Annotated in this window: 108 protein-coding genes and 1 tRNA gene (1 of these 109 cut by a window edge); 55 read left to right on the forward strand and 54 right to left on the reverse strand. The window is 60.5% G+C overall.

All coding sequences use genetic code 11. From position 1 onward, the window contains the following. The first annotated feature begins 273 nt into the window (after positions 1–273). Positions 274–822 carry a gamma carbonic anhydrase family protein gene (locus tag ABD806_RS14825; RefSeq protein ID WP_344959403.1) on the forward strand — a complete coding sequence of 183 codons (549 nt, stop codon included), beginning with the start codon at positions 274–276 and terminating at the stop codon, positions 820–822. 65 nt (positions 823–887) lie between these two features. Here ABD806_RS14825 and ABD806_RS14830 read toward each other — a convergent pair whose 3' ends face one another. Together ABD806_RS14830 and aroE are read right to left on the reverse strand one after the other, a co-directional pair. Beyond that, positions 888–1148 (reverse strand): DUF1488 family protein, encoded by a 261-nt coding sequence (locus tag ABD806_RS14830; protein ID WP_344959405.1) that lies wholly within the window; start codon positions 1146–1148, stop codon positions 888–890. Further along, a complete protein-coding gene (aroE, locus tag ABD806_RS14835; protein WP_344959407.1) occupies positions 1145–1972 on the reverse strand; it encodes a shikimate dehydrogenase in 828 nt (275 codons plus the stop codon). Before aroE ends, ABD806_RS14830 begins: the two co-directional genes overlap by 4 nt. 163 nt (positions 1973–2135) lie before the next feature. Here aroE and hdfR point away from each other — a divergent pair, with 163 nt between their 5' ends. Further along, entirely contained in the window at positions 2136–3008 is an 873-nt protein-coding gene (gene hdfR, locus ABD806_RS14840; RefSeq protein ID WP_344959409.1) for an HTH-type transcriptional regulator HdfR, read from the forward strand. Here hdfR and hemF read toward each other — a convergent pair. Genes hemF through ABD806_RS14870 form a run of 6 tightly spaced genes read right to left on the reverse strand, consistent with a single transcriptional unit; the run spans position 2985 to position 7766 of the window. Continuing rightward, on the reverse strand, positions 2985–3893 hold the full coding sequence (gene hemF, locus ABD806_RS14845; protein ID WP_344959411.1) for an oxygen-dependent coproporphyrinogen oxidase: 909 nt from the start codon (positions 3891–3893) through the stop codon (positions 2985–2987). The genes hdfR and hemF overlap by 24 nt on opposite strands. A gap of 20 nt (positions 3894–3913) precedes the next feature. Next, entirely contained in the window at positions 3914–4477 is a 564-nt protein-coding gene (tsaC, locus tag ABD806_RS14850) for an L-threonylcarbamoyladenylate synthase type 1 TsaC (protein ID WP_344959412.1), read from the reverse strand. 35 nt (positions 4478–4512) lie between these two features. After that, a complete protein-coding gene (locus ABD806_RS14855; protein WP_344959414.1) occupies positions 4513–5061 on the reverse strand; it encodes a DNA topoisomerase family protein in 549 nt (182 codons plus the stop codon). 47 nt (positions 5062–5108) lie between these two features. Further along, on the reverse strand, positions 5109–5582 hold the full coding sequence (locus ABD806_RS14860; RefSeq protein WP_344959416.1) for a DUF494 family protein: 474 nt from the start codon (positions 5580–5582) through the stop codon (positions 5109–5111). Between the two features lie 2 nt (positions 5583–5584). Further along, complete coding sequence (gene dprA, locus ABD806_RS14865; RefSeq protein WP_344959418.1) at positions 5585–6685, reverse strand: DNA-processing protein DprA; 1101 nt, start codon at positions 6683–6685, stop codon at positions 5585–5587. Further along, positions 6666–7766: a LysM peptidoglycan-binding domain-containing protein gene (locus ABD806_RS14870; RefSeq protein ID WP_344959420.1), complete on the reverse strand. Its 1101-nt coding sequence runs from the start codon at positions 7764–7766 to the stop codon at positions 6666–6668. Before ABD806_RS14870 ends, dprA begins: the two co-directional genes overlap by 20 nt. Before the next feature lie 95 nt (positions 7767–7861). Here ABD806_RS14870 and def point away from each other — a divergent pair, with 95 nt between their 5' ends. The 4 genes from def to trkA are packed head-to-tail and all read left to right on the forward strand — an operon-like array spanning position 7862 to position 12028. Beyond that, a complete protein-coding gene (gene def / locus ABD806_RS14875; RefSeq protein ID WP_344959422.1) occupies positions 7862–8377 on the forward strand; it encodes a peptide deformylase in 516 nt (171 codons plus the stop codon). 13 nt (positions 8378–8390) lie between these two features. After that, on the forward strand, positions 8391–9338 hold the full coding sequence (gene fmt, locus ABD806_RS14880; protein WP_344959424.1) for a methionyl-tRNA formyltransferase: 948 nt from the start codon (positions 8391–8393) through the stop codon (positions 9336–9338). A gap of 21 nt (positions 9339–9359) precedes the next feature. After that, a complete protein-coding gene (gene rsmB, locus ABD806_RS14885) occupies positions 9360–10655 on the forward strand; it encodes a 16S rRNA (cytosine(967)-C(5))-methyltransferase RsmB (RefSeq protein WP_344959426.1) in 1296 nt (431 codons plus the stop codon). After that, on the forward strand, positions 10652–12028 hold the full coding sequence (trkA, locus tag ABD806_RS14890) for a Trk system potassium transporter TrkA (protein WP_344959428.1): 1377 nt from the start codon (positions 10652–10654) through the stop codon (positions 12026–12028). The genes rsmB and trkA overlap by 4 nt, the downstream gene beginning before the upstream one ends. 9 nt (positions 12029–12037) lie before the next feature. On the opposite strand, the gene rmuC is transcribed toward trkA, so the two are convergent. From rmuC to ABD806_RS14915, 5 genes are all read right to left on the reverse strand, one after another. Next, entirely contained in the window at positions 12038–13384 is a 1347-nt protein-coding gene (gene rmuC, locus ABD806_RS14895) for a DNA recombination protein RmuC (RefSeq protein ID WP_344959430.1), read from the reverse strand. Further along, entirely contained in the window at positions 13384–13620 is a 237-nt protein-coding gene (locus tag ABD806_RS14900; protein ID WP_344959432.1) for a hypothetical protein, read from the reverse strand. The genes rmuC and ABD806_RS14900 overlap by 1 nt, the downstream gene beginning before the upstream one ends. Positions 13621–13672: 52 nt before the next feature. Beyond that, the gene (locus ABD806_RS14905) at positions 13673–14512 is read right to left on the reverse strand and encodes a PfkB family carbohydrate kinase (protein WP_344959435.1); all 840 of its coding nucleotides are present in this window, start codon (positions 14510–14512) and stop codon (positions 13673–13675) included. A 17-nt stretch (positions 14513–14529) separates the two neighbouring features. Beyond that, on the reverse strand, positions 14530–15099 hold the full coding sequence (gene efpL, locus ABD806_RS14910) for an elongation factor P-like protein EfpL (protein WP_344959437.1): 570 nt from the start codon (positions 15097–15099) through the stop codon (positions 14530–14532). Positions 15100–15190: 91 nt separating this feature from the next. Continuing rightward, entirely contained in the window at positions 15191–15595 is a 405-nt protein-coding gene (locus ABD806_RS14915) for a DUF4399 domain-containing protein (protein ID WP_344959439.1), read from the reverse strand. Positions 15596–15742: 147 nt separating this feature from the next. On the opposite strand from ABD806_RS14915, the gene ybcJ reads away from it, so the two are divergent. Next, the gene (ybcJ, locus tag ABD806_RS14920; protein WP_344959441.1) at positions 15743–15958 is read left to right on the forward strand and encodes a ribosome-associated protein YbcJ; all 216 of its coding nucleotides are present in this window, start codon (positions 15743–15745) and stop codon (positions 15956–15958) included. Between the two features lie 274 nt (positions 15959–16232). Here the strand turns inward: ybcJ and ABD806_RS14925 are convergent, their stop codons facing one another. The 18 genes from ABD806_RS14925 to ABD806_RS15010 all read right to left on the reverse strand — a co-directional run bounded on the left by ABD806_RS14925 (position 16233) and on the right by ABD806_RS15010 (position 30936). Beyond that, the gene (locus ABD806_RS14925) at positions 16233–17366 is read right to left on the reverse strand and encodes an aminotransferase class V-fold PLP-dependent enzyme (RefSeq protein WP_344959443.1); all 1134 of its coding nucleotides are present in this window, start codon (positions 17364–17366) and stop codon (positions 16233–16235) included. Between the two features lie 109 nt (positions 17367–17475). Further along, positions 17476–18243 carry a phosphonate metabolism protein PhnP gene (phnP, locus tag ABD806_RS14930; protein WP_344959445.1) on the reverse strand — a complete coding sequence of 256 codons (768 nt, stop codon included), beginning with the start codon at positions 18241–18243 and terminating at the stop codon, positions 17476–17478. Position 18244: 1 nt separating this feature from the next. Next, positions 18245–18802, reverse strand: a complete 558-nt coding sequence (gene phnN / locus ABD806_RS14935) for a ribose 1,5-bisphosphokinase (RefSeq protein WP_344959447.1) — start codon at positions 18800–18802, stop codon at positions 18245–18247. Positions 18803–18819: 17 nt separating this feature from the next. Further along, a complete protein-coding gene (phnM, locus tag ABD806_RS14940) occupies positions 18820–19956 on the reverse strand; it encodes an alpha-D-ribose 1-methylphosphonate 5-triphosphate diphosphatase (RefSeq protein WP_344959449.1) in 1137 nt (378 codons plus the stop codon). 15 nt (positions 19957–19971) lie between these two features. Then, positions 19972–20685: a phosphonate C-P lyase system protein PhnL gene (phnL, locus tag ABD806_RS14945; RefSeq protein ID WP_344959451.1), complete on the reverse strand. Its 714-nt coding sequence runs from the start codon at positions 20683–20685 to the stop codon at positions 19972–19974. Positions 20686–20842: 157 nt separating this feature from the next. Beyond that, positions 20843–21700 (reverse strand): phosphonate C-P lyase system protein PhnK, encoded by an 858-nt coding sequence (phnK, locus tag ABD806_RS14950; protein WP_344959453.1) that lies wholly within the window; start codon positions 21698–21700, stop codon positions 20843–20845. Then, positions 21697–22569, reverse strand: coding sequence for an alpha-D-ribose 1-methylphosphonate 5-phosphate C-P-lyase PhnJ (locus ABD806_RS14955; protein ID WP_344959455.1), 873 nt, complete (start codon positions 22567–22569; stop codon positions 21697–21699). Before ABD806_RS14955 ends, phnK begins: the two co-directional genes overlap by 4 nt. After that, a complete protein-coding gene (locus ABD806_RS14960) occupies positions 22566–23666 on the reverse strand; it encodes a carbon-phosphorus lyase complex subunit (RefSeq protein WP_344959457.1) in 1101 nt (366 codons plus the stop codon). The genes ABD806_RS14955 and ABD806_RS14960 overlap by 4 nt, the downstream gene beginning before the upstream one ends. 2 nt (positions 23667–23668) lie before the next feature. After that, positions 23669–24265, reverse strand: a complete 597-nt coding sequence (phnH, locus tag ABD806_RS14965) for a phosphonate C-P lyase system protein PhnH (RefSeq protein WP_344959459.1) — start codon at positions 24263–24265, stop codon at positions 23669–23671. Further along, the gene (phnG, locus tag ABD806_RS14970; protein WP_344959461.1) at positions 24262–24708 is read right to left on the reverse strand and encodes a phosphonate C-P lyase system protein PhnG; all 447 of its coding nucleotides are present in this window, start codon (positions 24706–24708) and stop codon (positions 24262–24264) included. Before phnG ends, phnH begins: the two co-directional genes overlap by 4 nt. Continuing rightward, the gene (gene phnF / locus ABD806_RS14975) at positions 24709–25404 is read right to left on the reverse strand and encodes a phosphonate metabolism transcriptional regulator PhnF (protein WP_344959463.1); all 696 of its coding nucleotides are present in this window, start codon (positions 25402–25404) and stop codon (positions 24709–24711) included. 143 nt (positions 25405–25547) lie between these two features. Continuing rightward, on the reverse strand, positions 25548–26333 hold the full coding sequence (phnE, locus tag ABD806_RS14980; RefSeq protein WP_344959465.1) for a phosphonate ABC transporter, permease protein PhnE: 786 nt from the start codon (positions 26331–26333) through the stop codon (positions 25548–25550). A gap of 54 nt (positions 26334–26387) precedes the next feature. Further along, positions 26388–27377 carry a phosphonate ABC transporter substrate-binding protein gene (gene phnD / locus ABD806_RS14985; protein WP_344959467.1) on the reverse strand — a complete coding sequence of 330 codons (990 nt, stop codon included), beginning with the start codon at positions 27375–27377 and terminating at the stop codon, positions 26388–26390. Beyond that, a complete protein-coding gene (gene phnC, locus ABD806_RS14990) occupies positions 27374–28231 on the reverse strand; it encodes a phosphonate ABC transporter ATP-binding protein (protein WP_344959469.1) in 858 nt (285 codons plus the stop codon). The genes phnD and phnC overlap by 4 nt, the downstream gene beginning before the upstream one ends. Positions 28232–28514: 283 nt before the next feature. Further along, entirely contained in the window at positions 28515–29798 is a 1284-nt protein-coding gene (locus tag ABD806_RS14995; RefSeq protein ID WP_344959471.1) for an FAD-dependent oxidoreductase, read from the reverse strand. Between the two features lie 132 nt (positions 29799–29930). Next, a complete protein-coding gene (locus ABD806_RS15000) occupies positions 29931–30113 on the reverse strand; it encodes a hypothetical protein (RefSeq protein WP_344959473.1) in 183 nt (60 codons plus the stop codon). Further along, positions 30104–30180 (reverse strand) — tRNA-Pro (locus ABD806_RS15005). The genes ABD806_RS15000 and ABD806_RS15005 overlap by 10 nt, the downstream gene beginning before the upstream one ends. Before the next feature lie 60 nt (positions 30181–30240). After that, positions 30241–30936 carry an MOSC domain-containing protein gene (locus ABD806_RS15010; protein ID WP_344959475.1) on the reverse strand — a complete coding sequence of 232 codons (696 nt, stop codon included), beginning with the start codon at positions 30934–30936 and terminating at the stop codon, positions 30241–30243. A 231-nt stretch (positions 30937–31167) separates the two neighbouring features. On the opposite strand from ABD806_RS15010, the gene ABD806_RS15015 reads away from it, so the two are divergent. From ABD806_RS15015 to ABD806_RS15035, 5 genes are all read left to right on the forward strand, one after another. After that, positions 31168–32160 carry a 2-hydroxyacid dehydrogenase gene (locus tag ABD806_RS15015; protein WP_344959477.1) on the forward strand — a complete coding sequence of 331 codons (993 nt, stop codon included), beginning with the start codon at positions 31168–31170 and terminating at the stop codon, positions 32158–32160. A gap of 11 nt (positions 32161–32171) precedes the next feature. Beyond that, the gene (locus ABD806_RS15020; protein ID WP_344959479.1) at positions 32172–32582 is read left to right on the forward strand and encodes an META domain-containing protein; all 411 of its coding nucleotides are present in this window, start codon (positions 32172–32174) and stop codon (positions 32580–32582) included. Next, entirely contained in the window at positions 32582–33016 is a 435-nt protein-coding gene (gene trxC, locus ABD806_RS15025; RefSeq protein WP_425583148.1) for a thioredoxin TrxC, read from the forward strand. The genes ABD806_RS15020 and trxC overlap by 1 nt, the downstream gene beginning before the upstream one ends. 152 nt (positions 33017–33168) lie before the next feature. Further along, entirely contained in the window at positions 33169–34155 is a 987-nt protein-coding gene (locus ABD806_RS15030; RefSeq protein WP_344959483.1) for a glutathione S-transferase family protein, read from the forward strand. Between the two features lie 98 nt (positions 34156–34253). Beyond that, complete coding sequence (locus ABD806_RS15035; protein WP_344959485.1) at positions 34254–34676, forward strand: CoA-binding protein; 423 nt, start codon at positions 34254–34256, stop codon at positions 34674–34676. A 54-nt stretch (positions 34677–34730) separates the two neighbouring features. Here the strand turns inward: ABD806_RS15035 and ABD806_RS15040 are convergent, their stop codons facing one another. Beyond that, positions 34731–36731, reverse strand: a complete 2001-nt coding sequence (locus ABD806_RS15040) for a Na+/H+ antiporter NhaC family protein (RefSeq protein WP_344959487.1) — start codon at positions 36729–36731, stop codon at positions 34731–34733. Between the two features lie 424 nt (positions 36732–37155). Next, a complete protein-coding gene (locus ABD806_RS15045; protein WP_344959489.1) occupies positions 37156–38529 on the reverse strand; it encodes a glutamine synthetase family protein in 1374 nt (457 codons plus the stop codon). Positions 38530–38801: 272 nt separating this feature from the next. Between ABD806_RS15045 and ABD806_RS15050 the strand changes: the two genes are divergently transcribed. Genes ABD806_RS15050 through ABD806_RS15060 form a run of 3 tightly spaced genes read left to right on the forward strand, consistent with a single transcriptional unit; the run spans position 38802 to position 42472 of the window. Beyond that, positions 38802–39563, forward strand: coding sequence for a gamma-glutamyl-gamma-aminobutyrate hydrolase family protein (locus ABD806_RS15050; protein ID WP_344959491.1), 762 nt, complete (start codon positions 38802–38804; stop codon positions 39561–39563). Positions 39564–39594: 31 nt separating this feature from the next. Then, on the forward strand, positions 39595–40959 hold the full coding sequence (locus ABD806_RS15055) for an aspartate aminotransferase family protein (RefSeq protein WP_344959493.1): 1365 nt from the start codon (positions 39595–39597) through the stop codon (positions 40957–40959). 10 nt (positions 40960–40969) lie between these two features. After that, complete coding sequence (locus tag ABD806_RS15060; protein ID WP_344959495.1) at positions 40970–42472, forward strand: aldehyde dehydrogenase; 1503 nt, start codon at positions 40970–40972, stop codon at positions 42470–42472. 318 nt (positions 42473–42790) lie between these two features. Here the strand turns inward: ABD806_RS15060 and ABD806_RS15065 are convergent, their stop codons facing one another. After that, entirely contained in the window at positions 42791–43363 is a 573-nt protein-coding gene (locus ABD806_RS15065) for a cupin domain-containing protein (protein WP_344959497.1), read from the reverse strand. Positions 43364–43536: 173 nt separating this feature from the next. Here ABD806_RS15065 and ABD806_RS15070 point away from each other — a divergent pair, with 173 nt between their 5' ends. Then, the gene (locus ABD806_RS15070; RefSeq protein WP_344959499.1) at positions 43537–43887 is read left to right on the forward strand and encodes a DUF1294 domain-containing protein; all 351 of its coding nucleotides are present in this window, start codon (positions 43537–43539) and stop codon (positions 43885–43887) included. Between the two features lie 151 nt (positions 43888–44038). Beyond that, entirely contained in the window at positions 44039–44614 is a 576-nt protein-coding gene (locus ABD806_RS15075) for an LOG family protein (protein WP_344959501.1), read from the forward strand. Between the two features lies 1 nt (position 44615). Here the strand turns inward: ABD806_RS15075 and ABD806_RS15080 are convergent, their stop codons facing one another. Beyond that, positions 44616–44864 (reverse strand): DUF2960 domain-containing protein, encoded by a 249-nt coding sequence (locus tag ABD806_RS15080; protein WP_344959503.1) that lies wholly within the window; start codon positions 44862–44864, stop codon positions 44616–44618. Between the two features lie 111 nt (positions 44865–44975). Between ABD806_RS15080 and ABD806_RS15085 the strand changes: the two genes are divergently transcribed. The 6 genes from ABD806_RS15085 to ABD806_RS15110 all read left to right on the forward strand — a co-directional run bounded on the left by ABD806_RS15085 (position 44976) and on the right by ABD806_RS15110 (position 54795). Further along, the gene (locus ABD806_RS15085) at positions 44976–46916 is read left to right on the forward strand and encodes a sensor histidine kinase (protein WP_344959505.1); all 1941 of its coding nucleotides are present in this window, start codon (positions 44976–44978) and stop codon (positions 46914–46916) included. Then, positions 46913–48274, forward strand: a complete 1362-nt coding sequence (locus ABD806_RS15090) for a sigma-54-dependent transcriptional regulator (RefSeq protein WP_344959507.1) — start codon at positions 46913–46915, stop codon at positions 48272–48274. Before ABD806_RS15085 ends, ABD806_RS15090 begins: the two co-directional genes overlap by 4 nt. A 411-nt stretch (positions 48275–48685) precedes the next feature. Continuing rightward, entirely contained in the window at positions 48686–50896 is a 2211-nt protein-coding gene (locus ABD806_RS15095) for a TRAP transporter permease (protein WP_344959509.1), read from the forward strand. A 114-nt stretch (positions 50897–51010) separates the two neighbouring features. Further along, positions 51011–52009 carry a TAXI family TRAP transporter solute-binding subunit gene (locus ABD806_RS15100; RefSeq protein ID WP_344959511.1) on the forward strand — a complete coding sequence of 333 codons (999 nt, stop codon included), beginning with the start codon at positions 51011–51013 and terminating at the stop codon, positions 52007–52009. A gap of 283 nt (positions 52010–52292) precedes the next feature. After that, the gene (locus tag ABD806_RS15105) at positions 52293–53336 is read left to right on the forward strand and encodes a YbaY family lipoprotein (protein ID WP_344959513.1); all 1044 of its coding nucleotides are present in this window, start codon (positions 52293–52295) and stop codon (positions 53334–53336) included. A 103-nt stretch (positions 53337–53439) separates the two neighbouring features. Further along, on the forward strand, positions 53440–54795 hold the full coding sequence (locus ABD806_RS15110; RefSeq protein WP_344959515.1) for a hypothetical protein: 1356 nt from the start codon (positions 53440–53442) through the stop codon (positions 54793–54795). Here ABD806_RS15110 and ABD806_RS15115 read toward each other — a convergent pair. Further along, a complete protein-coding gene (locus ABD806_RS15115) occupies positions 54792–55718 on the reverse strand; it encodes a LysR family transcriptional regulator (protein WP_344959517.1) in 927 nt (308 codons plus the stop codon). The genes ABD806_RS15110 and ABD806_RS15115 overlap by 4 nt on opposite strands. A gap of 97 nt (positions 55719–55815) precedes the next feature. Here ABD806_RS15115 and ABD806_RS15120 point away from each other — a divergent pair, with 97 nt between their 5' ends. The 13 genes from ABD806_RS15120 (at position 55816) to ABD806_RS15180 (ending at position 70466) form a co-directional block, all read left to right on the forward strand. Next, entirely contained in the window at positions 55816–56679 is an 864-nt protein-coding gene (locus ABD806_RS15120; protein WP_344959725.1) for a pirin family protein, read from the forward strand. A gap of 67 nt (positions 56680–56746) precedes the next feature. Then, complete coding sequence (locus tag ABD806_RS15125) at positions 56747–57424, forward strand: isochorismatase family protein (protein ID WP_344959519.1); 678 nt, start codon at positions 56747–56749, stop codon at positions 57422–57424. A gap of 63 nt (positions 57425–57487) precedes the next feature. Next, positions 57488–58114: an isochorismate family cysteine hydrolase YcaC gene (gene ycaC, locus ABD806_RS15130; protein WP_344959521.1), complete on the forward strand. Its 627-nt coding sequence runs from the start codon at positions 57488–57490 to the stop codon at positions 58112–58114. 78 nt (positions 58115–58192) lie between these two features. Further along, positions 58193–59125 carry a pirin family protein gene (locus ABD806_RS15135; RefSeq protein WP_344959523.1) on the forward strand — a complete coding sequence of 311 codons (933 nt, stop codon included), beginning with the start codon at positions 58193–58195 and terminating at the stop codon, positions 59123–59125. 631 nt (positions 59126–59756) lie between these two features. Next, positions 59757–61283, forward strand: coding sequence for a class I adenylate-forming enzyme family protein (locus ABD806_RS15140; protein WP_344959525.1), 1527 nt, complete (start codon positions 59757–59759; stop codon positions 61281–61283). Positions 61284–61313: 30 nt separating this feature from the next. After that, positions 61314–62852, forward strand: a complete 1539-nt coding sequence (locus tag ABD806_RS15145) for an acyl CoA:acetate/3-ketoacid CoA transferase (protein WP_344959527.1) — start codon at positions 61314–61316, stop codon at positions 62850–62852. A gap of 19 nt (positions 62853–62871) precedes the next feature. Next, entirely contained in the window at positions 62872–63609 is a 738-nt protein-coding gene (gene fabG, locus ABD806_RS15150) for a 3-oxoacyl-ACP reductase FabG (protein WP_344959529.1), read from the forward strand. A 68-nt stretch (positions 63610–63677) separates the two neighbouring features. After that, a complete protein-coding gene (locus tag ABD806_RS15155) occupies positions 63678–64835 on the forward strand; it encodes a glycerate kinase family protein (protein ID WP_344959531.1) in 1158 nt (385 codons plus the stop codon). Positions 64836–64859: 24 nt separating this feature from the next. Continuing rightward, positions 64860–66017, forward strand: a complete 1158-nt coding sequence (locus ABD806_RS15160; protein ID WP_344959533.1) for a CdaR family transcriptional regulator — start codon at positions 64860–64862, stop codon at positions 66015–66017. A gap of 388 nt (positions 66018–66405) precedes the next feature. Then, positions 66406–67371, forward strand: a complete 966-nt coding sequence (locus ABD806_RS15165) for a sialic acid TRAP transporter substrate-binding protein SiaP (protein WP_344959535.1) — start codon at positions 66406–66408, stop codon at positions 67369–67371. Positions 67372–67493: 122 nt separating this feature from the next. Continuing rightward, complete coding sequence (locus ABD806_RS15170; protein ID WP_344959537.1) at positions 67494–67964, forward strand: TRAP transporter small permease; 471 nt, start codon at positions 67494–67496, stop codon at positions 67962–67964. Positions 67965–67967: 3 nt separating this feature from the next. Then, the gene (locus ABD806_RS15175) at positions 67968–69245 is read left to right on the forward strand and encodes a TRAP transporter large permease (RefSeq protein WP_344959540.1); all 1278 of its coding nucleotides are present in this window, start codon (positions 67968–67970) and stop codon (positions 69243–69245) included. A gap of 36 nt (positions 69246–69281) precedes the next feature. Next, positions 69282–70466, forward strand: coding sequence for a thiolase family protein (locus tag ABD806_RS15180; protein WP_344959542.1), 1185 nt, complete (start codon positions 69282–69284; stop codon positions 70464–70466). Between the two features lie 165 nt (positions 70467–70631). Here the strand turns inward: ABD806_RS15180 and ABD806_RS15185 are convergent, their stop codons facing one another. Further along, positions 70632–71552 carry a LysR family transcriptional regulator gene (locus ABD806_RS15185; protein WP_344959544.1) on the reverse strand — a complete coding sequence of 307 codons (921 nt, stop codon included), beginning with the start codon at positions 71550–71552 and terminating at the stop codon, positions 70632–70634. A 98-nt stretch (positions 71553–71650) separates the two neighbouring features. Here ABD806_RS15185 and ABD806_RS15190 point away from each other — a divergent pair, with 98 nt between their 5' ends. From ABD806_RS15190 to ABD806_RS15215, 6 genes are all read left to right on the forward strand, one after another. Then, positions 71651–72172: a DMT family transporter gene (locus ABD806_RS15190; RefSeq protein ID WP_344959546.1), complete on the forward strand. Its 522-nt coding sequence runs from the start codon at positions 71651–71653 to the stop codon at positions 72170–72172. A gap of 20 nt (positions 72173–72192) precedes the next feature. Continuing rightward, a complete protein-coding gene (locus ABD806_RS15195) occupies positions 72193–72813 on the forward strand; it encodes an FMN-dependent NADH-azoreductase (RefSeq protein ID WP_344959548.1) in 621 nt (206 codons plus the stop codon). A 99-nt stretch (positions 72814–72912) separates the two neighbouring features. Continuing rightward, entirely contained in the window at positions 72913–73509 is a 597-nt protein-coding gene (locus ABD806_RS15200) for an O-methyltransferase (RefSeq protein ID WP_344959550.1), read from the forward strand. 427 nt (positions 73510–73936) lie between these two features. Then, positions 73937–74965, forward strand: a complete 1029-nt coding sequence (locus tag ABD806_RS15205) for a TRAP transporter substrate-binding protein (RefSeq protein ID WP_344959552.1) — start codon at positions 73937–73939, stop codon at positions 74963–74965. 48 nt (positions 74966–75013) lie between these two features. Beyond that, the gene (locus ABD806_RS15210; RefSeq protein WP_344959554.1) at positions 75014–75637 is read left to right on the forward strand and encodes a TRAP transporter small permease; all 624 of its coding nucleotides are present in this window, start codon (positions 75014–75016) and stop codon (positions 75635–75637) included. A gap of 39 nt (positions 75638–75676) precedes the next feature. Next, complete coding sequence (locus ABD806_RS15215) at positions 75677–76963, forward strand: TRAP transporter large permease (protein ID WP_344959556.1); 1287 nt, start codon at positions 75677–75679, stop codon at positions 76961–76963. Between the two features lie 159 nt (positions 76964–77122). Here the strand turns inward: ABD806_RS15215 and ABD806_RS15220 are convergent, their stop codons facing one another. The 3 genes from ABD806_RS15220 to ABD806_RS15230 are packed head-to-tail and all read right to left on the reverse strand — an operon-like array spanning position 77123 to position 80813. Beyond that, complete coding sequence (locus tag ABD806_RS15220; RefSeq protein WP_344959558.1) at positions 77123–78229, reverse strand: mandelate racemase/muconate lactonizing enzyme family protein; 1107 nt, start codon at positions 78227–78229, stop codon at positions 77123–77125. Positions 78230–78243: 14 nt separating this feature from the next. Further along, positions 78244–79641 carry a YfcC family protein gene (locus ABD806_RS15225; protein WP_344959560.1) on the reverse strand — a complete coding sequence of 466 codons (1398 nt, stop codon included), beginning with the start codon at positions 79639–79641 and terminating at the stop codon, positions 78244–78246. Next, positions 79638–80813 (reverse strand): M20 metallopeptidase family protein, encoded by a 1176-nt coding sequence (locus ABD806_RS15230; protein WP_344959562.1) that lies wholly within the window; start codon positions 80811–80813, stop codon positions 79638–79640. Before ABD806_RS15230 ends, ABD806_RS15225 begins: the two co-directional genes overlap by 4 nt. Positions 80814–81051: 238 nt before the next feature. On the opposite strand from ABD806_RS15230, the gene ABD806_RS15235 reads away from it, so the two are divergent. Beyond that, positions 81052–81936 carry a LysR family transcriptional regulator gene (locus ABD806_RS15235; RefSeq protein WP_344959564.1) on the forward strand — a complete coding sequence of 295 codons (885 nt, stop codon included), beginning with the start codon at positions 81052–81054 and terminating at the stop codon, positions 81934–81936. Between the two features lie 155 nt (positions 81937–82091). Here ABD806_RS15235 and ABD806_RS15240 read toward each other — a convergent pair whose 3' ends face one another. Next, positions 82092–83396, reverse strand: a complete 1305-nt coding sequence (locus ABD806_RS15240) for an inosine/guanosine kinase (protein ID WP_344959566.1) — start codon at positions 83394–83396, stop codon at positions 82092–82094. A gap of 296 nt (positions 83397–83692) precedes the next feature. Here ABD806_RS15240 and ABD806_RS15245 point away from each other — a divergent pair, with 296 nt between their 5' ends. From ABD806_RS15245 to ABD806_RS15265, 5 genes are all read left to right on the forward strand, one after another. Further along, complete coding sequence (locus ABD806_RS15245; protein WP_344959568.1) at positions 83693–84112, forward strand: arsenate reductase/protein-tyrosine-phosphatase family protein; 420 nt, start codon at positions 83693–83695, stop codon at positions 84110–84112. 124 nt (positions 84113–84236) lie between these two features. Then, positions 84237–84737, forward strand: coding sequence for a phosphatase domain-containing putative toxin (locus ABD806_RS15250; protein ID WP_344959570.1), 501 nt, complete (start codon positions 84237–84239; stop codon positions 84735–84737). A 229-nt stretch (positions 84738–84966) separates the two neighbouring features. Further along, positions 84967–86124 carry an efflux RND transporter periplasmic adaptor subunit gene (locus ABD806_RS15255; RefSeq protein ID WP_344959572.1) on the forward strand — a complete coding sequence of 386 codons (1158 nt, stop codon included), beginning with the start codon at positions 84967–84969 and terminating at the stop codon, positions 86122–86124. Continuing rightward, the gene (locus tag ABD806_RS15260) at positions 86121–88064 is read left to right on the forward strand and encodes a MacB family efflux pump subunit (protein WP_344959573.1); all 1944 of its coding nucleotides are present in this window, start codon (positions 86121–86123) and stop codon (positions 88062–88064) included. The genes ABD806_RS15255 and ABD806_RS15260 overlap by 4 nt, the downstream gene beginning before the upstream one ends. A gap of 3 nt (positions 88065–88067) precedes the next feature. Then, on the forward strand, positions 88068–89444 hold the full coding sequence (locus ABD806_RS15265) for an efflux transporter outer membrane subunit (RefSeq protein ID WP_344959575.1): 1377 nt from the start codon (positions 88068–88070) through the stop codon (positions 89442–89444). Here the strand turns inward: ABD806_RS15265 and ABD806_RS15270 are convergent. Further along, entirely contained in the window at positions 89441–90874 is a 1434-nt protein-coding gene (locus ABD806_RS15270) for an aminotransferase-like domain-containing protein (RefSeq protein WP_344959577.1), read from the reverse strand. The genes ABD806_RS15265 and ABD806_RS15270 overlap by 4 nt on opposite strands. A gap of 114 nt (positions 90875–90988) precedes the next feature. Here ABD806_RS15270 and ABD806_RS15275 point away from each other — a divergent pair, with 114 nt between their 5' ends. Beyond that, positions 90989–91867, forward strand: a complete 879-nt coding sequence (locus ABD806_RS15275) for a DMT family transporter (RefSeq protein WP_344959580.1) — start codon at positions 90989–90991, stop codon at positions 91865–91867. Here the strand turns inward: ABD806_RS15275 and ABD806_RS15280 are convergent. The 9 genes from ABD806_RS15280 to ABD806_RS15320 all read right to left on the reverse strand — a co-directional run bounded on the left by ABD806_RS15280 (position 91858) and on the right by ABD806_RS15320 (position 103722). Next, entirely contained in the window at positions 91858–93207 is a 1350-nt protein-coding gene (locus ABD806_RS15280) for an MmgE/PrpD family protein (protein ID WP_344959582.1), read from the reverse strand. The two genes, ABD806_RS15275 and ABD806_RS15280, sit on opposite strands and share 10 nt — an antisense overlap. Positions 93208–93255: 48 nt before the next feature. Continuing rightward, positions 93256–94089, reverse strand: coding sequence for a nitrilase-related carbon-nitrogen hydrolase (locus ABD806_RS15285; protein WP_344959584.1), 834 nt, complete (start codon positions 94087–94089; stop codon positions 93256–93258). A 53-nt stretch (positions 94090–94142) separates the two neighbouring features. Beyond that, a complete protein-coding gene (locus ABD806_RS15290) occupies positions 94143–95030 on the reverse strand; it encodes a glycine betaine ABC transporter substrate-binding protein (protein ID WP_344959585.1) in 888 nt (295 codons plus the stop codon). Positions 95031–95069: 39 nt separating this feature from the next. Further along, positions 95070–95810 carry an ABC transporter permease gene (locus ABD806_RS15295; protein ID WP_344959587.1) on the reverse strand — a complete coding sequence of 247 codons (741 nt, stop codon included), beginning with the start codon at positions 95808–95810 and terminating at the stop codon, positions 95070–95072. Next, on the reverse strand, positions 95807–97000 hold the full coding sequence (locus tag ABD806_RS15300) for an ABC transporter ATP-binding protein (protein WP_344959589.1): 1194 nt from the start codon (positions 96998–97000) through the stop codon (positions 95807–95809). The genes ABD806_RS15295 and ABD806_RS15300 overlap by 4 nt, the downstream gene beginning before the upstream one ends. 41 nt (positions 97001–97041) lie before the next feature. Continuing rightward, positions 97042–97695: an ABC transporter permease gene (locus ABD806_RS15305; RefSeq protein ID WP_425583149.1), complete on the reverse strand. Its 654-nt coding sequence runs from the start codon at positions 97693–97695 to the stop codon at positions 97042–97044. A 228-nt stretch (positions 97696–97923) separates the two neighbouring features. Beyond that, positions 97924–100977 carry a D-2-hydroxyglutarate dehydrogenase YdiJ gene (gene ydiJ, locus ABD806_RS15310; protein WP_344959591.1) on the reverse strand — a complete coding sequence of 1018 codons (3054 nt, stop codon included), beginning with the start codon at positions 100975–100977 and terminating at the stop codon, positions 97924–97926. A gap of 8 nt (positions 100978–100985) precedes the next feature. Beyond that, positions 100986–102626, reverse strand: a complete 1641-nt coding sequence (locus ABD806_RS15315) for an amidohydrolase family protein (protein ID WP_344959593.1) — start codon at positions 102624–102626, stop codon at positions 100986–100988. Between the two features lie 94 nt (positions 102627–102720). Continuing rightward, entirely contained in the window at positions 102721–103722 is a 1002-nt protein-coding gene (locus tag ABD806_RS15320; protein WP_344959595.1) for a GlxA family transcriptional regulator, read from the reverse strand. Between the two features lie 145 nt (positions 103723–103867). On the opposite strand from ABD806_RS15320, the gene ABD806_RS15325 reads away from it, so the two are divergent. The 5 genes from ABD806_RS15325 to ABD806_RS15345 all read left to right on the forward strand — a co-directional run bounded on the left by ABD806_RS15325 (position 103868) and on the right by ABD806_RS15345 (position 109962). Beyond that, positions 103868–104758: an alpha/beta hydrolase gene (locus ABD806_RS15325; protein WP_344959597.1), complete on the forward strand. Its 891-nt coding sequence runs from the start codon at positions 103868–103870 to the stop codon at positions 104756–104758. Positions 104759–104850: 92 nt separating this feature from the next. Then, on the forward strand, positions 104851–105747 hold the full coding sequence (locus tag ABD806_RS15330) for an amidohydrolase family protein (protein WP_344959599.1): 897 nt from the start codon (positions 104851–104853) through the stop codon (positions 105745–105747). A 67-nt stretch (positions 105748–105814) separates the two neighbouring features. Further along, positions 105815–106315 carry a M48 metallopeptidase family protein gene (locus ABD806_RS15335; protein ID WP_344959601.1) on the forward strand — a complete coding sequence of 167 codons (501 nt, stop codon included), beginning with the start codon at positions 105815–105817 and terminating at the stop codon, positions 106313–106315. A gap of 259 nt (positions 106316–106574) precedes the next feature. Next, positions 106575–108041, forward strand: a complete 1467-nt coding sequence (locus ABD806_RS15340; protein ID WP_344959603.1) for a NarK family nitrate/nitrite MFS transporter — start codon at positions 106575–106577, stop codon at positions 108039–108041. Between the two features lie 193 nt (positions 108042–108234). After that, positions 108235–109962: a bifunctional protein-serine/threonine kinase/phosphatase gene (locus ABD806_RS15345; protein ID WP_344959606.1), complete on the forward strand. Its 1728-nt coding sequence runs from the start codon at positions 108235–108237 to the stop codon at positions 109960–109962. Between the two features lie 66 nt (positions 109963–110028). On the opposite strand, the gene ABD806_RS15350 is transcribed toward ABD806_RS15345, so the two are convergent. The 3 genes from ABD806_RS15350 to ABD806_RS15360 form a co-directional block, all read right to left on the reverse strand. Continuing rightward, on the reverse strand, positions 110029–111333 hold the full coding sequence (locus tag ABD806_RS15350; protein ID WP_344959608.1) for an NCS2 family permease: 1305 nt from the start codon (positions 111331–111333) through the stop codon (positions 110029–110031). Positions 111334–111354: 21 nt separating this feature from the next. After that, a complete protein-coding gene (locus tag ABD806_RS15355) occupies positions 111355–112467 on the reverse strand; it encodes an adenosine deaminase family protein (protein WP_344959610.1) in 1113 nt (370 codons plus the stop codon). An 81-nt stretch (positions 112468–112548) separates the two neighbouring features. Beyond that, positions 112549–113475: a LysR family transcriptional regulator gene (locus ABD806_RS15360; protein WP_344959612.1), complete on the reverse strand. Its 927-nt coding sequence runs from the start codon at positions 113473–113475 to the stop codon at positions 112549–112551. Positions 113476–113944: 469 nt separating this feature from the next. On the opposite strand from ABD806_RS15360, the gene ABD806_RS15365 reads away from it, so the two are divergent. Further along, positions 113945–114277, forward strand: partial view of a Dph6-related ATP pyrophosphatase gene (locus ABD806_RS15365; RefSeq protein ID WP_344959614.1) — the beginning only. It continues 339 nt past the right edge of the window; only the first 333 of its 672 coding nucleotides appear in the window; its start codon is at positions 113945–113947; its stop codon lies beyond the right edge, outside the window.

Consider the following 114277-nt stretch of genomic DNA (forward strand, 5'->3'; position numbering starts at 1 on the left):
CCGTTGTGTTCGTCAAGCAGTGAATGATGTTCTTTTTCTGCTTGTGACCGTGAGCGGCTTGCCCCGTGTCAGTGGATGCGCATTATAGGGAGCCGCGATTTTTGCGCAAGGGCTTTTTTGTGAAAAACAGAACTTTGGACTGCGTTTGCTTATACTCCAAGCAAAAGCACAGCTTAGCCACAGGTTTATGCACATGGCGGGCTCGTTTTTATCATTCAAGCCTTTAAAATAGGCTTCTTGGATTCACCAGCCACACATCTTGGGAGCATAAAAATGAACAACAATTTAGGAAGTTATCGGGGAATTAAACCAAAACTCGGGAAAAGGGTCTTTATTGAACCTTCCGCCGTGCTCTATGGCGACATTGAACTGGGCGACGATGCCAGCATCTGGCCACTGGTGGCTGCCCGGGGTGACGTCAACTATATCCGTATCGGCGCACGTACCAACATCCAGGATGGCAGCATCCTGCATCTCACCCGTAAAAGCGCCGCCCTCCCCGACGGGGTGCCTTTGTTGATCGGTGAGGATGTCACCATAGGCCATAAGGTGATGCTGCATGCCTGCACCATCGGTAACCGGGTGCTGGTCGGTATGGGCTGTATCATTCTCGACGGTGCCGTGGTGGAAGACGATGTCATGATCGGTGCCGGCAGCCTGGTGCCGCCCGGGAAGCGACTGGTATCCGGCTATCTGTATGTAGGCTCACCGGCCAAACAAACTCGAGCGCTGACCGACAAGGAAAAGGCTTTCCTGCTCACCTCGGCGAACAATTATGTGGAGTTAAAAGAGGATTATCTGGCACAGCAAGGCGAGGCGTGATGCTCAATTGAGTGGTTTTCCCGGGTTACTGACAGGGTCCCCCGGGAAGGATTAAACAACATGGCTCAAAGGTAAACTCCGCCATCGGGGGCAAACTCTTCTTCTTCTATCTTAAGCGCCACCAGCTCTTCAATATCAAAGCGAACCGACTCGAATGCCAGCAAGATACCGGCTTCATCATTCAGGGGCAGACCGGTCATATGCTCCAGCCGGTGTTTGCTCACATAGCAAGATACCAGTCTTCCCTGCCAATGGGCGGTAAAGGTGATCCTCTGCTCGGCTGCTTGCCAGCATTGATCATCGACAATCACAATATCCTGGTTCATGTAGACGGCAACTCCATTTTGGCGCGCAAGGCCGACAACACGGGCGTCACCCGCGGCAGAACCCCGCGCCACAGATAAAAGCTCTCGGCGGCCTGGCCAACCAGCATGCCCAAGCCATCGAAGCGGCTCTGGACACCCAAACTTCTGGCCCAGGCCAGAAATACCGTTTCTTCTTTACCATACATCATATCGTAGACCTGGGTGTCGGAACGGCAAGCCGAAGCCGGAATGGCGGGCATTTCTCCCTGCAGGCTGGCAGAGGTGCTGTTGATAATGACATCGAAACTTCCGGTTATCTCACCGAAATCACAACCCTGAATCTGTCCCAGATGGGCAAACTGCTCACCCAGCTGCTCAGCCTTCGTCCTGGTACGGTTGGCCACGAGGATTTCTGCAGGCTGCTCGGCCAACAGGGGGCTTAGGGCTCCTCTCGCGGCCCCTCCCGCCCCCAGCAGCAAAATTCGTTTACCGGCAAGCTCGACTCCCAGGCGTTTAAGATCGCTCACTAGACCGGCACCATCGGTATTGTCACCCAACACGCGTCCATCCGGCAGCAGTTGCAAGGTATTGACCGCTCCAGCCAGGCGAGCACGTTCGGTCAGCTCATCCGCCATCTCAAACGCTTCCGTCTTGAAAGGCACTGTGACGTTACAACCTTTGCCACCCTGGCGCCAAAAACAGGTCAGGCTACCCCTGAAGTCGTCCAGGGGAGCGAGGATCCGCTCATAACTTAAGGCTTGCTCGGTTTGCTCGGCAAACAGGCCATGTATAAAAGGCGATTGGCTGTGGCTGATGGGATGCCCGAAGACTGCATATCTGTCCATGAAAACTCTCGTGGTTAAAGCTGAAACTCGTAGCCTGTTTGGCAGGAGCGACGACAATACGGGGGATATCAACGACCATATTGCCATTTTTTAACTTTTTTAGTTGCATTCAACGCTAAAATGAATAAATTTTGCGCTAACAAACAAAAATTTATGGTTGACCTTGGATACCGAACTCTTAAAAACCTTTCTCGAAGTATCACGTACCCGTCACTTTGGTAAGGCTGCCGAACATTTATATCTGACACCCTCTGCGGTCAGCTTTCGTATCCGCCAGCTGGAAAGCCAGCTGGGGGTCACCCTGTTCACCCGCTTGCGTAACAATATCCAGCTAACCTCATCGGGTGAAGCCCTGATCCCTCATGCCGAATCCATGCTGCTTGCCTGGGCCCGGGCACAACATGAAGTGGCGTTGAGTGAGCGTCAGACCCAGCAACTAGCGGTGGCCGGCACCGCCAACCTGTGGGACGCCTACCTGCAGGAGGGGCTGCATCGTCTTTATTGCGAACTACCGGCACTCTCTTTACGAGCAGATATCCGCACCCCAGAGCAAATGACCCGGGCCCTGCTGGGCCGGACCCTGGACCTGGCCTTTTTAACCGATCCGGCCCGCATCGAAGGCGTGACCCATGTCGCCCTCCATACCATGGCGCTACAGCTGGTTTCAACTTCCCCCGGACTGGATGCGGCCAGCGCCATGGCCCAAGACTATGTGCGTATAGACTGGGGCACCGCCTTCAACACCCAGCACGCCAAGCTGTTCAATACCAACACGCCCCCGCTGTTACATACGGGGGCGTTACGCATCGCCCTGGATTACCTCTTGTACCATGGCGGCAGCGCCTTTCTGCCGACATCCATGCTCCATCACTATCGGGAACAGCTCCATATAGTGGCGGATGCCCCGCCCATCACCCGTGAGGTCTATGCCGCCTACCTGCCCGGCGGCGAGCGCCAGGCGTTGATCGATACTGTCATCGAACTGTTCGGCACCTCTCCCCAAGGAGCGGGACTAACCCCAGTCCCTGGGGATTAAAAAGGCCTGCAACCGGGCTTCTGCCGACCCCGGCTCCGGCTGCCAGTTATACTGCCAGCGGGCCAGGGGCGGCATCGACATCAAGATGGACTCGGTACGGCCGCCGGTCTGCAAACCAAACAGGGTGCCCCTGTCGTAGACCAGATTGAACTCCACGTAACGGCCCCGGCGATAGAGCTGAAACTGCCTCTCTCGCTCACCATAGGGGCTGTCCTTGCGCTTGGCGATGATCGGCAGATAGGCATCCAAATAGCCCCTTCCCACGGCCTGCATAAAAGAAAAACACTGCTCAAAAGGCCACTGATTCAGATCATCGAAGAACAGGCCGCCCACACCCCGGGTTTCATCTCTGTGTTGCAGATAAAAATAACGATCGCACCAGGACTTGTATTCGGGATAGACCTGCTCACCGAAGGGCTCGCACAACTCTTTCGCCACCCCATGCCAATGCCGGCAATCCTCTTCGAAGGGGTAGAACGGGGTCAGGTCAAAGCCGCCACCAAACCACCAGACCGGGGCTTCACCCTCTTTTTCTGCAATAAAAAAGCGGACATTGGCATGGCTGGTCGGCACATAAGGGTTACGAGGATGAATCACCAGGGAAACACCCATGGCCTCAAATGAACGTCCGGCCAGCTCCGGTCTGTGAGCCGTCGCCGAGGCCGGCATGGTAGCCCCATACACATGGGAAAAATTCACCCCTCCCTGCTCGATGACGGCCCCGTTTTGCAAAACCCGGCTGCGACCACCGCCGCCCTCTTCCCGGGTCCAGCTGTCTTCGATGAATTGCCCTTGACCATCGGCCGCAGCCAAGGCGTCACAAATCTGATCCTGCAAGGCCAGCAAGAATTGTTTAACTGCGTGTGAATCCGGTTGATGACTCATTATTATTCCTTAATCTTTTGCTAGGCCGGACGGACGATGGCGCCGGTCCGCGCGTCCCTGATCTGTGAGGGGTTGGCTCGTCCGCCGGTGTCACCCTCCAGGATATAATCCAGAAGTTGGCCAAGCTGGGCCTGAACCTCGGCCGAGGTCCGCCCCGGTGCCTGCCCGGTTAAATTGGCGCTGGTTGATACCAGGGGCCGGCCAAATGCCAGGCACAGATCCCGCACTTGCGGATGGGCAGAGACCCGCACCGCCAGGGAGTCAAATTGTCCCCTAAGCCAAGCGGGTACTTCTGATTTAGCGGGCATGACCCAGGTATTGGGTCCGGGCCAGCTCGCCAGTATGTCGGCCAGTCGGCCTTCGGGTAAGGCATCAAGATCCAGATACGACAACAATTGGCTGAAATCGGCGGCGATCAGGATCAGCCCCTTTTCCACCGGTCTTTGTTTAATGGTCAGCAGCCTGTTGACCGCCTCCTGGTTATCGGGATCACAGCCCAGTCCAAATACCGCTTCCGTGGCATAGGCGATCACCCCGCCCTGTTCCAGGTGGGATACCGCAGTCAGGATGGCTTGGTTAGTCATGATTCGCTCTCTGGCTCCAACGAAGGTATGTGGGATCAACGATGATAACCGCAGCCTTTCCTGGGACAAAGTATCTGTCCCTTGCGTTCCACCAATATGCCATAGCCGCACTCGGGACAGGGCTCGGCCAGGGGCCGATCATTCACCACGAAGCGACAGCCCGGGTAACGGTTGCAGGCATAGAAGCGTTTGCCGTAGCGAGAAGTGCGCGCGACCAGCTGGCCCTCTCGGCAAGCGGGGCAGGCGGGCTCCACGGCATTCGGCTCATTGAGATCGGCCACATAGCGACAAGCGGGAAACCGGGTGCAACCGATAAAGAGGCCAAAACGGCCTTTTTTCATGGCCAGGGCATGGCCGCAGGAAGGACATTCACTGCCCTCGAGCACTTTCTCCACATCCTGATCGTGCTCGATCACTTTCAATGGACGCAGGTAATCACAGGCGGGGTAAGATGCACAACCCAGGAAGGCGCCATGTTTACCATGGCGCAACTGCAGCTTGCCGCCGCATTGAGGGCAAGGTTCAGAGGCCCACTCCTGGGCCGACCCATGGGTGCTGAACAGGCTGTGATCTATTTTGGACATACCGCGACTCCGAATTCAGAAGCCGAATTCTAGCAGCGCTGCGGCTGTCAGTGAATCAATCCCTCCGGCTGCTCGAAGATCAACTCTTCCAGCTGATGGTAAGCCGACTCGCTGCCAGGTACATTGAACAGCACCATAAGGATGACCCACTTGAGGTCGTCCAGCTCGATCACCGACGAGTCCAACTCCATCACCCGATCGATCACTATCTCACGGGTTTCAGCATTGAGCACCTTGATTTGCTCCAGAAACAGCAGGAAACCGCGGCCTTCGGCATCCAGTTTATACAGCTCTTCCTGGGTGTAGATACGGAATGAATCGGGGGCGGATCTGGTCCAGACAGGCATCTCATCGACTTCCTGCAACGCCGCCAGACGCTCCAGCCACGCCAGTGCCTTCAGAATTTCTTCTTTATGAAAGCCCGCCTGAGTCAATTCATCGGCGAGTTCTTCCTGATCTACCATGGCGTCTACATCCGTATGGATATAGGTTTCGAACAAGTACATAAGTACATCGAACATGATCAGCTCCTCCTCGCTCTGACATAACCCCCGGGTACAGCCTCCACCCAGCCAGCCAATTCCAGCTCGACCAACCGGGTAACGACCTCTTGCACCGGCTGTTGACAACGGGACGCGATCAAGTCCACAGCCGTTGCCTCTATTCCTACGTTATCCAACAAGTCCGGATAAGGCAATGTTTCGACCGTTGCAGACGGATGAATTTTTATCGCCGCCAACGAAAACTCCGTCAGCTCATCGACAATATCCGCCACGCAACAGACCAGCTTGGCACCTTGCTGGATCAGCCGGTTACAACCTGCCGCCTGGGGATTTTGCCAGGCACCGGGAATGGCGAATACCTCCCGGCCCTGCTCCAAGGCAAACTGGGCAGTGATCAGTGAGCCGCTGCGCTCGGTAGCTTCGATCACCAACACCCCCAGGCTCAGCCCGCTGATAATGCGATTACGTCGGGGAAAATGATGGGCAAGCGGCCGCACCCAGGGTTCAAACTCGGAAATCAGGGTACCACCCCGGGCGCAAATTTCTGCCGCCAGAGCCTGGTGGCGTTTGGGATAACATTGTTCCAGCCCAGAGCCCAATACCGCCAGGGTGGTACCGCCGGCGTCCAGGGCGGCCCTATGACTCAGTCCATCAACTCCCAGCGCCAACCCCGAAGTGATGGCTGCGCCGGCCTGCACCAACTGCGGTACCAGGTTTTTGGTATTTTCACGGCCCACATAGGAAGGCTGCCGTGAGCCCACCACCGCGACCTGATGACAGGACAAGGCATTCAACTCTCCCTCGACAAACAGCATCAGGGGGGCATCATGCAGGTTTTTTAACAGGGGGGGATAAGCGGCATCGGCCTGGGTTAGGATGTAACGCCCATCGGCGGCATCCTGCCAGGCCAGCAACCGCGCCAGTAGAGCCTGGCGGGGGGTTAATAACAAGGTAAGCAGTTCCTCGGACAAGCCGGTCTCGCGCAGCGCGGCCGGATCACGATACCAGGTTTCCCCCAGTCGCCGCAGCAGCTTTCTGGCGGTTACCGGCCCCATACCGGGCGCAGCATGCAACGCCAGCCAGGGCAGTAACGGATGCTGTTCAAGACCCGGGCCCGGCATCCTTCACCTTGCCGATGGGATAACCGATGCGGATCATATCCTCACTATCCAACACCAGTGCGGCACTCAGCTTGTCATATACCTTGAACACCATCAGCCGGGCTATGGGCTTGGCCGGCAGGCGCTCAGGCTGTCCTACCAGCCGCTGGTACAGGCTGGCCGAGTCGCTGTATAGCGGCTCGCCCTGGTGGTATCCGCTATTGTCATACACCCCGGGGCCGGGTTTCATCACGCTGTACAGATCTCCCGACTGGATACCATCGCGCTGGCCCTTATTGATAAACACAACGCTGTTCTTGCCAGCGATACTGTCCTCCCGGCCCATAGTCACCACATGGGATTGGGCAAGACTGGGTCCAGGGTGGGGATAATAAAACACCGCTATCGCTTCTTGGGATGGTAGCGGCAGCACCCTATCCCCCTGACGCATGTCTTGCTTCAGGCTGCTGATATCGGCAATCGCCGTTTGATTATCCAGCTGGGCAGCCACCGTCAGTGTGCCCACCAATGTGGCTTTCTGGGCGAGGGGCTCGCCGCTGTAATTATCCAGTACCACATCGGCCGGACGATACACCGCATACAACTCACCGTCCTTGAGGGTACCACGCACATGGACCTGCCGGCCCGGCACCATCATGCTGCGGCCATCTTCATCCCCCAGGACATAGGGCATGTCGTTCAGGGCCGAAGGCGCCACCATGTGCTGGCTGTCGGTAAAGCTGGCAATGGAGGCATAGGAGATGGTCGGGATGGCTGACTCTATCCGCACTCTAGGCGACAGCCGCACCCTGTTGCCCGTCGGCGGCTCACGCACCAGCCTGGGCTGGCCATCGACCCAGATCAGGGTCAACAGGTCACCGGGATAGATAAGGTGAGGGTTGGACACCTGGGGGTTAGCCTGCCACAGCCTGGGCCAGAGCCAGGGTGAACGCAGGAAGTGGGCCGAGATATCCCACAGGGTATCCCCCTTCTTGACCCGGTAGCTGCTGGGATAGCCGTCTTTAAGGGCCAGGGTTTCAGCCTGCAGGCTGAAACCACAGCCGACAAGCAAACCAACAAGCAATATAGGTCTTAGTTTCATGGCCATCCTTGTCCTTACGCTAAGTCTTGCTGTTTTTTATGGTATGAAATGTCTAAAATACTGTCTGTATTCGCCTTTAAAAAAGCATAGTGACCATGGCAAAAGTATTAGAAGTGTTACGATTTCCCGATGAGCGCCTGCGTACCGTGGCTGCCCCGATTGGCGAAATCACCCCCGCTTTACAGCACATTGTAGATGATATGTTTGAAACCATGTACGCGGAAGAAGGGATTGGCCTGGCCGCCACCCAGGTGGATGTTCACCAGCGCCTGATAGTGATAGACGTATCGGAAAACCGTGATGACCCCCTGGTACTGATCAACCCTGAAATCCTGGAGCAGGGCGGCAGCACCGGCATCGAAGAAGGTTGCCTGTCTATACCCGGTTGCCGTGCCCTGGTACCCAGATCCGAATGGGTAAAGATTCGCGCCCAGGACCGCCACGGTAAGTCCTTCGAGCTGATCGCTGACGATCTGCTGGCCATCTGCATTCAACACGAGATGGATCACCTGATGGGCAAGTTGTTTGTCGATTACCTCTCGCCGCTGAAACGGCAGCGGATCCGCCAGAAGATGGAAAAACTCGCCAAGCAAGACCAACGTTACGCCTGATTAAGGACGCCCATTGAGCAAGCTCAACATTATCTTCGCCGGGACCCCGGATTTTGCCGCCCGCCACCTGCAAGCCCTGCTGACCTCGGAACACAATGTTATCGCCGTTTATACCCAGCCCGATCGCCCGGCCGGACGCGGTAAGAAGCTGACGCCCAGCCCGGTGAAGATATTGGCCGAACAGGCCGGGATCCCCGTCCATCAGCCCGCCAGCCTGCGCCAGGCCGAGGCCCTGCAACAACTGGCGGCACTTAACGCCGACATCATGGTGGTGGTGGCCTATGGCCTGATCCTGCCCAAGGCGGTGCTGGACACTCCCCGCCTGGGCTGTATCAATGTGCATGGCTCCCTGCTGCCCCGCTGGCGCGGTGCCGCCCCCATACAAAGATCCATCTGGGCCGGAGACACTGTCACCGGGGTGACCATAATGCAGATGGACGAGGGGCTGGACACCGGCGACATGCTGCATACCCTGAGCCTGCCGATCACCCCCGCCGACACCTCCGCCAGCCTCTATGAGAAACTGGCCGAGCTGGGTCCGGTTGGCCTGCTCGACACCCTGCAGGCGCTGGTCGGCGGCACCGCCCGGGCCCGGCCCCAGGATGACAGCCAGGCCAACTATGCGGACAAGCTGTCCAAGGAAGAAGCCCTGCTCGACTGGCAACAGCCGGCGACCATGCTGGAACGTTGCATTCGTGCCTTCAATCCCTGGCCGATCAGCTATTTCCGGCTGGGGGAGCACAACATCAAGGTCTGGCAGGCAGAGGTGCTCGATGAACCGGCCGGGCAGCCGCCCGGTACCGTTATCGCCGCTTCCAGGGCCGGCATAGATGTGGCCACCGGCAACGGCGTCCTGCGCCTGCTCAGCCTGCAACCCCCGGGCAAACGGGCCATGTCCTGCCAGGATCTGCTCAACGCCCGCCGCGACTGGTTTGAACCCGGCACCCGACTCGCTGAATAATAAGTCCAATACGGAATTTCTATGAAAACGCGTGCCACTGCCGCCAAAATTGTCCATCAGGTGATCAACCAGGGGCAATCCCTGTCCAGCCTGCTGCCACTCTATCTGCCACAGATGGCTCCCAAAGACAGGGGCCTGCTGCAGGAACTGTGCTTCGGCACCCTGCGCTGGTACAGCCGACTCGATGCCATCGCCAAGCAGCTGATGGAAAAACCCCTGAAGGGCAAATATCAGCCGATCCATGCGCTGATACTGGTGGGCATCTACCAATTGCTCTATACCCGGGTGCCGGGCCATGCGGCGCTGGCCGAAACCGTCGGTGCCTGCAAGCTGCTCAAGGGCGAGGCTTTCAAGGGCATGGTCAATGGCGTGCTGCGCAATGTACAGCGTCGGCAGGCCGAGCTGGAGGCCAAGGTCGATCAACTGCCGCAGCTGCGCCTGGCCCACCCCAACTGGCTGGTCAAGCGGCTGCAACAGGCCTACCCCGAGCAATGGCAGGCCGTGCTGGAAGCCAATAACTGCCATCCTCCCATGTGGATAAGGGTCAATGCCCGCCACGGCGACCGCGAACATTACCTGGCTCGGCTGCAGGACGCCGGCATCCCCGCCCATCCGGACAACCTGGCCGACTCGGCCCTGCGCCTGGAAAAGCCGCTGGACGTCGCCCTGCTGCCCGGCTTCGAGCAGGGCCACTGCTCGGTCCAGGATGCCGCGGCACAGATGGCGGCCCAGTTGCTTGACGCCGCGCCGAATGAGCTGATCCTGGATGCCTGCGCCGCCCCCGGCGGCAAGACCGCCCATATCCTCGAACGCCAGCCCGCCCTAGCCCGACTGGTGGCCGTGGATCTGGATGCAGACCGGCTGGAACGGGTCAGCCAGAACCTGAGCCGCATCGGCCTGGACGCCACCGTGCTGCAAGGCGATGCGGCTCGGCCGCAGGACTGGTGGCAGGACGGCCTGTTCGATCGCATCCTGCTGGACGCCCCCTGCTCGGCCACCGGTGTCATCCGCCGCCATCCCGACATCAAATGGCTGAGGCGACCCGAGGATATCGCCCGGCTCGCCGCCCTGCAGCGGCAGATCCTGGACGCGCTCTGGGCCCGGCTGAAACCTGGTGGCATCCTGCTGTACGCCACCTGCTCGATACTGCCCGATGAAAATACGACCCAGATCCGCGCCTTCCTGGAACGCACCCCAGATGCCGAGCTGATGCCCCTGCACCGGGCCGATACCGTCGAGACGCCCGGCTGGCAGCTGTTGCCGGGGAGCGAGCAGAGAGACGGTTTCTACTACGCCAAACTGAGTAAAAAACCATGAAGATCATTATCCTGGGCGCAGGCCAGGTCGGCGGTACCCTGGCGGAAAACCTGGTGGGTGAAAAAAACGACATCACCATAGTCGACACGGATCCGGAGCGCCTGCGGGAACTCCAGGATAAATATGATCTGCGGGTGGTCACCGGCCACGGCTCCTTCCCCCGGGTGCTGCGGGAAGCCGGGGCCCAGGATGCGGACATGCTGGTGGCGGTGACCAACAGCGATGAAACCAACATGATCGCCTGCCAGGTTGCCTACTCTTTGTTCAACACCCCCAACAAGGTGGCCCGCATCCGCTCCCACGAGTTCCTGGTCGAGCGCGAGCGGTTGTTCCTCAACGAGGCGATGCCGGTGGATCACCTGATCGCCCCCGAACAACTGGTCACCGAGTACATCTACCGGCTGATCCAATATCCGGGGGCCTTGCAGGTGGTGGACTTCGCCGAAGGCAAGGTCGGCCTGGTGGCCATCAAAGCCTATTACGGCGGCCCCCTGGTGGGCAACGCCCTGTCCACCCTGCGCGACCATATGCCCAACATCGACACCCGGGTCGCAGCCATCTTCCGCCAGGACAGACCCATCCGTCCCCAGGGCACCACCATTATCGAGGCCGACGACGAGGTGTTCTTCGTCGCCGCCAGCGGCCATATCCGGGCGGTGATGTCGGAACTGCAACGGCTGGAAAGCGACTACAAACGCATCATGATAGTGGGCGGCGGCAATATCGGCGCCGGCCTGGCGCGCCGGCTGGAAAAACGCTATTCGGTCAAGTTGATCGAACGCAATCCCAGGCGGGCCGAGCTGCTGTCGGAAATGCTGGAACACACCATCGTCTTCTGTGGCGACGCCTCGGATCAGGAACTGCTGCTGGAAGAGCATATCGATCAGGTGGATGTGTTTATCGCGCTCACCAACGAAGACGAGGCCAATATCATGTCCGCCATGCTGGCCAAGAAGATGGGCGCGCGCAAGGTGATGGTGCTGATCCAGCGCGGTGCCTATGTGGATCTGGTGCAGGGCGGCAGCATAGACGTGGCCATATCCCCGCAGCAGACCACCATCTCCGCCCTGCTGACCCATGTGCGCCGGGCCGACATCGTAAACGTCTACTCCCTGCGCAGGGGGGCGGCGGAAGCCATCGAGGCCATCGCCCACGGCGACAGCGCCACTTCCAAGGTGGTCGGCCGCCAGGTAGGCGAGCTGAAGCTGCCGCCGGGCACCACCATAGGCGCCATAGTGCGTGGCGAAGAAGTGCTGATCGCCCATGATAAGACGGTGATCGAACAAAACGACCATGTGGTAATGTTTCTGGTCGATAAGAAGTTTATCCCGGAAGTGGAGCGGCTGTTCCAGCCCAGCCCCTTCTTCCTCTGATCCGGTTGCTCAGGCCCACCTGTCCAACCGGGCCGGCTCCCCTTCCTCGGCCGCCGCTTCCCGTAAATGCTCGGGCAGCGGCTTGCTGACTTCCACCCCCAGCTCGCGAAAGGCCTCCGCCTGGCGGATCAGGTTGCCGCGACCGCTGACCAGTTTTTTCATCGCCTTCTGGTAGCTGTCCTCGGCCCGTTGCAACGCGCTGCCGACCGTTTCCATGTCTTCCGTGAACAGGCGCAGCTTTTCGTAGATCTTACCTGCAGATTCGGCAATCTTACGGGCATTCTGATTCTGCCGTTCGACCCGCCACAGGTTGTCTATGGTGCGCAGGGCCACCAGCAGGTTGGTGGGGCTGACCAGCAGGATATTATGGTCGAGGGCGTATTTCACCAGGCCGGGGTCCGCCTCCACCGCTACCAGGAAGGCCGGCTCGACGGCGACAAACATCAGCACATAATCCAGGGTGCGCACCCCTTGCAGATGCTGGTAATCCTTGCGACCCAGCTCGCGGATATGGCCGCGCACCGAGGCCAAGTGCTCGCGCAGCGCCTGCTCCCGCTCGGCCTGCCGCTCGCCGTTGAAATAACGCTCGTAGGCGGTCAGCGACACCTTGGCGTCGATGATGATGTCCTTGTCATGGGGCAGATGAACCACCACATCCGGCTGATAGCGCTTGCCGTCGGCGTTGTTCAGGCTGAGCTGGGTGCTGTATTCATGACCTTCACGCAGGCCCGACTCGCTCAACACCCGGGCAAGCACCACCTCGCCCCAGTTGCCCTGCTGCTTACTGTCCCCCTTCAGAGCCCGGGTCAGTGCCTGGGTGTCGGCGCTCATCTGCTGATGCAGCCCGGCCAGCCGTTCAATCTCAAATTTGAGGCTGTGCCGCTGCCGGCTCTCGTCCGCATAGCTGTCCTGCATATGACGGCGAAAGCCCTCCAGTTGCTCGCGCAGGGGGGAAAGCACCGTATCCAGGCTGGTCTGGTTCAGTTCACGAAAGTTATGGGTTTTCTGCTCGAAGATGCGTTGGGCCAGGTTTTCGAATTGCTGACCCAGGCGGGCTTCGGTAGCCTCAAACTGGGCCTGCTTCTCCGCCGCCTGCAGCCGCTCCTGGCGCAGCAAGGTTTCGTATTCCTTGAGCCGGACATTGAGCTTGATCATCAGCTGCTGTTGCTGATCGAGGCGGTCGTTCAGGCGTTGCTGTTCCTGGCCGCTTTCTGCCAGCTGTGTCCTCAGCTGCTGGCGCTCCTGGGCCAGCAACTGCAGCCGGGTCGTCATCGGCAGCCTGCCGATACCCCAGCCCAGCCCCCCACAGGCGACGGCCAGCAGCCAGGGCCAATAGCCGAACCACAGCTCAGCCATCAGCGTCCCCACCGTTCAAGGTACATAGACACCCGGGGATTGTATTTCAGCCAGATACCGACATAGAACAGATAAAGCAGGGCGATCAACCACTTGTGCCGATTCACCCCATTATCAAAATCCGCCAGTGGCATTCCCGCCAGCAGGCCGTAGACGATGACCAACAAGGGAAACATCAGAAACACCGACCAACGCCACATGGCGGCCAGAAGAGTAATAAAAAAACTGTTTTCCATCGCCGGATCCTGAGCGGATAAAAGCCAAGCTTAACAGTGCCGCCGGGGGATTTCAGCCACAGCTGGCCAGATAGGCACGCAAATGTTCGGAAGGTATGGAGGTAGGGGAAGACAGGGTACAGGCCGCCCACTGACCGGCCTGCTCCAGTGCCGCCTGCATATCACCACCCGACACTAGGCCATGGATCAGGCCACCGGCAAAGGCATCGCCGGCGCCGGTGGCATCCACCACTTCAACCGCCGGGGCCGCTACCCGCAGGTGACGGTCGGCACTGAAGGCCTCGGCCCCCCCCTCCCCATGGGTCACCACCAACCATTCCAGCCGTTCCCCGGCCAAGGAGAGGGCATGGGACCAGAGTTCTCCCTGTACCTTCAGATCGGCCGCCGAGGCGATCAACACATGGCAGGGGCGGGGCCCGCACCCGCCCTTGGGGTACTGGCTGACCACCCGGCTATGGGCGCACATCCGGGCCATATAGGCTGCGGCATCAAAGCCCTCCACATTGACATAGAGGCAATCGACCGCCCTGTCCGGCAGCCGCTTGGGCAACCCCGGACTGCGCGCCTGGCGCAGTATGGTGCGCTCCCCCTGGCTGTCGACCAGGATCAGCAGTTCGCCGGTATCCCCGTCGAAACGCTCGACATGGCTGATATCCAGCCCGAGCGAATCGGCCTGCGCGCACAGCCAGTCGCCGATGTCATCCCGCCCTACCCGGGAGGCGATATTGACCTTGTGCCCGGCCCACAACAGGCCGACCCCGGTGTTGGCGGCCCCGCCACCCAGACGCCGCCCCTGATCGCGATACAGCAGACGGCCGCCCGGCACCAGGGGCTCGTTCAACAGCAGCACATGATCGCAGTTCAGGTTGGCCAGCAGGAGTATCTCCGCCACGGTTCGGCTCCTTCAGCTTAGTCGGCGCGGCCCATATAACGGCGCTCGACCGTGTGGATGCGGACCTTATCGCCGATCTTCAGGTATTCGGGCACCTGAATGGTCAACCCGGTGGCGAAGACCGCCGGCTTGGTGCGGGCGGAGGCGGAGGCGCCTTTCATCTCCGGGCTGGTATCGATAATCGTCATTTCCACGGTTTGTGGCGGCTCCAGGCCGATCACTTGGCCATCCACCAGCATCACCTGGATATCCCGGGTGTTTTCATCCAGAAACAGCAGCTCTTCGGCGATCTCGCTGCTGCGGATCGGGTACTGGGTATAGTCTTCCGTATCCATGAAGATATGGTCGTCGCCGTCGACATAGGACAGCACCACGGTGCGTTTCTGCAGGTCGATGGTGGTGAGCAGCTCATCGCCCTTGAAGCGTTCTTCCACCTTGAGGCCGGTTTTCAGATCGGTGAAACGCATCTTATAGAGGGTGCTGGCGCCACGAGCACTCGGGCTTTGCACTTCGATATCCCGAACAATCAACAACTTACCCGCCAGCTCGACCACCATCCCCTTTTTAATTTCATTAGCCCTTGGCATTGTTTTCTCTCCAAAAAGTCGACGCCGCATCTTAGCCAAGGCCTGAAAGCGGCGCCAGCCCCCATTTCTGCTTTTTCAGCCGCGCTGAAAACTACTTGACCGTCACCCGGATCTGCTCCGACACCACGGGTGGCTGGAGGGGCACGTGCAGGTGATCACCCAGTACCAGCTGCAGGGTATAGTCGCCCGGCGGCAGGGTCAGCTGGGCTTCGGTCTGGCCGCCGCCGAAATGCAGCAGCCGCTCGCTGGCCGGCATGGGCGTCGACATGTCCGGCAGCTCCCCGGCATTGATCAACAGGTGATGGTGACCGGTATTTGCCTTTTCCACCCCGGCCGGGGCCACACCCATGCCGGCAAGACCGAACCGCACGGTAAACTCCTGGGCCACCTGTTCGCCGTCGGCCGGGCTGATGATATAGGCCTTGGCCCCTTCCGGGGAGGATGTGGCCAGGGCCAGGGGGCTCAGCAACAACAAACCCGCTATCCAGTTTTTCATGATCTGTTCCTCCGTTGCGTGTTGCCTAAGCTAAGAAGCAAACTCGCCGTCTGTAAAGTCTCCGGGCGGCTGCCATCGCCATTCCTGCATGCCACCGGATTGATGATAAGATGGGGCATCACAGTTTTCCGAACAGATGAGATCCTTATGACAGAACAGTTCAGCCTGGAAGGCCACGACCATATCCCCTTGCATAACCTGCTGAAGGTGCTCGGCTGGTGCGACAGCGGCGCCGTGGCTAAACAGGTGATCGACGACGGCCAGGTGCGGGTCAACGGCCATATAGAGATACGCAAGCGTTGCAAGATTATCGCCGGTCAGCGGGTGGAATTCGCAGGCCAGTCGGTAGTGGTCGGCGAGTAAGACCTGCCCGGTAACACAACCGGGCTCTGTTTTGCCCGCCTGGATCTCGGCAAAAGGGCGACAAAAAGCCGGTCATGTTATCAACATGGCCGGCTGGTATTTATGGCCGTTGGTTTAAATAACTGATCCTAATAGTGCTACATCGACCGGGTCCCGCACGCAGACATGCCGTGAACCCATCCCTGGGGGCTCCGCCGCGCCATCCCTGGCGCGGAGGGTCTGCTTAGCGGAACCCAGTCGCTGCCGGTAGTGATCTATCATTAGGAACAGTTATTTAACGCCCCAGTATCTTGTCCAGGGCCTGCTCAAGGGTAGCGACGGTACGCTCCACATTGTTCAGCTTGTCCAGCCCGAACAGGCCGATACGGAAGGTCTGGAAGTCAGCCGGCTCGTCGCATTGCAGCGGCACCCCGGCGGCAATCTGCAGGCCTTCGGCCGCAAATTTTTTGCCGCTCTTGATATCCGCATCCTCGGTATAGCAGACCACCACACCGGGGGCCTGGAATCCTTCGGCGGCCACGCTCTTGATGCCCCGGCTGGCCAGCAGCGCCCGCACCTTGTCACCCAGCTGCTGCTGGCTGGCACATACCTGCTCGAATCCCATGGATTCCACCTCCTTCATCACATCGCGGAAGCGGGTCAGGGAGTCGGTCGGCATGGTCGCATGGTAGGCATGCCCGCCCTGCTCATAGGCTTCCATGATCTGCAGCCATTTCTTCAGGTCGCAGGCAAAGCTGGTGCTCTGGGTGCTTTCGATCCGCACCCTGGCCTGCCTGCTCAACATCACCAGGCCACAACAGGGTGAGCTGCTCCAGCCTTTCTGGGGGGCGCTGAGCAGTATGTCCACACCACAGGCGTCCATATCCACCCAGATGCAGCCGGAGGCGATACAGTCCAGCACGAACAGACCGCCCACCTCATGCACCGCATCGGCCACCGCGCGCAGGTAGTCGGGGGGCAACATCATGCCGGCGGCGGTTTCCACATGGGCGGCAAACACCAGCTCCGGCTTTTCCGCCCTGATGGTCGCCACCACTTCTTCGATCGGCGCCGGTGCGAAGGCGGCCTGAGGAGCGGCTTCGATCGGACGGGCCTTGAGCACGGTTTCCGATGCCGGGATCTTGCCCATCTCGAAGATCTGGGTCCAACGGTAGCTGAACCAGCCGTTGCGGATCACCAGGCATTTCTTGTCGGTGGCGAACTGGCGGGCAACCGCCTCCATGCCGAAGGTACCGCTGCCGGGTACCACCACGGCGGCATGGGCACGATAGAGACCTTTAAGGGTAGCGGAAATGTCGTTCATCACCTGCTGAAACGACTGGGACATGTGATTCAACGAGCGGTCGGTATAGACCACTGAATATTCGAGCAGACCATCTGGATCCACATTGGCTAATAATCCGGACATAATTCTACCTTGAATTGTAAACACCAGTCGGTCATGCTGCCCAATCTCGGGCAGAATGACAAGGTTCCGCTTGTCATTCTGCGGGTCAGATCGATACTTCCCGTTGGCTCTATGCGTTTTCCTCGGCAAGCCGAATGCGCATATTGTCCCGCCCCGCCCGGATCCCGTCCGGCAGTCGGTGCTGCCTCAACCAGCCGTGAAAATCATGACCGACATGGGTCAGTATGGTCCGCCCCGGCCCCAGTGTCTTCCCTATTTCCACCACCTGATCAAGCGAATTGTGATTGCGCCCCCTGCTGCCGGGAGGAAAGCTGCAGTCGATCACCAGTACATCCAGCGTCGGCAGGGCCTGCAGCAGGGTTTCGGTCTGCTCCGGCAACCCCAGGGTATCGGTCAGATAGGCCAGCCGCCTGCCGCCATGTTCAAACAGATAGCCCAGGGTCGGCCGGGAATGCACCAGGTCCAGGGGGGTGATGGTCAGCCCACCCAGCCGCCATTCCCGGCCATGCCGCATGGTCGGGCGAAAATCCAAACATCCCGGATGCTTGAGCAGATCGGCACAGCCCTGGGGGTCGTCCGGACACCATACCGGGAGCGGCGCCGCCTTGCCCCAACGCAGGTGAAACAGGCCCTGCACATGATCCACATGGAAATGGGTCAGCAGCATGCCGTCCAGGCTCCCGGGCGGAAAGCGCCGGTGCAGATCCATCAGGCCACCATCGATCAACAGCCGGTGCCCATCCCACTCCAGCAGCGCCGAACAGGGCTCACGACGGTGGGCCGGCTCGGCACGGGCCAAAGCACAGAGACGGCACTCGCAGCCATAGAGGGGGACGCCGCCCGCCGCCCCCGTGCCCAGCAGGGTCAGGCTCATCATCTCAGTCGCCTCCCTGCTGGTAACTCTGGAACTGGCGCAGTGTTTCGGCCAGGGGTCCGCTGTTATCCAACCACCACACCGAGTCCGGCAAGCCGTTGTCCTGGGCCACCGCCCGCTCCAGCCGCCGGATGATCTCGTCCTCGCCTTCCCGTCCCCGGGCCCGCAGCCGCTGGCCCAGGATCTCGGGAGCAACGCTGATCATTATCGGCACCAGCCGCCCACCGAACCGGGCCTGCGCCTGGGGCAGATAGGCCCGCGAGCCGTTGACCATGACATCGACTCCGGACCCCAGCCAGCGCTCCAGCTCGCAGCCCAGGGCATAGTGGTGGCCGTTGGCCTCCCAGCTGAGGGCGAACAGGCCCAGGCTCTGCCGCAGGCGGAACTCCTCGTCGGAGAGCTCGATATGGTTCTCCCCCCCGGCCGAGGCGGCACGGGTGATATAGCGGTGGGCCACCAGCAGGCGATCGCCCCAGCGCTCACGCACCGCCCGCATAAAGCTGTCCTTGCCCGCCCCCGAGGGGCCCATCACGTAAAACAGCCTGCCTGTCTGCCTGTTCATGCCGTTTTTCTCCTGTATCAGTACGCCAGCTCGCCTCGGCACCAGACCCGGCTCGGGTAGACCTGGCCGTGATGCTGCCCGACCAGCACCAAATCGGCCCGCCGTCCTTCGGCCAGCACTCCCCTGTCGTCCAGGCCCAGGGCCCGGGCCGGGTTGTGGCTGGCCAGCCGCACCGCAGCGGCCAGGCCCAGTGTATTGCATTCGTCCTCGGCCAGCCGGAAGACCGCATCGAGCAGGCTGCCCGGATAGTAGTCGGACGACAGCACATCCAGTACCCCCAGCGCGGCCAGCTCATGGGCGGCCACATTACCGGAATGGGAGCCGCCCCGCACCACATTGGGCGCGCCCATCATCACCATCAGTCCATGCCGGTGGGAAGCGGTCGCCGCCTCGACTGTGGTCGGGAACTCGGCGATCACCATGCCCAACTGGTGGGATTCCTGCACATGGGCCAGGGTGGCGTCGTCGTGGCTGGCCAGGGAAATCCCCCGCTCCCGGCACTGGCGGGCGATTTCCGCCCGGTTGACCGCCGACCAGCGGGCAGACAAGTCCAATTGACTCTGCTCGAATTCCTGCATCTGCCGATCATTGAGATGGTACTTACCCTGATAATACTCCCGGTACTTGATCATGTTAACGAACTGGCGTTGGCCGGGCGAATGGTCCATCAGCGACACCAGCCGGACCTCCGGCAGTTCCAGGTAATGCTCGAACAACGGCACCGTGGTTTCATGGGGCAACTCGCAGCGCAGGTGCAGCAGGTGCTGGGCCCGGTTTAGGCCGCGCCGCTCGCTGTCCACCACCGTATGGATCATCCTGTCGAGGTTGTCCTGGCGGGTACCGCCGTCCCGTTCATCGCCGATGGCCACCGCATCCAGCACAGTGGTGATGCCCGAGGCCACCACCTGGGCATCGTGGGCGCGCATGGCGGCAAAGGGCGGCCAGCTGACCTTGGGTCTGGGGGTAAAGTGCTTGTCCAGGTTATCGGTGTGCAGCTCCACCAGACCGGGCAACAGCCAGCCGCCGTCGCCGTCGATGGCGCCCGGTTGCCGGCTGGGGCTGTCGGCCAGGGCGCGGATCTCCCCGTCACCGATTTCTACCGAGCCGCGTACCACTTCGTTTTCCAGTACCAGGTTCACATTGGTAATAATCATGCTGAATGCTCCGTGTTAGTTCGCTGTTTGCCGAGTGGGGCCGGCTTCCGGCTGTATCTCGTAGAGGTGGTCGGCCACCCGTGCGCGCACATCCTCATCGTGGAAGATGCCGACAATGGCCGCGCCCCGCGCCTTGGCCTCCCGGATAAGCTCAACCACCACGGCGCGGTTGGTCGCGTCCAGGGAGGCGGTCGGTTCGTCGAGCAGCAGCACGGGATAGTCGGCGATAAACCCCCGGGCGATGTTCACCCGCTGCTGCTCGCCGCCGGAAAAGGTCGCCGGCGCCAGCTGCCATAGGTGCACCGGTACATTGAGCCGGGTCAGCAACACTTCGGCCCGGGCCCGGGCCTCGACCCTGCCCCCGCCCTGCTCGATCATCGGCTGCATCACCACTTCCAGGGCACTGATACGGGGGATCACCCTCAGGAACTGGCTGACCCAGCCGATGGTATGGCGACGCACATTGACCAGGGTGCGCGGCGGCGCCTGGGTCATGTCCAGCCACCGGCCCTGGTGCCGTACGGCAATTTCGCCGCCGTCGGTTAGGTAGTTGCCATAGAGGGTACGCAACAGGGTCGACTTGCCGGTGCCGGACCGGCCATTCAGCACCACGCACTCCCCCTGCTTGACCGCAAAGGAGGCGCCGGACAACACCGGCAGCCGGATGCCATTCTGGTTGTGCAGGACAAAGGTCTTGCGAACATTCGAAACTTTCAATGCGCAGGTCATGATTGCTCCTAAATCATCAATTTAAATGCCGCTACATATCGGCCGAAAGCCAGGAACGAACGCAGACTCGCCATGAACTCATCCATGAAGGCTCCGCTGTGCCATCCCTGGCACAGCGGGTCTGCTTATCCACGCCCCATCATCCCGTACCCGACATTTAGCTCTGCAATACGGAAGACACGAGTAATTGGGTATAGGGGTGCTGGGGGTCGTCCAGCACCTGATCGGTGAGCCCGGTTTCCACCACCCGGCTCTGCTTCATCACCATCAACCGGTGGGCCAGCAGGCGGGCCACCGCCAGATCGTGGGTGACGATGATCACCGCCAGCCCCAGCTCGGACACCAGCCGGCGCAACAGATCCAGCAACCGGGCCTGCACCGACACGTCCAGTCCGCCGGTGGGCTCATCCATGAAGATCAGCCGGGGGTGGGTCACCAGGTTGCGGGCGATCTGCAGCCGTTGCTGCATGCCGCCGGAGAAGGTCACCGGCAGGTCGTCGATACGGTCGGCGGGAATTTCCACATCCTGCAGCCATTGCCGCGCCTGCGCGCGGATGTTGCCGTAGTGGCGCTGGCCGACCGCCATCAGCCGCTCGCCGATGTTGCCGCCGGCCGATACCCTCGGCCGCAGGCCGTCGAGCGGATGCTGGTGCACCACTCCCCAGTCGGTGCGCAGCAGCTGACGGCGCTGGCTTTCGGCCATCTGGTACAGGCTGACCACCCGGGCCAGCTGGCTGTCGGCGTTACCGCGCAGATACAGCACCTCCCCCTCGTCCGGCGCCAGCCGGCCGGAAATTGCCTGCAGCAGGGTACTCTTGCCCGAGCCGGACTCGCCGACGATGCCCAGCACCTCGCCCGGGTACAGATCGAAAGACACCTCGGCGAAGCCCTTGCCCGGGGCATAGAGCTTGGTCAGCTGCTGTACCGACAGCAGGGGCTGCTCCTGGATATTGATGGTCATTGCTTGACGGGCCTCCGTCACCGCTTCCGGGGCGGACAACACTCGCTGGTTCATGCCTGTTTCTCCTGCTGCTGGCGGCAATAATCGGTATCGGAGCAGATAAAGACCCGGCTGCCCCGATCGTCGGTCACCACCTCATCGAGGAAGCTGTCGGTGGACCCGCAGACATCGCAGGGCTCGTCCCACTGCTGGACGTCGAAGGGATGATCCTCGAAATCGAGGCTCTTCACCCGGGTGTAGGGGGGGATGGCATAGATGCGTTTTTCCCGGCCGGCGCCGAACAGCTGCAGGGCCGGCATCATGTCCATCTTGGGGTTGTCGAACTTGGGGATCGGCGAGGGATCCATGATATAGCGCCCGTTGACCCGCACCGGATAGGCATAGGCGGTGGCGATATGGCCATAGCGGGCGATATCTTCGTAGAGCTTGACGTGCATGATGCCGTACTCCTCCAGAGCGTGCATCTTGCGGGTCTCGGTCTCCCGCGGCTCGATAAAACGCAGCGGCTCGGGGATCGGCACCTGATAGACCAGGATCTGGCCTGCCTGCAAGGCCGTTTCCGGAATGCGGTGACGGGTCTGGATCAGGGTCGCGTCCGTGGTCACTTCGGTGGTCTTCACCTGGGCCACCTGCTGGAAGAAGGAACGGATGGACACCGCATTGGTGGTGTCGTCTGCGCCCTGGTCGATCACCTTGAGGGTATCGTCACGGCCGATCACCGCCGCGGTCAACTGCACCCCGCCGGTGCCCCAGCCGTAGGGCATGGGCATTTCCCGGCCGCCGAACGGCACCTGGTAGCCGGGGATAGCCACCGCCTTGAGCAGCGCCCGGCGGATCATGCGTTTGGTCTGTTCATCCAGGTAGGCATAGTTGTAGCCGTGATTATTGTCACCGGCCTGGGTCATCGTCTGGCTGCTCATCATGCCTGCTCCCCCGCTTGGCTGGCCGCCGGGCCATGCTCTTGTTCGTATTCCCGGCGCATCTTGCGCAACAGTTCCAGTTCGGCCTGAAAATCCACGTAGTGGGGCAACTTCAGGTGCGATACGAAGCCGGAGGCCTCCACGTTATCCGCGTGGGCCAACACAAACTCCTCGTCCTGGGCCGGTCCGGCCACCTGCTCCTGGTATTCCCCGGCCTGCAGCGCCCTGTCCACCAGCGCCATCGACATCGCCTTGCGTTCGCCGAAGCCGAAGGTCAGGCCGTAGCCGCGGGTGAAGGCCGGCTTCTGCTGCCTGCCGCCGACAAAGCCGTTGATCATCTGGCATTCGGTCAGTTCGATATCGCCGATCTCGATGGCAAAGCCCAGCTCCTCCGGCACCAGCTCCAGGGTCACCTCACCGGAGCGGATTTCACCGGCGAAGGGGTGGTTGCGGCCATAGCCGCGCTGGGTCGAATACCCCAGGGCCAGCAGGAAGCCTTCGTCGCCGCGTACCAGCTGCTGCAACCGGGCGGAGCGGTCACAGGGATAGGTCACCGGCGCCATGGTCACATCGGCCGGCGCCTGGCCGTCGTCGGACTCCGCGACCATCAGCTCCAGCTTTTCGAGGATGCCCGACACCTGGGGGCAGGCCTGTGGTTCGGCGGCAACCGGCTCGGGCCCCGGGTACTCGCCCTCGGCCAGCAGGGCAAAATCCAGCAGCCGGTGGGTATAGTCATAGGTTGGCCCCAGCACCTGGCCGCCGGGCAGATCCTTGTAGGTCGCCGAGATGCGGCGCGCGATGCGCATGCGGGCGGTGTCGACCGGCTCGGTGACCGCCAGCCGCGGCAGCGTGGTGCGGTAGGCCCGCAACAGGAAGATCGCCTCGACCAGATCGCCGCCGGCCTGCTTGACCGCTAGCGCCGCCAGCTCCTTGTCGTACACCCCCCCTTCGGTCATCACCCGGTCCACCGCGCCGGCCAGCTGCTCTTCCACCTGGGCCACGCTTACCTCGGGCCGGGCGGTATTGCCCCGGCGTTTCTTCGCCTGCAGCTTGTGCGCCGCGGCAATGGCTTTTTCGCCCCCTTTGACTGCTACATACATGCTTACACCTCCACTCGGGTGGTACGCGGAATGGCGACCAGCTCGCGGCCGCAAACCAGCATCAGATCGATACCCAACGGGAAAGACGCTTCCCGCTTGTTCAGGTAGCGCACCAGCGCCTCCGGCAGTTGCCCGAGCCGGATCCGGCGCACATCCGGAATACCCGGTCCCGACAGGCTGACCTCCACCCCCCGCGCCAGGGAATCGGTCTCGATAAGCAGGGTGGCACCCTGATCCGGATACTCCTCGCAGCCCGTCGGCAGGGCCTGCAACAGGGCTTCACAGGCCGCCGGATCGGCCTGGGACACCACCGCAAAGTCGGCGTCCGATGCCCGCTCGACCAAAGGCGCCGCCACATGGAAGCGCAGGTTGTCGAGCACCGCCTGATCCCGGCTCAGGGACGGCGACAGCCAGACCCGGGTACCGCTGTCCGCCAGGGTCAGCAGGGTCTGCACACAGCCGGCGCTCAGGCTGCCGAAATGGCCGGCCCGGTCCAGCTCGACCCGGGTACCCGGTTCGGACATGGCGGTTAACAGTCGCCGGAAACAGATCTGGCTGTCGTGGGTCGCATCCGCAAATGCCGTGGTGATCATGGTCATTCGTCTTCTCCCCGTACCATGGTAAAAAAGTCCACCTTGCTGGCCGCCACCTCCCGGCGGTAGCCCTCTGCCTGCTCCGCCTTGATCGCGGCCAGCGGCGTAATCAGCTCCTTGTCCAACAATTCGTGACAGTCCCGGGTCTGCATCAGGGCATCGATCAGCGCCGCCAACTCCGCATGGGGCTTGTGACGGCCACACAGGTAGCTGTAGCCCAGCTCACCGCCGGCCAGCCTGACCACGGCCCGGGTGATGGTGACATCGCCGAGATTGAAGGGCCGGCCGGTGGCGCCCATCCGCGCCCTGACCTGGGCCAGGCCGATTTCCGGGGCCCGGATTACCTGGTAATCCGATGTCAGTTGCAGGGCCTGCCAGCGGGCTTGCAGCTCGGAAAATGATGCCCGGGCCAGTACCGACATCCATTGCTTGCGTTGTGGTGTATTCATTCAGTGCTCCACGACATATTCAATTAAATCGGAACGGGACGAGCTCACGGAAAACTCCGCCACCTGCTCCGTATCCTTGAACTGGTTCTTGGTCTTGATCCTCATCACGGGGACCGACTTGTTTATCTGCAACAGGCGGCATTCTTCATTTGATGGCGCCCTGGCACTTAACCTTGTCGACTTTCTTTTCAAATCCACATCGAGAGTTTTCTTTAAAAACGCGTGCAGGGAACCCTGCTGAAAATGCTTTAATACCGGCCACCACTCCGGATCACTCAAATAATGATTAATCACACAGCGGGGAATACTTTCCGTTTTCCGCAACGTTTGTATGTGAATAACCTTTCGCTCCTGCTCGATTCCCAATTCTTCCGCCAGCCTGGCGGGCACGGCCATCAGCCTGGTCTTGATCACCTGACAACTGGGCAGGGAACCCTGCTCCAGCAGGTTGCCGGTGAAATGAGCGCCATCGTGTAGCTTGTAGATATGCGGCTGACGCAACACCATGTTGCCCTTGCCCTGATGACGCAGGATTAGGCCATTGGTCACCAGTTCATCGATGGCCCGCCGCACCGTGTGGCGATTGACCTGGAAGCGCTCGGCCAGCTGGGTTTCCGGCGGCAGATAGTCACCCGGTTTGAAATACTGCTTGATATCCGTTTCCAGTTGTCGACTGATATCCTGATATACCCGCATGTTCCATCCTCTGACGGTTTTCCTTGATTAATTAACTGACACTGGCAATACGATGCGAGTCAGTGTTTCAGCCCTGGCTCCTGTCGTTAATTGGCAGCAGTTAATTAACTTCCTTCTTGTCTAGACAAGCCCGGTTAAATAAATCAGATATATTTCTTGCGAATAAACTGCGAGGCACAGTCGAGCAGGCTCACGGTCACTATCACCACCAGCATGATGGCCGCCGTCTGTTCGAACTGGAAACTGCGGATCGCTTCCCACAGCAGGACCCCGACGCCGCCGGCTCCCACCATGCCGACGACGGTGGCGGAGCGGACATTGGACTCGAAGCGATAGAGCGAATAGGAAATCCACAGGGGGATGACCTGGGGCAACACGCCGTAGAGAATTTCCTCCAGCTTGCTGGCCCCGGTGGCCCGCACCCCCTCGATGGGGCCCGGCTCGATGGCTTCCACCGCCTCGGAAAACAGCTTGGACAGCACGCCCGTGGTATGCACGAACAGCGCCAGCACCCCGGCGAAGGGCCCCAGGCCGACCGCCACCACAAACAGCATGGCGAATACCATCTCGTTGATGGCCCGGGCCGCGTCCATCAGCCGGCGCATCGGCTGGCATACCCACTGGGGAAACAGGTTTTCGGCGCACAGCAGGCCGAAGGGAATCGACAGTACTATCGCCAGCAGGGTGCCCCACAAGGCGACCTGCAGGGTGACCAGGGTCTCTTCCAGATACAGCCGCCAGTGGGTAAAGTCGGGCGGGAAAAAGTCCGCGGCCAGCCTGGCCATGTTGTCGGCATCCTGCACCAGCACCATGGGATTCATTTCCGCCCCCTGCCAGGCCCAGGCCAGAACCAGGACCAGCGCCAGCCACTTGAACGACTGCCCCAGGCGCAGGCCAGGACGGGGCTTCGTCACGACATCAGTATTCATCTTCATACTCTCCGATTACCACCAGGGGCCGGCCAACCCGGCCCCTCGCCGGTATTAGTTGGCCATCGCCGACAGGGCGGACATCTGACGGTTCAACGCCGCCAGCTGCATTTTCACCCGGGCGATCTCGCCGGCGTCGGCCTGGTTGTTTTCCAGCTCTTTCAAATCCTTGAACAGCTGCAGCTGACGGATGGGCAGCAGCTGCAAATCGCTGGACGGCTTGAAGAAAGCCCACTGCAGCGCGGCCAGGATTTCCTGCCGCTGCGGATCACCGGCGCGGCCGTAGTCCATGAAGAAGTCGTATACCGCCTGCTTGGTGGCTTCCGGCAGGTTCTTGCGCCAGACGATGGGGTCGGCCGGGATCAGCGGTGACTTCCACAGCACCTTGATGTCTTGCGCCTCTTCGGGGCTATGCTGGGCGAAGCGCTCCAGGCTTTCGGTATTGTTGGTCGCCACATCCACCTGCTTGTTCAATACCGCGAACACATTGACCTCGTGGCTGGAGTTGAGGGTGCGCTTGAATTCCTGGGGAGACACCTGGTTCTGGGCAAACACATAATAGGAGGGCACCAGGAAGCCGGAGGTGGAGTTGGGATCCCCGTTGCCGAACACCAGTTCCTTGCGCCGTGCCAGCACATCCTCAACGGTGTTGAGCGGGCTGTCCTTGTGGGCGATCAACAGGCTCCAGTAACCGGGCTGGCCATCGGCACGAACCGTCTGGGCAAAGATTTCACCGCCGGCCCGATCCACCGCCTCCATCGCCGATTTGTTGCCCAGCCAGGCGATATCGACCTTGTCGAAGCGCATCCCCTGGATGATGCCGGCGTAATCCGGGGCGAAGAAGGCGTCCACTTCCACGCCCAGCTGTTTTTCCATATCGGCCAGGAAGGGCTCCCAGCTCTGTTTGAGATTCTGCTGGGATTCGGTGGAGATAATGCCGAAGTTGATGGTCGACAGGGGGGCATCGTCCGCCAGGGCCGGCGCCGCCACCGCGGCGGCCAGCAAGGTCGCCCCACCCACGAATGTCTTTAATGTATGCATCATGACAGTTGTCCTTGAATTGAACCGGATACAAAGGAAGGGTTGGCCGGCAAGGGTTTGATTGCCGTTCCGGATACAGTTGCTGTGGTCTTCGTCGAAGGTGACTTGGTATAGAGCGCCGCCAGTGCCTGCTCGGTAATGGCGGCGGACTCCCCCTGATAGAAGATTTCCCCTTCCCGCAGGGCGACCAGCTGCTGGCAGTATTTGAGCGCATAATCGACCTGATGCAGGGTGACGACCACGGGGATCCCTTCCTGCTCGTTGATGTTCTTGAGCAGTTCCATCACGGTGCGCGCCGATTCGGGATCGAGCGAGGCGATGGGTTCGTCGGCAAAGATAATGCCCGCCTTCTGCATCAGCGAGCGGGCGATGGCCACCCGTTGCTGCTGACCGCCGGACAGGGTAGAGACCCGCTGTTCGGCAAAGGCCGCCATGCCCACCCGCTCCAGCGCGGCCATCGCCTGCAGCCGCTGGGCCTGGGTAAAGCACCCGCTCAGGGTACGCCACTTGGCGGTGGCGCCCAGGGCGCCGATCAGTACATTGGTCAGCACGCTCAGGCGGTTGACCAGATTGAATTGCTGGAAGATATAGCCGGCCTGGGCCCGGCAGCGGCGTACCTGCGCCGCCGCCTTGCCCCGGGATTGCACCAGCCGCCCCATGACCCGGATTTCGGTCGTCGCCTGATGATCGGAAAACACCAGACCGCTCAGGTGACGCAACAGGGTGGACTTGCCCGAGCCGGACGGCCCCAGCAGAGCAGTCATCCCCGGGTGGGAAATATCCAGGCTGATCTCTTTCAGCGCCTGCTTGTTATCAAAGGTCTTGCTCAGACTCTTGACTTCGATGATCTTGTTCATGCCCGCAGCCTCACAATAGATTCGTGAGCCATACTGCTGACCGCAGGTGACAGTTTTATTGAGAAACTGTGTCAGCCAGATGTACGGCGACCACTGTTGCAGCGGGAGGAAATGGTGCTAACTCGCTGTTATTAAAAACATTAAAAATAACGGCTCGCCGGCGGCGACGACTTGTATAGACAAGACTTTCAAGAAAGCTTCATCTTTCAATGATGGCTCCTGAGGTCGCCACACCCTGGAGGCTGACTCGCGTGTCGGTGTCCGGCTTTACCGATGAACGCAGCTATTTAAAGCGGACCGGGGTCAGCCCCTGCTCTTGCGGGGTGAACCCGGCCGAGGCCACCGCCAAGGGCTGCCCGCCGATCTGGGCGGCCAACAACGACGCCGCACCCATCGCCAGTGTCCAGCCCAGCATGCCGTGGCCCAGGTTGAGGTACAGGTTATCGGCGCCGGCCCGGCCGATGATTGGCAGGCTGCCGGGAGTCACCGGCCGCAGCCCGGCCCAGCCATGCAGCGGCTCGTCATAGCGGCCGGCCTCGGGGAGGCGCCGTCGGCACAGCTCAAGCAGGTAGTCGATCCGCTCCGGCGATGGCCGGGTATCGAAGCCGACCAGATCCGCCCCGCCCGCCACCCGCAGCCGATCCCCCAGGCGGGCAAACACCACCCGACCGGATACATCGCTGACGCTCACCTCTGGCGCCCGGGCGGTCGCCGGTACCGTCAGGCTGTAACCCTTGACCGGATAGATGGGTAGATGCAACTCCAATTCCCGGAGCAGGGCCTGTCCGCCCGCTCCGGTGGCCAGCACATAGGCATCGGCCTCCACCCTGCCATCCGGGGTTGCCAGGGCTTCGATATGCCACTTGCGGATGAGCAGCCGCTGCACCTGGGCCCGGTAGCGCTCCTCCAGCCGATCCGTCTCGCGCATCAGCGCCAGCAATCCCTCGGCAAAGGCCGGAGCATCGCCCACTTCGTCACGGGGGGCATAGACTCCCCCCACCCAGTCGCCCCGCCACTGGCTTAAGGCCGGCTCCAGGTCCAGGCAGGCCGCTCGGTCGAGCAGTTGCAGCCGACATCCCCACCGTCCCTTGTGCTCAATACGCCGGGCCGCCCGCGCCAGGTCCGCCGCCCTGTCGTAGATCTGCAGCTTGCCGGAGCGACGATGGTGAAAGCTCAGCGGATGTGCCCGCAGCAGGGCGTGCAACCGCTCCCGCGAATGCACTGCGAGTCGGGCGAGGGAGCCGCTGTTATGTTCCTCGCGCGCGGCGCGGCCCTGAACCAGGAAACGGCCCCCCCAGGGCAGCCAGCCGGGGAGCTGCCGCCAGTCCAGCCGGAAGGCGGGGACCCGCCCCAGCAGGATGGCGGGCAATTTACGCAGCAGGGCGGGAGAGGCCATGGCATCGGCGGAATCGAAGCTGAGCTGGGCGGCGTTGGCGAAGCTGGTCCCCTTCATGGGTTCATCGGCGTCGAGCAGTATCACCCTGTACCCCGCCTCCACCAACATATAGGCGCTGGTGACGCCGACTATGCCGGCGCCGATCACCGCGACCGTGCTGCCCCTGTCCATCCTCTGCCTCCCCATGCCGACACGCGACTATCGCCACCGTGCCGGCCGGTAATGCCCGATGCCCTGTCAGAAGCTTAGGCATAAAAAACGCCAATCGGCCTAGCCGACTGGCGTTATGGTCATTGGAGGCTGTTACAGCACCTGAGCCACTATCCAGCCGGACAGGATCAACTGGATGTTGTAGTGCATAAAGATGGGGAGCAGCGAGTCACGGATAAAGAAATGAGGGAGGCAACGCTCCCTGTTAGTCACGAAGAGCGAGCAAACAAAAAACCCCGCATTGCTGCGGGGTTTTTTGTTGAATCTGGTCGGCATGAGAGGATTCGAACCTCCGACCCCTTCGTCCCGAACGAAGTGCGCTACCAAGCTGCGCTACATGCCGTAATGGGGCGTGAATTTACATAAATGGCGCCGCTCTTGCAAGTGCTTTTTGTAAAAGAACTTATGGCCGTTTGGGGCCCAACAGCCGGTGGCTCCAGTCATCCACCCGTCCCTTGGTTAAATAGTCCGCCGCTTTTGCACGCCAGCCGGGAGCCAGTGCCGGCAGGTCGGCCAGTTCATGCAACCCGTCGGCGTCGAAGCCATGGTTGAATATGATATCCGCCGCCCGCCTGACCGGCATCTGGGGATGGGGGCGCTCTACCAGGGTCAGCTCGGCTTCGGGTCCGACCATCCCTTCTTCCAGGACCCGCAACAGCCAGCCCGCCCGCCCATTGGCCTGAACCAGTACCGAGAAGAAGTCATAGCCAAATTTGGCATTCAGCTTATAACAGGGCGATCTCGGCTGGCTTATCTGGATCAGCGCCCGATCCAGGCGGTAAATATCGCCGATGCACGCCTCTTGCTCCAGCAACCCCTGCCCCGAGATATTCTCACCAAAGGCCCCGGGCCTGAGTAACTCGATCTCTGCCGTCAGCCCCATGCCCTGACACCAGGAGCGCCAAAAAGCATAGTGCTCCTGCGGGTAATAGTGCAGCGCCCGCTCCGGCCCGCCATGAAAACGGGTGGATACTTGGGTGTCATCCACCAGGCCGTTAAAACCGCACCATTGGGCGGCGGTTATCGGCCCCTTGTCGATGGCGCTGTTTATTTGCTCGGTCAGGGCCTGGGATTGCCCCGTCAGTATAGAGACCCGCATGGACACTCCTGCTAGGGTAATGGTCCGAATTCAACTACCGCTATAGCAACACATTAACCGCTGTTCCGCCAGACTTTGCCAACGGCTTCGCTGTCGCCGGATGTCTGCCGGGAACGAAGCCGGACCGACCGGCCGCCGTGTTCCCCGGCCATGTCGGCGCGGGACCCTGCCTTGAAAATACAGCATAAAGCCACCATATTTCAGTGACCAGCAACAGCGTGAAGAGCATCTATGAAGATAGCCTTTTTCAGCAGCCGGCCCTATATGCAACAGGCCTTTCTCGAAGCAAACGCCGCCTTTGATTTTGATCTCACCTATTTCGATGCGCGCCTCGAGCCGCACACCGCCAGCCTGGGGCAAGGATTCGACGCCGTCTGCGCCTTCGTCAACGACAAGCTGAATGCCGAGGTTATCAGCATCCTGGCCCGGGGCGGGGTCAGGGTTATCGCCCTGCGCTGTGCCGGTTACAACAATGTTGACCTGGAGGCCGCCCGCCTGGCCGGCATGACCATTGTCCGGGTTCCGGCCTACTCACCGGAAGCGGTCGCCGAGCATACGGTCGGGCTGATGCTCACCCTCAACCGCCATATTCACAAGGCCTACCAACGTACCCGGGATGCCAACTTCTCCCTCGATGGCCTGGTGGGCTTCAATATGCACGGCAAAACCGCCGGCATTATCGGCGCCGGCAAGATCGGCCTGGCCACCCTGCGCATCCTGCACGGCCTGGGCATGAAACTGCTGGTGCACGATCCGGTGGAACGCCCGGAGGCCCTGGCCCTGGGCGCCCGCTATGTGTCCCTGGAACAGCTGTTTCGGGAAGCGGATGTGATCAGCCTGCACTGCCCCCTGCTGCAGGACGACTACCATCTGTTGAATCGCAGCACCTTTGCCCAGATGAAAGACGGCGTGATGATCATCAACACCAGCCGGGGCGGCCTGGTCAATGCCAGAGACGCCATCGAAGCCATCAACAACGGCAAGGTAGGGGCCCTGGGACTGGATGTGTACGAAGAAGAGGAAACGCTGTTCTTTGCCGATAAATCCAATGAAATCGTCCGTGACGACACCTTTCACCTGCTGTCGGCCTATCCTAATGTGATCCTGACCGGGCACCAGGCCTTTCTGACCCGGGAGGCGCTCGCCGCCATCGCCCATACCACCCTGGACAATTTACAACAGCTGGCTAAAGGTCAGGATTGCACCAATAAAATCAACCAATAAGAGGTATCTCCATGAAAGCGATATTCACCGCCGCCGGCGCCCTGCTGCTCACTGCCTGTAGCGGCGGCCTGGACGTGGTCGAATCAGATCTGCAGCATCACCGCTGGCAGCTGACCGCCATCAACGGTGAGGCCGTGGATCCGGAGCTCAAGTCGGATCTGGAAATTGGGGAACATTTCACCATCAATGGCCTGGCTGGCTGCAACCGGTTCTTCGGCAGCGCCACCCTGGAGCTCAACCGGCTGAAGGCCGAGCCGCTGGCCTCCACCCAAATGGCCTGCCTGCCGGCCGTACAACAGGTAGAAACCGCGGTATTAACCACCCTGACCCAGGGCGCCGCCATCAAGCACGACGGCAAGCAGCTGGAGCTGGCCGGCGAACAATACACCCTGAGTTACCAACTGGCCGACTGGATGCAATGATGAGCGAACACTTCTTGATCTGCCCCGCCTGCCAGGCCAAGAACCGGGTGCCGGCTGAGCGGCTGGACCAGGATCCCAGCTGCGGTAAATGCAAAACCGCCCTGCAGCCCAGTCACCCGCTCGAGCTGGATGGCAACCGGCTCGACCGCCTGCTGGCGAATGAAACACTGCCGTTGGTGGTCGACTTCTGGGCCCCCTGGTGCGGCCCCTGCCAGAGCATGGCACCGGTATTTTCCGCCGCGGCCGGTCAGACGAAGGGACGGCTGAGGCTGGCCAAGCTGGATACCGAAGCCCATCAGGCGGCCGCCGCCCGTTTCGGCATCCGCTCCATCCCCACCCTGATCGCTTTTCGGCAGGGCCAGGAAATTGCCCGCCAATCCGGCGCCCTATCCGCCGGACAGCTGCAGCAATGGCTGCAGAGCCTGCCGGTGTAAGCAAAACAGACGGCAGGCCGCAGCCGTGATGCCCTGCTGTCTGCCACCTCATTCATATTTTTTGACCAAGTTCGGCTAATTTCTCCGCTGGGATCCACCGGTCTACTTGCCCACAATGACCTCAACGCACATGAAATATCGAGGAGCAGAAGATGGGCAAGCTGGTTGAGGGCGTATGGCACGATGTCTGGTACGACACTCAAGAGAGTCAGGGTCGTTTTGAGCGCAGCGAGAGCCGGTTTCGCAACTGGGTGACCGCCGATGGCAAAGCCGGACCGAGCGGCCAGGCAGGTTTTGCCGCCGAGCCGGGACGCTATCATCTGTATGTGTCCCTGGCCTGCCCCTGGGCGCACCGCACCCTGATCATGCGCAGGCTCAAGGGGCTGGAAGATATGCTCGACGTCTCCGTGGTCAACCCGCTGATGGGCGCGCACGGCTGGACCTTCGACACCGATTTCGAGGCCGCCACCGGCGACCCTCTTTACGGGCTCGACTACCTCTACCAGCTCTACCTGAAGGCCGACCCGCATTATTCGGGCCGGGTGACGGTGCCGGTGCTGTGGGACAAGCAACGGCAGACCATCGTCAGCAATGAATCCGCCGACATCATCCGCATGCTAGGCAGCGCCTTCGATAAGCTGGGGGCCAGGGCCGGCGACTACTATCCCGCCGAACTTAGGCCCCAGATTGACGACATTAACGCCGATATCTATGAGCATATCAACAACGGTGTCTACAAGGCCGGCTTTGCCACCAGCCAGCAGGCCTATGACGAAGCCGTCGGTGCCCTGTTCGCCGGGTTGGACCGGCTGGAGCAACGACTGGACAAGCAGCGCTATCTCACCGGCGACCGGCTGACCGAAGCCGATATCCGGCTGTGGACCACACTGACCCGCTTCGATGCCGTCTATCATACCCATTTCAAGTGTGATCGCCGCAAGATAGCCGAATATCCCAACCTTTACGGCTATTTACGCGATATCTACCAGCAACCGGGAATCGCGGACACCCTGAATATGCCCCATATCCGCCACCATTATTTCCGCAGCCACCCGACCATCAACCCCCACGGCATCGTATCCATTGGGCCCATACAGGACTGGCTTGAGCCCCATGATCGGGACGCCCGTTTTCGTTGAGTTCGGAGAGATCGACCTATCCGCAGAAATTGAGCAGAGGGTGATGGATTATCGGGCTGGCAAACTGGTATAACAGGGTTTTTCTTCGTGTGGAACGCATGATGGACGAACTCGAACAAAGCCGCTTAAAACGCATACTGACCCAAACCCGCAGCATCGCCCTGGTGGGCGCCTCCAACCGCCCGGACCGTGCCAGCTACCAGGTGATGGAATATCTGCTGCAACACGGCTATCAGGTTTATCCGGTCAATCCGCAGCTGGCCGGGGCCGTGATCCTCGGCCAGACCTGCGTCGCCGGCCTGGAAGATCTGGATCAGCCGGTGCAGCTGGTCAATGTGTTCCGTCGCGGCGAATTTACCTCCGACATCGCCCTGGAAGCCATCGAACATGAAGCCCAGTGCCTGTGGCTGCAGCAGGGCATCCATAACGCGGATGCCGCCGAGTCCGCCGCCGAAGCCGAGCTGGAATACGTGGAAGATCTCTGCATCAAGACGGTGCACCAGCAGCTGTGCGGCGAATAACCAGATATAAAAAAGGGGCTTAGGCCCCTTTTTTATATCTATACCTCAGATAACTCAGGATATCTGCTTAATGCCAGCCTCACCGCCGATTGCCGGTCGGCCGGAGGGCTCAGAAGCCGGTTGCTGATAATCCTCGGCCCGCTTGCCCAGCAGCCGCAGGCCGGTGGCCATCACCAGGGCAGATACCGCTATCCCCAGCCACCAAGGCACTCCATAGGCCACCGGCAGGATCCCGAACAGGGTGGTAATCACGCCCACGAACAACGCATAGGGCAGCTGGGTGCGAACATGCTCCACCAGGCCGCAGCCGGAGGCCATGGCCGCCAGCAGGGTGGTTTCCGCCAGCGGCGAGCAGTGATCGCCCCACACGGCACCGGCCAGCACGGCGGCCACCGAGGCATAGAAGAGGTGCATGGCTTCCGGATCGCCGGCCAGGCCGTGGTGCTGCAGCACCGCCCAGGCCAGGGGGACCACCAGCGGCATCATGATGCCCATCACTCCCCAGGAGGAGCCGGTGGCAAAGGCGGTAAAGGCCGACAACAGGAACACGCTCACCGGGATCAATTGCGGCGCCAGGCTGTCGCTCAGCACGCTGACCAGGTAGTCGCTGGTATGCAACGCCTCGTTCACCGACGACAGAGCCCAAGCCATCATCAGTATAGTGATCGGCAACAGCATCGACTTGACGCCCTCGAACCAGTAATGGGCGGTTTCATCCATGCTCAGCAGGCGCTGGGCCTGGGTCATCACCAGCGCCACCAAAGTGCTCAGCAACGAACCCCACATCATGGCGGTGAAGGAGTCGCCATTGCCGAATACGTCGCGCAGGCTGTACTCGGCGGGATGACCCAGCTCTTCCATGCCGGTATACCAGATACCGCCCAGGGTGGTCAGCACCAGCACCGTCATCGGGATGATGGCGTTCAGGGCCCGGTGCGGTATGCCCGGCTTGGCATCTATGTTGGCTTCCTCGGCGATGGCTTCCATGTCGGTCAGTTCATCGGGGGCATCGTGGCGGCGCTGTACCGCCTTCACTTCGGCCTTCAGCATGGGGCCGAAGTCACGACCGCTGAGGCTTACCATAAACACGAACAACAGCGCGAGGATCGGATAGAAGCTGTAGCTGATCGCGTCCAAAAACACCGCATAGGCGGAGCCGTCAAAGCCCTCGATCTGGCCGATGGCCTCGTCAATGAGGCCGACCTGAAAACCTATCCAGGTGGTGACCAGCAAAATGGCCGACACGGGCGCGGCGGTGGAATCGACGATGTAGGCCAGCTTTTCCCGGGAGATGCGCAGCTTGTCGGTAATATTGCGCATGGTATTACCGACGATCAGCGCATTGGCGTAGTCATCGAAGAAAATCGCGGTGCCCAGCAGCCCGGTGGTGGTCTGGGCGCTGCGCCGGCCGCGCACGAAACGGGTGATGTGGTTGGCGATGCCCACTGTGCCGCCGTTGCGAGAAATAATCCCCACCATGCCGCCGATCAACAGGCAGAACAGCACGATCGACATATGTTCGGAGTCGCTGGCCGCCTTCAATATATGCACATTGACCGAGTCCAGCACGCTCTGCAGCAGCTTGCCGCCGGACAGGCCGTAACTCAGCCAGCCACCGGCGCAGATGGCGATAAAGAGGGCGAGGATCACCTGGCGGAACACCAATGCCAACACGATGGCGGTCAGGGCCGGCACCACCGACAACCAGCCGGCGATGGCGACACTGCCGGCCTCGGCCAGGGTGTCGCCGGCTTCATTGACCAGTGTCAGGCTGAGCGTATCGGCCTGGCTGGTCAGTTCATCCAACCGGGCTTCGCCGTTTTCAAATGCCAGCGGATAGCGTTGTTCATCCAGCTGCAGCCAGAGCGGCTCGCTGCCCGCCGGATCGTCCCGGCTGACGGTCACCGAAAACGGTGTGTCCTTCAAGACCAACGCGGGGGCCTCGATGCCGACCTCGGCCCAGGCCGGAGTCAGCAAGGTGGCGAACGACATCAGCAGGACCAGCCACAGGCCCGCTATATTCAATGAGGTGAGCTTGGATATAGATCTTGTCATTAAAAGTCCTTCCATGGGTTGCCATCGTTTCAATAACGGTGCCGAGCCGGGCTGAAGCCAGGTCCTAATACGGACTGACATCCCGCTTCGGCGGTATTTAAGACAGAGCTCGGAGCTAATACTTGCCAGTTAAGCGTAAAACGGGATTGATTAACTTCCCGCCGACACACCGCCGTCTAAGGCCACCTGCGTGGGATAACGGCTGCGAACATTCACTGGATGTTCGGTCCGTCACCCAGCTTGGTGCAGGCAGCAAGCTGCCCCCTGGGGGCTCTGCTGCGCCACTGACCGCCAGGGATGGCGGGAATACCGGAACGGCAGGAGCATTTTCCGGCCCTGGCGCAGAAGGTCGGCTGGAAAGCCGACCAATCCCGTTAACTGACCGGCATTAGAAGTCGGATGCTGCTTGTTAATCCTGCCGTGCTTATACCGATCGCAGATACCAGTCGAATTCCTGGGGACTGACATGGCGCATAAACAGCAGCCGTTCGCCGTAGCGGTTGGCGTGATACACCCGGCAGAACTCCCGCCCCAGGTATTCCGGCAGCAGCTCGTTGCGCTGCCACTGTTCCAGGGCCTGGATCCAGCTGGACGGCAGGCTGGGCGGATGAGAGGCATAACCGTTGCCGACCACAGGCTCCGGCGGGGTCAGCCGCCGGGTGATGCCGTAGTGGATACCGGCCAGTATGCTGGCCATCAGCAGATACGGATTGGCATCGGCCCCGGCCACCCTGTGCTCGAGCCGCCGGGCCTCGCCGCTGCCGCCGGGAATACGTACCGCCACGGTGCGGTTATCGGCGCCCCAGGTCTGGCTCATGGGCACGTAGAAGCCCGGTTGGAAGCGACGATAGCTGTTGGCATTGGGGGCGAAGATCACCATCGACTCGGGCATCAGCGCCAGGGTGCCGGCGATGGCGTTGCGCAGCGCGTCGCTGCCCAGGGTGTCGTCCGCCTCGCCCTTGAAAACATTGTTGCCATGCTCATCCAGCAGGCTGACATGAATATGGGTACCGCTGCCCGCCTCCTGGTTGTAGGGCTTGGCCATAAAGGTGGCATCCATCTGATGGCGGGCAGCCACCCCCTTGATCAGCCGTTTGAGCAGCACCGCCTCATCGCAGGCCTGCATGGCATCCGCCCTGTGTTTCAGGTTGATTTCGAACTGGCCCGGCGCGCATTCGGCGATCGCCGTATCCACCGGCAAGCGCTGCACCTGGGCAGCCTCATGGATGGCTTCGATAAAATCGCAGTGGTCGTCCAGATCCGACAACGAATACACCTGGCACTGGGTGTCCCGCTTGCCGGTGACCGGCGACACCGGCGGTTGCAGCCGCTGCAGCTCATCCCGTTCCCGGTCGACCACGTAAAACTCGGTCTCCACCGCCACCACCGGCGTCAGCTTCAGCTCGGCGAACCTGTCCAGCACCCGCCGCAGCACATGGCGCGGATCATAGACGAAGGGCTCGCCGTTGTTCTCGTACATGCTCATCAGCACCTGGGCACAGGGTCTGTCCTGCCAGGGGGTGCGGCTGAGGGTACCGGCCACCGGAAAGCACAGTCGGTCGGCTTCCCCCTGATCCAACCCCAGCCCGGTCTCTTCTATGGTGTTGCCGTTGATATCCAGGGCGAACAAGGAAGCAGGCAGGCAGATCCCTTCCTCATAGGCCTTGAGCAGGCTGTCCCGCGGGATCCGCTTGCCACGGACCACACCGTTGATATCGCCGATCATCAGATCGATGGAGTTGATGTCCGGGTTCTGCTCCAGGAAAGCCTGGGCTTCTTGCATGCCGGTGATCGCCATATGCATATCCTTGTTGTGTTATTTTCACCAAACCAAACAGAAGTCGTTATATGATATTAAACACACCGGCACAAGCGATCACGATAACAAGTGGTTAATAAAACATAACACAATGGTGCACAGATCACATTATTTAGCCTTTACCCTGCTTTTTATCGATGTTCGCTTTGTATTTCATTAACACTTATGCTCTCCTCTGCTGGTAGAAGATAATCAACGGAGCACAATAATCGTTGATTATAAGCAAACAACAATATTGTTCGGGTGATAGCATGGACAGAATTAAACAACACCCTGTGGTCGGCGTGACCGCCTGCCAGCGGACCATCGAAGGCCACGGATGCCATATGGTGGTCAATAAATACATAACAGCGCTGGTCGAGGCGGCCGGCGTCGACACGGTACTGCTGCCGGCACTGGAGACAGGGATCCCGGCCGGGGTACTGGCCCGGCTGGATGGCATCTGCCTGACCGGCAGCTACAGCAATGTAGAGCCTCATCATTACGGCCGGCCTCCGCTCCCGGAAGATTGTCGCCACGATCCGGCCCGGGACGGCTCCGCCTTCTCGCTGATCCGCCAGGCCCGGGAGCTGAACCTGCCGATGCTGGGCATCTGCCGGGGTTTCCAGGAAATGAACGTGGCCTATGGCGGCAGCCTGTACCATCGGCTGCAGGACAGGCCGGGAATGCTCGATCACCGGGAGCCGGAGGGTGGCGACACCAACGGACATTACCATCCGGCCCATGACATCAGCCTGAATCCCCTGGGACTGCTGGCCCGGATCAGTGACCTGCACAGCAGCAGGGTGAACTCATTGCATCAGCAGGGCATAGACCGCCTGGGTCAGGGACTGACGGCCGATGCCACGGCCCCGGATGGACTGATCGAGGCCATCAGCGATCCGTCCCTGGCGTTTGCCCTCGGCGTGCAGTGGCACCCGGAATGGCAGACCCGTCATCACCCGCTCTATCGGGCTATTTTTACAGCATTCGGTGAGGCATGCGCCCAGCACCAGCGTCGATTTAACGCCTGATCAGACATTTGACATAAGTAAGGAAAACAGCATGGACACCCATAACACCAGCGAACTGCGCCGCGAAGACAGCCGGCATCACCTGCATCCGTTCACCGACACCAAGGAGCTGAACGAGAAAGGCTGCCGCATCATCACCAAGGCCGACGGCATCTATATCTACGACGCCGATGGTCACAAGATCCTCGACGCCATGGCCGGCCTGTGGTGCGTCAATATCGGCTATGGCCGCCAGGAGCTGGTCGACGCCGCCGCCGGACAGATGCAGGAACTGCCCTATTACAACAACTTCTTCAAGACCGCCCACCCACCGGCGATCAAGCTGGCGAAAAAGCTTACCGAACTGGCGCCGGACCACATCAACCATGTGTTCTTCACCGGCTCCGGCTCCGAGTCCAACGATACCGTGGTGCGCATGGTCCGCCGCTACTGGCAACTGCAGGGCAAGCCTGAAAAAACCGTGATTATCGGCCGCCAGAATGGCTATCACGGCTCCACCGTCGCCGGCGCCAGCCTCGGCGGCATGGCCCCCATGCACCAGCAGGGCGGCCCCATGCTGCCCGATATCGAGCATATCGCCCAGCCCTACTGGTTCGGCGAGGGCCGGGAAATGGATCCGCAGGAATTCGGCCTGCTGGCGGCAAGCTCTCTGGAAAAGAAGATTCAGCAGTTGGGTGTCGAGCGGGTCGCCGCCTTTATTGCCGAGCCGGTGCAGGGTGCCGGTGGGGTGATTATTCCGCCCGCCAGCTACTGGCCGGAAATCCAGCGCATCTGTGACCAGCACGGCATCCTGCTGATCGCCGACGAGGTGATCTGCGGTTTCGGCCGACTGGGCCGGTGGTTCGGCAGCCAGCACTTCGATATCAAGCCCGATCTGATGCCGATCGCCAAGGGGCTGTCCTCCGGTTACCTGCCCATCGGCGGCGTACTGGTCGGCGACCGGGTCGCCGATCTGCTGATCGACGAGGGCGGCGAGTTCTATCACGGCTTTACCTACTCGGGTCACCCCAGCTGCGCCGCGGTGGCCCTGCGCAACATTGAACTGCTGGAGCAGGAACGGGTGCTGGAGCATGTGCGCGATATCGCCGCCCCCTACTTTGCCCGGCGCTGGGCCGAGCTGGCCAGCCACCCGCTGGTCGGGGAAGCCCGCTCGCTGGGGCTGCTCGGCGCCCTGGAGCTGGTCGCCGACAAGGTGACCCTGTCCCGCTTCGAGCCGGGCATCGGCGGCCTGTGCCGGGATATCTGTTTTGAGACCGGCATAGTGATGCGCTCGGTGGGGGAAACCATGGTGGTCTCGCCGCCGCTGGTGATCACCGAAGAAGAAATCGATCAGCTGATCAGCCTGGCCCGCGCCAGCCTGGATGCCACCGCCCGGCGCCTGGGCATTGCCCTCTGAGGAGTCGAACATGAGTCAATTGACAAGGGCCGACTGGCAGGCCATGAGTGAACGGCTGCAACTGGAAGGCCGGGCCTTTATCAACGGCGACTATGTGTCCGCCGTGGGCGGAGACACCTTCGCCAGCATCAATCCGGCCAACGGCATGCCGCTGGCCTTGATCGCCGGCTGCGACGAGCAGGATGCGGCGCTGGCGGTGGCCCATGCCAGGGCCGCCTTCCGCCGGGGCGACTGGTCCCGCTGTGCCCCCGCGGAGCGCAAGCGCACCCTGCTGAAGCTGGCGCGCTTGATGGAGCAACACCAGGAGGAACTGGCGCTGCTGGAGACCCTGGATATGGGCAAGCCGATCGGCGACAGCCTGCATGTGGATCTGCCCAGCGCCATCAACTGCATCGGCTGGAATGCCGAAGCCATCGACAAGGTCTATGGCGAGGTGGCCCCCACCGATCGGCACAGCCTGGGGCTGATCACCCGGGAGCCGCTGGGGGTGGTCGCCGCCATCGTGCCCTGGAACTTTCCGCTGATGATGTCCTGCTGGAAGATAGCCCCGGCCCTGGCCGCCGGCAATTCGGTGATCCTCAAGCCCTCGGAGAAATCGCCGCTCAGCGCCATCCGCCTGGCGGCGCTGGCCAGGGAAGCCGGTGTTCCCGACGGCGTGTTCCAGGTGCTGCCCGGCTTCGGTCATACGGTGGGCAAGGCGCTGGCGTTGCACAACGACGTCGACTGCCTGGCCTTCACCGGTTCCACCCGGGTCGGCAAGCAGCTGACCCAGTATGCCGGCCAGTCCAACCTGAAGCGTACCTTCATGGAATGCGGCGGTAAGAGCGCCAACATCATCTGTGCCGACGCGGGCAACCTGGACACCATCGCCCGGGAAGCGGCGATGGCCATCTATTACAACCAGGGCGAGGTATGCATCGCCGGCTCCCGCCTGCTGGTGGAAAACAGCATCAAGGACGAGCTGGTCGAGCGCATCATCGCCTATGCGGAACAGCTGCAGCCCGGCGATCCACTCGACCCGGCCACCCGCATGGGCGCCATCGTCGACGCCGCCCAGCTGGATACCATCTGCGGCTATGTCGCCAAGGGGGTGGACGAAGGGGCCCGCCTGCGCATGGGCGGCGAGCCGGTGCTGACCGACAGCGGCGGTCACTACTTCCCCCCCACCCTGTTCGATGGGGTCAACAACCGACATACCATAGCGCGGGAAGAGATCTTCGGCCCGGTGCTGTCGGTGATCGGCTTCGACACCCTGGACGAGGCCATCGAGATCGCCAATGACTCCCCCTATGGCCTGGCCGCCGCGGTCTGGACCCGGGATCTGGACAAGGCATTGACTGCCTCCCGCCGGCTGGAGTCGGGACAGGTCTACGTCAACAACTATGCCGGTGGTGACATGACGGTGCCCTTCGGCGGCGTCAAACAGTCGGGCAACGGCCGGGACAAGTCGCTGCACTCGCTGAGCGAATATTCCCAGCTGAAGACCACCTGGATAGCCCTGCACGGAAACTGAGGCTTCCTTTACCAAAAGCAGGCTCCAGGCCTGCTTTTGGTCACAGGTTCCTGTTGGCTTTTGATGAGGGTAAACATCGGCAAAGGGCACTACTCCTCCGGCACGCCGTAAATCCATCAGGAGGCTCCGCCGCGCCATCTGACCGCCATGGATAGCGGAAATGTCGAAAATGCAGGAGCATTTTTCGACCCCGGCGCGGAGGGTCGGTGGAGGTAGCTCTGTTGCCTCTTCGCTGGGTCGTAACAGACAAGCTCCGCGAAGGGCCGTAAACAGGCTCTTAAGGTTGAGGGCGCCCTGGTGGCGCCCTCGTCTTGGCATTTAGAAATGTTTGGCCGGGGTCGAGCAGCTGACCACCCGGCAGGGCTGGTCGCTGTTATTGCGGAACCTGTGGGGCTGGGTGGTGGAGAAGTAGTAGCTGTCCCCCTCCTTCAGCACCCGCACCTGGGCGCCGACAATCACCTCCACCTCGCCTTCGATCACCACCCCGGCCTCTTCCCCGCGATAGGCCATCATGTCATGGCCGGTATCCGCCCCGGGCGGATAGGTCTCGATAATAAACGACATGGCGCGATTCTTGCGGTTATAACCCACCAGCTTCAGCGACAGATTGCCCGAACCCACATCCTGCAACTCGTCCGCCGTATAAAAAATCTGATCGGTATTCTGCAGATCCAGGGTAAAAAACTCCCCCACGGTGATCGGGATGCCATCAAGGATCTTCTTCAGAGAACTGACCGAGGGGCTGACCTTGCCCTGCTCGATCAGCGACAGGCTGGAATGGGTCACGCCGGTGCGTTTCGCCAGCTCCCGCTGAGAGATATTACGCAAGGTGCGCACTGCCTTTAGGCGAACACCTACATCGTTGGACAGATCCTGAGCGTCAGCAGCCATAGCACCACACAAATTAAAGAAGGGAAAGGAAACAAGGAAATCGCAGGCATTCTACAAGAACCGCCGAGAGGCTGTAAATTACTAATAAAATGAAAGGAAAACCGCCGGATACTGCTGTTACACTCCGGCTGTCCTGCCCTCTGGCAACCCCGATGATAACCTGGAAGATTTCCATGGCCTTACTGATCTCGCTCCTGGCGGGTCTGCCCTTTCTACTCGGCCTGCTGTGCGGCTGGTACATCAATAACTGGTGGCCCCTGCTGGCCTACGGCGCCATGAGCGCCGCCAGCTTTGTCGCCTACGGCCTGGACAAACACAGGGCCCGCAAGTCACAGCTGCGGATCCCGGAAAAGGTGCTGCTCCTGCTGGATCTGGCGGGTGGCTGGCCCGGCGGCCTGCTGGCCCAGCGCAAGTTCCGGCACAAGACCCGGAAAGCCCGCTTCCAGGTGCTGTTCTGGTGCATAGTGTTGCTGCATCTGGCCCTGTGGTTCGGCTGGGTGCCGGCCTGGCTGAGGCTGCAATAGAAGGAAGAAACCGGCACACGGCACCGGGTCTGTCGGCTATATATAAAAATATGAGCGGGCGAATCCGGCATCGGTGTCCTGCAGACAGGTTACCGGATGGCGGATATGATGCTCACTAAGTGGCACTCCCTCCCAACATAAGAGAGAAACAATGAGCATCAAGGCAGTGTGTGTCTATTGTGGTTCCAGCCTGGGCAATGACCCCCGCTATCGGCAACAGGCCCGGGCCCTGGGTGAGGAAATCGGCCGCACCGGTCTCGAACTGGTGTATGGCGGCAGCTCGGTCGGCCTGATGGGCATACTGGCCGACAGCGCACTGGCCGCCGGCGGACGGGTGCATGGCGTCATGCCGGAGAGCCTGGCCCGGGCCGAAATCAGTCATACCCGGCTGACCCAACTGGATGTGGTGGCCGATATGCACGCCCGCAAAGCCAGGATGGCCAGGCTGGGGGATGCCTTTATCGCCATGCCCGGCGGCCTCGGTACCTTCGAGGAACTGTTCGAGATCCTGACCTGGGCCCAGCTCGGCCATCACAACAAACCGGTGGGACTACTGAATGTGAACGGTTTCTTCGAGCCCCTGCTGGCGCTGATCGACCACGCCATCGGCCAGGGTTTTATCAAGGCTGATTACCGGGCGCTGCTGGTGGTCGCCGAACAACCGGAGCAGCTGCTGGCCCAGCTCGACTCGGCGCCGCGCAATATCAAGCCTAAGTGGGTGCAGTAACCTATCCTTCTTCCCGGAAGATGCTGATCTGGCTGAAACCCAACTTGCGGAAGTATTCTTCCTGAAAATCCTTCATGGTTTTGCGGTCATTGCGGCTGACGTTGGCCAGTTGGGCTTCCATCCGGTGAAAATCGCTTAAATCCAGACCCTCGGCGGTGGCGATGGCATCATACAGGCTGTGATGCTTGTCGTTGGCGAAGCCAATCTCCTTTTGCTGCTTGCGGTAATGGTAACGAATGCGAAAAGCCATAACAGAGTCCCGGTTAAAAACCGCTATTGTCGCTTCAAGGGAAAGCATACACAAGGCAAGCCTGTTACCGCCATTTCAATCGGCACCGGTCAGGCGCATAATTTAACCCTGATGATACATTCAACTCCCGATACCCGGCCCGCCGGCTCATCCGGCCACCGCATCACCCTGCTGCTGTTGCTGCTGGGCATGGCTCTGCTCGCCTATGGCCTGTTCAGCTGGGCGCGCCTCCAGGCCATGGAGCAGACCCGCGCCCGGGCCGACGCCAACCTCAGCCGCTACATGCTCAACCTGCAGCACCAGCTGGACAGATACAAGGACCTGCCCCGGCTGCTGGCCAGCCAGGAACAGCTGACGCAACTGCTGCAGAGCCCCGACGATCCGGCACTGCTCAAACGGGCCAACCGCTACCTGAGCTGGGCCAACGACACCATGGGCGCCACCGACAGCTACCTGATCGATGCCACCGGCGTCACCCGGGCCACCAGCAACTGGAACCAAGCCCACAGCTTTATCGGTAACGACTACAGCTTCCGCCCCTATTTTCAGCAGGCGATAGCGGGCGCCGCGGGCCGCTATTTCGCCCTCGGCAATACCTCGGGGGTGCGCGGCTACTTCTTTTCCTACCCGGTACGACTGGCCGACCGGATCATCGGCGTGGCCGTGATCAAAATCGATCTGGAAGACATAGAAGCCGGCTGGAGCGATCCCCTGCTGGATATCCTGGTGATGGACGAAGACGGGGTGATTTTTATCTCCACCCGCGCCCACTGGCGCTTTCGTACCCTGGCACGCCTGTCACCGGCCAGACCCAACGGCCGACATTATGGTAATCATGTGCTCGCGCCACCGGCGGTATCCAGACCGGCGAGCCCCCACCTGACCCCCGAATATATCCGACAGATTATCGCCAGTCGGCGTTACGGCGACGCGCCCCTGCTGCCGCTGGATATCATCCACCACCAGGCCACCCCGGCAGGCGATACCCTGCTGACCCTGAGCGATCCAGATGTCACCGGCAACGGCAGACAGGGCCAGTATCTTCTGCTGAGCCGGCCGATGCCCGAGGCCGGCATGCGGGTGGCGGTGCTGGCCAGCTTGCGGCCGCTGCAGACCCGCATCTGGCAAACCCTGGCCATCGGCCTGACCCTGTATCTGGCCCTGGCCGCGCTTATCCTGTTTTTGCAGGCCCGCCGCCGGCTCAAGCAACGCTTCGACGCCCAGCTGCAAAAAGCGCACGAGGCGCTGGAACAACGGGTCATAGAACGCACCGGGGAGCTGACCCACAGCAACCGGCGACTGCAGCAGGAAATCAGCCAGCACCGGCAAACCCAGAAAGAGCTGCTCCAAGCCGCCAAGCTGGCGGTGCTGGGCCAGCTGTCCGCCGGCATCAACCATGAGCTGAACCAGCCCCTGACCGCCATCCGTCATTACGCCGATAATGGCCGCAAGCTGCTGGCCCGGGACAAGACAGATGCGGTTGATGCCAACCTGGGCGAAATCGCCGGACTGGCCGAGCGCATGGCCAATATCCTGCGGCCACTCAAGGAATTTGCCCGGCACAGCGGTGAGGCCAACGCCGTGGTCAACCTGCAGCAGGCCCGCCAGGGGGTGATGGCCATCCTGGTCGGCCAGCTGGAAAAACAGCAGGCCAGGATCAACTGGCCCGCCGGGCTGGAAGAATATTGTGTACGGGCCGATATCGGCCGGCTGGAACAGGTGCTGGTGAATCTGTTGAGCAATGGCCTGCAGGCCATGGTTGAACTGCCGGCACCGGAGATCGATATCGGCCTGGGCAGCACCGCCGACCGCGTGACCCTGAGCCTGCGCGACCATGGCCCGGGGCTGAGCCCGGACGCGCTGGAGCACATTTTCGAGCCCTTCTACACCACCAAGGCGACCGGCCTCGGGCTGGGGCTGTCGATTTCCCAGCGTATCGTCGACAGCCTGGAAGGCGAGCTCACTGCCGGCAACCACCCCCGGGGCGGTGCCGTCTTTACCCTGACCCTCAACCGCGGACAGCCCGACCGACAACCGGAGATCACTCAGTGAGCGCAAACCGTACCGTAATCCTGGTCGACGATGACCCCCATATCCGCCTCTCTGCCGGCCAGACCCTGGAACTGGAAGACTATCAGGTGGAGAGCTGTGAGCGGGCCGACAAGGCACTGACCCTGCTCGACCCCGAGTTTGCCGGGGTTGTGATCACCGATATCAATATGCCCGGCACCTCGGGGCTGGAGCTGCTGGCCAGCATTACCGCCATAGACCCGGCTATTCCGGTTATCCTGATCACCGGCTTCGGGGATATCTCGATGGCGGTGAGCGCCATCCGCAACGGCGCCTACGACTTTATCGAAAAGCCCTTCTCCGCCGATCTGCTGCTGGATGTGGTACACAGGGCCCAGGAAAAACGCGCCCTGACCCTGGAGAACCGCCGGCTGCGCCAGGAGCTGCAGGCCCAGAGCGCCCCGGGCCCGCGTATCATCGGCAACACCCTTGTGGTCCAGCAGCTGCGCCGGCTGGTACAAACGGTGGCCGACACCCCGGCCGATGTGCTGCTGATGGGCGAAACCGGCACCGGCAAGGATTTGCTGGCCCGCTATATTCACGAGCACAGCCCGCGGCGGGAGCATAATTTTGTCGCCATCAACTGCGGCGGCATGCCGGAGAGCCTGATCGAATCCGAACTGTTCGGCCATGAAAGAGGCGCCTTTACCGACGCCAAAGACAAGCGCATCGGCAAATTCGAGCATGCCCAGGGCGGCACCCTGTTCCTCGACGAGATCGAAAGCATGCCCATCAGCCTGCAGATCAAGCTGCTGCGGGTGCTGGAGGAAAGGGCCATAGAGCGGCTCGGCTCCAACCGGCTGATCCCCCTGGATATCCGCATCATCGCCGCCACCAAGGCCGATCTCAGGCTCCAGGCGGAAGCCGGTCAGTTCCGCCAGGACCTCTACTACCGGCTGAACGTGGTGCGTATCGATATCCCGCCGCTGCGGGCCCGGGCCCAGGATATTCCCCTGCTGTTCCAACACTTCGCCCTGCTCGCCTCCGCCCAGTATCAGCGGGAAATACCGCCGTTATCGGCGGAGCGCATCCATCGGCTGATCAGCCACGACTGGCCCGGCAATGTACGCGAGCTGCGCAACCTGGCCGAACGCTATGTGCTGCTGGGCGAGGCCTGCACCTTCGACTTCGACAACCAGCCCATTACCGAATCCGACAGCCATCCTGGCCAGGGCCTGGCGGCCCGGGTCGACCAGTTTGAAAAAATGCTGATCCAGGCCGAGCTGGCCCGCCACGGCGGCTCGATCAAGGACACCCTGGAAAGCCTGCAGCTGCCGCGCAAGACCCTGTACGACAAGATGAAAAAACACGACCTGGATAAAAACGACTATAAAGGCTGAGCGCAAGCCGGCTCCGTAGGCCCATGGGTGGAAATCCACCCATGGGCCTTACCTACCCTGGCCGCTGCTCCCCCTGCCTCGCGTTTCCCACCGCTGTCGCCCGCTCCGATTTGGCGCCCCTGGCGTAAAAAGGCGGAAATCCCCCCATCCGCCCGGCAAGACCGGCGGATTTCCACCCATTTTCATAGATCGCCGACCGCCCGTTAACAAACACGAGTCATCACACACCCGCTCCGCAACAGCCGCGACCCGCTTTTTTAATGAAAAACAAACAACTGGCCCAGGCTTTGCTACATGGAAGTGATGCGTATGCCAGCGCCTGTGGCCGCCAATACGGACACAGGCAGGAAACAAGGAAGGCCATAGGCCACCCGGACCGCCAGGCAGGCAGCCGGGAAACCAGTAGAGGTAATGATGTCAAACGTTCAACAACCCCTCGACAGCCTCAGCCACGAGGAGCAGAAAAAGCTCAAGGCGCTGATGGAGAAAGATGCCAAGACCGAGCGCAAGCTCACCGGCCCCTGGGGCTGGCTGGTGTCGGCCCTGGCCGCCATCATGGTGGTGATCTATTTTTACGGGGCCGGGGTATCCGCCCTCGGCACCCAGTACCACCTGGGTATCTATGTGCTGATCACCTTCGTACTGGTGTTTCTGCTGTACCCGGCCGGCAGCCGCACCGCCCACGGCGGCCTGTCGCTGATTTCCGCCAGCCTGTTGTCGGTACTGGTCAGCTGCTTTGTGGTCTACGACTCGCCCACCGCCTTCTACCAGCAGCTCACCCTGTTCCGGGAAACCTGGGAGTATGACGGCCTGGGCCTGGCCATGGCACAGGATCTGGACAAGCTGCACTATACCCTGTGGCTGACACTGCCCTTCGCCGCCGTGCTGCTGCCCCTGGATCAATGGCTGAACAGATGTAACCACAACAGCCCCACCGCCAGTGATGTGATACTGGCGGCCATGACCGCCGGCACTGTGCTGTACTGGATCAGCCAGTTTGAAGTGCTCAACTACCGGGCCGGGGCCGAAAACGAGGTCGATATGCTGGTCAGCATCGTCGGCCTGCTGCTGTCGCTGGAAATCTGTCGCCGGGTGCTGGGCTGGTCGATCACCCTGATCGGGGTCGGCATGATCGCCTTCGCCCTGTTCGGTCCCTACCTGCCCGACCTCCTGGCCCACCGGGGCTTCCGCTTCGAACGGCTGTCCACCGCCCTGTTCCTGACCACCAACGGGGTATTCGGGGTGATGGCCAGCGTACTGGCCACCTACGTGATCCTGTTTATCTTCTTCGGCGCCTTCCTGCAGAAATCCGGCGCCGGCAAGTTCTTTATCGATCTGCCGCTGGCCATGGCCGGCCGTTCGACCGGGGGCCCGGCCAAGGTGGCGGTGATCTCCTCCGCCCTGTTCGGCTCGGTGTCCGGCTCCGCCATCGCCAATACCGTCTCTTCCGGCGCCTTTACCATCCCCATGATGAAACGGGCCGGCTTCAAACCCCATGTGGCCGGGGCCATAGAGCCGGCGGCGTCCATCGGCGGTATGTTCCTGCCGCCGATCATGGGCGCGGGCGGCTTCCTGATGGCCGAGCTGACCGGCACCCCCTACTCCACCATCATGATCCTGTCGATAGGGCCGGCGCTGCTGTACTTCCTGTCGGTCTATTGCATGGTGCACTTCGAAGCCAAGAAGCACGGCCTGGTGGGCATTCAGGGCGAAGAGATCCCCCACTGGAAGACGGTGTTCAAGACCGGCTGGTACTACGCGCTGCCCCTGGTGATCATCACGGTGCTGCTGCTCAGCGGCCGCTCGGCGGGCAACTCCGCGTTCTGGGCCACCCTGTCCTGCATCGCGGTCAGCTGGGTCAATAAAGAAACCCGCATGGGGCCGAAGGAGATCTGGGATGCCATCCAGGTCGGCGCCCGCAATACCCTGATCGTCGGAGCCACCATAGGGGTGATCGGCGTCATCGTCGGCACCATCTCACTCACCGGCATGGGCCTGCAGTTCTCGGATCTGATCATCTCCATGGCCGGTGACAGCCTGTTGCTGGCCCTGGGCCTGGTGGCCCTGGCCTCGCTGGTGCTGGGGATGGGGGTACCGGTCACCGCCGCCTATCTGATCGTCGCCGTGCTGGCGGTACCTGCCCTGGGTGAATTCGGGGTCGCCGCCATCGCCGCCCATATGATCGTCTACTGGCTGTCCCAGGACTCCAATATCACCCCGCCGGTGTGCGTGGCCGCCTATGCGGGCGCCGCCATCGCCGGCTCGGATCCCTGGAAGACCGGCTGGACCTCGTTCAAATACGCCAAGATGCTCTATGTGATGCCGCTGCTGTTCGCCTATGTGCCGGCCATATTGCTGGACGGCACCCTGCTGGAAATCGTGGTGGCCTTCATCTCCGCCACCCTGGGCACCATCGCCTTCGGCGCCTTCTCCATGGGTTACCTGCGCCGCAAGACCAGGCTCCACGAATGGCTGCTGCTGGGCGCCGGCACCCTGCTGCTGTACTGGCCGACGCTGCTTTCCGATGCCCTGGGCCTGGCCGTCGTCGCCCTGGTCTGGTGGCTGCAGCGGGAAGCCGCCATCGCGCCGCAAAACCGGACCAGCCACGCCAACGCCGGTTGAGGACGATAGTCATGACCCGGATTCCGGCGTGGACCGTATCCGAGCGAGCCTGACCGCCGCTCAACTTTCTCCAGGGAAGACCGCGAGAAAAACCATTACAAAGAGGAAACAACCATGATGTTAAAGCAACTGTTCAAACCGTCCAAGACCATGCTCGCCGCCACCATGGTGGCCGTCGCAGGCTTTGGGCTCAGTGCCCCGAGCCAAGCCGCCGAACGCCTGGCCTTTTCCGGCGGCCCCGACGGCGGCACCTTCCAGTATTTTTCCAACGGCATCGCCACCCGGCTGTCCCGTAATCTGGAAGGGGTCGAGGTGTCCAACATGGCCTCGGCCGGCTCGGTGGAGAACCTGCGCCGGGTGAACTCCAAGGACGCCGACTTCGGCATCGTCTATTCAGGTGACATCTACCTGGGCCAGAAGGGCAAGCTCACCGAAGACACCCGTAAATACCGCAACGTCCAGGCCCTTTCCTATCTCTATGGCGCCCCGGCCCACCTGATCGTGCTGGATGGCTCCGGCATCACAGAGGTATCCCAGCTGGCCGGTAAAAATATAGCGGTCGGCCCAGCCGGCTCCGGTGCCGCCGCCTCTGCCCAGCGCTTCTTCGAAGGCGTGGGTCTGTGGGACAGCATCAAACCCCAGTATATCGGCTATAACCAAGGCGCCTCGGCGCTGGGCGACCGCCAGATAGATGCGCTATGGGTGTTCGCAGGCTTCCCCAATGCCTCCGTCATCCAGGCCGCGTCCAGCAACAAGATCCGCCTGTTGCAGGTCTTTGCCGCCGCCAAGCAGGGTTTCCTGTTCGAAGATCACCCCTACTATACCCAGGTGACCATACCCGCCGGCACCTACCCGGGGGTGGACTACGACGTGAGCACGGTACAGGACTCGGCCCTCTGGGTGGCTGGCCGCCATCTGTCGGCGGAGCAGGTGTCCAACAGCCTGAAGGAAATCTATTCTGACGAGGGCTTGAAGTTCATGTCCTCGGTGTCCCAGGCCGCCACCGCCATGAATATCGACTCCGGCACCATGGGCATAGTGACCCCGCTGCACGAGGGCGCCAAGCAATTCTGGACCGAGCAGGGCAAGACCCTGACCGACTCCCAGCAATAAATCGCTATCCTCTTGAGATCCAAAACCCCGCGCAAGCGGGGTTTTTTATTGCCCGTTCAATGATATGAGCATCGGTCAGTTCATGGCGCAAACACCGGGGTTTCGGTGCCGTCGGAACCCAGGATTGGGAAGGATCATTGTCTTTTTTCAACGGTGCGTGCCACTATATCGCTGATTTAAGACTCAGACTAAGCCACCCACACTAGGGCTTGTTTGCAGCCCATACTGAATAGTATCGATCAGACTTATGTCCCAGGGATGGGCCTTGCACGGGATATAACCAATGATGACCATACGCCTCGCGCCCCCGGCACTGCTGTTTGCCTTTATCCTGACCGCCTGCTCGGACGAGCAGCCCGACGCGGCCGGCGAGCAGGAAACCCTCACCGGCACCCTGACCTACCAGCAGCGCATCGCCCTGCCGGATGACGCCCGGGTACAAGTCACCCTGCTGGATGTCAGCCTGGCCGATGCCCCCGCCACCCAGCTGGCCGAACATACCTTTGTCACCGAGGGCCGCCAGGTGCCGCTGCCGTTCAGCCTGAGCTACGATGGCGACGCCATAAATCAGGCCCACCGCTACGCGGTGCGCGGAGAGATCCGCGATGCAGAGGGCCGGCTGATGTGGACCACGGACAGCTACTACGGCGTACTGACCCAGGGTCAGCCCACCGACCAGGTGGAGCTGATGCTGAAACAGGTTTCAGACGCCCGGGCCCTGCGGCCGTCCCCTTCGGCGACGACCCGGGTCTATCGCTGTTCACCGGAAAACGGCGCCGCGTTCGAGTTTGTCACCCAGTACGATCAGGAAAAGGACGAGCTCGGCCTGTGGCTGCCGGACAGCTTCAACCTTCCCTATCAGGTGCTGCCCCACAGCGTCTCCGCCAGCGGTGCCCGCTACCAGAACGACTATGCCATGATCTGGAACAAAGGCGAACAGGCCATGCTGGAAGTCGGTGAGCTCAACTACCAGAATTGCCGGGAAGACAGGCGCGCCGGCATCCGGGAAGACGCCAGGTTGCGCGGTGTGAGCTTCCGCGCCACCGGTAACGAACCCGGCTGGCTGCTGGAGATCAGCGCCGGTGACAAGCTTTCCTTCAGCTACAACTACGGTGAAAACACCCTGATCGTGCCGGTTTTCGACGCCGAGACAGATCGGGCGGCCCGCCAGACCCGCTATCGGGTAGCCACCGAGGCCCATCAGATCAGCGTGACCATCACCGAAGAAGCCTGCACCGATGATATGAGCGGTGAGCACCTGCCCGCCCGGGTCAACATCGAGCTGGACGGCAACCGCTACCGGGGCTGTGGCCAGGCCCTGGACTGACCGCATGACAGCCGGGGCGCCCTCTGAGGCGGTCCCTGGCACTTACCAGCGCCTTCAATTTAATATATTGTTATTACTCTTGTTTTTTGGAGAGCCATGATCGTTGATCACTGTCGAGCGGAAAGACGGTTTTAATATCAAGATCTCCCGGGTATTGCGGGAGGCAACCACCCACAAGTTGGATCTCTACCTGTTTATCCCCGGCGAGCTAGGCCTGAACACCCATGTGGTACCGGAAGAAGAGTTCTACCACAATGCCATTCATGTGAAACGCACCTACTTCAGCGACCGGCAGAATCTGCCCCTGGTGCACAGCCGGCTGGCCAGCAGGGACAAGCTGGCCACCGAGCAGTACCGCCTCAGCCTCAGCCTGTATGCCTACCAGTATGTGGTCGGACTGGAGCAGTCCAGCCGGGAACTGCGCAATGGCAAGGAGAACGGCAACCGGGAAGAGGTGGAAGACTTCATCGCCCTCTCCCAGGATATCCTCAAGCGACTCAGGCGCAATGTGCCGACGGACGAGACCCTGCTCAAGTATTACGCCAACATCGACAACTACCTGTCCTGGTTCACCGAGCAGAGGCTGCTGTCGCTGGTCGCCTACCTGCCCCGCAATGCCGACTACAAGGCCATCAAAGACCAGCTGCTGGGCGTCTGTGAAGTCGAACGCCAGCACAGGGACGCCCTGCAATACAACTCGGTGCATACCACGGAAGGGCTGTCGCGAGTCTCCAACAAGATGCGCCTGCTGCGCCGCCTGATCGAATATCCGGTCACCCTTAAGGAAAAAACCCGGGAGCTGGGCGGCGGCGAGCAGAAACTGCTCAAGGGGCTGGTCACCGCCGTGGTAATGACCTCGGTGTCGCTCACCGCCTATGAAGTACGCGAAACCCTGGGCGGCATCTCGCTGATGGTGATCCTGGCGCTGGGCGTGCTCTATGCCCTGCGGGAGATCTTCAAGGACGACCTGCGCAACACCCTGTGGCGCTGGCTGCGCAAGGGCCGCCCCAAGTGGCGCCGGCAGTATTTTGATGTGCACAGCAATCATCTGGTCGGCCGCCAGCTGGAATGGTTCGATTACATGCGCTCCTCCCGGCTGGATGAGGAGATCAGGACCGCCCGCCGGGCCACCGTCAGCCAGCGGGAGGAAATCATCATGCACTATGGCAGCCATTCCCGCATGCTGCCCACCCGCTTCCTCAGCGGTTACGAGCAGACCCGGGAAACCCTGCAACTGGATCTCAGCCTGCTGTCGAAGCTGATGGAGAAAGGCTCCCATCGTGTTTACCAACTCAATGACGGTCAGGTATCCCGGACGGCGGTGGAAAAACGCTACCAGATCAACCTGGTTACCCGGGAAGTACAGGGCGAGCTGCCGCCGCTGATCCAGCGCTGGAAAATCGTCATCAGCAGATCGAAGATCGTGGAAATTGAAGAGATTGCCCAGCGGGGTGGCTAATCCTCATCCAGCCCGGCAAAGCGTTCGGCCAGGTAGTCGAGCAGGGCCCGTACCGAGGGCAGCAGCCCGCGCCGGGACGGGAACACCGCATGAATGATTTCCCGCGGCGGTTGCCATCGGGGCACCAGCCGAACCAAACTGCCGCCGGCCAGTTCCCGGCTCACCATCATCACCGGCAGTTGCACCACCCCCACCCCGGCGACGGCGGCCGTGCGCAACGCCATCATATCGGTGGTGACAAACCTGGGCTGGTGATGAACCTGGGCGTGGGCAGCATCGGGGCCGCACAACTCCCAGGAATAGAGCTCTTGTGGAACACCGAGCGCCAGGCTCGGCAGCGCGCCAAGATCCCCCGGCCCCCTAGGGGTGCCGCAACGAGCCAGCAGTCCCGGGCTCGCCACCAGACATTGGCCCCGATCCGCCAGGATACGCATCACCAGTTCACTGTCTTCCAGGGGAGGCGGACGAACACGGATCGCCACATCAATCGCCTCTCCCACCGGATCGACACTCCGGTTGGTCGCCTCCAGATGCACTGTAACCTGGGGGTAGAGCTGCATGAAATCCGCCAGCATGGTCCCGATATGCGCGTAGAGCAGGGCTATCGGACAGGTCAATCGCACCACGCCACAGGGCTTTGCCTGGGTCAGCGCCACCGCCTCGTGCGCCGCCTCCGCCTCGACCAGCATCGCCTTGCAATGGGCATAGAAGGTCTGGCCAACCTCGGTCACCGAAAAGTGGCGGGTGGAACGATGCAGCAACCTGGCTCCGAGCCGCTCTTCGAGCAGGGCGATACGCCGGCTCAGCTTCGACTTGGGCACCCCCAGGGCCCGCCCCGCCGGGGCAAAGCCCCCGTGCTCAACCACGGCCGCATAATAATAAAGATCGTTGAGATCCTGCATGATCGGCTCACCGTTCACCATATAGAACACTGTTGCTCAAATTTACCATCTACCCGACTCCCCGGGCCATTCATACACTTGATTTCATCGGCAGTGCTCAACACCAGGAGGAAACATGATCAAACGAGTCAGCGGCGTGTACAGCGCACCGAATTCCCATTGGGTAGGCGATGGTTTTCCCGTGCGCTCACTGTTTTCCTACCAGGACAGTGGCGAGAAGCTCAGCCCCTTCCTGTTACTGGATTACGCCGGCCCGGCCGAGTTTACGGCAGGGCCTCGCCCGAGAGGCGTCGGGGAACACCCTCACCGGGGCTTTGAAACCGTCACCATCGTCTACCAAGGGGAAGTGGCCCATCGCGACTCCACCGGCAAGGGCGGCGTGATAGGTCCGGGTGATGTGCAGTGGATGACGGCGGGTGCGGGCATCCTGCACGAGGAATTCCATTCCGAGGCGTTCACCCAGACCGGCGGCGTCCTTGAAATGGTCCAGCTGTGGGTCAACCTGCCGGCCAAAGACAAGATGACCCAGCCCGGCTATCAGGCAATTGAAAGCAAGGATATCCCGGTCGTGCCGCTGCCCGAAAACGCGGGCCTGCTGCGGGTGATCGCCGGGGAGTTTGGCGGGCAACCGGGGCCGGCCAGTACCTTTTCGCCGATGCAGGTATGGGATCTGCGCCTTAACCGGAACGGCTATCAGGCATTCACGCTGCCGGACACCTGGACCACGGTGCTGATCGTGCTGCACGGCTCGGTACAGGTCAACGGCACCACCCTTGCCCGCGAGGCGCAGCTGGTGATGTTCGACTCCAAGGGCGAGCGGCTCAGCATAGAAGCCAACAGCGACGCCTCGCTGCTGCTGCTCAGCGGCGCGCCCCTGCAGGAGCCGGTGGTGGGCTACGGCCCCTTCGTGATGAACAGCGAGGCCGAGATCCGCCAGGCGATCGCCGACTTCAACGGTGGTCGCTTCGGAGCCATGAGTTAAACCGGTGGCGGATCATGCCCCAGAGCGCCGCCTGCCACCAAAAGACCATGAGTCAAAGGAGAACAAGATGACAAGTCCTGCTAATTTTAACAATGCCAAACCGGTTATCGATGCCGCCGATGCGGTGATGCTGCTGATTGACCACCAAAGCGGCTTGTTCCAGACGGTCAAAGACATGCCGATGCCCGAACTGCGCGCCAACGTGACCACACTGGCGAAGGTCGCAACCCTGGCGGAGATCCCGGTGATCACCACCGCCTCTGTGCCCCAGGGCCCCAACGGCCCGCTCATCCCCGAGGTACATCAATTTGCGCCCCATGCGCAATATGTCGCCCGCAAGGGGGAAATCAATGCCTGGGACAACCCGGAGTTCGTGGCTGCAGTAAAGGCGACCGGCCGTAACACGCTGATCATCGCCGGCACCATTACCAGTGTGTGCATGGCCTTCCCCAGCATCAGCGCCGTTTACGACGGCTACCGCGTATTCGCCGTGATTGATGCCTCCGGCACCTATTCCAAGATGGCTCAGGAGATCACCCTGGCCCGCATAGTACAGGCCGGTGTGGTACCGATTGACACTGCGGCGGTCTGTTCAGAAATCCAGAAAACCTGGCACCGGGAAGATGCCCTGCAATGGGCCGAAGCGTACAGCACTGTCTTCCCCAACTACCAGTTGCTGATTGAGAGTCATGCCAAGGCGCAAGACGTGGTGAGAAACAACGAAACCCCGGATTCACTGCGCTAATGGCGAAACCTGGGAGTCCACGAGTCCCACGGATACGAACGTTGTTCAATGAGGAGAAAGATCATGACTAAGCCCTATGTTCGTCTGGATAAAAACGATGTCGCGGTATTACTGGTCGATCACCAGGCGGGATTGCTGTCACTGGTACGGGACATCGAGCCCGACAAGTTCAAGAACAATGTGCTGGCGCTGGCCGATCTGGCCAGGTACTTCCGGCTGCCGACCATACTCACCACCAGCTTCGAGCAAGGTCCCAACGGCCCGCTGGTGCCGGAGCTGAAAGAGACGTTTCCGGAGGCGCCCTATATCGCCCGCCCGGGGCAGATCAACGCCTGGGACAACGAAGAGTTCGTCAAGGCGGTCAAGGTCACCGGCAAGAAGCAGCTGCTTATCGCCGGGGTGGTGACCGAGGTGTGCGTGGCCTTCCCGGCGCTGTCGGCACTGGAGGAAGGCTTTGAGGTGTTTGTGGTCACCGATGCCTCTGGCACCTTCAACGAGCTGACCCGTGATGCCGCCTGGGAGCGGATGTCCGCCGCCGGCGCCCAGCTGATGACCTGGTTCGGCGTAGCCTGTGAGCTGCACCGCGACTGGCGCAACGATATCGAGGGACTGGGCACCCTGTTCGCGAACCATATTCCCGACTATCGCAACCTGATCACCAGCTACAGCACCCTGACGGCGGGTAAATAACCGGGCACCTGTCCGCCAGGGCACTACCCTTAGCGGACAGGGATACCCTTAATGACGGCAACCGCTTCGGGAGGATTTATGAGCAACACCCAATGGTCGGCGAGCTTCGGCTCGTCCCGCGAATGCCCGCTGGTGGACGGGCAACATCAAATCCAGCGCCTGGCGCCACGCACCGCCGACGTCGGCGGCATACCGGTGGCCCGCGCCATCCCCACCCAACAGCGGCGGCTGATCGGCGCCTGGTGCTTCCTCGACCACGCCGGTCCGGTTGCCTTTGCGGACAACAGCCCGGGTCTGCGGGTGGGTCCGCATCCGCATATCGGCCTGCAAACCTTCACCTGGATGCTGGAAGGCGAAGTACTTCATCGGGACAGCCTCGGCAACGAGCAGCTGATCCGCCCCCATCAGGTGAACCTGATGACCGCCGGCCACGGCATCTCCCATACCGAGGAGTCGGTGCCAGGACAGCGGCGGCTGCATGCCGCCCAGCTGTGGATTGCCCTGCCCCAGGCCGACAAAGACACACCTCCCCGGTTCGACCATTACCCCAGGCTTCCCAGCTGGTCCCGGGACGGCATCGATTTTACCCTGCTGGTGGGCGACTACCTGAGCCATAAGGCCCCCACTCTGACGTTTTCTCCTCTGGTAGGGATAGATCTGTACGCCACCCGACAGGTGAGCTACAGCCTCCCCCTCCGGGAGGAGTTTGAATACGGCCTCCTGGTACTGGAAGGCGGCCTGGAAATACAGGAAGACGCTTTCTCGGTCAACGAGCTGGCCTATCTCGGACGCCATCGCGCCGAGGTCACCATCACCCTGCCGCCGGGCGCGCGGGTACTGCTGGTGGGCGGCGAGCCGCTCGATGAAGACATTTTCATCTGGTGGAACTTCGTCGGCCACAGCAAGCAGGATATCGCCCAGGCCCTGGCGGACTGGAACGACCACAGCGGCCGCTTCGGGGAAATCCACGGCTACGATGGAGAACCGCTGCAGGCCCCGCCGTTGCCCTGAGCATCGCCTAGGGTGTGTTCCGATACTGTTCATGATTTCGTCGCCCCCCAACAGGGGGCGCTCAAGGCAGCAGGTGCAAGCATAGTGAGCCTGAGCCTGCTAACGCAGAACGCGGCCTCTTGGGAGCGACCCGAAAGGCTGAGGCTGTGCCGCTCCGTGGCGGCGTTGCTTACTGCTGATCTGGGACCTCCAAACTGCGCGGTGTGCGCCTTGCCTCGAAACGACACAGCCTCAGCGACATTAATACACAGTAACGGGACACACCCTAGGGGGTGCTCGCCCCTCTGCCAGACGAGGCAGCCAGTACGTACCCTTTTCATATGCATTCCTGCAGCGGCTACCATACAGGTCCCAGTCACAGGACATGCATTGACCCATTAGCTGGGAAGAAAACGACAGACAAAACCCCGGCCTTACCTAAGGTGACCATGAGTTCCCCACCCCGGCCCACCACTCGAGGAGCATCATCAACAGCTCGAGGCCCTTATGTGCATTTTTACAACATGATTTAATAAACTCAGTAATATCTGTGTGAGCCTTCGCGCAGATATGAATTACAAACCGGCTAAGATTTCAGCTAGTTAATGATTATGACGGTCATTCATATCATGGCCAGCAAGAGGTAAAGTCGATGTCACATGAACTTCAATGCAACAGCTTATATCAGAGCCTGGAGCTGAGCGCTCAAAGGTGGCCAGATAAAGTAGCCTTTGTGATTGATGATCAGGAAATAACCTATCGGTCTTTTCTTCAACGAGTAAAAACCGTAGCCAGCCTGCTACATCATAAATATGCTTTACGAAAAAACGAAAAAATCATTCTGGCCGTTGGCAATGAGATATCATTCTGTGAAGTATTTTATGCTGCAATGAGCTTAGGCATCATCGTCATCCCTGTCAGTACCAAATTGACATCCGATGAGGTAGCTCCGTTAGTAACACAAATCATACCTTCATTGATCTTGTGTCATGATGACCACATCGATAAGTATAAAGACTCATTACCTTCTAAATCGCAACTCATCGTATTGAGCCAATGGGAAAAGACATCGAGCATCCCTCTTACTCCCGTTACCCTCCCTGATATTGGCGCCGATGACACCGCTGTGATTATGTTTACATCTGGCACGACAGGAAAACCAAAAGGGGCATTAATCAGTCACGGCAACTTGCTGCATGGCATAGTATCATATCAACAAGCATTCTCATTAACCGAAAATGATACGACCATACTGGCTGTGCCAATTGGTCACATCACTGGCTTGGCCGCCATACTTGGTCTCTTTATTCATATTGGCGGGAGTATTCACTTACAAAATAAATTCAATTCCAGCCATATTCTAAGGTGCATAGAAAAAGAAAAAATCACTTTTATGCATGGTTCACCCACTGTATTCATCCTTCTTTGCGGTGAGGCACAAAGTAGCAAAGTTAACTACAGTTTAGACTCCATTAAAAAGATCGCCTGCGGTGGTGGCCATCTTAACAATGGCACCATAGAGGCAATTAAAGTCACTTTCAAAAACGCTCATATTCATCCAGTTTATGGCTTGTCAGAGACCAGCTCACCAGCCAGCATCTTTGTTGAAGATGTAAAAGATCACCATAAACGTGGCAGCTCCGGAAAAGCCATTCCCGGTGTAGAGTTCCAGATAAAAGGTGAAAATGGAGAAGTGCTGTCCAAGGGGCAGACCGGTGTACTCTGGGTCCGGGGCCCTGTCGTCATAAAATCTTACTGGAATAACAACCAGGCCGATAAAGAGTCCTTCGACAATGGCTGGTTTAACACCGGTGATTTGGCCTACATAGATCCCGATGATTACATCTATATCCAGGGAAGGCTGAAGGACATGATCAACAGGGGAGGTGAGAAAATTTACTCATTAGAGGTTGAAAATATACTGTCTACCTACCCAGGCATCAATGAAGTAGCGTTAGTCCCTTACCCCAGCGAAATTTATGGTGAGGAGCCCATGGCATTTATTGTTGCTGATCCAGAGCACCCCATCACAGCAAAAGAGATCATCGACTGGGCTTGCAGCAAACTGGCAAAATACAAAGTACCCAAAAAAATAGTATTCATGGATAGCTTGCCAAGAACAAACAATGGGAAAATCAGTAAAAGAACACTTAAGGAAAATATCTACAAGTATCTTTGACATGATCGACCTCATATCAAAGGAGAGCGAATGAAAAGCAAATTTATTACCAAAGAAGAAGCAGCCGAGCTTATCCGTGATGACAGTACCATTTGTACTGTAGGCATGACGCTGGTCAGCGCCTCCGAGTCCATATTATCTTCAATCGAAAAACGCTTTCTCGAGACGGATTCACCTAGAAATCTGACGCTGGTTCATGCTGCCGGTCAGAGTGACCGGAATAGAGGCATACAGCATCTGGCTCACCCCGGGCTGGTAAAAAGAATTATAGGTTCGCACTGGGGTCTGGCTCCCAAATGGATGGCGATGATCTCGGGCAATCAGGTAGAAGCCTACTGCCTGCCACAGGGACAAATGGTGCATTTATACAGCGCCATGGCTGCTGGCCTGCCGGGCAGACTATCGCCGGTTGGGTTGAACACCTTCATCGATCCCAGAATCGAAGGTGGCAAGATGAACACTTGCACAGAAGAAAATATTGTAGAGGTGGTGACATTCAAGGATGAGGAGTACCTTTTCTACCCTTCCATCCCTCTGGATACGTTGATCATCCGTGGTACTTCCGCCGATCCCAAAGGTAACCTGACCACTGATGAAGAGGCCATGAAGCTGGAAGTGCTACCCGCGGTACTGGCGGCAAAACGTTTTGGCGCCAGGGTCATTGCGCAGGTGAAATATCTGGTGGAAGGCGGTAGCCTTGATCCTAAATCGGTCGTCGTGCCCGGTGACTTTATTGATAACATAGTGGTGTGTGATGATCCGGAAAAGGATCACCGTCAAACTTCTTCCTGGTATTATGACCCGGCCTATTGTGGAAAAATCCGCGTAGCACCTCAGCAGGAAACCTCAAAAACACCGCTTGACATCAGAAAGCTTATTGGCAGAAGAGCCGTTGAGTTTATAAAGTCCGGCGCCATCATCAACTTAGGAACCGGCATACCAAATGATGTAATAGGACAGATAGTAAAAGAAGAAAGAATGGAAAACGATGTCACTATTACGGTCGAATCTGGCATCTATGGTGGTCTTCAGTCAGGCGGTATCGATTTCGGTATTGGTCGCAACCTATCGGCCATGATCAGCCATCAGGATCAGATGCTTTATTATAATGGCGCAGGTGTTGACATCACCTATATGGGGGCAGGTGAACTGGATCAGGACGGGAACGTTAATGCCACCAGGCTGGGTCCACAATGCACAGGCGCGGGTGGCTTTATTGATATCACCCAGAATGCAAGGCATGTTGTATTTTGCTCCACCTTTACCACCAAGGGGCTCGAGATAGAGCTGAATGATGGAAAGCTGAACATAGTCCGAGAAGGGGAAATAAAAAAACTGGTTAACGCTGTTAACCAAATATCTTATAGCGGTAAGCTTGCTATAGAGAAAAAGCAAAAAATGCATTTCGTTACCGAGCGGGCCGTATTCGAGATGACTGAAAAAGGAATCATGCTGATTGAAATAGCTCCCGGCATTGATCTTGAAAAAGATATACTTCAACTCATGGATTTCAGGCCTCTAATATCAGAGAACCTGACACTCATGGCAGAAAAGATATTCACACCTTAAAGCTGCATAGGAGGACAGGATGAAACTTAAAGGGAAGGTAGCCATCGTCACTGGCGCAAATCAAGGCATTGGCTTTGGTATCGCCCGCGTACTGGGACGCGAAGGTGCAACCGTTGTAATTGCTGACTTGAATGATGATGGCGGCATCACCGCTGTGAATAGTTTAAAAAATGAAGGTATAAGTGCCACTTTTTTTCGGTGTAATGTCGGCAACAAAAAAGATATAGACGATCTCTTCGAGTCGGTGACAAGCAGCCATGGAAAGCTGGATATACTGGTGAATAACGCGGGCATCAACCGTGATGCCATGCTGCATAAGCTGAGTGAAGACGACTGGGATAAAGTCATTGATGTGAACTTGAAAGGCACCTTTCGCTGCATGCAGGAAGCGGCCATCAGGATGCGCGAACAAGGATCGGGCAGAATCATCAATATCGCATCAGCCAGTTGGCTGGGTAATGTGGGTCAGTCCAACTACGCGGCATCAAAGGCAGGCGTGGTGGGGCTGACCAAAACAGCCTGCCGTGAACTTGCCAGGAAAGGGGTGACGGTAAATGCGATATGTCCGGGCTTTATCGATACGGCAATGACCCGAGGCGTTCCGGAAAAGGTATGGGACGTCATGATATCTAAAATTCCGGCAGGTTTTGCTGGCCAACCGGAAGATGTAGGTGAATGTGTGGCTTTTCTTGCCTCTGATGCCGCTCGTTATATCAATGGTGAGGTGATCAATGTCGGCGGTGGCATGGTGCTGTAACTGAGCCAAGGAGCCTTCTGCCCGTATCAGCTGGCTCCTGCTGATTCATTATGGATGTTGAGGTAAAGATGAAAATTGTCGTCGCCATTGATTCTTTCAAAGGAAGCATGTCTGCCGAGCAGGCATGCAGTGCAGCCGCAAGGGGATTGCAAAAGGCCCTGCCCGACAGCAGTATTATTTGCATGCCTGTGGCCGATGGGGGAGAAGGATTGATAGCAACAGTGAAGAGTTGCCCCACCCTAAACGAAGCACAGTTAACCTATGTCGATGTCACGGGTCCCTATGGTAGCAAGGTGAAGGCCGCCTACTTGCGTCATGGCCGGATGGCGATAATTGAGATGGCGCAGTCATGCGGTCTTGAATTAACCCCCATCGAGCAACGCGATGTCAGGCTCGCCACCAGCTATGGTCTTGGTGAACTGGTCATGCATGCCTTGGCGTCGGGCTGCAATCACTTGATAATCGGGCTGGGTGGCAGTGCCACCAACGATGCAGGCATGGGCTTTGCTCAGGCACTGGGTGTCGATTTTTACAATCGGGAAGGCGGACTACTCCCCTCCCCGGCACGGGCCCTCGATATGCAGGAGGTATACTTTGTCGATATCAGCAAGCAGACCCACCTGCTAAAGGATGTTGTCATCGAGATATGCTGTGATGTCAGCAATCCTCTGTTGGGGAGCTCGGGGGCAACCATGATTTATGGGGCACAGAAAGGAGCGACCACAGGCGTTCTTGATGAATTAGAAACGGCGATGGCCAAGTACGCCTCAACCGTAGAGGCCTGCGTCAACAAACAGGCGACCGACACTCCCGGTGCGGGCGCGGCGGGAGGCATGGGAGCCGCCCTAATATGGTTTACCGATGCGCTTCTTAAACCCGGGATCCAGGTCGTACTTGACCTCATTCAGATTGATGATGTGCTTACGGGCAGTAATCTGGTGATCACCGGCGAAGGCAAGATCGATAAACAAACCGCTTTTGGCAAGGTCCCGGTCGGCGTGGCTCAACGTGCGGCCACACAGGGAATACCCGTAGTTGCCCTTGCCGGTACCCTCGATCAGCGGGATAACCCTCTGGAACTGCCAAATATCCTTGCTATGAGTTCTATCATACAAAAGCCAATGCAGCTGACCGAGGCGATGGCAGATGGAGAAGCGCTGATGGAGATGGCGGCAGAGCAACTCGGTCACACCCTAAGGGTGGGCCATCTTATTCATGCCCGATGAAAATGCTATCAACAGGCTGTACTTATGAAAATCAATACCGACTTGGCTAATGAAATCGCCAAAAGATCCATGGCCATTATTCATCACAATGTTAACGTTATAGATAACAACGGCATTATCATCGCATCTGGCAACCACAAGCGGATTGGCCTGAAACACGGTGCCGCCATTGAGAGTATCAAGAGAGGCGTACGGATCACCATCAATGATGATGCGGATGCCGCCCGCTATGAAAATACGGAACCCGGTATTAATCATCCGATCATGATAGGAGATGAGGTTGCCGTTGTAATCGGTATTAGTGGCAACCCTGTCATCATCGCCCGTTATTCAGAGCTGGCCATTCTCACCGCCGAGCTGCTGTTAAAACAAGCGCATGAGATAAATACTGCAAACTGGAGGAAAAGAGTAAATGACAGTTTAGTCAATGAGTTTATTGAATATGGAGACCAGGAGAGAGGTTTGTCAGCACTCGATAAAATTAATGAGGCAAGCAATATTCTACTTGCCGAAACCGTACCTATCATTATAAAAACAGACACTCGTACTCTGATGGTGGGAGAAGTCATCGACTCTTTACTGAGTAAGCTCTCCTCTACGATTGACACAGACAGGGTCATCCTGATACATCACAATGAAGTGCTGCTGCTTCCCCCTGCCGATGCCTCAATACCTACTATTATAGATAAAGCAGAGCTGGCCATTTCAAGCCAATTGAGCAGCTTTAAAATTGGTGTTGGCATTAAGGCCGGCTCACCACTAGATATCAGAGAGTCGATTATCTTTTCTCGCTCAGTCATAGATGTAGGAATAAAAGTAGATAGTGCAAAGAGAATCTATCGATTTAATGACATGGCAGTATTATGTCTATTGAAGGAACTGGAAACCAGCTACCTGGCAAGCTTTTTCAATAAAATCACCAATAACCTGATCGGACACGCCCAGGGAGAACAGCTTGTTGAAACCCTGGACTTATTTATCGAGAACAATGCAGAAATGGGTAAAACAGCAACCCAGCTAGGCATTCACAGAAACACCCTTTCCTACCGTTTATCAAGTATCAAGAAAATCACCCAGCTCGACCCTTTACAATTTCTGGACCTTCTACAACTGACCATCGCCATCCATTGTTACAGAAAAGAGCACCCCAGGAAGCACCTGTGGATCGAGACCATCAGCTGAACATATCCTCGCCGCCGGATAAGACCCACACCTAACCATGCCGGCCTCTTCCGACACTGGTGGCTGTCAAAATACACAACCTATCACCTTCCGTCACCCAGGCTAGCCCCTGAGTGGAAAATCATAACGCCGTTTTACTGACCTGCCACCTCTGGCGAGGGATCGGCATGCCCGCCAGAGTGTTACGGTTCCATCTTGTGTATTTGCACAAAGGTAGCCTTATGTTTCAATTTTGTAACTGTGCACGCGTTCAAATTTTTAGTGACAGACTCTGTTAATCTAGGTACATGGCTTAGTACACAACAAGCTATTTTAACGCGGACCGGCTTGAAGAGAATTTAATGGCTAGTACTTTCAATCGAGCTTTAACAAAAAGGAATATTTGATTATGAATAAGACAATCATCGCCTCTACCCTGCTCGCACTAATCTCTAGTTATTCCTATGCAGAAACTCTGAAACTGGGGCATGTATATGATGTCAACCATCCCTGGCATAAGAGCGCGGAAGAAGCTGCTCGCAGGGTTGCAGATAAAACTGAAGGTCGGGTTGAAATAAAAATTTTCCCATCTGGTTCACTTGGCTCAGAACAAGAACTGCTTGAACAAGTTGTTGTGGGCGGCGTAGACATTGTTGAAGTGGGTTCGGGACAGCTTGGTAATATTTTCAAGCCCATCATTATAACTGAAATGCCATATATCTTCAGAGATAATGAACACTTAATGCGCTTCTTCGAAAGTGAAGCTGCTGGAAAAATATTCGACGACTTCCGCCAACAGTTTAATGCTCATATCCTGGGCTCCAGCACTTGGGGGGTTCGCCATGTCATTGGCAATAAGCCAATAACTAACCCCGATGACTTCAGCGATTTCAAGCTGCGCGTACCTGAGCAGGCCATTACCGTAGCATATGCCAAAGCCATGGGTAGTAACCCTACCCCTGTCCCTTACTCCGAAGCCTATTTAGCCATGAGACAGAATATGGTCGATGGCCTGGAAAACCCCCTCGGTTCGATCAAGGCAATGAAATTCTATGAAGTTGGCAACAACCTAAGCCTGACTGGCCATGTGATTACCGCCGTTCACTATGTAATTAACGATAACTCTCTGCAGTCATTAAGCAACCAAGATAAAGAAACTGTGCTTGATGTGTTTAAAAACATGGGTCGGTATACCGCAGATCTGGTTGAAAAGGATGATGAAAAAGCGATAGAATTCTTCAAAGAAAAAGGCGTTAATATTGTCAACGTAGATCGTGACGCCTTCCGTGAAAAAACCAAGTCCATGTCCGATAATTACAAGGATAACTGGTCAGGGTATGGAGATCTCTATGCCGAGATTTCCAAAATAAAATAATTACACATTGCCTGAGCGACAATGTATAGCCGAATTAGCCCCTCATTAATTTTGAGGGGCTATGTTATTCACCGGCCGACCATGGAGCTCTCCCAACATGTCAAGCCAAGTCAGAGGGTGATATGATAAATATCTATAAAAAAATAGAAATGGCACTCCCTGCCATTATCTTTGCACTGATTTTTATAGTAATGATGATAAACATTGTCACCCGAGAGCTCTCTTCTCAAGCGCTTGATTGGCCAATTGAATTCAGCAGATACGCCTTGGTATGGCTGACATTCCTAGGAACTGTCTATCTATTCAGAACAGACAACCATATCAAGGTGGATGCTTTCTGGAATTACCTGTGCAAAAAATTAAACCCAAAAACAATTGCTGTTCTTGAGACACTAAAGCTATTGATTGTTATATTTTTCTCAAGCTTCCTATCTTATTATGGTTATGTTTTCTCTGAACGACTAAAATTCTTTAGCAGCCCATCACTTAATATCAGCCAGTCTTATCTGTATATTATTGTCCCTGTATCTGGCGCTTTAATTACATTAATCTCATTAATTAAAATCTACAACATCTTCACGAAAAGGGGCTGAGCGATGTTAATACTCATAGGAATGCTCTTTCTGTTTATGCTGCTGGGTATACCAGTTGCATTCTCTATAGGCGCAGCCTCTGTTATTTATGTATTCCTGGATCCTTCGCTGTCAGAAACCACGGCCGTACAGCGAATGGTTGCTGGTGTAAACTCATTTACCTTCTTGGCTATCCCCTTTTTCATATTTGCCGGCAATCTGATGAATAGCGGTGGCATCACCCACAGGATCTTTGAGTTTGCTGCCGTATGCGTGGGCCATATCCGTGGCGGCCTGGCCCATGTCAATGTGACCTCCAGTGTTATTTTTGCTGGCATGTCCGGTGCCGCCGTCGCAGATGCCGGTGGCCTTGGGGCTTCAACCATCAAGGCCATGCGAGCGAAAGGCTATGGTGAGCGGGTGTCCATTGGGGTAACGGCTGCCTCCTCCATTATCGGCCCAATCATCCCTCCCAGCATGGCGATTATTGTCTATGCCATCGCCTCATCCCAATCCATCGAACGCCTGTTCGCCGCAGGCATTGTTCCCGGATTTCTGATGGCGTTGTCACTGATGGTGATGATCTATCTATTCAGCGAGCGGCTGAAATGTCCGGATGAAAAAAAAGCCAGCCGCAAAGCAATTTGGGTTGCCTTTGTCCGGGCCCTTCCGTCTCTTATGGCTCCGGTGATCATCCTCGGTGGCATCTTTTCCGGCATATTTAGCCCGACTGAATCTGCCGCCATTGCCTGCAGTTACGCCATTATCTTAAGCATCATTTACAAAGACTTCAGCTATGCCTCGTTCAAGGCATCAGTCATGAGCTCGGTTGTCACATCCGTGCAGGTACTTTTAATTGTGGCCTCGGCCAACCTGTTTGCCTGGATACTAACGAGCAAGGAAGTACCACAAACCGTCTCTCAAGTGATACTTTCGACCACAGAAAATTACTTGCTCATCCTGTTAGCCCTCAATCTTTTATTGCTGCTGGTCGGCTTGTTCATGGAAACCGTGGCTGCGATAAACCTGCTGGTTCCCATTATCTTGCCGATCTTGACCATTGGTTTCGGCATGGACCCCATTCAGCTGGGTATTATTGTTGTGCTCAACCTGATCATCGGCACCCTAACCCCGCCTTTTGGCACCGTTCTTTTCGTGCTGAGCAGTGTCTCCAACACGCCTGTCGAAAAAGTCACAAAGTATACGGCAACCTTCCTGCCACCACTGCTGCTGGTATTGCTGCTGGTAAATATATTCCCGGCGCTGACCCTCTGGCTACCAGAGTTCTTCTTTGGCAAGTAGTTAACGAATCATTTATCACCGTTTTCAGGAGTAAACATGAAACATAACGACGATATCGTCATTGTCAGTGGTGCCAGGACAGCGATTGGTACACTGGGCGGCAGCCTTAAAGATGTACACCAGCATGATCTGGGGGCCATCACCATCCGTGAGGCCGTTGTGCGCGCCGGGATAGAACCGGCCATGGTCAATGAAGTGATAGTGGGTAATGTGGGGCAGGTCGCCGAAAGTGGATTTATTGGCCGTATTTGCCAGCTGAGGGCTGGCTTACCCAAAGAAACCACCGCCTATTCCGTTAACAGACAATGCGGCTCCGGACTGCAGGCAGTGGCTGACGGCATGATGCAAATTCAGACGGGTCAGGCCGACATCGTGGTAGCCTGTGGCACAGAAAACATGACCCAGCTGCCGTTCTATGTACGCAAGGGTCGTTACGGCTACAACATGGGCCACGGCACCCTCGAAGACGGGCTGATTTCCATCCTGACCTGGCCGGAAGGCCCCTACCACAACGGCATGACCGCCGAAAATGTGGCTGAACGCTTCAATATCAGCCGTGAGGAAATGGATGATTTTGCCGTGGCCAGTCAGCTCAAAGCGGCACAGGCAATAGAGAACGGCCTGTTCAAAGACGAAATTATACCGGTAGAAGTTAAAGCTGGCCGTAAGGAAACCAGGTTATTCGACACCGATGAGCATCCCAGGGCCGTTGCTCGTGAAAAACTCGCCAGCCTGCGTCCGGCATTCAAGGAGGGTGGCAGTGTGACTGCAGCCAACTCCTCCGGCATCAATGACGGCGCTGCCGCCGTGGTACTGATGAAACGCGCCAAGGCCCTGGAGCTTGGCCTGAGGCCCCGCCTGACCATCCGTGGCTGGTCGGTGGCCGGCTGTGAAGCCGAAATCATGGGCTTTGGCCCCGCGCCTGCGACCAAAAAACTGCTTAATAAGTTCAACCTGGAAGCCAATCAAGTTGATCTTTATGAGATCAACGAGGCGTTCGCCGCTCAAGCGCTGGCAGTCATGAAAGATCTAGGGCTCGATGAGCGGCGGGTGAACGTCAATGGCGGTGCCATCGCGCTTGGCCATCCGGTGGGGGCAACGGGCACTATTCTGACCGTCAAGCTGATGTATGAAATGGAGCGCAGAAACGCCAATACCGGCATCATCACCATGTGTATCGGCGGCGGACAGGGGATTTCCATGTTGTTTGAACGGGAATAAGGGTTTTCATCTGGGTTTTGCTGGCCATCATGGCCAGCTTTTTTTATCCCCGGTGCGAGGAAAAAGGATCCGAATGGTCAGCACCGCCAGCCACGGAGGGGTCTGAAGATGCAGGGGAGCCCGCGGTGGTGGCTTGCCATCAATAGGCTGCACGGGTGAAATAACCTATCCACTACCGCCGAACCCGTTACTGAAACGAGCACAGATCATATCCCGCAGCCAGCGATGGGCGGGGTCTTTATCCCGGCGGGGGTGCCAGGCCATCTGGAAGTTAAACGGCGGTATGGCAAAGGGGGGCTCAAATAGGGCCAGTCTGTTGCCTATGGCTTGCTCGCTCAGGGTCCGCCTGGCGATGGTCAGAACCAGGTCGGTATCCGGCAGCAGTTCATGGGCCATGCTCCAGTGCGGCAGGGTAATGCTGATATGCCGGGCCTTGCCGATGGCGGCCAGGGCATGATCGATTTCGTTGTTGAGGCCCGCCTTCATCACCACCAGAACATGCGGCCTGGCCAGCCAGGCCTCCAGTGACAGGCTGCCGCCGGCGGGCAGGGTGCGCGGATCGGCGACGGAGACAAAGGTCTCGCTGAACAGGGTCTGTTCCATCAGCTCCGCCGGCAAAGATGGAAAGACGCCCATCGCCAGATCGGTTTCGCCATCGATCAGATCCATCAGCATGCGCTCCCGGCTGGCCTGGGTGATCTCCAGATCAATGCCCGGCGCGGTATGGCGTATGGCCTTGACCAGTCCCGGCAAAACGACCCGGGAGCCATAGTCGGACATGCCGAAACGAAACAGGCGCTGGGTGGCTCCCGGGATAAAGGTCGGCGCCGCCAGTAATGCCCCCAGCTGCTCAAGGGCATCGGTCAGCGGTTGCATCAGTTCGCTGGCCCGGGTCGTCGGCTCAAGTCTGCCGGAGCGCCGGACCAACAGGGGGTCGTCGAAGATGCGCCGCAAGTGGGCCAGTGCATGGCTCACGGCGGGCTGACTCTTGTGCAGCCGCAATGCGGCCCGGGAAATATGCTTCTCGCTCAGTAGGGCGTGCAGGGTCAGCATCAGGTTAAGGTCGATCCGCCGCAAATTATTCATGAAACGAATACCGAAAGTTAAAACCTAGAATTTCAATTCAATATCAGAATAACCTAGCCTGTTGTCAACCATTCCTGCTACCTGAAGTGGCCAATATTATGACCTTGAATCATTCTGTACTGACCCTGCTATCCATGGCCGTCGCGTTAGTTGCCGGCGCCCTTATCCCCTTCCAGTCCGCCAGCAACGCCGCCCTCGGCCGGGCCCTGGGCCACCCGCTGTGGGCCACCGTTGTCTCTCTGGTGGTCAGCCTGCTGGTGGTGCTGCCGGTTCTGCTGGCCATGCGTGCCCCCGCGCCTTCTTTTGGCCAGGCGCTGCAGATGCCGGCCTGGATATGGACGGGGGGGATCGTCGGGGTATTTTATCTCACCGCCACCCTGATGCTGGCGCCTCGCTTGGGGGCTACCGGGCTGATGGTGTGCGTGATGGCCGGACAGATGATGGCGGCCTTGGTCATCGATCAATTCGGCCTGATGGGGCTTGCCGCCCGTCCCATCAACCTTGGCCGCACTGCCGGCGTCATGGTCATGGTGGTCGGCATGTGCCTGGTCATCTTCTCCTCACCCACGGTCGAGCACGGCGTCAATAAAAAGCCACTGGCCGCCTCGGCAACAAAATAACCGCGATTAAAGGCATGACGATGAAAACCCTAATAGTTACGGCATCCATCATGGGTGAACAGGGCTGCTCCACCCACTTGGCCGGACGTGTTAAGCATCACCTGATAAACCACGGGGTGAACCCGCTCTTCACCGAGCGGGATCTGGTTAAAGACAACCTGCCGCATCTGACGGCCCCCGAATTTTCCAGCTGGTGGCAAGAGGGTGCCGATAAGGAGCTATTACCGTCACAGTGTGATTCCGATGCCCTGCTCGAAGAGCTGCAAGCACATGATCTTATTGTACTGGCCATTCCCACCTACAACTTCGGCATGCCCAGCCAGTTCAAGGCCTGGTTTGATCGCATCCTCAGGCCCGGCATTAGTTTTCGCTACACCTCGGGTAGGCCGGAAGGGCTGCTCTCGAACAAGCCGGTGCTGGTGCTGATAACGCGAGGCGGCCTGCTGTCTGACACGGCACCGGACCATCAGACGTCCTATATAACCACCCTGCTGGCGTTTATCGGCCTGACCGACATTCGCTTTATCTATGCCGGCGGCCTTAATATGGGTGATAAAGTCAAAACCCGGGCCCTGGCGGAGGCTGATAGCCAAATAGCAGGCTATGTCCGCCGTATTGCGGGCCGGGACAGCCATGATTGAACCCCGGATATTGGCGCATGCTCCCGAACGCGGTTTATCCCGGGTTTCCAGGTCAGGAGCGGCGGCCTTCAGCCGGCGGGCACAGCAAGAGGAAAAGGTATGAATCCACAGCTTGCACAACTGAAACAAAAGCTGGAGCAATTTGGCCGGCAGAACGACGCCGCTAACCAGGCTCGAAGCGGGCGTATGCTGAATATCACCCGGGATACCGGCGAGTTTCTGTCGGTATTGATACAGGCCACGGCGGCGCGCAATATCCTGGAAATAGGCACCTCCAACGGCTACTCCACCCTCTGGCTGGCAGAGGCAGCGCACATCACCGGCGGCAAGGTGATCACGGTGGAATACGCCGAGCACAAATTTGCCATGGCCCGGGAGAATTTCGCCGCCTCCGGCCTGGCCGGGATCATCGAGCCGCACTGTATCGACGCCGGGCAGCTGTTGCCCCGGCTGGCGCCCGCCTCCCAGGATCTGATTTTCCTCGACTCGGAGCGCTCCGAATACCTCGGCTGGTGGCCCGGCCTGCGCTCCGTGCTGCGCCCCGGCGGCCTGCTGGTGGTCGACAATGCGCTCTCGCATCAACAGGAGCTGACCGAGTTTACCCGGCTGGTTGCCGCCGATCCCGTTTTTACCAGCTGCCTGGTACCGGTCGGCAAGGGCGAGCTGCTCGCCACCAAGGCCAGGATCCGTGAATAAGGAGACGGCCGTTCCCTGCTATCCCCTTCCAGGTAACCGATAGAACAGGCCGCGCCATGGGTCCGGTCAATCACAGCTCCCCGGCGGGCATACCGCCGGAGCCGTTTTCCTGTAACCCGGGTGTGCCCCGTTGGCGTAATCTGCCGAAAAATAATTAGTATTGAAACCATATTAACCCCATATCCCGCCGCCACCATTAACGACTCTCGCCGCCAGAGCATTGTACAGGGCCCTGTGCGAACCGCGCCACCAGCCGTGCGCCACACCGCCAGTAACAAAAAATAAATCAATAATTCAATCTGTTGTAATGCATCATCCCGCTAAAAAACCGGTCCTCCAATGGGGCTCACCGCTTGCACAAGCTGTTTTATTTTGTCAGTCTTGACTGGCCTGTAGGAAGTTACAACTCAAAAAATGGAGATGCGCGATGAACAGCTTCAGTAAGCTCGGAAAACTGGCCGGCATGTCGGCCCTGGCCTTTGCAGCCATCACAGCCGCAAACTCGGTGAGTGCCGCCAACTGGCGTTACGCCCATGAAGAGTACGAAGGCGATGTTCAGGACGTCTACGCCTACAAGTTCAAGGAATACATAGAGGAACACTCGGATCACAGCCTGCAGGTTTACCGTTTTGGCGAACTGGGCGAATCCGACGACATCATGGAACAAACCCAGGCCGGCATCCTCAACTTCGTCAACCAGTCTCCCGGTTTTACCGGCTCGCTGATCCCCGAGGCCCAGATCTTCTTCATTCCCTACCTGATGCCGACCGACATGGACAGGGTGATCGGCTTCTTCCGCAACAGTGAAGCCATCAACCAAGATTTCCCCAGGCTATATGCCGAAAAGGGGCTGGAACTGCTGAAGATGTACCCGGAAGGGGAAATGGTGATCACCCTGGACGAGCCCGTCACCACCCCGGAAGGGCTGGACAACAAGAAAATCCGGGTCATGACCAACCCGCTGCTGTCGGAAACCTACTCCGCCTTTGGCGCCACCCCGACCCCGCTGCCCTGGGGGGAAGTGTACGGCGCACTGCAGACCAACATGATCCAGGGCCAGGAAAACCCCATCTTCTGGATTGAATCCGGCGGCCTCTATGAAGTTTCCCCCAACCTGATTTTTACCGGCCATGGCTGGTTTACCACCGCCATGATGGCCAATCAGGATTTCTACAACGGCCTGTCTGACGAAGACAAAAAGCTGGTGCAGGACGCGGCCGATTACGCCTTTGAAGAAATTATCGCGCATATCGACGGTCTGGCCGAACGCTCGCTCGAGAAGATCACCAGCAACAGCGACAAGGTGACCGTCACCCGTCTGAATGCCCAGCAGGTCGCCGCCTTCAGGCAACGCGCCCCGCAGGTGGAAGACAAGTTTGTCGAGATGACCGGCAAGCGGGGCCAGGAGCTGCTGGACAAATTCAAGCAGGATCTGCAAGAGATACAGCACAACTGAGTCTGGCGCCGGTTCCTGCCGGGAGCCGGCGGTTCTGGAGTAACACCCATGTCCGAGCATTCCCGCGAGATAGAAGACGACACCGGCACCTACCGGTCGGGCCTGCCCGGCTGGCTGGGCACCGTCGATGAATGGATCGCCAGGGGGGAGGCAATCATGCTGGCCGCCGGCGTGCTGCTGATGGCAATCAACACCTGCGTCGGCGTCGTTGCCCGCTTTGTATTCGGAGAAGGGCTGTTCTTCTCCGGCGAAATCAACCGCATCCTGATTATCTTCATCACCTTCGCCGGTATCGGCTATGCGGCCCGCCATGGCCGCCATATCCGCATGTCGGCGCTGTACGATGCTTTCCCCGCCAAAGTTCGCAAGGTACTGATGATTATCATCGCCCTGTTTACCTCGACGGTGATGTTTTTCCTCTGCTATCACGCCTATGGCTATATAGAAACCCTGTATGGCCGCGGCCGCATCCTGCCGGCACTGGGTGTTGAAATCTGGTGGATCTATATCTGGGCCCCGGTCGGCTTCGCCATCACCGGCATCCAGTATCTGCTGACGGCGGTCAAGAATATCACCGGCGGCCCCGTGTACCTCTCCACCCAGGTGGTGGACGGCTACGCCGACACCGACACCGACACCGACACCGACACCGACACCGACACGCAAGTGTGACCCCGGCCGCTTCCCGACCAGACGACAAAGGAATTCCTCATGGCAACGATATTGATGATCATCATGATCGGGCTCCTGCTGCTGGGCTTCCCTATGATGATCCCGTTGACGACGGCCGCCGTCGTCGGCTTTGTGATGATGTTCGACGGCTTCGGCCAGATGGGCACCCTGATCCAGCAGATGATGGCCGGGATCCGCCCCGCCTCCCTGATTGCCGTGCCCATGTTCATCCTGGCCGCGGATATCATGACCCGCGGCCATTCGGCAGACCGGCTGATCAACATGGTGATGGCCTTTATCGGCCACATCAAGGGCGGCCTGGCGATCAGCACCGCCACCTCCTGCACCCTGTTCGGGGCCGTATCGGGCTCCACCCAGGCGACGGTGGTGGCGGTGGGCTCACCGTTGCGCCCGAAAATGCTCAAGGCCGGTTATTCCGATCCTTTCACCCTGGCGCTGATCATCAACGCCAGTGACATCGCCTTCATGATCCCGCCAAGCATCGGCATGATTATCTACGGCGTGATTTCCGAGACCTCCATTGCCGAGCTGTTTATCGCCGGCATAGGCCCTGGCCTGCTGATCCTGGTGATGTTCTCGCTCTACTGCCTGTATTACGCCTACAGAAACCAGGTCCCCACCGAGCCCAGGGCCAGCTGGCGGGTGCGGGTCCGCGCGGTGCGGGATGCCTTGTGGCCGCTGTTCTTCCCGGTGATCATAGTGGGCGGCATTTACGGCGGTATCTTCAGCCCCACCGAGGCGGCAGCGGTCTGCGTGCTCTATGCCTTTGTGCTGGAGTTTCTGATCTTCCGCTCGCTCAAGCTCGCCGAAATCTATCGTATCGCCAAATCCACCGGCCTCATTACCGCCGTGGTGTTTATCCTGGTGGCCGTCGGTAACGGCTTTTCCTGGATACTCTCCTTCGCCCAGATCCCCCAGACCATACTGGAGGCGGCGGGCGTCAACCAGGCCGGGCCGGTGGGCGTACTGGTCACCCTCTGTGTGGCCTTCTTTATCGCCTGCATGTTCGTCGATCCGATAGTGGTGATCCTGGTGCTGACCCCAATCTTCGCCCCGGCGATTCAGGCCACCGGCCTGGATCCGGTACTGGTGGGAGTGCTGATCACCCTGCAGGTGGCCATCGGCTCGGCCACCCCGCCGTTCGGTTGCGATATTTTCACCGCCATCGCCATCTTCAAGCGTCCCTATCTGGAGGTCATTCGCGGCACCCCGCCTTTTATCTTCATGCTGATTGTCGCAGCCGGGCTGATCATTGCCTTCCCGGATATCGCCCTGTTGCTGCGTGATCTGGCCTTTGCCGACTGACGTCAGGCCGGAGTGGTGGAGCTGGCTTCCAAATAACCGCTAACCCGGGGCCCTGGCCCCGACAAAAAGCCCCGGAGCCTTGAACGGCTCCGGGGCTTTCTTATGTTTCCGGCAACACAGCCCGCTCGGGATCCGTGCAGCCGCGGGCCCGCCGTGGTGTCAGTTTACTCTGTCCTCGAAGGTACTCAGTGCCCGTACCCTTTCCTCGTCCACCCGGACGCCGAGGCCCGGGGCGGCGGACAACTCGATATGGGTCTCGCTGCCGGGCATGTCGGCGACGTCGGCGGAAATCATCGCCGGTCCCACCAAATCGTTAGCCACTATGTTGCTGTGGGCCAGCGCCAGGTGCGCCCCCGCCAGGGTGGCCACCGACGATTCCACCATGGAGCCGATCTGACAGGGAATGTCGGCGGCGAGGCCGAGTTCGGCCATGGCCCGGGCGGCGTGCAAGCCCCCCGATTTCATCAGTTTGATGTTGACCATGTCCGCCGCCTGGCGACGGACCACCGCCAGCATGTCGCGTACCCCGTGGATGGGTTCATCGGCCATGATCAGCGCCTCGGTGGCCTGGGTGACCCGGGCCAGCGCATCCAGGTTCTCAATGGAGACAGGCTGTTCGAACCACTCCACCCGATAGGGAGACGCCTGCCGTATGACCTGCAGGGCCTGCTTGGCACTCCAGCCCTGGTTGGCGTCCACCCGCAGGGCCACGCCCGGCGCCATCGCCTCCCGGACGCGGGCGATGCGTTCCACATCCAGCTCGGGAGCATCGCCGAGCTTGATCTTGACCGAGCTATGGCCCCGGGCACAGGCTTCCCGCGCCTGGCGCGCCATTTCCTCCGGTGCCAGCATGCTGATCACGCAGGGCAGCTCGAGGCGGGCGTGATAACGCCCCCCAAGCAGGCTATAGAGCGGCACCTTGCAGTGCCGGGCCAGCAGATCGTGCAGGGCGATATCCAGGGCGGCCTTGGCGGAAGGGCTGTGGCGGATGCGCGCCTCCGCGGTCTTGTGGAAGGCGCCGATACCGTCGAAGGAACGCCCGATCAGTAACGGTGCCAGCTCCCTGGCGATGATCTGCCGGGCCGACTGCCAGGTTTCCCCCGAGACATGCTGGTCGACGACCGCCTCCCCCCAACCGGTTTCGCCCGAGGTGGAGTCGATCCTGACCAGGATGCTTTCGATATCTTCATAGGTGTCGTAGGCGATCTTGAAGGGCTGCTTGAGCGGCAGGCGCACGCCATAGACGGTGATCTGTTTAATCTGCATAAGAGAGCTTCCTTTCAGGACCAGGAAAGATAATAGGCAAGGGTGACCATGCCGGCGGCCAGCATCAGCTGGATGAGGAACAGCGGCATAATCCATCTGATCCATTTGCTCCAGGAAACCCCAGCCACCGACAGCCCCGCCATGAAGTAGCCGGAGGTGGGGGTGACGATGTTGGTGATGCCGTCGCCCAGCTGGAAGGCCAGCACCGCGGTCTGGCGGGTGACGCCCACCAGATCGGCCAGCGGCACCATCAGCGGCATGGTCAGGGCTGCCTGGCCACTGCCGGAAGGCACCAGGCAATTGAGGAACAGCTGCACCAGGAACATGCCGACCGCAGTGAACACCGGCGGCATGCCGCCAAGCAGCTGCTCAAGGTGGTAGAGGATGGTATCCAGGATGCTGCCGTTCTTGAGCACGATCAGGATGCCGAAGGCAAACCCGACCACCAGCGCGCCCATGGCGATGTCCTTGAGTCCGTTGACGAACTGTTCGGCGATCTCGTTGGGGCTCATGCGGGCAAAACCCCCGACCAGCATGCACATCAGCAGGAATACGCCGGACATTTCGCCGATATACCAGCCATGGCGGATCACGCCGTAGGCAATCAACAGGATGGAGCCGGCGAAGGCCGACAGGATCAAGCGGTCGGCATGGGTCAGGGGGCTGTCGCTGAGCGCATCCTGGCTCCCGGCGGCGCCGGGCACCGGAACCGATTTCACCCTGGCGGCATAACGGGTCACGAAAGCAATGCTCACGCCGACGAATACCAGCCAGTAAACGACCCGCAGGCCCATGCCCGAAAACATCGGCAGCTGGGCAATGTCCTGGGCCACGCCGACGGTAAAGGGGTTCATGAAGGCGGCGGAGAAGCCGGCGCCAGCGCCTACCAGGGGGACGGCGGCGGCGATCATAGAGTTATAGCCCAGCATCCTCATCATGGGCGCCAGGATGATGATGAAGGCGATGGTTTCCTCGGCCAGACCAAAGGTGGCGCCCCCGATGGCAAACAACAGCATCAGCAACGGGATCAGTATGATGTCATGGCCCGACAGGCTGCGGCTGATACTGGCCACCAGTTTCTGCAGCACCCCCGTGGCCTTGAGCACACCGAAGGCGCCCCCTGAGATAAAGATGAAGAAGATGATGCTGCTGCCTTCCTTCATGCCCTCGAACACCGCGATAAACGGCGTGAGCAAGGTCGCTTTCTGGCCATCGATGGTCGCGTAGCTGCCGGGTACCACCACCGTCTTGCCCTGTTCGGAGATCACCCGCTCATAGCTGCCCGCGTCGATGAGATAGGTCATCGCGGCCGCGACGCAGATAAAGGTGAACAAAACCACGAAGATATGGGGAAAACCAAGCTGCCGGCGCGGTGCTGCCTCGAGCGTGGTGGTTCTTTCTAGATGACTCATATTACCCCCTGAACCAATCGGTTGCTGTCGAGAAAACGCCGGGCGGCATGGGCAAGAAAGCGGCTGCCTTTTTCCAGGATGCCGTCGTTGAAGTCATAGTCGGGCTGGTGCAACTGTGGGGCGGCGCTACCGCAGCCATTGCCAATCCAGGCATAGGCGCCGGGTACCTTTTCGAGGAAGGCCCCCATGTCGTCTGCCCCCATGCTGATCGGATGATCCACCAGCAGGGCCTCGCCCCACAACTCTGCGACCACGCTGCGGGAAAGGGCAGCACAAGCCGGATCATTGGCCACCGGCGGGGTCGAGGGGCGGTAGTCAATGGCCGGAGAGCACCCCGTCGCCAGGGCGATGCCCTCCACGATATCGTGGATACGTTTTTCGATCTGCCGTCTGATCTCGGGCTTGAAACTGCGGGCGGTGCCTTTAAGCCTGGCCGAGGCCGGGATAATGTTGCTGGCATGGCCGCTCTGGAGGCTGCCGACACTGACCACGGCGATATCCTCGGGATTGGTATTGCGGCTGACTATCTGCTGCAGGGCGGTCACGAACAGCCCGGAGGCCAACACCGGATCCGGTGCCAGATGAGGCATGGCGCCATGGCCCCCCTCGGAGTTGAACCGGACCTCGAAGTCATCGCTCGAGGCCATGTGCGGCCGGTCATGGACGACAAAACATCCAGCCTCGACCCCCGGCCAGTTATGCAGTCCAAAAATGGCGTCGATGGGAAACCGCTCCAGCAAGCCATCGTCGAGCATGGCCGGAGCCCCGGTGCCGAGTTCCTCGGCCGGTTGGAAGATAAGCACCACGCGGCCGGAGGAAGGACGATTCTGCACCAGTGAGAGTGCTGCCCCGGCCAGCATCGCCGTATGGCCATCGTGGCCGCAGGCATGCATGACGCCCTGATGGCTGGAACGATACTCGATGGTGTTCTCTTCGCTCAGCGGCAGGGCATCCATGTCGGCCCTCAGGCCCACGCTGCGACCGGCGGACAGGCCGTTGATGATGCCGACCACGCCGTGGCCACCGATGCCCTGATGCACCTCGTCGACGCCGATCTCCCGCAGCATGCCGGCCACCCGCTCGGCCGTTTGCTGCTCGCCACAGGAAAGCTCCGGAAAACGATGAAGCTCGCGCCGAAAGGCAATCATGCGCTCTATATCACGCTCTTTCATTCGCTAGATCCCTCTATATGTCATTGCCAAAAACTGGCTTTCTCCTCCGTGGACGGCGCTCCTCCTCTTTGCAGGAAGCGCGTCGTCTGGGAAAAGCGGCCATGAAATAGCCATTCGTGATGTTGCACTAAAAGGCGTTTTTCATCATATTCAATGAGTTAAGGGCGGAAAAATACTTCTTCTCGATAGGGACATGCCTTTTTGATATGCCACAGGCCGTTTGGGACGAGATGACGCTATGGATATAAGAAAACTGAAGTACTTCCTGTCGGTCGTGGATGAAGGTTCCATCACTTCGGCGGCGAAAAAAATTCCCATTGCCCAGCCGGCATTAACCCGGCAAATACGGCTGCTCGAAGAAGGGCTGGGTACCCGGCTGCTCGACAGAAATCACAAGGGGGTGGTCTTAACCCGGGCGGGGGAGTTCCTGTATGACAACGCCATGCGCCTGGTGGCCGACTTTGATAACGTCGCCAAGAAAACGAAAGCCATAGCGGATGGCGATGTGGACAGCCTGTCCATCGGCATCACCACCATTCATCCCTACATTCCCGGCATTTCTGGGTTGATCAGCCGGTTTCGTGCTCAGTATCCGGAGATTCAGCTGTCACTCGAATCCATGTTGTCCGGCCCCCAGACCACCGCTATCCTCCAGGGCAGCATCGACGCCGGTATCCTGTTCATTGAACCCGACGACGAGCCGCTGCTGGATACCCTGCCCATCGGCACTTTCCGCATGGCGGTGATCACCAGCCGTTCCTCCGGCTCGCTTGGCAAGGTGCCCACCTCGCTACGCGACTTTGATGGCGCCCCCTTCATCCGCTTCAAGCGTAACTCGACGCCGGGCAGCTACGATCGCATCGACCGGCATTTTCGTGACGCGGGCATCACGCCCAACATAGTGCAGGAATGCCACGATGACATCACCATTCGTGGCCTGGTGGCAACCGGGATGGGCTACGCCATCATGCCCAGTATCCTGGCGGCGGGCGACGATAACCTCATCGCCTATGAACTCGATGATCTCCCCATTTATTCCCCGCTGATGCTGGCATGGCGCCAGGGCTGCAAGTCGGCCGAGATTGAGTCGCTATGCCGTGTGGCCATGGGTGCGAATACATGACGAGCAACATGCATCGGTCCATCCCATGAGTGATTACCGAACGGTGGACAATGAATCTGCACTGGTCGGTGATCTTACTTATGTCCAGCTAGAGGATGCTGGACAGCTTGTCGCCGCCCGCTTATCACGGGTAGGACCAAAACCCAACGCCAGCCTCAACGGGCCCAGTATGTTTCTTCAAGAGAGTCCTCCCGCTCGGGCAGGCCCCGGGACAGCCGCGGCGAATGCTGTACCAGCACCTCGAAGCTGACCCGGTTGGCGTATTTACTGACCTGGGACAGGGAGGAATAGCTCAGGTGAGGGGCCCGGTGCTTGGCGCTGCCGGGCACATTCTGGCGATGATAGCCGTTGGCCGCCATATCGTGCAGCAGGGCGGCCAGGGCGCCGTCGCCGGCACCATTGGTATTCTTGATCCGCTCGGGTCCGCCCATATAGGGCGCGATATGGGTGTAGATCTTGCGCGCCTGCCGGCAGTCGGCCCGGCGCATGGGCCGGGAATATTCGTAACGGTTGAATTCAGGGATGGTGCCGGGCAGCAGCTCGCGGCCGGTTTCCCGCCTGTGGGCCTCATCCACATAGCCGGCCAGATACAGGCCGATGGGGCCGGCGGTGCACAACACCAGATCGGCCCACTCCAGCACCCGTTCACAGGCCCGCAGCGGCTCAGAGATACCGGTCAGGGCCAGGGCCTCGTCCTCGTTCATCGCCACCACGGTCACATAATCCCGGATAAACTGCTGCCACCATTCCCGGCGATCTTCCACGATAAACTTGGTCCCCATGGTCAGCACCACGGGCACTCCCGCCTCCCTTGCCCAGGTTACCGCCTGCAGGGCGGTGTCCTGCATCGGTTCGTCCGTATCACAGCGCATCAGGTAGGCGGTGATCACCAGCGCCGAGGCCGACTGAATTTGTTCCTTGTCCAGGTAGGCCGGCGCCAGCCGGTCCATCATCCCCTTGTTGATGGCGAAGCTGCGTTCGCCGTCGGCCGAAATCAGGGTAATGCACTGGCCGATGGAGCCGGTCACCGGCTGCAGATAGTTGAGATCGACCCGCGACGAGGTATTGCACAGGTAGCGATAGGCGGAGGTACCGACCCGGATCTGCTCGTTCATCACCCCGAACAGCACGGATCTGTCGTCCGCCAGCACGGAGTAGTTATGCAGGGTATTGCCGATGGTGCCGCCGGCAAACTCGGACACGATCAGCCGGCCGGCCAGCAGTTCGTCGTAGATGGCCTGGGCGCGGGCAGGCTCCAGCACCATCGAATGCCCCTTGGACAGGCCATGCCTGGCCAGAAAGTCATCCGGCACATGGGCCTCGATATCGACCATCACCTGATCGATGCCGCAGATATGCCCGGGCACCGGTTTGTTCTGGGGCAGCAGCTCACTCAACAACGGATTACGGGCTTCGATCGGGAAAAAGTGCTTATGTTTACGCTGGCCGGGAAATTTCATTGGCTTACCACCCACAGGAACAGGCCCAAGAGTCTAGCAAAAAGCCCCCTGCGGGACAGCGGCCGCACAAAAATCAAACGTTTTCCGGGCAGAAAAAATATCATCCACCGCCCTTCCTGACCGCATCATCCTCCTCGAGGGACGGTGCTGCGCCGTTGCTTGGTCACGGCCTGCCCGGTTCTCTAGCAGAAAAAGATGACCGCCCGATGACAATGCGCCATGATCCGCACACTCAGATTTGACTTATGCCTCCTCGCGGATAGGATAGGCCCATCATCCTGGATAGCCGTAACTCCATGTCCGTGACTCGCGTTTTGTTCGTCTGCAACAGCAATGCCGGCTGCTCCCCCATGGCGGAAGCCCTGCTCAGACACCTGGCCGGCGACCGCATCGAGGCCGGCAGTGCCGGCCTCAGACCCGTCGACATCAAGCCCGCGGTCTTGTCCGCCCTGGAAAAACTGGGCGTATCGACCCAAGGACTGTACAGCAAGGGACTGGAGCAGGTAGCCGATCGGTACTTCGATCTGGTGATAAGCCTGGGCAGCCGGGTTCACCAGGCGGCAAGCGCCATTCCCGCCGCCCGCCATATCACCTGGAACTTCGACGAACCCGGGGACGAAGACGATGCCCGGCTCACCCGCACCCTCCACGAGATATATGAACGTATCAAGCTGCTGGTGCTGATCCAGGATCGCCAGCAGAAAAGCCTGTGGTAGCCCGGACCTGCATTCCTGCGCCGCGCTGGCTACAGTTTAAGGAACACCAGCGGCCGGACCGGCCTGGACTTCCTTCTGATGGGTCCCGGCACTGGTTTGTCGCCCACCATAGCAAGGAGTGACCATGAGCTCAGCAAACACCCACCCGGTCTGGTATATCAACACCCCTCAGCCGGGCCGCCTGGCCCTGACCCCCTGCCCCGGCACCAAGACCCTGTCGCTGACCGACAGCCTGACCCAGCTGCACGATAACGGTGCCGGTGCCGTCATCAGCCTGACCACGGAAGCGGAGCTGGCAGAAAAAGACCTGGCCCAACTGCCCGAGCTGGTCACCGCCCTGGGGATGCGCTGGCTGCACCTGCCCATCTATGACGAAGAAGTCCCCGATGTGGTCTGCGAAGCAAAATGGCAGGCCAACAAGACCGCCATGCTGACCTTGCTGGCCCACGGCAAGGACGTGGTCATCCACTGCATGGGGGGGTCGGGCCGTACCGGCCTTATTGCCTACCATATGCTGCGTGCCCTGGGGGTAGACTCGCAACAGGCCCTGGAGCAGATCAAGGCGGTGCGGCCGAGCGCCTTCACCCTGCCCGCCCACATCGACTACATCAAGGGACTGGGCTAACGGACGGGCACCATATCCGCTTCTAGCACCAGGGACGGCCTGCTGTGGCAGGCCGTCATCCCACAGCTCATGCGGTCTTATCGACGGCTCCTTTATCCAAACCGCACTTTGTGAGACGTTGACACACTTCAGCGACAATTAAGGGATTAGATATCATTAGGTTATGATAGCTATTCGAGCCCTTATATCCGGTTTCCCCACTATGAATCTGTTTTGGATGGCCTGAACAATGAAACGCACACACCGCCTTTGGCTGGGGCTAGGGCTGATCCTGGTGCTGGGCACAGGATATTACTTCTACTTCTCCGACCGCCTGCTTGGTGATGATCGGCAGCAGGAAGTGGTCAGCGTACCGGTGCAAAAGGGTGAACTGGTGGACCAGGTCACCGCCACCGGCATACTACAGCCCAGCGGCTATGTGGATGTGGGCGCCCAGGTGTCGGGCCAGTTGACCGTCATCCATGTGGAAGTGGGCGACCGGGTGCGCCAGGGTGAACTGCTGGCTGAAATCGACCCCACCATCTACCTCGCCCAGGTGGACGCCAGCCGGGCCCAGCTGCGCAACCAGCAGGCCCAGCTGAAGGACCGTCAGGCGCAGCTGGTGCTGGCGCGCATCCAGCACCGCCGCCAGGCCAGCCTGATGGCGGAAAACGCCACGTCCCGGGAAAACCTGCAGACCGCCGAGGCCGGCCTGCACTCCGCCGAGGCCCAGGTGGACGCGCTCAAGGCCCAGATCAGCCAGACCGAATCCAGCCTGCGCGCCGACGAGGCCAACCTGGAATATGCCCGCATCTATGCCCCCATGGACGGCACAGTAGTCAGCATCAGCGCCCGCCAGGGGCAGACCCTGAACGCCAGTCAGCAGGCCCCCACCCTGATGCAGGTCGCCGATCTGGCGACCATGACGGTGCAGGCCAAGGTGTCCGAAGCCGACGTGGGCAAGCTCACCCCCGGCATGAAGGTCTATTTCACCACCCTGGGCGATCCCCGGCGCCGCTGGTACAGCAGCCTGCGCAAGATAGAGCCGACCCCGGTGGTGGAAAACAACGTGGTGCTGTACAACGCCCTGTTCGATATCGCCAACGAACAGGGCCGGTTGATGTCGCAGATGACGACCCAGGTGTTCTTTGTGCGGGCCGAGGCCGAAGATGCCCTGCTGGTGCCCATGTCGGCGCTGACCTTTCCGGACCGCCAGGATCGCGGCCAGGCCCGGGTCGGGGTGCTGAAGGCCGACGGCAGCATAGAAGAGCGCCAGATCAAGGTAGGCGTCAACAACCGCATCCAGGCCGAGATACTCGAAGGCTTGGCGGAAGGCGAGCAGGTCATCCTTAACGTCAGCCCCGGCGGCGAACCCGCCAGAAGCGGCGGTATGAGATTCAGGTTATGAACACTCGGGTCGACCCGCTGATCCAGCTCAGCGGCATCAGCAAGCAGTACGGCACCGGTGAGCTGGCCACCCGGGTGCTGCACGACATCAATATCCGTATCAACCGGGGGGAGTTTGTCGCCATCGTCGGCAGCTCGGGCTCGGGCAAATCCACCCTGATGCACATCCTCGGCTGCCTGGATAAACCCAGCGACGGCAGCTACCGGCTGATGGGCCGGGACGTGTCCAGTCTGGACGGCGACCAGCTGGCCGAGCTCAGGCGCGATACCTTCGGCTTCGTGTTTCAGAGCTATAACCTGCTGCCCGGCATCAGCGCCCGGGAAAACGTCGAAGTGCCAGCGGTGTATTCCGGCCTGTCCCGTCCCGAACGCCGGGAAAGGGCCGAGCTGCTGCTCACCCGCCTGGGCCTGGCCGAGCGGCTGGACTACCCCCCCAACCAGCTGTCCGGCGGCCAGCAGCAGCGGGTGTCCATCGCCCGCGCGCTGATGAACGGTGGTGATATCATCCTCGCGGACGAACCCACCGGCGCCCTGGACAGCAAAAGCGGCGCCGATGTCATGGCGTTGCTCACCGACCTGGCCTGCCAGGGCCATACGGTGATCGTCATCACCCACGACCCCAAGGTGGCGGCCCAGGCCGATCGGCTGATCGAGCTGAGCGACGGGCACATCATCAAAGATCCCGGGCCCGGCAATGCCGATCATGCCGTCGACCGGATCATCCATCCGACCAGGCACAACCCGGCGCTGGCCGAGCTGCTGGAAGCCATCGGCACCGCCTTCCGCTCCCTGCGCAGCAACCTGTTCCGTGCCGCCTTGACCCTGCTGGGCATCGTCATCGGGGTCGCCTCGGTGATCAGCATGCTGGCCGTCGGCAACGGCTCCCAACAACAGGTGGTGCAGAGCATCAGCGCCATGGGCAGCAACCTGTTGCTGGTACGCCCGGGCGCCCCCAGTGCCGGCCACTGGAACCGGCGCGCCACCTCCACCCTGGTGGCGGCGGATATGCTGGCGGTCAGGGAGCTGGGTGACGTGACCACGGCGGTGCCCGAGATCGGCGGCACCGCCACCCTGCGCTTCGGCAACCTGGATCACAGCCCGGAAATCACCGCCACCTCGGCGGATTTCCCCCTGGCCCGCCAGTGGCCCCTGGCCCGGGGCACCTTTTTTAATGAGGAAGACGAGCAGAGCTACGCCACGGTCGCGGTGCTCGGCCAGTCCGTGGCCGAGGCCCTGTTCCCGGACAGGGATCCCCTGGGCCAGTACGTGCTGGCCAACAATATCCTGTTCCAGGTGATCGGAGTGATGAGCCCGAAAGGCGCCTCCCCCTGGGGCCAGGATCAGGATGATGTGGTGTTTATTCCCTATACCACAGGCGGCCTGCGGCTGTTCGGCCAGCAGTTCCTGCGCAGCATTACCGTGTCGGTGGCAGATGTTTCCCGCATCGATCAGGCGGAGCAGGATATCCACCGGCTGCTGCTGGCCCGCCATGGGGTGGAGGACTTCCAGATCCGCAACATGGCGTCGATCATCGACACCGTCTCGGCCACCACCCGCACCTTTACCTGGCTGTTGGGCTCAATCGCCGCCATTTCGCTGCTGGTGGGCGGCATAGGGGTGATGAATATCATGCTGGTGAGCGTTACCGAACGCACCCGGGAAATTGGCATCCGCATGGCCACCGGCGCCCACCGCCGCCATATCATGCAGCAATTCCTGATCGAGGCGCTGGTGGTGTCGGCCCTGGGAGGGCTGATCGGCGTGGCCCTGGGGCTGGGCACCGCCGCCGTACTCGATGCCTTCGGCATTCCCGTGTATTTCTCGCTGTCCCCCGTGCTGCTGGCCTTCGGCTGCGCCTTCGTCACCGGCCTGGTGTTCGGCTGGCTGCCGGCGCGCAAGGCGGCACGCCTGGACCCCGTTATCGCCCTGGCTTCGGAATAACCGATGATATATCCCCGCCGCCGCCTCACCCTCCTCCTGTCGCTGGCGCTGGTGGGCTGTGCCCAGTCGCCGGCCATCGACCGTCCTCAGCTGCCGTTGGCCGGCCAGTGGAACCAGTCCGCCGCCGCCACCACAGGACTGGATACCCGCTGGTGGAGGGGATTCGACTCCCCCGTCCTCGAGCGGCTGATAGACGAAGGCCTGAGCCAGGGTCCGGATATGCTGATCGCCGTCGAGCGGGTGCGTCAGGCGGAAGCCCGGCTGCAGAGCGCCGGTGCCTCCCTGTTCCCCACCCTGAACCTGAACGGCGGCAGCGGCCGGGCCTGGTCGGAAAACGCGGCGGGTAACAGCGGCACCAGCAACAATACCAGCGCCAGCCTGGGCATCAGCTATGAACTGGATCTATGGGGCCGGCTGCGGGCCGGTCGCGACGCCGCCGAGGCCGGCCTGGCCGTCAGCCGGTTTGATATGGAAAGCGCCCGCCTGACCCTGGCGACCGGTATCGCCGGGGCCTGGTTCCAACTGCTGACGCTCAATCAACGGCTGGCCATCGCCGAACAGAACCTGGCCCTGGCCAACACCAACCTGGCCATAGTCCAGGCCAAATACCGCTACGGCGCCGCCGCCCTGGCCGATGTGCAGCGCCAGCGCACCGCCGTGCTCACCCAGCAGGCGAGCCTGCCGCCACTGGCCGAGCAAGGCAACCAGACCCGCACCGCGCTGGCCATACTGCTGGGCCGAACACCCCAGGGAGTCAGCCTGGCCGAAGAATCGCTGCAGCAACTGGCCATCCCGGTGGTGGATGCCGGCCTGCCCGCCGGGCTGCTCAGCCGGCGACCGGATCTGGCCAGTGCCGAAGCCGGCCTGGCCGCCGCCGATGCCGATGTCGCCGCCGCCAAAGCGGCGCTATTACCCGGCATACAGCTGACCGGTGCCGGCGGCCTGGCAAGCTCCGCCCTGCTGTCGCTGGCCGACCCTAGCCGGAGCCTGAACCTGGCGGCAGCCCTGTCCCAAACCCTGTTCGATGGCGGTCAACGGCAGAGCCAGGTCCGGCTCACCGAATCCCGGCGGCGGGAGCTGGTGGAAGGCTATCGCAAGGCGATCCTCAGCGCCCTCAAGGAAGTGGAAGACGCGCTCGGCAATGTGGCACTCCATGCCGTCCAGGAGCAAAACCAGCGGCAGATAGTGGCCTATGCCCGGGAAACCCTGCGCCTGACCGAACTTCGCTACCGGGAAGGCGCCGATGAGCTGCTGTCGTTAATCGATGCCCAGCGCACCCTGTTTGCCGCCGAGGATCAGCTGGCCGTCATCCGCCAGAGCCGGCTGAATGCCAGCCTGGATCTGTTCAAGAGCCTGGGAGGGGGCTGGCGGCTGCCTTAGGGTGCCCCGCTAACCCCTTCTTCCAGCGCCAACGCCAGAGCTCGCCACACCCGCTCATCCTGACAGTGGGCGATATTGAAGCGGGCGTAACTGTCGGCATCGGGCTGGGAGCTGAAATGCCGGCCCGGGGCCAGCAGTACATCCCGCTCCGCGGCGATGCGGCTCAGCCGCTCGGCACTCTGGCCGGCGGGCAATCTCAGCCAGCACAGGAAGCCGCCGGCCGGCTTGTGCCAAGGCGTCAGCCCCAACGACGCCAGCCGCTCCAGCACGGGGTAACGCGCTTCGTCCAGACGTCGGCGCAGCTGCTCCACATGGCGGCGATAGCGGCCCCCGGTCAGCAGCCGGTAGATGATGCTTTCGGTCGACGGCGAGGTGGACATGCCGGTGATCAGCTTGATATCGGTCATATCGGCAATCAGTGCCGGATTGCCAGCCAGGAAACCCACCCGAAAATCCGCCGACAGCGTCTTGGACAGGCTGCCCAGGTACAGCACCCTGTCGAAACCGGCCAGGCTGGCGTAACGCAGGCTCTGCTGGGTATCGAAATCGGCGTAAATATCGTCTTCCAGCAACCAGCAATGATGCTCCGCCAGGGTACTCAAGACCTTGTGGGCCCGGCTGCGGCTGACACTGGCACCGACCGGATTGCACAACACCGAATTGGTGATGTAGAGGGTCGGCTTATGCTGCTCCAGGGCCAGCCTGAGCGCCGCCAGATCGGGTCCCTCCAGCTGCCTCGGTACCGCCACCGGCACGGCGCCCGCCAGCCGTAGCACCGCCATAAAATTATAGAAACCCGGATCGTCCACCAGCACCCGGTCACCGGGGCGCACCAGGGCGCGCAAGGCCAGATCCAGGCCGTGGGTGGCGCTGGCGGCCATCAGGATCTGCGAAGGGGCGGCCTGAATATTGAGCTGCTCCAGGCGCAGGGACAGCTGCTGGCGCAGGGCCGGATGGCCCTGCGCCGAGCCGTATTCGGTGAGCGGCGCCGGCTGCCGGGCCAGATCCCGCAGGGCGGCACGAATATCCTCATCGCCCAGCCAGTCGGCGGGCAGGCAACCGCTGCCGGGCTTGAGCTTGAAGCGCTCCGTGTCCATCACCCGCCGCATCAGCGCCACCTCCTTGGCCAGGGCGCTGCTGGAGGCATCGACTTCCAGCACCAGCTGCCGGGTTTGCGGGCTGCGCGCCACATAGACGCCGCTGCCCTGACGGCTGACCACCAAACCGGCGGCCACCAGCCGCTCGTAGGCATCCGCCACCGTAAACCGGCTCACCTCCAGCTGCTGGGCCAGCAGGCGAATGGAAGGCAGCCGGCAGCCCGGTGCCCAGCGCCCCTCGCCGATGGCCTGGGTGGCATGGCGCACCAGCTGCTCGACAAACGGCAGGGCGGCGGCTTTATCGAAGCGCCAGTCGATGGCGTGAACTGTCATGGTGAAGCTACCTATACACTTGGGTCAATTGCGGACTAATTGTCCTGATTGTCTGGTGATCAAGAGGGTAACCTGATCTCCGACCGATAGGCAAACACCGCGAAGGAGCCCCATATGAAAATTATTACCTCCGACCCTCATCAACCCCTGGCCGGCATGCTGTGGGGTGCTTCCGGGGTGCTGTTGTTTGCCGCCGGCCTGCCCGCCACCCGTATCGCCGTACTGGAAATGCCCTCCTTATTCGTCGGCGCCGGCCGGGCCTGGCTGGGCGCCGTGCTGGCCCTGATCCTGCTGCTGTTCACCCGCCAGCGCCTGCCCAGCCCGCGGCAGTGGCTCAGGTTGGCGCTGGTCGCCACCGGCGTGGTGTTCGGCTATCCCATCCTCTCGTCCATCGCCCTGGAAAGCGTCTCCGCCACCCATGGGGTGCTGGTTACCGCCCTACTGCCCCTGTGCACCGCGCTGTTCGGCGCCTTCCTGAACCAGCACTGGCCCAAGGCCGGTTTCTGGCTGTGCGCCCTGACGGGCTCGGCGCTGGTGCTGTTTTATGCCGGCCAGCAGGCGCAAGGCCACTGGCAGCAGGCGGATCTGCTGCTGCTGCTGGCTTCGGTGCTCTGTGGCATCGGCTATGCGGAAGGTGCCCGGCTGACCAGGGAGCTGGGCAGTTGGCAGGTGATCTGCTGGGCCCTGGTGCTGTCCCTGCCGCTGCTGACCCCCCTGACCTGGTACAGCCGTCCCGTGCTGGCCGACACCAGCCCAGCGGGCTGGCTCAGCATGCTGTATCTGGGCAGTTGCAGCATGTTCCTGGGGTTTTTCTGCTGGTACAGGGGGCTGGCGCTCGGCGGTGTGACCCAGGTCAGCCAGGTACAGCTGCTGCAGCCGTTCGGCGCGCTCTGGCTGGCCGCCCTGTTGCTGGGCGAGAGCCTGTCCGCCCAGGCCATCTGGATCTGCCTGGCGGTGGTGGCCTGCGTCGCCCTGGGCCGGCGCTACGCCTGAGTCCGGGAAGACCCGGTTACGGAAGTGCTCAACAGTGCAATATATTCGGACAAGGCACCGGCATCCATGGCGGGCAGCTCCCGCACCCGCTGCTTGAGCCGTCGGCCGATGTCGTCCGGGAGCAGGCCCTGGGTCAGGGTATCGAACTTGTCCTCCAGCTCCGCCTGGACGAGCGGGTTTTCCGGGTTGCCCCGGGCGATCGCCGGCTCGGAAACCAGCTCCTCGCCGTTGTTGAGGATAATGCGGGCATGGGCCCAGCGTTCCGCCGGAAACAGCGCGTTGTAGCGGGCTTCCTCATGGCAGATCACCCTGGCGCTCAACGACTGGCGGGCCGGGTGGTAGAGACCTTGCTCCGTTTCCGCTATCGCCTGGGGCCTGATGGTGTCGTCCATCAGGGCGGCGGCCACCGAAAACGGCAGGCTGTACTGGGCCTGCTCGGTGGTGCCGGGTTGCACCGTATGCAGGCGGGTACCTTCATGAAAAGTATGGATATGGATTTCACGGATCTGGCCGAGGTCGGCGCCCAGCCGGGGCCGCAGCTGGCGGACCGCCTCCACCGCCGGCTGCGCCCAGCGGCATACCGGGTAGGCTTTAAAATATTGCTCGAGGATATACCAGCGTTGACCCAGGTCGTTCCAGATAGGCGCAACCTCGGCTGCAGCCAATGTCACCGCCGGTGCCCCGGTGAAGCCCGCACCGGCCAGCAGCGCGCTGCTGATCCCGGCCAGCGCACCCCAGCCGGAGCCGTCCTTGACCATGGTCGGATGATCGATGCAGCGCATCATCTGGCTGCGGGGGCCATAAAACTCGGCCGCGCCCAGGGCCTCCTGGGTCTGCTGCCGGTCGAGCTTGTGCAGCCGGGCAACAACCGCCGCCACCCCGATCCCGTTCCAGGCCCCCGAGGTGTGGTAATCGGCGGCGGTGGCATGGAGCGCGATGCCGGCCCGGGTGGCAATCTCATAGCCCATCACCAGCGTGGTCAGGAATTCCCGCCCGTCCAGCTCTCGGCCATGGGCCGCCGCCAACAGGGCGGGCAGTATGGCCACCCCCACATGGCCCTTGGTCAGCACCTGACCATCATGGGCATCGACACTGTCGATCAGCATGCCGCCAAACAGGGCGGCACCGCAGGCACTGGCGGTGCGTGCGCTGAACAGCAGGGGCACCTCCCCGGGGAACTGCTCACACACGAAGCGCTCCATGATCTTGCCGAGCCTGGTGGTATGGCCGGCCACCGCCACCCCGGTCAGATCGAACAAACAGGCCACCGCCTGCCATACCACCCGCTCGGGCAACGCCTCGAATTTCAGGTCGTGTATAAAATCAACAACTTGCTGCATTGTTATTTCCTTATAACGGCAGGGGTCAAACGCTGGCCGGGGTATCCCTCAGCCCGGCAATAGCTTGCGGATCAGCGGCGTATCCCCATCGCGGATGGCGGGGTGGTCGAAGCGCGCCTGGGCGATGGCCTCCAAGGACAGCTCGGCGCTGATCAGGCATTCCCTGTCTTCGGCCACCGCCAGCTCCTCGCCCCTGGGGCCGAGGATACGGCTGCCGCCCCAGAAGCGGGCATCCAGCTCGGGACCGTAACGGTTGGCCATCAGCACAGGGGTGCCGTAAATCATGGCGTAAAAGGTGACATTGGTGAGCCAGTTGCGCTCGTTGGAAAAGGCATCGCTGACGATGGCCGAGGCGGAATTGACCGGACTCAGCAGCAACTCGGGCCGGCGCAGCATGGCGCAGTGCACCAGCGCCGGGTTCCACATATCGGCACAGATCAGGGTGGCGGCGCGCCAGCCGGCCTTGCTCTCGACCAGGGGAATGTCATCGCCCCGATGGAACCATTTTCCTTCTTCCAGGCCGCCATAGGTCGGCAGGTTGAGCTTGCGATGCACGCCCGCCACCCTGCCGCCTTGCAGGTAGGCGGCGGCATTGTAGTACTCGCCCGGACCGGCCTGTTCGACGAAGCCGACCACCACCAGCATCTCCGGCGCCTGCCGGGCCAGGGCCAGCAGCCGGGGATCATCGGGCGCCATGGCCGCCGCCGGGGTATTGCGGCCCAGCTGGTAGCCGGTCAAGGACAGTTCGGGAAACAGCAACAGCTCGGCACCCAGGTTGCGGGCCTGTTCGATATAGTCGGCATGAACCCCGAGGTTGGCCTCTATATCCAGCAGGGTGGCGTTAATCTGCGCAACGGCGACCTTCAAGGACGCAGCATTCATATCTATGCTCCTGATTAAGCCGGGGAGCGGCTCCTCGGCTTCTTGTTCATTTATCAGATCAAGTTTCTTTCTTTCAGAAACGCCTCGGCCACCGCCTCTATGGCCACCCGCTCCACGTCTACCCTGGCATTCAGGGCCGCCATCACCTGATCATCCAGCTGGGCAGACAGCAGATTCAGCTGCTCGGCCAGTTCGGGGTTGGCGGTCAGGGTTTCCTGGCGTACCACGGGCGTCAGGGCGTAGGCCGGGAAATAATGGCGGTCATCCTCCAGCACCACGAAGTCGAAGGCGGGGATGCGGCCGTCGGTGGCAAACACCAGGGCCACATCCACCTGGCCTTCCTTCAGGGCCACATAGGTCAGGCCGGTGTCCATGCGTTTCACATTCTTCCGGGCGAACTTGAAGCCGTACTCGGCCTGCAGCGGCTTGAGTCCATCGGGCCTGGCGTACCATTCGGCATTGACCGCCAGGTTCAGCTTGTCGCCCTTGTTGACCGCCGCCGCCAGATCGGACAGGCTCTTGATGCCTCTCTGCTCGGCGTCATCCCGGCGCATCGCCAGGGCATAGGTATTATTGGCCTTGGAGGGGTTCAACCAGACCAAGCCGACCTTGCCGTCCAACTCCTTGACCCTGGCGTAGGTGTCTGCCGGGCCTAGGCGCTCGCTCACCTTGTTAAAGGTGATCAGGCCGGTCCCGGTATATTCCCAGTACAGGTCCACCTGGCCGTTCAGCTGGGCCGAGCGCAGCACTGAGCTGCCCATGCCGGCCCGCGCTTCTACCTCATAACCCTTGGCCTCAAGGTATTGGGAGGTAATGGCCGTCATCAGCTGCTGTTCGGTAAAGTTTTTACCGCCCACCACCAGCTGATCGGCCAGGGCCGAGGTGGCCGACAATCCCAGGGCAAGGGCACCCAACAACAATGTACGCAGATCCTTCAACATGACGATTCCTCTCTATCCTTAGTCCAGTTTCCAATGTCGTTACGCCGTACGCAGACGCAACGGATTTACACCTTTGGGTACACACACGAAGGCCAGGGCCGCCATCCCCATATCCACCAGTATCGCCAGCAGCGAGGTGGGGATGGCCCCGGCCAGCATCATCACCGGCTCATTCAGATCGATGCCGGTGAAAATGAGTTCTCCCAGGCCGCCGCCGCCGATCAAAAAGGCCAGCGGCACCGTGCCCACATTGATCGCCAGGGCGGTGCGCACCCCGGCAAAGATCACGTAGAGGGCGTTGGGCAATTCCACCTTGAGCAGCATCTGCCCGGGCGTCATGCCGATGCCGGCGGCCGCTTCTTTCAGGTAGGGCGGCACCTCAAGCAGGCCCGTATAGGTATTGCGCACTATCGGCAGCAGGGTGGCGATGGTCAGGCCGAACACCGCCGGCACGGTGCCGATACCGAGGAAACTCATCGACAGGGCCAGCACCGCCAGGGTGGGGATGGTGGTGCCCACGTTGAGCAGCTGTATGATGCCCTCGGCCCGGCCCCGCATCCGGGGCCGGCTCAGCCATACCCCCAAGGGGATAGCGATGGCGATGGCGATGGCGCCGGAGATCAGGGTCAGCCCGATATGCTGCCGGGTCAGGTAGAGGATATCGTCCCGGTAATAGAGCAACTCATCGATAAATCCCCGCCCTTCCGACAACACCCCCAGGAAGAACATGGCCACCAGCAGCAGGACCAGCAGGGTTCGCATCACAGGCCATTTACTCATAAGCAGCTCCGCAGATCGTGAATTTCGCCCCGGGGAGACGCATCGCCCTCGCCGCGCCCCGTGCTGATATTCTTGGGCCTGTAGGTGGCCCCCAGATAATGGGTCACCCCTCGCTGGGTGACGTCTCCCACATAAACGCCGTGCTCATCCACACAGGGCAGCCAGGTGGTGTCGTGGGTAAACATCAGGGAGGCCACCTTACGCAAGTCATCCTGCACCGACGCGGTCGCCTTCAGGCCCACATAGTGTTCGCCGCAATAGCCCTTGATCGTGCTGGCCACGCCCTTGGGTACATAACCTATGGGCTGCCCGGCGTCGTTGACCATGATGATGGCGTCCGAGTAGCCATGCTCTTCCATCAGCCGGAGGGCGCTTTGCAGCGAGTCCTTGGGGCTGACCTTGGGGGTGTTGGCAATCAATACCTGCTCGGCCTTCACCAGCCTCAGGCGCTTCAAGGCCCTGTCGTCGCCGACGAAGCTCTCGACGAAATCATCTTTAGGGTGGGCCAGCAGATCGTCCGGAGTGTCGTACTGCACCAGCTTGCCGCCCTTGAAGATGGCGATGCGGTTGGCCATCTTCACCGCCTCATCGATGTCATGGCTGACGAACATGATGGTCTTGTTGAGCTCCTGCTGCATCTTCAGGAACTCATCCTGGATCACTTCCCGGTTGATGGGATCGATGGCGCCGAAGGGCTCGTCCATCAGCATCACGGGCGGATCCGCCGCCAGGGCCCGGGCCACGCCCACCCGCTGCTGCTGGCCGCCGGACAGCTCGCCCGGATAGCGCCGGAGGAAGACCCCCGGCTCCAGGGCCACCATCTCCAGCAGCTCCTTGGCCCTGCGTTTGTAAGCCGCGGGCTCCCAGCCCAGCAGCTTGGGCACCACGGCGATGTTTTCCTCTATGGTCATATTGGGGAACAGGCCGATTTGCTGGATCACATAGCCGATGTTGCGGCGCAGGCTGACCGTATCCATCCCCGTGGTGTCTTCCCCGTTGATGAATACCCGCCCCGAGGTGGGCTTGATGATGCGGTTGATCATCTTGAGGGTCGTGGTCTTGCCACAACCGGAAGGACCCAGCAGCACGCATATCTCGCCTGCCGGCACCTCCATGCTGATATGGTCGGCGGCGGTAACGGCACCGTTCTGGGTCTCGAAAATCTTGGTTAGGTTGTCAATCTTGATCATGCTGTTATCTCTTCCTCAGACAACGAATGGCCGGCCCGGCATCAGGCCCGGCTCAATCCTTTGGGGGTTAGCTTCTTCTGCGCCCAGAGCAGCAGGTAATCGGCAATGATGGCGAGCACGCTGACCGCGACGGCGCCGACGATCAACTGCCGATGATCACTCTGGGAAATACCACGGCTGATAAAGGTGCCCAGCCCGCCGGCCCCGATATAGGCGGCAATCGCCATCACCCCGATATTCATCACCACGGCGGTGCGCACACCGGCCATGATCACCGGGATGGCCAGGGGGATCTCGACCATCCGCAAGCGCTGTAGCGGACTCATACCCACACCCCGGGCCGCCTCGCGCAACGCCGGACTGACGTTGTTGATGGCGGTATAGGTATTGCGGATGATCGGCAGCTGGGAGTAGAGCAGCACGGCGATCACCGCCGGCAGGTAACCTATGCCCTGGCCGAAGATCGACAGGAAGGGGATCATGATGCCGAACAGGGCGATAGAGGGGATGGTGATGATGATGGAGGCGGTATACAGCACCGCGCTCGCCACCTTCTCATTCTGGGTAATGGCGATACCTATGGGCACGCCGGTGAGGATCGCCAGGCCCACCGCCACCGCCACCAGGGAGAGGTGCTCCAGGGTCAGGCTCAACACCTGCCCCCAGTTGCCCATGAAAAACTGTAAAACGTCCAAAGCCACCTCCTGAGTCTCTTGCTGGCATATCCATACCGACAGGCTAAGGGCTGCCCGCAGGCAGCGATTAACATTGAGTTAACAGCACTATAACCACTCAACCCCGGGTTAAAGCGTAAGAATCCGACAAATTAACCAAAAAAAACGACCACACCACCTGTTCCTGGCAACCACACACAAAAAAAAAGCAGCCCATTTCAGGGCCGCTTGGTTTTACCAGTCATGGGCTCAGGCCGCTTCCAACCTGGCCAGCAACAGCTGCAGCGGGTGGGGGATGGCCTCCCCCTCGTAGCGCTTGACCTGGCTGCGGCAGGAATAGCCGGTGGCCACCAGCTTCCCCCTGTGGGCCGGTTCCTGGACTACCCGGGACCAGCTCAATTCGTAGATCTGCCGGGAGGTCTCCTGGTTCGCCCGCTCATGGCCATAGGTGCCGGCCATGCCGCAGCAGCCCAGGCTCTGGGGGCTGAGGGTCAGGCCGAAGGCCGCAAAGATGGCCTGCCAGTCACGGATGGCCGCGGCGGCGGCAGTTTTCTCGGTGCAGTGCGGCAGCAACAGGAACTCTTCGGGTGCCAGGCGAATATCCAGCCCCTTGAGGTGTTCGAGCCGCCCCGCCAGCCATTCCTGCAGCAACAGCACCTCCGGTACCTTGCCTTCTCCCAGGGTCTTGGGGTACTCGTGGCGGTAACTCAGGGTCATGGAGGGATCTATCCCCACCAGCGGCACGCCGGCATCGGCAATGGCCCGCAGCATGGCGTTGGTCTTGCCCGCGGTCTGCTCAAAGGCGGCCAGGAAACCATGCACATGCAGGGGCTTGCCGTTGGGCCGGAAGGGAGCCAGCAAGGGTTTGAAACCCAGACGCTGCAGCAGCGCCAGCAGATCCAGCACCAGCCGGGTCTCGAAGTACGAGGTAAAGGCATCCTGCACCAGCACCAGGGTATGCTCCCGCTCGGCCGGGCTCAAGGCGGCCAGCCGCTGGGGGGTGGCCCAGTCGATGCCCAGCTCCGGCAGGGCCTTGTCCAGCCGTTCGCGGCTGAGCCGGGGGCTGTCCACCAGGCCTATCTTGTGCCACAGCCCCTTGAGTGCCGGCTGGCCCACCAGCCAGTTATAGGACGCCGGCCACCTGGCCAGCCAGGGCACTATATATTCCAGGGAGCCCACCAGATAATGGCTCAAGGGCCTCAGGTAACGGCCGAAATAAAGCGCCATGAAGCGGGCGCGCAGATCGGGGATATCCACCTTGATCGGGCACTGGGACACGCAGGACTTGCAGGCCAGGCAGCCGGCCATGGCGTCGTGAACCTCATGGGAAAAGTCGGCCTCGCCCCGCCTCTTGCCGAGGCTGTTGCGCAGCCTCGGCAGGAGGCCGGCTACGAAGCCCGGGCGTCCCTTGCCCTCGGCCAGCGGATCCACGCCCTGGGCGGCGAGCAGCCTGAGCCATTCCCGGGTCAGGGTGGCCCGCCCCTTGGGGGAATGCAACCGCTGCCGGGTCGCCTTCCAGGAAGGACACATCGCGTCGTCGGGGTCGAAATTGTAGCAGGCGCCATTGCCGTTACAGCTCATGGCGCCCTGGTATTCGCCGCGCACCGCGATCGGCACCTGGCGATCGAACTGACCCCGGGTGGGCACCCCGTCAATCTTGAGCAGTTCGGCATCCCTGCCTGCCGGGGTGGCGATCTTGCCCGGATTCAACTGGTTATAGGGATCGAACAGCGCCTTGATTTGCTGCAGCACCGGGTACAGGGGACCGAAGAAGGCCGGCGCATATTCGGAACGCACGCCCTTGCCATGCTCCCCCCACAACAGCCCCCGGTACTTGCGGGTCAGCTCCACCACCTGGTCGGTCACGGCCCGGATCAGGGGCTCTTGTTGCGGGTCTTTCATGTCGATGGCCGGGCGCACATGCAGCACCCCCGCATCCACATGGCCGAACATGCCATATTCCAGGCCGTGGCTGTCCAGTACCTGGCGAAACTCCCGGATAAAGTCGGCCAGGTGCTCGGGCGGCACTGCGGTGTCCTCGACGAAGGGAATCGGCCTCTTCTCTCCCTTGGCGTTGCCGAGCAGCCCCACTGCCCGCTTGCGCATCCCCCAGATTTTATTGATTTCGGCCTCGCCGCAGGCCAGGGTATGGCCGAATCCCTTGCCTTCGGTGCCGGCCTGCTGTTGCAGATGCCGGGTCAGGGCCGCCACCTTCCGCTCAACCTCGGCCAGGCTGTCTCCGGTGTATTCCACCAGGTTGATGCCGCGGATCTCCGGCTCCCCGTCTCGCCGGGGAAAATAGTCGCGCACCGAATCCCAGACGATGTCGGCCATGGCCAGTTGCAGTACCCTGGAGTCGACCGTTTCGATGGAGCTGGGCTGCCAGGCCATCAGCGCCTGGGCATCCCGCAGCGCATCGTCGAAGCTGGCGTACTTGATATTGACCAGGGCCGAATGCTTGGGCAGGGGCAGCACATTGAGCTTGGCCTCGACGATAAAGCCGAGGCTGCCCTCAGAGCCGCACAGCAGGGAATTGAGGTCGAAGCGACCGCTGTCATCGCGGATATGGGCGAGATCGTAGCCGGTGAGGCAGCGGTTGAGCCGGGGGAAGCGAGCTTCGATAAGCGCCTGGTGTTGCCGCTGCAAGGCATCCACCTCACGGTGGATGCGCCCGGCCAGATCGTCCCGTCGCTGGTGCCGCGCCAGGGTCTCGTCATCCAGCGGGGCCGAATGCCAGAGGCTGCCGTCCAGCAGCACTGTGCTGAGTTCCAGCACATGATCCCGGGTCTTGCCGTAGCGCACCGAACCCTGGCCGCTGGCATCGGTGTTGATCATGCCGCCTATGGTCGCCCTGTTGCTGGTAGACAGCTCGGGGGCGAAGAACAGCCCATGGGCCGCCAGCGCCTTGTTGAGCTGATCCTTGACCACCCCGGCCTCCACCCGGGCCCAGCCCTGCTGCGGGTTGATCTCGAGGATGCGGTTCATGTGCCTGGACAGATCGACCACTATACCGTCACTCAGGGACTGGCCGTTGGTGCCGGTGCCGCCGCCCCGGGGGCTGAGCACGATTTGGCGGAACTCGTCCCGACCCGCCAGCCGGGTGAGCAGGCACAGATCTTCCTTGTGGCGCGGGTAGAGCACCGCCTGGGGCAGCAGCTGATAGATGGAGTTGTCCGTGGCCTGGGCCAGGCGGTTGCCGTAATCGGTATTGATCTCCCCTGCGAAGCCGTCGGCTTCCAGGGCGTTCAGGAAGGCGAGATAGCATTCCTGGGTGACGGAGCTGGGGGTAAGGGCGGGTATCATGGTCGTCTTCATTCCTTTGTGTAAACGCTCGGGGTCAAGGGGGGGAAATCGTAGAGCCGCTGGGGGTTGTCCACCAGTATCCGGCGCAGCAGGGCCGGCTCGGGCACCCAGTCATGCAGCAGGTTGAGCAGATCGCCATCGTTGGGCATATCCCGCTCCAGGCCGGTATGGGGCCAGTCCGAGGCCCACAGGACCCGCTCCGGCGCCGCCGCCACTATGGCCCGGGCGAAGGGGGCCACGTCCGCATAGGGGTAGCCCTCGGCGCTGATGCGCTCGGCGCCGGACAGTTTGATCCAGGCCTTGCCGTCCCGGGCCAGGGCCAACAGCTCCTGAAACCCGGGGGCGGAAACCCCGAAATGGGTCGGCATATGCCCCATATGATCGATCACCAGCTCGACCGGCAGACTGCCCAGGGACTGGTAAAGATCGGAAAACTCGGAGACATCGATCAGCATCTGCAGGTGCCAGCCCAGGGGGGCGATCCTGGCGGCCAGCTTGCGCACATCGGACACTTCCACACCGCTCTTGAACAACAGGTTGATCCGTACCCCCCGCACACCCAGCTCATGCATGGCCTGCAACTCGGCGTCGGGCGTATCGGGATCGATCACCACCACCCCCCTGACGTCTCCTCCGCCCTTGCTCAAGACCTCCAGTACCATGCGGTTATCCGTGCCGTAGACGCTGGGCTGCACCACCACGGCACGGGAAACCCCGAGGGCCGCCATGGTCTTGCGGTAATCGACCAGGGAGGCCGGCGCCGGGGTATAGGATCGGTGGGCCGTCAGGGGATAACGGCGACCGGGCCCGAACACATGCATATGACAGTCGCAGGCGCCCTCCGGCACCGTGAAATTCACCGCCCTGGGCCGCTTGTCGGGAGGCAGGCAAAGGGGGGCATAGGTTTCGCCCAGGGCACTCATGCGGGTACGCTCCCAGCCTTGCAGACCCCTCAGGCCCAGCCGCTCGGCGGTGTTGAGGATATGCCGCCAGGTCGCCCGCTTCGCCAAATCGGGATCGCCCGAGGCAATGGCGTCCAGGATCTCCCGCCGCTCCGCCACTATGATCAGGGCGTCCCGGGCAAACCTGGCCTGGCCCGCCTTGACCCGGCCGATGGCTTCAAACACATGTCCGGCGAGAAACATGATGAAGTTGTCAAAATACTCGTTGCCACTGGCATCGGCCAGGGCCCGGCTAAAGGACAGCTCCCCCTGCAGCTGGCTGTGGTGACCGACCGCCGCCCGCTCCAGTTCGGCGACCGCCTCGGCCAGCTGCGCCAGCTGCGCCCGGGAACGCCGCCTGGCCGCCATGCCCGCCGCCGCCACCTCCAGCTCCAGCCTCAGCTCCAGCAGTTTGCGCAGCTTGGTCAGGTTGACCAGCTCCTCCGCATTAATCTTAAAGCCCTGCTGGCGGCCAGCGGCGACCACGAAGGCCCCCACCCCCTGGCGGGTTTCGACGAATCCTTCGGACTTCAGCCGGGCGATGGCCTCGCGCACCACATTGCGGCTGACGCCGAAGGCCTGGGTCAGTTGCTGCTCGGTGGGCAGCTTGTCCCCCACCCCGATGTTGCCGTCACGGATTTCCCGTTCCAGCTGGTCGGCCACCTCGGCCGACAGCTGGCGCGGCTTGGACAGATTGGTCAGGTTCATCTCGTTCTCTCAGCGTGCCAAGCACTCACACTTGTAGGTTGTCCTACAACATGACGGAAAAGTATAAGAAACCATCGGTCGATACAAGCCCTTTTTAGCCTTGCTCCGCTTGCGGGCTCCGGGGGTCGGCCACCGGCTTGACCCGCCGGGCCTGTCGCGCGTTCTTGGGGGTCAGGCCATACTTTTGCTGGTAGCAGCGGGAGAAGTAGGAGGTGGAGGCAAAGCCGCAGGCCATAGCCACCTGCAGGGTGGACAGGCTGGACTGCAGCAGCAGGTGATGCGCCTTTTCCAGCCGCAGATCCTGGTAAAAACTGGCGGGCGTGGTACCCAGCTGCTGCTTGAACAGCCGCTCCAGCTGGCGACTGGACAAACCGATCCGCTCGGCCACCTCATGACAGCTCAGCACCTCTTCCAGATGGTTGCGCATCACCTCGATGGCCCGCACCAGGCGCGGGTGATTAATATTCAGGCGCGCCTGTATCGCCATGCGCTGGCTTTCATGGGCCGGCCTGATATTGGGATGGATGCACTGCTCCGCCACATCATTGGCCAGCCGTTCACCATGCTTGAGGGCGAGCAGATGCAGCATCATATCCAGCCCGGCCAGGCCGCCGGAGCAGGAAATAACCTTGTCATCCACCTCGTACAGTTCGCCGGTGACCCTGAGCTCGGGAAACTCTTCCTGCAGGCTTTCCTTGTTCTCCCAATGGATGGTGCAGGAGTGGTTCTTCAGGATCCCGGCCCGGGCCAGCAGCAGGCTGCCGGTCGAGGCTGAACCGACGGTGACCTGCTTGCGGGAAAGCTGCCTCAGCCAGCGATTCAGCCCTTCGTCCTTCACCAGATCGGCACCGATCCCCGCCACCACTATCATGGTGGTAATGCCCTCGGTGTCGGTAAAGCTGCGGGTCGGCGTAAAGGGCATGCCATTGCTGGCCAGCACCGGTTGATCATCCCTGCCGTACAGGTGCCATCGATACAGGGGCCGGCCCTTGATGCGGTTGGCCATGCGCAGCGGCTCCACCGCCGCGGCAAAAGACAGCATGGAAAAATCCGGTACCAGGAAAAAACCTATCTGCTCCACACCTTGGACTTCCATCACCTTCACTCCTCGAAACGGCCCTGGGGCCACCGCTCATGATGTCGCTTTTGTTGGCAACATTGTCGGATATTAACAGTTAATTAACCATGACGTTACCGCATCATAGCTCTCGACCCTACCACTCTTACTTGGGATACAGACGATGATCGAGCAAAAAGTTAAATTTCACAGCGATGGCCTGGTACTGGACGGCGCCTTCTTTGTCGACGAACACAACAACAACCCGGCCCTGCCCATAGTGATCGTATGTTCCGGATTTACCGGCCAGAAAAACATTCACCCCGAGCGCTATGCCCGCGCCTTCACGCCCAAGGGCTTTACCGTCTTCGGTTTCGATTACCGCGGTTTCGGCGAGTCCGAAGGTACCCGTGAGAAGGTGCTGCTGGAAGAACAGGTCAGGGATATCGCCGCCGCCGTGGCCGTGGTCCGTCACCGGGCCGAAGAAGAAGGCCGTAAAATCGTGCTGGCCGGCTGGGGCATGGCGGGCGGCCTGATCCTCGATGCCTATCGCCTGGTCGAAGGCCAGGTGGACGCCCTGGTGGCGATGAACGGCTTCTTCGACGCGGTACGAGTGCAGAAGGCCCTGCGCGGTGAGCACGGCTGGAAGGCCTTCAAGCAGTTCATGGCCGAAGAGCGCCAGCGCCTGGCCCAAGGCGGCGAACCGAAAGGCATAGATCCCTTCGACATCTATCCGCTGGATCCGGTCAGCCGCGAGTACGTCTTCTCCGAACTGGTCAAGGCACCGGGCTACGGCGTGACCTCCAGCTTCGATTTCGCCGATTCGCTGATCAACTTCAAACCCGAAGCCCACCTGGACGAGCGCTTCGCCAACGTACCTCTGCTGATCGCCCACGGCGCCGAAAACGATCTGCACCCGGTGACCGAGCCCAAGTCCCTCTATGCCGCCTACCCGGGTCCGAAGCAACTCTTCCTGCTCGAAGGCGGTGGCCATACCGAGTGGATGCTGGACGACAACCCCAAGTTCGTCTCCTTCTCCGGCCATATCGCCGAGTGGATGAAAAACCTGGCGTAACACGACGGGGGCAACCGCCCATGCCGTAACAACGGGGGAGGAGCCGCACCGGCCCTTCCCCTGATTATCTTCTATGGTCACCGGTACTCCATATGACTCAGCCTATCGATATTCCGCTTTGTGCCGCCGCCGATCCCTTTCCCCAAGCCGCCCACTTCAGGCTACCGGAAGGCAGTTGCGACACCCATGCCCATGTGTTCGGCCCCATGGAGCGTTACCCCTATACCCCCAACCGTACCTATACCCCACCCGATGCCGCCCCCGGCGCCTACCTGCATCTGCACAGGACGCTCGGGATCAGCCGGGGGGTGCTGGTCCAGCCCAGCGTCTACGGTACCGACAACCGGCTGATGGTGGACTGCCTGCATTACCTGCGCCGACAGGGGCTCCAGTACAAGGGGGTGGCGGTGGTGGATGCCGCCGTTTCCGAACGGGAGCTGGACGAACTGACCGAAGCCGGCGTCTGCGGGGTACGCATGAACCTGCTGTTCAAGGGGGGCATCGCCTGGCGGGATGTCGAGAACCTGTCCCGCCGCCTGGCCGAGCGCAACTGGCACCTACAATTTCTGATCGATGTGTCCGAGTTCGAGGAAATGGTACCCCGTATCCGCCGCCTGCCCACCCCGGTGGTCATCGATCATATGGGGCATATGGACACCGCCAAGGGCCTGCATCAGCCCGGATTTCAGGGGCTCTTGACCCTGGTCAGGGAGCAAAAAGCCTGGGTCAAGCTGTCGGGCAGCTACCGCATCACCCATCAGCCCCTGCCGCCCTATCTGGATGTGGTGCCTTTTGCCCGGGCGCTGATAGCGGCGGATCCGGCACAGATACTCTGGGGCTCAGACTGGCCTCACCCCCATTTCAACAGGGCCATGCCCGGGGACGGTCCCGTGCTCGACATGCTGGCCGACTGGGCACCCGACGAGGCAACCCGTCACCGCATCCTGGTCGACAATCCGGCCCGGCTGTACGGTTTTCCCTCCCGCTGATCCAGCAGCGGACAAAACCTCCACTGCGCCTTATAATGGGTCTCCGCTCATCCAGGGGAGACCCGCCGTGAATACCTTGAAATACCTGGCCGGTTACCCGGAGCACATTCAGGCCCAGGCCGGCGAGCTGGCGCAAAGCGGCCGCCTGGGCGACTACCTGCAGCGCAAATATCCCAACCGTCACCGGGTGCAGAACGATAAGGCCCTGTACGACTATGTGATGGCGCTGAAAAACCAGTATCTGCGCAAGACCCCGCCCTTGAGCCGGGTCCACTTCGACAGCAAGATCAACGTGCTCAAGCAGGCGCTCGGCATGCATACCTATCAGTCCCGGGTACAGGGCGCCAAGCTCAAGGCCCACAACAGCATCACCATCGCCGCCCTGTTCAAGGAAGCACCGGAAGAGTTCCTGAAGATGATAGTGGCCCATGAGCTGGCCCACTTCAGGGAGAAGGAGCACAACAAGGCGTTCTACCAGTTATGCTGTCATATGGAGCCCGACTACCACCAGCTGGAGCTGGATACCCGGCTCTGGCTGGTATGGCGGGATCTGCAGAAAGACGGCTGAATAGCTGTTCCGAATAGCGGGTCACTCGAGACGGCGACCGGGCATCGCTAAGCAGACCACCTCACCGGGGATGGTGCACACCGCCGCCAGCTCCCCTGCACCGGCATTGTGCATATATCCGCCAGCACGCTTTAATTTGGGGCCAAGCCCCCTTGCCCCCGTCGATTCTACCTAATAAAAACAATGACTTGTCAGCTTGGCATGATTCCGGCTTGTTACCCTGCAACGATGTTGTAACGGGCTCAGCGAGAATACCTATATGTCTGCTTCAAAAATCAATCTTTTATCCTTCAGCGGTAACAGCCGCATCCTGCATCTGACCTGGCTGGCATTTTTCATCAGCTTCATGGTCTGGTTCAATCATGCCCCCCTGCTGATATTTATCCGGGAGTCCATGGGGCTCACCAGCCAGCAGGTGTCCACCCTGCTGATCCTCAACGTGGCCCTGACCATTCCGGCCCGGATTGTGGTCGGCATGCTGGTGGATAAATTCGGCCCCAAGGTGATGTACTCGCTGCTGCTGGGCATGTCGAGCCTGATCTGTTTCTTCTTCGCCCTGGCCACCAGCTTCGAGCAGATGGCGCTGGCGCGCTTTATGCTGGGCTTTGTGGGCGCCGGTTTCGTGATTGGCATCCGCATGATTTCCGAGTGGTTTCCCGCCAAGCAGGTGGGGCTGGCCGAAGGCATTTACGGCGGCTGGGGCAACTTCGGCTCCGCCGCCGCCGCCATGCTGCTGCCGGCCATCGCCCTGCTGGTCGGCGGTGAGCACGGCTGGCGCTACGCCCTGGGGCTGACCGGCGCCATCGCCCTGCTCTACTCCTTTATCTACTACTTCAGCGTGTCCGACACCCCCAAGGGCTCCACCTATTTCAAGCCGAAAAAGTCCGGCGCCATGGAAGTGACCAGTAAGGGCGACTTCGTGCTCTATATCCTGATGAGCATTCCCCTGTACGCCGCCCTGGCCCTGCTGGCCTGGAAGCTGTCACCCCAAGGCGTGAGCCTGCTGTCCGCCACCGCCAGCTACGGGATTTATGTCGGCCTGGCCACCCTCTTTAGCTGGCAGCTGTTCCATATCGTCAAGGTCAACAAGGAGGTCTTCCATAAGCCGGTGCCGACCATCCACCGCTACAAGTTCAAGCAGGTGGCGGTGCTCAACCTGGCCTACTTGGCCACCTTCGGCGCCGAACTGGCGGTGGTGTCCATGCTGCCGCTGTTCTTCAGCGACACCTTCGGCATCAGTGCGGTGCAGGCCGGCCTGCTGGCCTCGGCCTTCGCCTTTATGAACCTGGTGTCCCGCCCCTGCGGCGGCCATTTCAGCGATAAGCTGGGCCGTAAGAAGACCCTGACCCTGAGCCTGGCCGGCGCCGCCATGGGCTTTTTCCTGATGGGAATGATGGACAGCAGCTGGCCGCTGGTGCTGGCGGTGCTGGCCACCATGGCCTGCTCCTTCTTCGTGCAGGCCGGCCAGGGCGCGGTGTTCGCGGTGGTGCCGCTGATCCAGCGCCGCCTCACCGGCCAGATCGCCGGCATGACCGGTGCCTACGGCAACGTGGGCGGGGTGGTGTTCCTGACGGTACTGTCCTTCGTCTCACCCCAGGTGTTCTTCTGGATGATCTGCACCACGGCCGCGCTCACCATGGTAGCGGTGCAACTGATGGACGAGCCGAGCGGCCAGATGGCGGAAGTGCTGCCCGACGGCACGGTGCAGATGATAGATGTACACTAAATAACTGTTCCGAATAGCAGATCACTACCGGCAGCGGCTGGGTTCCGCTAAGCAGACCCTCCGCGCCAGGGACGGCGCGGCGGAGCCCCCAGGGATGGGTTCACCGCGTGTCTGTGTGCGGGGCCCAGACGATGTAGCACTATCAGGATCTGCTATTCAGGACTCAGCCCAGCAACACAGCCAAGGACAACCTTTGACCACCAGCCCTAACGTCCGCTGCGGCCAGCACTCGCTAGCCGGGCGCAAACCCGAAAACCAGGATGCCCTGGGTTTTTTTGCCCCGGACAACCCCCTGCTGCTCGACGCCAAGGGCCTGGCCTGCGTGCTGGCCGACGGCATCAGCAGCAGCGACCAAGCGGCCCTGGCCAGCCAGTCGGCAGTGCGCGGCTTTATCGCGGATTATTTCAGCACCCCGGACAGCTGGTCGGTCAAACAGTCCGGGGCCAAGGTGCTGACCGCCATCAACCTCTGGCTGTGCAGCCAGGGCAGCCAGTTCCTGAGCGAATCCCGCTCCGCCGCCACCACCTTTTCCGCCCTGGTGCTCAAGTCCACCACCGCCCATCTGTTCCACGTCGGCGACAGCCGCATCTACCTGTGGCGCAACGACGAACTAGAACCCCTGACTCAGGATCACCGCGTCCGCCTCGGCAAGCAGCGGGAATACCTGGGCCGGGCGCTCGGCATCGACTACGGCCTGGAGATCGACTACAAATCGCTACCGGCGGAGCCCGGCGACTGCTTCGTGATGCTGACCGACGGTGTCTATGAATTTGTGCCCGACGGCGAGATCAGGCGGCTGCTGCGCCAGTACCCGGATCCCGACGCCTGCGCCCGGCAGTTGTGTGCAACGGCCCTGGCCCTCGGCAGCGACGACAACCTCAGCTGCCAGATCCTGAGGGTCGACCGCTTGCCCCGGCCGGAGGTGGACGAAGTGGTGGCCCGGCTCACCGCCCTGCCGTTTCCGCCGGAGCTGGAGCAGGGCATGCTCCTCGACGGCTACCGCATCGTGCGCGAGCTGCACGCCAGCTCCACCAGCCAGCTTTATCTGGCGGTGGACACCGACAGCGGCGACAAGGTGGTGCTCAAGACCCCTTCGGTCAATTTCGAGGACGATCCCGCTTACCTGGAGCGGTTCCAGCTGGAGGAGTGGGTCGGCCGGCGCATCAACAGCCCTCATGTGGTGCGGGTGATCGAGCAGCAGCGGCCCCGGCATTTTCTCTACTATGTGCTGGAATACCTGGAGGGACGCACCCTGGAGCAGAAACTGGACGACGAGGGCCCCCTGCCCCTGGGCGAGGTACGCCGGCTGCTGCCCCAGCTGATCTCGGGACTGCGCGCCTTTCACCGGCTGGACATGCTGCACCAGGATCTCAAGCCCGGCAACATCCTGGTCAGCGACGACGGCCTGCTCAAGATCATCGACTTCGGCTCCGTCCGCATCGCCGGTATCGCCGATATCGCCACCCCGCTCGAGCGCAAGACCCTGCTCGGCACCAAGCAATATACCGCTCCCGAGTACCTGCTCGGCACCCGGGTCGGCACCCACTCGGATCAGTTTGCCCTCGGCTGCATCCTTTACCAGCTGCTCAGCGGCCAGTTGCCCTACGGCGAGCGGCTGGCCGCCACCACCGGCCGGGGCCAGCTCAACCGCCTGCGCTATGGCTCGTTGCGCACCTATCAGCCGCAACTGCCGCACTGGGTCGACAAAGCCATCGGCAAGGCCGTGGCCCTCGATCCGACGCAGCGCTACGAGGCGCTGTCGGAGCTGGAGGCCGACCTCAAAAAGCCCAATCCGGCCTTCTTGCGCGAGGAGCAACTACCCCTGGTCGAACGCCATCCACTGGCCTTCTGGCGGATGCTGTCGCTGCTGTTGTTGCTCGGCAATGTGCTGCTGCTGGCGGTACTGCTGGCTCGGGAGTGACCCCGTCACCGGCATCACAGCCAAACGCGCGGGGACAGCTTGACCGCCCGACCGCCCGCCAGGAACTCAGTGCGCGCTGGCCACCACATGGAAGTAGTAAACCATGGCCAGGGCGATAGCATAGACGGACCAGTGATCCTCGCGCCAGCGGCCGGTGGCCAGCTTGAGGAAGGCATACACCACCATGGCGGCGGCGATGCCGTTGCCCGAGTTGAAGCTGAAGATGGTCATGGCCACGCAGAAGAAGGCCGGCAGATACTCGGTGATATCCTCGTAATTCACCTTCTTCATCGACGCCATCATCGACATGCCGATATAGATCAGGGCCGGCGCCGTGGCCACCGTCGGGATCATCGAGGCCAGCGGCGACAGGAACAGCATCAGCGCGAAGCACAGGGCCGCCACCACGGCGGTCAGGCCGGTGCGGCCACCCGCCTCCACCCCCGCGGAGCTTTCCAGGTAGGTGGTCAGCACCGGGCAGGAAAACAGGGCGCCGAAGGTGGTGGCGCTGGAGTCCACATAGAAGTTCTTTTCGATACCCGGCAGGTTGCCCTCGTCATCCAGGTAACCGGCCCGGCCACCGACCCCCAGCAGGGTGCCCAGGGTAGAGAAGAAGTCCGGAATGAAGAACGCCAGCAGGAACGGCAGGTATTTGGCATCCAGGGCGCCCAGCATGTCCAACTCGAACACCATGCCGTCCATGGCGCCCGGCAGGGCAAACAGGGTATCGGGCAACTTGGTCACGCCCAGCGGGATGCCGATGGCGGTGACCAGCAGTATGGCCAGTATGATGCCGCCTTTCACCCGGCGGGCGGTGAACAGCAGGATCAGGAACAGCCCGACCATGGCCAGTACCGGGCCCATGGCGTTGAGATCGCCGAACACCAGCACGTTCTTCTTGGCATCGGCCACCACTATGCCCGCCTGTTTGAAGCCGAGCAGGGCGATAAACAGGCCTATGCCCACCCCCACGGAGACCTTTACGCTCTGGGGAATGATGCGCACGATAAAGTCGCGGATGCCGAGGAAGGACACCAGCATAAACAGCACGCCGCTGATAAAGACGATGCCCGAGGCAATGCTTAAGGGCACACCGTCCCCCAGCAGGGTATAGGCGAAGATGGCGGCACTGCCGAGGCCGGGGCCCAGCACGAAGGGCCTGTTGGTATAGAGGCCCATGGCCAGCGAGGTGAGCACCGTCATCACCAGGGTGACGGTGAGCGCCGCCGAGAACGGCAGACCGCCCTTGCTCAGCATGCCGGGAATGACCGCCACTATATAGGCCATGGTAGCGAAGGTGGTCAGCCCGGCGATCACCTCCGTCCGGACATTGGTGCCGTTTTGCGGCAATTTGAAAAACCGATTCAACATGGGGAACTTCCTGTTTCAGACTCAGGCTATAGCACAAGGTAACCGATAGCGGACATGCCGCTCCGGCGGGATAACCGGCTCGACCGCCAGGGCCGCGCGCAATTGGTCAAACTCGGCGGGCCAGGCGCTGCGCCACCGCGCCTTCAGCGTCTCCGGCGCCCAGCTGGCCTCGATGCCGTTCAACATGCACTGGCGGATGCCGTCCAGATCGAAGCCGAATTCCTCCACCATCACCCGGTACAGCTCGGCGCCGTTGGTGTTGTGCATATGCCAGTCATCGGTGCAGGGCACTATAGTCAGCCCCAACTCGGCCATCTTGCGGATCGGATGCCGCCGCCGCCAGGTTTCCCGCTCCGGCCACTGACTCAGGTAGTAGGTATTGGAAGGGACAACGGTAAAGGGTACGCCCTGCCGGGCGCAGCGTGCGGCCAGTTCGGGATTGTCGATCACCGTATAGCCGTGGTCGATGCGATCCACGCCGATCAGATCCAGGCCGGTCTCCACATTGCGCCAGTGCAGGCCGAATTCGGAGCAGTGGGCGGTGAGCCGGTAGCCGTGCCGCCGGGCCAGGCGGTAGGCTTTCCAGAAGCCCTCCACCGGCGCCTGCTGTTCCTTGTAGTCGATGCCGATGCCCAACACATAGGGATGGGGATGCTCGAGCATGGCGTCAACCATGGCCACCGCTTCCTCCGGCGCTTTTTCCCGGTTGATGGAAGGGATCAGCCGCATCACCAGGCCCAGTTCCCGCTCGGCGTCGTCACAGGCCCGGATCAGCGCCTGATTGACGTCCTGATAGGACAGGCAGACATCGCTCGGGTTCCAGAAGGTTTCGATATAGCGAATACCGGTGGCATGGGCGTCTTCGGCCACCTCCCGGGCCACCCGGTAATAGTCTTCCGGACGGCGCAGCAGGGTATAGAGAAAGTTGAGGGCCGCGATGCCGCCCCGGCGCTCGCCGGTTTCAGCCTGATAGGCCCGGTAATAGCTGCGGGCCTCGGCCTCGGGCAGGGACACACCGTATTGGCGGGCCAGCGCCAGCATGGTGGTCAGGCGCACACCGCCCAGCAGGTGGTAATGGATATCCACCTTGGGAAAACGGTGCAGAAATTCGGTAAAGGACAGGCGGGATTGCACTGCTGGCCTCGCTTAAAAACCTTGATAATGGCGCAGTATCGCCGGCCGCCCGGCACGAGTGAAATGCCAATAACGGTATGGCTATGCCGGTTCGGCACCGTTACCCGGCCGATACCAGGGTTGCAGCAGCCGCCATTGGGTTGCCAGCCGCCGGTTCAGGGTTTGCCAGAGCAGCTCGGCGGCCTGGCTCAACGGCGCCTGATGACGATACAGACGGATTTGATAGGGAATGCGCCAGCGCTCGGGGCCCAGCGCGACCAGGCTGCCCTCGGCCAGCTCGGCCCCGATCAGGCAGTCGGGCAACCAGGCCACGCCCTTGCCGCGCAGCGCCATGTCTTTGTGCAGCTGGCACATGGAAGTTTCGAATACCGGCTGGAAGTGGCCCATCATGGAAGTGGGCATCTGCCGCTCGATCAAGCGGGCGCTGAAAGAATCGGGGCTGTAACGCAGATAAGGCAGCCACGCATCCTCGGCATGGAACCGGGGCCCGCCCCGGGCATCGACCCCGCTGACCAGCAGGAAATCCCCCTGGCCCAGACAGAGGTTGAGAAACGGCGGCTGCATCAACGACAGGATGTCAAACGCCAGCAACAGATCGCACTCGCCTTCGGTCAATGCCTCGACCGCAAAATCCACCCGCAATATGTCGATGGCACAGGCCGACTCCTCCACCAGCTCGAGCAAGTCCAGCAGGGTGGGTGTGGTCAGGGAGTGGGGCGCCGCGACCCGTACCGGCTTGAAGCTGATCCTGGGGGCCTGCTTCAGCTGTTCGAGCCCGGCGGTCATCTGCTCGGTGAGGTTGCGCGCCAGGGTACGAAACTGGCGTCCGGCCGGGGTCAGGCCGACCGGATTGGTGCTCCGGTCCACCAGCTGCTGGCCCACCGCGGCTTCCAGGGCCCGGATATGGCGCCCAAAAGCCGGCTGGGTGATATGGCGGGCCTCGGCGGCACGAGAGAAGTTGCGCAGCTCGCATAACGCCAGATAATCCTCCAGCCATTTGATGTCCATATCGCCCCTGTCGCCACCCGGCCAGAATAAAATCGGGGCAATATGCCCCAAGTTCACCGATACCCTGCACGTTATCCTGCCATCGGCAGCCGGTCAACGGCGGCGGCGCCAGTCCTGCCATTGCGGTTTGAACAGCCGTTGCCACAAGCCGCAACAGCAGTCTGAACATCTGCGCGTCAGGGCGCCGGTCCGACCATATGCTTTACCTCAAGGAAGGCGCTCAGGCCCCAGTATCAGCCAGCCCAGGGTGGTGCGTAAATTTCGAAAGCACGGACTGCATATCGAGCTCCGGGCTGCGGACTAAAGCCCGGATTGTAGGAAAGCCGCCGTCGTAACATGGCGACCAGCGTCATGATAAAATCCGGGTTACCATAGCAATCAAAACTCTGCCCATGGCGCCGGGCAGGCCCAGTGTACCTTGTGGACATTTTGCTTGGCAGCGAGAGGGCGCCATATAAAAAGGATACAGATGAAAAGAAAAACCCTTATGTCCTGGAGCAGCGGCAAGGACAGTGCCTGGGCACTATATGCGCTGCAGCAGAGTCAGGAGTTTGATGTGGTCGGCCTGTTCACCACTGTGAATGAAGCCTTTGATCGGGTCGCCATGCATGGCGTCAGGGCCGAGCTGCTGCGACAGCAGGCAGAGAGCATAGGCCTGCCGCTGGAGGTGATCTCTATCCCCTATCCCTGCAGCAACGCACAATACGCGGAGCGCATGGCCGCTTTCGTTAAGAACGCCAAAGACAGAGGCATCGAATGTTTTGGCTTTGGCGACCTGTTCCTTGAGGATGTGCGCAATTAC

Source organism: Zobellella aerophila (assembly GCF_039539325.1).
Lineage (GTDB): Bacteria > Pseudomonadota > Gammaproteobacteria > Enterobacterales > Aeromonadaceae > Oceanimonas > Oceanimonas aerophila.

Excerpts from the sequence above, each read along its gene's own strand:
- phnK (WP_344959453.1), bottom strand. The coding sequence starts at position 21,700 with ATGAACCAGCGAGTGTTGTCCGCCCCGGAAGCGGTGACGGAGGCCCGT.
- ABD806_RS15065 (WP_344959497.1), bottom strand. The coding sequence starts at position 43,363 with ATGGCTGCTGACGCTCAGGATCTGTCCAACGATGTAGGTGTTCGCCTA.
- phnD (WP_344959467.1), bottom strand. The coding sequence starts at position 27,377 with ATGATGCATACATTAAAGACATTCGTGGGTGGGGCGACCTTGCTGGCC.
- ABD806_RS15015 (WP_344959477.1), top strand. The coding sequence starts at position 31,168 with ATGAAGATAGCCTTTTTCAGCAGCCGGCCCTATATGCAACAGGCCTTT.
- phnL (WP_344959451.1), bottom strand. The coding sequence starts at position 20,685 with ATGACCTGCGCATTGAAAGTTTCGAATGTTCGCAAGACCTTTGTCCTG.
- ABD806_RS15280 (WP_344959582.1), bottom strand. The coding sequence starts at position 93,207 with ATGCAGCAAGTTGTTGATTTTATACACGACCTGAAATTCGAGGCGTTG.
- ABD806_RS15330 (WP_344959599.1), top strand. The coding sequence starts at position 104,851 with ATGACTCAGCCTATCGATATTCCGCTTTGTGCCGCCGCCGATCCCTTT.
- ABD806_RS15245 (WP_344959568.1), top strand. The coding sequence starts at position 83,693 with ATGTCCGTGACTCGCGTTTTGTTCGTCTGCAACAGCAATGCCGGCTGC.
- fabG (WP_344959529.1), top strand. The coding sequence starts at position 62,872 with ATGAAACTTAAAGGGAAGGTAGCCATCGTCACTGGCGCAAATCAAGGC.
- phnN (WP_344959447.1), bottom strand. The coding sequence starts at position 18,802 with ATGAACAGGCAGACAGGCAGGCTGTTTTACGTGATGGGCCCCTCGGGG.
- ABD806_RS15255 (WP_344959572.1), top strand. The coding sequence starts at position 84,967 with ATGAAACGCACACACCGCCTTTGGCTGGGGCTAGGGCTGATCCTGGTG.
- ABD806_RS15220 (WP_344959558.1), bottom strand. The coding sequence starts at position 78,229 with ATGCAGATTAAACAGATCACCGTCTATGGCGTGCGCCTGCCGCTCAAG.
- def (WP_344959422.1), top strand. The coding sequence starts at position 7,862 with ATGGCAAAAGTATTAGAAGTGTTACGATTTCCCGATGAGCGCCTGCGT.
- ABD806_RS15055 (WP_344959493.1), top strand. The coding sequence starts at position 39,595 with ATGGACACCCATAACACCAGCGAACTGCGCCGCGAAGACAGCCGGCAT.
- ABD806_RS15175 (WP_344959540.1), top strand. The coding sequence starts at position 67,968 with ATGTTAATACTCATAGGAATGCTCTTTCTGTTTATGCTGCTGGGTATA.
- ABD806_RS15205 (WP_344959552.1), top strand. The coding sequence starts at position 73,937 with ATGAACAGCTTCAGTAAGCTCGGAAAACTGGCCGGCATGTCGGCCCTG.
- ABD806_RS15360 (WP_344959612.1), bottom strand. The coding sequence starts at position 113,475 with ATGGACATCAAATGGCTGGAGGATTATCTGGCGTTATGCGAGCTGCGC.
- trxC (WP_425583148.1), top strand. The coding sequence starts at position 32,582 with ATGAGCGAACACTTCTTGATCTGCCCCGCCTGCCAGGCCAAGAACCGG.
- ABD806_RS15070 (WP_344959499.1), top strand. The coding sequence starts at position 43,537 with ATGGCCTTACTGATCTCGCTCCTGGCGGGTCTGCCCTTTCTACTCGGC.
- ABD806_RS15085 (WP_344959505.1), top strand. The coding sequence starts at position 44,976 with ATGATACATTCAACTCCCGATACCCGGCCCGCCGGCTCATCCGGCCAC.
- ABD806_RS15160 (WP_344959533.1), top strand. The coding sequence starts at position 64,860 with ATGAAAATCAATACCGACTTGGCTAATGAAATCGCCAAAAGATCCATG.
- ABD806_RS15180 (WP_344959542.1), top strand. The coding sequence starts at position 69,282 with ATGAAACATAACGACGATATCGTCATTGTCAGTGGTGCCAGGACAGCG.
- phnE (WP_344959465.1), bottom strand. The coding sequence starts at position 26,333 with ATGAATACTGATGTCGTGACGAAGCCCCGTCCTGGCCTGCGCCTGGGG.
- ABD806_RS15100 (WP_344959511.1), top strand. The coding sequence starts at position 51,011 with ATGATGTTAAAGCAACTGTTCAAACCGTCCAAGACCATGCTCGCCGCC.
- ABD806_RS14825 (WP_344959403.1), top strand. The coding sequence starts at position 274 with ATGAACAACAATTTAGGAAGTTATCGGGGAATTAAACCAAAACTCGGG.
- aroE (WP_344959407.1), bottom strand. The coding sequence starts at position 1,972 with ATGGACAGATATGCAGTCTTCGGGCATCCCATCAGCCACAGCCAATCG.
- ABD806_RS15000 (WP_344959473.1), bottom strand. The coding sequence starts at position 30,113 with ATGCCGACCAGATTCAACAAAAAACCCCGCAGCAATGCGGGGTTTTTT.
- ABD806_RS15125 (WP_344959519.1), top strand. The coding sequence starts at position 56,747 with ATGACAAGTCCTGCTAATTTTAACAATGCCAAACCGGTTATCGATGCC.
- ABD806_RS15140 (WP_344959525.1), top strand. The coding sequence starts at position 59,757 with ATGTCACATGAACTTCAATGCAACAGCTTATATCAGAGCCTGGAGCTG.
- ABD806_RS14830 (WP_344959405.1), bottom strand. The coding sequence starts at position 1,148 with ATGAACCAGGATATTGTGATTGTCGATGATCAATGCTGGCAAGCAGCC.
- phnP (WP_344959445.1), bottom strand. The coding sequence starts at position 18,243 with ATGATGAGCCTGACCCTGCTGGGCACGGGGGCGGCGGGCGGCGTCCCC.
- dprA (WP_344959418.1), bottom strand. The coding sequence starts at position 6,685 with ATGCCGGGCCCGGGTCTTGAACAGCATCCGTTACTGCCCTGGCTGGCG.
- ABD806_RS15080 (WP_344959503.1), bottom strand. The coding sequence starts at position 44,864 with ATGGCTTTTCGCATTCGTTACCATTACCGCAAGCAGCAAAAGGAGATT.
- phnM (WP_344959449.1), bottom strand. The coding sequence starts at position 19,956 with ATGATTATTACCAATGTGAACCTGGTACTGGAAAACGAAGTGGTACGC.
- rmuC (WP_344959430.1), bottom strand. The coding sequence starts at position 13,384 with ATGGCTGAGCTGTGGTTCGGCTATTGGCCCTGGCTGCTGGCCGTCGCC.
- ABD806_RS15290 (WP_344959585.1), bottom strand. The coding sequence starts at position 95,030 with ATGTTGAAGGATCTGCGTACATTGTTGTTGGGTGCCCTTGCCCTGGGA.
- efpL (WP_344959437.1), bottom strand. The coding sequence starts at position 15,099 with ATGCCAAGGGCTAATGAAATTAAAAAGGGGATGGTGGTCGAGCTGGCG.
- ABD806_RS15095 (WP_344959509.1), top strand. The coding sequence starts at position 48,686 with ATGATGTCAAACGTTCAACAACCCCTCGACAGCCTCAGCCACGAGGAG.
- ycaC (WP_344959521.1), top strand. The coding sequence starts at position 57,488 with ATGACTAAGCCCTATGTTCGTCTGGATAAAAACGATGTCGCGGTATTA.
- ABD806_RS15325 (WP_344959597.1), top strand. The coding sequence starts at position 103,868 with ATGATCGAGCAAAAAGTTAAATTTCACAGCGATGGCCTGGTACTGGAC.
- ABD806_RS14915 (WP_344959439.1), bottom strand. The coding sequence starts at position 15,595 with ATGAAAAACTGGATAGCGGGTTTGTTGTTGCTGAGCCCCCTGGCCCTG.
- ABD806_RS15190 (WP_344959546.1), top strand. The coding sequence starts at position 71,651 with ATGACCTTGAATCATTCTGTACTGACCCTGCTATCCATGGCCGTCGCG.
- ABD806_RS15155 (WP_344959531.1), top strand. The coding sequence starts at position 63,678 with ATGAAAATTGTCGTCGCCATTGATTCTTTCAAAGGAAGCATGTCTGCC.
- ABD806_RS14860 (WP_344959416.1), bottom strand. The coding sequence starts at position 5,582 with ATGTTCGATGTACTTATGTACTTGTTCGAAACCTATATCCATACGGAT.
- phnH (WP_344959459.1), bottom strand. The coding sequence starts at position 24,265 with ATGACCATGATCACCACGGCATTTGCGGATGCGACCCACGACAGCCAG.
- ABD806_RS15165 (WP_344959535.1), top strand. The coding sequence starts at position 66,406 with ATGAATAAGACAATCATCGCCTCTACCCTGCTCGCACTAATCTCTAGT.
- ABD806_RS15250 (WP_344959570.1), top strand. The coding sequence starts at position 84,237 with ATGAGCTCAGCAAACACCCACCCGGTCTGGTATATCAACACCCCTCAG.
- ABD806_RS15340 (WP_344959603.1), top strand. The coding sequence starts at position 106,575 with ATGTCTGCTTCAAAAATCAATCTTTTATCCTTCAGCGGTAACAGCCGC.
- ABD806_RS15240 (WP_344959566.1), bottom strand. The coding sequence starts at position 83,396 with ATGAAATTTCCCGGCCAGCGTAAACATAAGCACTTTTTCCCGATCGAA.
- ABD806_RS14925 (WP_344959443.1), bottom strand. The coding sequence starts at position 17,366 with ATGTCCGGATTATTAGCCAATGTGGATCCAGATGGTCTGCTCGAATAT.
- ABD806_RS15260 (WP_344959573.1), top strand. The coding sequence starts at position 86,121 with ATGAACACTCGGGTCGACCCGCTGATCCAGCTCAGCGGCATCAGCAAG.
- ABD806_RS15275 (WP_344959580.1), top strand. The coding sequence starts at position 90,989 with ATGAAAATTATTACCTCCGACCCTCATCAACCCCTGGCCGGCATGCTG.
- ABD806_RS15225 (WP_344959560.1), bottom strand. The coding sequence starts at position 79,641 with ATGAGTCATCTAGAAAGAACCACCACGCTCGAGGCAGCACCGCGCCGG.
- ABD806_RS14955 (WP_344959455.1), bottom strand. The coding sequence starts at position 22,569 with ATGATGAGCAGCCAGACGATGACCCAGGCCGGTGACAATAATCACGGC.
- ABD806_RS15215 (WP_344959556.1), top strand. The coding sequence starts at position 75,677 with ATGGCAACGATATTGATGATCATCATGATCGGGCTCCTGCTGCTGGGC.
- ABD806_RS15270 (WP_344959577.1), bottom strand. The coding sequence starts at position 90,874 with ATGACAGTTCACGCCATCGACTGGCGCTTCGATAAAGCCGCCGCCCTG.
- ABD806_RS15350 (WP_344959608.1), bottom strand. The coding sequence starts at position 111,333 with ATGTTGAATCGGTTTTTCAAATTGCCGCAAAACGGCACCAATGTCCGG.
- ABD806_RS15115 (WP_344959517.1), bottom strand. The coding sequence starts at position 55,718 with ATGGTGAACGGTGAGCCGATCATGCAGGATCTCAACGATCTTTATTAT.
- ABD806_RS15050 (WP_344959491.1), top strand. The coding sequence starts at position 38,802 with ATGGACAGAATTAAACAACACCCTGTGGTCGGCGTGACCGCCTGCCAG.
- ABD806_RS15045 (WP_344959489.1), bottom strand. The coding sequence starts at position 38,529 with ATGGCGATCACCGGCATGCAAGAAGCCCAGGCTTTCCTGGAGCAGAAC.
- ABD806_RS15075 (WP_344959501.1), top strand. The coding sequence starts at position 44,039 with ATGAGCATCAAGGCAGTGTGTGTCTATTGTGGTTCCAGCCTGGGCAAT.
- ABD806_RS14900 (WP_344959432.1), bottom strand. The coding sequence starts at position 13,620 with ATGGAAAACAGTTTTTTTATTACTCTTCTGGCCGCCATGTGGCGTTGG.
- ABD806_RS15060 (WP_344959495.1), top strand. The coding sequence starts at position 40,970 with ATGAGTCAATTGACAAGGGCCGACTGGCAGGCCATGAGTGAACGGCTG.
- ABD806_RS15135 (WP_344959523.1), top strand. The coding sequence starts at position 58,193 with ATGAGCAACACCCAATGGTCGGCGAGCTTCGGCTCGTCCCGCGAATGC.
- ABD806_RS15020 (WP_344959479.1), top strand. The coding sequence starts at position 32,172 with ATGAAAGCGATATTCACCGCCGCCGGCGCCCTGCTGCTCACTGCCTGT.
- ABD806_RS15040 (WP_344959487.1), bottom strand. The coding sequence starts at position 36,731 with ATGACAAGATCTATATCCAAGCTCACCTCATTGAATATAGCGGGCCTG.
- ABD806_RS15320 (WP_344959595.1), bottom strand. The coding sequence starts at position 103,722 with ATGGAAGTCCAAGGTGTGGAGCAGATAGGTTTTTTCCTGGTACCGGAT.
- ABD806_RS14870 (WP_344959420.1), bottom strand. The coding sequence starts at position 7,766 with ATGAAACTAAGACCTATATTGCTTGTTGGTTTGCTTGTCGGCTGTGGT.
- ABD806_RS15295 (WP_344959587.1), bottom strand. The coding sequence starts at position 95,810 with ATGAGTAAATGGCCTGTGATGCGAACCCTGCTGGTCCTGCTGCTGGTG.
- ABD806_RS15170 (WP_344959537.1), top strand. The coding sequence starts at position 67,494 with ATGATAAATATCTATAAAAAAATAGAAATGGCACTCCCTGCCATTATC.
- ABD806_RS15030 (WP_344959483.1), top strand. The coding sequence starts at position 33,169 with ATGGGCAAGCTGGTTGAGGGCGTATGGCACGATGTCTGGTACGACACT.
- rsmB (WP_344959426.1), top strand. The coding sequence starts at position 9,360 with ATGAAAACGCGTGCCACTGCCGCCAAAATTGTCCATCAGGTGATCAAC.
- ABD806_RS15185 (WP_344959544.1), bottom strand. The coding sequence starts at position 71,552 with ATGAATAATTTGCGGCGGATCGACCTTAACCTGATGCTGACCCTGCAC.
- trkA (WP_344959428.1), top strand. The coding sequence starts at position 10,652 with ATGAAGATCATTATCCTGGGCGCAGGCCAGGTCGGCGGTACCCTGGCG.
- ABD806_RS15285 (WP_344959584.1), bottom strand. The coding sequence starts at position 94,089 with ATGAATGCTGCGTCCTTGAAGGTCGCCGTTGCGCAGATTAACGCCACC.
- hemF (WP_344959411.1), bottom strand. The coding sequence starts at position 3,893 with ATGAGTCATCAACCGGATTCACACGCAGTTAAACAATTCTTGCTGGCC.
- ABD806_RS15105 (WP_344959513.1), top strand. The coding sequence starts at position 52,293 with ATGATGACCATACGCCTCGCGCCCCCGGCACTGCTGTTTGCCTTTATC.
- ABD806_RS15210 (WP_344959554.1), top strand. The coding sequence starts at position 75,014 with ATGTCCGAGCATTCCCGCGAGATAGAAGACGACACCGGCACCTACCGG.
- ABD806_RS15300 (WP_344959589.1), bottom strand. The coding sequence starts at position 97,000 with ATGATCAAGATTGACAACCTAACCAAGATTTTCGAGACCCAGAACGGT.
- ydiJ (WP_344959591.1), bottom strand. The coding sequence starts at position 100,977 with ATGATACCCGCCCTTACCCCCAGCTCCGTCACCCAGGAATGCTATCTC.
- ABD806_RS15235 (WP_344959564.1), top strand. The coding sequence starts at position 81,052 with ATGGATATAAGAAAACTGAAGTACTTCCTGTCGGTCGTGGATGAAGGT.
- ABD806_RS15265 (WP_344959575.1), top strand. The coding sequence starts at position 88,068 with ATGATATATCCCCGCCGCCGCCTCACCCTCCTCCTGTCGCTGGCGCTG.
- ybcJ (WP_344959441.1), top strand. The coding sequence starts at position 15,743 with ATGACAGAACAGTTCAGCCTGGAAGGCCACGACCATATCCCCTTGCAT.
- ABD806_RS15315 (WP_344959593.1), bottom strand. The coding sequence starts at position 102,626 with ATGAACCTGACCAATCTGTCCAAGCCGCGCCAGCTGTCGGCCGAGGTG.
- ABD806_RS15200 (WP_344959550.1), top strand. The coding sequence starts at position 72,913 with ATGAATCCACAGCTTGCACAACTGAAACAAAAGCTGGAGCAATTTGGC.
- ABD806_RS15230 (WP_344959562.1), bottom strand. The coding sequence starts at position 80,813 with ATGAAAGAGCGTGATATAGAGCGCATGATTGCCTTTCGGCGCGAGCTT.
- ABD806_RS15010 (WP_344959475.1), bottom strand. The coding sequence starts at position 30,936 with ATGCGGGTCTCTATACTGACGGGGCAATCCCAGGCCCTGACCGAGCAA.
- ABD806_RS14960 (WP_344959457.1), bottom strand. The coding sequence starts at position 23,666 with ATGTATGTAGCAGTCAAAGGGGGCGAAAAAGCCATTGCCGCGGCGCAC.
- ABD806_RS14995 (WP_344959471.1), bottom strand. The coding sequence starts at position 29,798 with ATGGACAGGGGCAGCACGGTCGCGGTGATCGGCGCCGGCATAGTCGGC.
- phnC (WP_344959469.1), bottom strand. The coding sequence starts at position 28,231 with ATGAACAAGATCATCGAAGTCAAGAGTCTGAGCAAGACCTTTGATAAC.
- ABD806_RS14855 (WP_344959414.1), bottom strand. The coding sequence starts at position 5,061 with ATGTCCAAAATAGATCACAGCCTGTTCAGCACCCATGGGTCGGCCCAG.
- phnF (WP_344959463.1), bottom strand. The coding sequence starts at position 25,404 with ATGCGGGTATATCAGGATATCAGTCGACAACTGGAAACGGATATCAAG.
- phnG (WP_344959461.1), bottom strand. The coding sequence starts at position 24,708 with ATGAATACACCACAACGCAAGCAATGGATGTCGGTACTGGCCCGGGCA.
- ABD806_RS15035 (WP_344959485.1), top strand. The coding sequence starts at position 34,254 with ATGATGGACGAACTCGAACAAAGCCGCTTAAAACGCATACTGACCCAA.
- ABD806_RS15195 (WP_344959548.1), top strand. The coding sequence starts at position 72,193 with ATGAAAACCCTAATAGTTACGGCATCCATCATGGGTGAACAGGGCTGC.
- tsaC (WP_344959412.1), bottom strand. The coding sequence starts at position 4,477 with ATGACTAACCAAGCCATCCTGACTGCGGTATCCCACCTGGAACAGGGC.
- ABD806_RS15145 (WP_344959527.1), top strand. The coding sequence starts at position 61,314 with ATGAAAAGCAAATTTATTACCAAAGAAGAAGCAGCCGAGCTTATCCGT.